The organism is Sphingosinicella sp. (genome assembly GCF_041916975.1).
In the GTDB taxonomy this organism is placed as follows: Bacteria; Pseudomonadota; Alphaproteobacteria; order Sphingomonadales; family Sphingomonadaceae; genus Sphingosinicella.
Window position 1 is genome coordinate 2927646 of the sequence record NZ_JAYRYK010000001.1, and the last position, 110015, is coordinate 3037660.

Genomic DNA, 110015 nt, shown 5'->3' on the forward strand with positions numbered 1-110015 from the left:
TTCGACATCTCGCGCTCGTAGGTGCCTTCGGGAAGATCCGCGTGCGCCTGGCGGCTCGCCTCGCCCTTCACCAGCGGAAAATTGAGGTAGCGCTTCATGGCTCAGGCCTCCGCGGTTTCGAGCACGCCGCGCTCGATCTGGTCGCGCTCGATCGATTCGAACAGGGCCTTGAAGTTGCCCTCGCCGAAACCTTCGTCCTTCTTGCGCTGGATGATTTCGAAGAACACCGGCCCCAGCATGTTGCCCGAGAAGATCTGCAGAAGCAGGCGGGGGTCGTTGTTCTCTGTGGAACCGTCCAGCAGAAGCCCGCGCGCCTTCATCGCATCGACCGGCTCGCCGTGGCCGGGTAGGCGCTCATCGAGCATTGCGTAATAGGTTTCGGGCGGCGGGGTCATGAAGGGCAGGCCGAGGGCGCGCAGGCCGTCGATGGTTCCGTAGATGTCGTTCGTGGAGAGCGCGATGTGCTGGATGCCCTCGCCATTGAAGGCCATCAGGAACTCTTCGATCTGGCCGCCGCCCTGTTTCGCTTCCTCGTTCAGGGGAATGCGGATCTTGCCATCGGGCGCGGTCATCGCCTTGCTGGTGAGGCCGGTATACTCGCCCTTGATGTCGAAATAACGGATCTCGCGGAAGTTGAAGAGCTTCTCGTAGAACTCCGCCCAGAACTTCATGCGGCCGCGATAGACGTTGTGCGTCAGGTGGTCGATGATCTCGAGGCCTGCACCCTTCGGGTGGCGGTCGACGCCTTCGAAATAGCGGAAATCGATGTCGTAGATGTCGGCATCGTCGCCGTAGCGATCGATGAGATAGATGAGGCTGCCGCCGATGCCCTTGATGGCGGGGAGCCGGAGCTCCATCCAGCCCGTGGAGGTCGGCATGGGTTCGGCGCCGTTCGCGATGGCGTGCGCATAGGCTTTCGCCGCGTCCTTCACGCGGAAGCCCATCGCGCAGGCGCCGGCTTCATGCTCTTCGGCGAAGAAGGCTGCGGGAGAACGCGGTTCGGCGTTCAGCAGGAAGTTGACGTGGCCCTGCCGGTAGAGCGTTACGTCCTTCGAGCGATGCTTCGCGATGGGGGTGAAGCCGAGCTGGCGGAACACGCGGTCGACGAGCGCGGGGTCCTGCGCGGCGAATTCCAGGAATTCGAATCCATCGAGCCCTGCCGGGTTTTCGAAAAGGTCGGCCATTGACGCTCTCTCCCTCATTTGCTTCGAGTCGTTATTCCGTGATATTAGTTTCATATGAAACTTGTTGCAAGTGGAACGATATGCCTCCGATCCGTCTCGACACGTTCCTGCCCTACCGCGTCGCGGTGCTTTCCGACCGGCTGAGCCAGCGGCTGGCGCGTGTCTATGAAGGCTGCGGGCTGTCTTCGCCGCAGTGGCGCGTGCTCGCGGCGGTCGCGGAGAAGCCGGGGCGGAGCGCGCAGGACGTGGTGCGGATGACGCCGATGGAGAAGGCGACGGTGAGCCGGGCCGTCTCCGCGCTCATCGCGCGCGGGCTGATGCGGCGCGCGGCGGACGACCGCGATGGGCGCACCTCGCGGCTGACACTGACCGCGGACGGCGAGCGCCTGTACGGCGAGATCGCGCCCGGCGTGCTCGCGATCGAGGCGGATATCGCGGCGCGCTGCGACAAGGCCGGGCTCCTTGCCGCGATCGATGCGATCGAGAACGGGCTCGGCGCGGAGGACGCGGTGGACACCGTTTCGGTGCGCGGCTAGGAGACAGTCCTGCACGGTGTGCCAAGGAATGGACTAGCATGAATACGGTCGCGGCTTTGCTCGGTATCTTCACGATGGTCATCCAGCTCGTGATCTGGATCATCATCGCGCAGGTCATCATCAGCTGGCTGGTGGCGTTCAACGTCATCAATACCAGCAATCAATTCGTGCGCAGCCTGCTGACCGGGCTCGACCGGCTGACCGAGCCGATGATGCGGCCGATCCGGCGCGTGCTGCCGGACCTCGGCGGCATCGACCTTTCGCCGATGGTGCTGATCCTCGGCCTTATCCTCATCCAGCGGCTGGTTCCGGCGCTGGTCTTCGACATCATGGCGGGCTGAAAGTTTCAAAAATGACGGCTGAGCGTATCGACGGCAAGGCGTTTGCCGAGGGCCTGCGCGGGCGTGTTTCCGCCGCGGTTGCGCCGTTTCTCGCAGCGACGGGGCGGCGGCCCGGCCTTGCGGTTGTGCTGGTCGGTGAAGACCCGGCGAGCCAGGTCTATGTCGGCTCCAAACACAAGGCGACTGTCGAGGCCGGTATGGTGAGCTTCGAGCATCGCCTGGCGGCGGACACGCCCGAGGCCGATCTGATCGCGCTCGTCGAAACGCTGAACGCCGACGAGAGCGTTGACGGCATCCTCGTGCAGATGCCGCTCCCGAAGCACATGCGCGAGAGCGCGGTGATTGAGGCGATCGACCCCGAAAAGGATGTAGACGGGTTTCACATCGTGAACGCAGGACGGCTCGCGACCGGGCTTCCCGGGCTCGTGCCGTGCACGCCGCTCGGCTGCATGATGCTGCTGGAAGATCGAGTGGGCCGCGATCTTTCGGGGAAAAGCGCAGTCGTGATCGGCCGCTCGAACATCGTGGGCAAGCCGATGGCGCAGCTCCTGCTCGCAGCGAACGCGACCGTGACCATCGCGCACAGCCGCACGGCTGACCTGCCTGCTGTGGTGCGGGGGGCGGACATCGTGGTCGCCGCCGTCGGACGCCCGGAAATGGTACGCGGCGACTGGCTGAAGCCGGGTGCGGTGGTGATCGACGTGGGCATCAACCGCATCGCGGCGCCGGAGCGCGGCGAGGGCAAGACACGGCTCGTCGGCGACGTTGCCTACAACGAGGCGCTGGAGACGGCGAGCGCGGTGACGCCGGTGCCGGGCGGCGTCGGGCCGATGACCATCGCCGTTCTTCTCCGCAACACGCTCGTCGCCGCGCATCGCCGCGCCGGGCTGCCCGCGCCCGAAGGCTTGTAATGACCGAGCTGTTCATCTCGGCGCTCGCCACGCTGTTCGTGGTGATCGATCCGCCGGGATGTGCGCCCATTTATTCCTCGCTGACGGCGGGCGCTTCCGCGCAGCAGCGGCGCTCGATGGCGATCCGCTCGGTGCTGGTGGCGGCGGCAGTGCTGCTGTTCTTCGCTTTCCTCGGCAAGGGGATGCTCGCCGCGCTCGGCATCAGCCTCGATGCGTTCCGCATTGCGGGCGGCATCCTCCTGTTCCTGATCGCCTCTGAAATGGTGTTCGAAAAGCGCACCGAGCGGCGCAATACGCGCGCACAGGAGGTGGCGTCCAAGGAGATCGAGGACGTCTCGGTGTTCCCGATGGCGATCCCGATGCTCGCCGGGCCGGGCTCGATCGCGAGCGTGATGTTGCTCACCTCGCAGGCGAACGGCTGGGCGGAACGCAGCGTCGTGCTCGCCGCACTCGCCATCGTGCTCGCGTCCACGCTCGTCGCGCTGCTCGCGGCAGGGCCGCTGATGCGCTTCCTCGGCGAGAAGCTGGAAGCGATGATCACGCGGTTGCTCGGCGTTATCCTCGCTGCGCTTGCCGCGCAGTATGTGATCGACGGAATCCGGGCGAGCTTCAGCCTTTGATGCGGTAAAGCCGCAACGGCGAGCCCTTCGGCATCGGCACGGCTTCGAGCCATGCAGGGACTTCACCGGCTTCGAGGCGTGCCCACAGGCCCTCGGGTGCTTCCTTTTTCGCTGCCGCGAGGTCGTTGGTGCCGACGCAGCCGAGCACGTAGGTCGCGCCGTAGCGGGCGGCGATCGTCTTTGCCTCTTCGTCATCCGCACGCCACAGGCGCACCGTGTCCGCGATGGAGGCCGCGTTTCGGTGGTAGGGGCCGGCGATGACGCTGTGCGGTGTGTGGACGAGGATCGCGGGGCCCATATCGAACACGTCGGCGATGATGCCCTTGGGCACGCCGTTCAGCGGCGCGAGTGTCGCGGAGGCCGTGCAGGAGGCGATGGGTTCGGCTGCGGGAGCGGCGTTCGCGCCGCCGCCGATGCGCTTCGCTGCGAGCGCGGCGAACATGGGCAGCGCACTGGTGAGGCCGACGAGCACGAGCATGGTTGCGCCGATGCGCGGCAGTGTCGACGGAATCGCGCGGGCGCGGGGCAGCAGCATCGCGGCGACGACGGCAGCGGCGATCGCGGCGAGCGCATTGGGGCCGGTCGCGGCGCGGAGTTGCAGGAACATCAGCCATGTCGTGGTGGCAAGGAGGCCGAAAACGAGGCTCCAGCCGAAGCGACAGTCCGCGTCCGCGCGGCGCAGCATCACGAAGGCGCAGGCGATGCCGATGAAGGGGTAGAGGCCGAACGCGATCGCGGTTTCGGGCTCGGTGCCGAGATAGCTGGTGATCGAGCGCGCCTCGCTGATGCGCGCGAGGACCGGCAGGAACGCGGGATCCAGCATCGCCATCGGGCCGCCCGCGCAGTGCGGGAAGGCGACGAGCACGGCGATGCCGACGCTTGCGAAGCCGAGGAGGACAGCGATGCCCCGCCTGACGGGCGTGGTCAGTACATCGATCTGCGGCAGGATCGCGGCGAGCGCGCCGCCGAACACGAGCGGTGCGGCATAGACGGGCGAGAAGGCATCGCAGGCGGCGAGCCACCAGCGTGCGGGCGGCACGAAGGCTGGAAAAGCGAGCGCTGATCCCGCGGCGAGCGCGACGCCGTAGCCCGCGAGCAACCGTCCGAGTGCCGGTTGCAGACACCAGCCGAGAACGAGGATCGCACCCGCGACGACGAGGTGCGGGAGCATTTCGAGCCCGATGACGAGCGCCGCAACGGTGGCGAGGCCGGCAAGGACGCCCGACGAGAAGCGGCGGCGCGGATCGCAGAGCGCGGCCACGGCGCAGAGCATGAACGCGATCTGCCAGTTATGGTGATCGATGCGGAGCGGCTTGAACAGCGACAGTATCTGGCCGCTCGCCGCGATGAACACCGCCGCGAGAATCGCTGCCTGCCGTCCGGCGAGGCGGAAAGCCGCGAGCGCGGCGGCGCCCATCGTGACGAGGAGCGCAAGGAGCGGTACGGCGGTTCCGGCGATGCGCTCGGCAACGGCACGGCCGAAAACGGGCTCGGTGATGACGATGATGCCCGCGATCGGCAGGTCGACCAGGCGCGACCAGTGCATGTTCGCGCCTGCGGGCGGGTTCATGCGGTGCTGATCGACATCGCCCCATGGCTGTCCATCGAGCCAATCGCGCACCTGCATCAGCCGCTGCGCATCGTCGGTATCGGGAAGGTCGAGCGCGGCGATATCCGCGCGGTTCACCACCACGAGCGCGAGCGCGGCGAGCAGCCAGATGATGATGAGCGGCACGAGAAAGCCGCGGGTCCGATCCGTATCCATACGCGCCGGTCTACGCGGCGCATGGTTAATAGTCAGCTTCGAAGCGGCGCAATATTAACCAGTTGGAAGCCATCGCCGCCCTAGAGTTCGGGCCATCGGAACTTTCCGCCCGAGGAACAGCCATGGTCTCGATTCCGTCCGCCTCGCAGTTCGACACCGCGCAGTCGCGGGTCGGCCTTGCTACCGCCGTCGTGCTGCCGTGCTACAACGAGGCGGCGACGATCGCGCATGTGGTCGCGAGCTTTGCGGACGCGCTTCCCGGTGCGGTTATCTATGTATTCGACAACAATTCCTCCGACGATACGGCGCGCGTCGCCGAACGCGCAGGGGCGATCGTCATCCGCGAGACGCGGCAGGGCAAAGGTCATGTGGTGCGCCGCATGTTCGCCGAGGTCGACGCCGACATCTACGTGATGGCGGATGGCGACGGCACCTATGCGGCCGCCGACGCGCCGATGCTCGTGAAGGCGCTTGTCGAGCGCAGGCTCGACATGGTGGTTGGAACACGGCGCGGCGTGCGACAGGACGCCGGACGCTCTGGCCACGCGATCGGCAACCGCCTGTTCAACGGCGTGTTCCAGTGGATGTTCGGTGACGATTTCAGCGACATCTTCTCGGGCTACCGCGTGTTCAGCCGCCGCTTCGCCAAGACGTTCCCGGCAGTGAGCCGCGGCTTCGAGATCGAGACCGAGATGTCGGTGCACGCGAGCCAGCTTATGCTGCCGGTTGCCGAGATCGAAACCGACTACGGCGTGCGCCCCGAGGGATCGGTGAGTAAGCTCCGGACGTTCCACGACGGCTTCCGCATCCTTTCGGTGTTCTTCCTGCTGCTGAAGGAAACACGGCCCGCGTTCTTCTTCGGCGGGATTGCCGGGCTGCTGACGCTCGCGTCGCTGGCGTTCGGCCTGCCGGTTGTCGCCGAGTATCTGGAAACCGGGCTGGTGCCGCGCTTCCCGACCGCGATCCTTGCCGCCGCACTGATGATCATCGCGTCGATGTCCGCGATTTGCGGGCTCATTCTCGATTCGGTCTCGCGCTCGCGTGTTGAGCTGAAGCGCATGTTCCTGCTGACGCAGCGCGGGCTGCCGACGCCGTGAAGGCGCGGCTTCGCGAAGGCGCCGCGTTCCTTGCCGTCGGCGGAACGGCCTTCGTCCTTGGTGCGGTAAGCCTCGAAGCGCTGGTACGCGCTGGCGTTTCGCCTTACGCGGCGCAGGTTCCGGCGCTCGGCCTTGCGATCCTGACGACGTGGATGGGCAACCGACGCTGGACCTTCCGCGTGAATGCGCCGCCGACATGGCGGGAATTCCTTCGCTATGTCGGCGCGTCGCTCGGCGGGCTTGCGGTCAACGCCGCGACCTTCTCCGCGCTGACTTACGCCGGGCTGCCGACGACGCCCGCGTTCGCTGCTGCGACGATCGCCGCGATGGGGTTCAACTTCTTGAGTTATCGATTCTTCGTTTTCGAACACTCCGAGGACAGGCTGTGAGCGGCGCTTTGTCTCCGGCCGAGGGACCGATGCCTCCATTTCTGGTGATCATCTGCATCGTCGGAGCCGTGTTGGCTGCCGTTCCGATCATGGTCGATGTGTCACACCTCAGCGGTATGATGGTGAGCGAAGCGACCGTCTATGGACGGGATTTCGCGAATCTCTGGACCGGCGCGCGCGCTGTTCTGGAAGATCACACCGGTCTCCTCTACGATCTCGGTGCCTATCAGGCCCTGCAGCGCGATATTCTGTCCCCCGAAATTGCCGGGCATAATTTCTCCTACCCGCCGCATGTGCTGCTGTTGATCTGGCCTTTCGGCTTGCTGTCTTATGGCGCCGCACTGGGGCTCTGGACCGTGATCAGCCTCGCTGCATTCTTCGCAGCGGCGCGTCCCTATCTCGCCGGGGCGGGAATGCCGGGCATACTCAGCCTCGTTGTGCCTGCGGCGCTCGTGAATGTGTGGACCGGTCACTATGGCCTGTTGATCGCAGCGGGTGCGCTCTTCGTGTGGGACAAGGCCGACCGTATGCCGATTCGGTGTGCGATCGTCCTCGCCCTGCTGACGGTCAAGCCGCACCTCGGCATCCTGATGCCGCTCGTCCTGTTGTTGCGCGGCAAATGGAAGGTCTGCCTGATTGCAGGGGCCGTCACGCTGGCACTTGCTGGCGTGAGCGCTGCAGTGTTCGGCACGCAAGCGTGGATCGAATATCTGACACGGGTTCCGGAGTATCAGGCGGCGCTTCTCGAACACGGTGCCGGGCTTTATCGGCTGATGATGCCAAGCGTTTACAACGGGTTCGTGCTGGCCGGCCTGGAGCAGGCGGCAATGCCCTTCCAGGTATGTACTGCAGCCCTGGCCGTGGCGGCGGTTTTCCTCGTGCATCGCTCAGGCGCGCCATTGACGACACTCGGGCTGGTTGCTGCGACGGCAACATTCCTCGTGCTGCCGTATGCCTTCAACTATGACATGGCCGCGGTTTGCCTTGCGGCGCTCCTGGGCATGTACCGGTCATGTGCCGACGGACGGCCGTTTGACCGGCTCGTCTATGCCTGCGCCTATCTGTCGCCGGCGCTGATCTTCAAGTTGAACGGAACGCTGCCGTTGCTGGTTCCGCTCTTCCTGCTCGCAATGCTGTTCGTCGAGGTTAGACGAGCGGGCGGCTTCAGCCTCGGCGCCCGAGCAGGCGCAGGCGCAAGGCGTTCAGCTTGATGAAGCCTTCGGCGTCGCGCTGGTCGTAGGCGCCGGCGTCGTCTTCGAAGGTGACGACCTTTTCCGAATAGAGCGAGTTCGGCGACTTGCGGCCGACGACCCATGCCGAGCCCTTGTAGAGCTTGAGGCGGACGGTGCCGGAGACCTTCTGCTGGCTGTGGTCGATGGCGGCCTGGAGCATCTCGCGCTCGGGGCTGAACCAGAAGCCGTTGTAGACGAGCTCGGCATAGCGCGGGGCGAGTTCGTCCTTGAGGTGGGCGGCGCCGCGGTCGAGGGTGAGCTGTTCGATGGCGCGATGGGCGGTGTGGAGGATGGTGCCGCCGGGGGTTTCGTACATGCCGCGCGACTTCATGCCGACGAAGCGGTTCTCGACGAGATCGAGGCGACCGATACCATGCGTGCGGCCGTAGTCGTTGAGCTTGGCGAGGAGGTTTGCCGGAGACAGCGCCTCGCCGTTGACGGCGACCGCGTCGCCTGCGTCGAACTCTACGGTGATGTATTCGGGCGTATCGGGCGCGTCTTCCGGGTTCACGGTGCGCGAGAAGACGTAGTCGGGCACTTCCTGCCACGGGTCTTCGAGCACCTTGCCTTCAGAGGAGGTGTGGAGGAGGTTCGCGTCGGTCGAGAAGGGCGCTTCGCCGCGCTTGTCCTTCGACACGGGGATCTGGTGCGCCTCGGCGAACTCGATGAGGCGGGTGCGGCTGGTGAGATCCCACTCGCGCCACGGCGCGATCACCTTGATGTCCGGGTTGAGGCCGTAATAGCCGAGCTCGAAGCGGACCTGATCGTTGCCCTTGCCGGTGGCGCCGTGGCTGACGGCATCTGCGCCAACCATTTTGGCGATCTCGATCTGGCGCTTGGCGATGAGCGGCCGGGCGATCGAGGTGCCGAGGAGGTAAAGGCCCTCGTACAGTGCGTTCGCGCGCATCATCGGGAACACATAGTCGCGGACGAACTCTTCCTTCAGGTCGTCGATGAAGATGTGCTCGGGGCGCACGCCCATCAGCTCCGCCTTGGCGCGCGCCGGCCCGAGCTCTTCGCCCTGGCCGAGATCGGCGGTGAAGGTGACCACCTCGCAGGCGTAGGTCTGCTGAAGCCATTTCAGGATCACGCTCGTGTCGAGACCGCCGGAGAAGGCCAGAACCACGCGCTTGATATCAGACATCCAACCAGACCTTTCGCGAAAAACCGAAGTACGCGCGCCCTTCGCATTGATGAACGGCTTATTCAAGGGAGAGTCAGCGCAGGGACCGTATAGGCAGGTAATCAGATGCTGAAACGGAGTACGCAAGTGACCAAATTCCTGATGATCGGCGCATCGGCAGCCGCACTGATGGCGCTCCCCGCGATCGCCCAGCCCTCGCCTCCCTCACCGCCGGAAAAGGCGGCACGCTGGAACGCACCGCAGATGCGCGCGGACGTCGAAAAGAAGATCGCCGAGCGCTTTGCCGAAGCCGATGCCAACAAGGACGGCGCGGTGACCGAGGCGGAACTGAAGGCCGGTATCGAGGCGCGCAGGGCCGAGGCCGAAAAGAAGATGGCCGAGGCGCGCACGCGCATGTTCACGTCGATGGACGCCGACAAGAACGGCCAGATCAGCCGCAGCGAGTGGGATTCGCACCACGCCGATATGAAGGTGAAGTGGGCCGAACGCCGCGAAACCGCGCAGGCCGACGGCAAGGAACGTCGCGAAATGCGGATGAAGTTCAAGGACGGCGACAAGGACGGCCGCAAGGGCCACCGCATGATGCATCGCGGCGGCCACGGCGGCGGAATGGGCTGGGGCGGCTTCGGCGAGAAGGGCTTCGAAACCGCAGACGCCAACAAGGATGGCCGCGTTACGCTCGCCGAGGCGAAGGCGAAGGCGCTTTCGCGCTTCGACGCTGCCGACGCGAACAAGGATGGTACGCTGAGCCCCGAGGAGCGCCGTGCGGCGCACGAGGCGAAGCGCGCGGAACGTCGCGCACAGCGCGGCGACAGCTGATCGGCACGTCCCAGTCCGATCTGCTGCGTTGAGAGCGCGGGGCGTAGTTTTCCGATCCCCCTGTCGGAAACAAGCCCAAAGCGCGCGATGGGCCGGCATTCACTCCTCGGGAATGCCGGCCCTCTATCTTTTCAGGGGATCCCTTCGCACAAGACGACTCGACTTCGCGCGCGAGCCCGATAGCTTTGCAACAAAAGCATAACCGGGGAGATCAGCCATGACTGGCGGAATCAGAGTCAGCCTGAAGTGCGAAAACTGCGGCGGTACGGACTTTTCAGTGTCGGACCGGCCTGCGGAGCGCGACTGGATCGTCTGCACCGAGTGCGGAAAGGGCCTGTCGACTGTGGCCGAGTTCGACGGCGAGGTCGTGCGGCTCGCGCACGACGCCGTGCGGCATCTGGATGAGGCTAGAACCGCGCTCTGAGGCGCAGGGCCGCGCCCAAGTCATCGTCGAGTGAGGCGATGTGGCCGGGGTCGCGGCGCCAGAAGAGGTTTGTGTCGAGGTGGCCAAGGCCGGCGAGGGGCAGCGACCACGCGGCTTCGACGCTGATCTCGCGGCCCGAGGGCGCGAGCGTGAAGGTGCGGCGGGTGTAGCCTGCCGTTTCCGTTTCATAGTCGTAGCTCGTCGGGATATCGGCGCGGAGCGCACCGCCTTCGACGCGGAGCGGCTGCGCGATTCGCAGCGAGACCGCGTCGCCGCGCATGGCGACTCCCGATTTCGTGACGTCGAACGCGAAGGCGAGGCTGCGCAGCGCGTCCGCGCCCGAGATGAGGCCGCCCGAGGCGACGTCGAGACGGGTGAGCCCGCCGCGCGCCTGCGCCGCGATGCGCCAGCCGTGCCCGGCATCCATTACCCAGTCGAGGCCGAGGAAATTGCTGGAGGCGCGTGTCAGCCCAAGCGCCGCCGAGCCTTCGGCGCCGAGGATGCTGCCGCTTTCGTCGAGGCGGCTCCATGTGACGCTGACGTCTGATGCACCGATGCGGCGTGAGGCGCTGGCGGCGAAAAGCTGCACGCTGTCTGCGTTCCGGCGCCGGTCCCACGCGCTGCCGGGGCGGAGCGATTCGGTTTCGCCCGTGCCTGCCGCCATGCCGAAGGTCCACGCGCCGAGGCGCTGGCTGACTGCCGCCGCACGTGTGCCCGCGATGGAAACGCCGTCGTCGCGGAGCGCGTCGCCGCTCGCGATGAAGCGCGAGCCCGGCGCGCGTGTGCCCGCCATGCTCGCTAGGAGGTCGTCCGCGCCGTATCCGGCGGCGAAGCCGACGCCCGTGCCGGGCGTGACGCTGCCGGTGACGAAGCCGCGCGTGATGCTTGCATCCGCATCGGCGCGCGCATCGATGCCGCCCGACTGCGCGAGGCCGAGCCATGGCCGCGTGCTGACCGCAGCATTCCACGACAGGCTGTAGCCGGCGACGCCGAACGCGTCGCGCGCCTCCTCCGTGTTGGTCTGGAGAGCGGCGGCAAGACGCGGCGCGGGGGCAGCGCGCGAGACGCCGGCCCCGAGATCGGCGACGTAGGCGCGGCCGTAGCTATCGAGAACCACGACATCCGAAAGCGCGCCGGTGAGGTCGCCGCCGTCGCCAAGCGCGCCGCCGAGCACGGCGAGCGAACCCGCGTCGCTGGTGACGGGCACGGCGCTGCCGGCAAGCGACGTGCCGCCGATCGGCGAAAAAGCGCGGACGAGATCGAGGATTCCTTGCCCGAAGACGGCGTCGTCACCCGCCGTGCCGGCGTCACGCGCGGTGCGGAACAGGATGTCGATGATCTCGTCCGCCGAGAGGCTGGGGAAGGCGTCGGCCAGCAGCGCGACGGCGCCGGCGATGCCGGGGGCGGCATAAGAGGTGCCGCTGAACCAGTAGTGGGTGCCAGTGTGATCGAAGCTGCGCACATCCTCGCCGAGCGTGGCGATATAGTGCGCGGCATAGCTGCCCGCGCGGTTGCTGAAGCTTGAGAGCGCGTCGCTCTGGTTCACCGAACCCGCGATGATCACGCGGCCGCGCGCGGCGGGGTCGCCGGCGATCTGGGCGAAGGGATCGGGGTTCGAGAGGCTGTCGTTGCCCGCCGAGATGACAATGATGACGCCGGCGGCCGCTGCGTTTGCGATCGCCGTGCGCAGGCGCGAATTGGGCCCTTCGCCGCCGAGCGACATGTTGATGACGCGCGCGCCCGCCGCGACGGCCGTATCGATGGCGATGGCGATGTTGTTGTCCGAATGGGAGCATTCGTCGGCGCAGGAGCCGGGCGAATCCGTGCGGAGCGCAATCAATGTCGCGTCGAAGGCAATGCCGTGAATGCCGCTGTCGTTCTTCGCCGCGAGCGCGACGGCCGAGACCGAGGTGCCGTGGCCGTCGGTATCATCGATGCCGCGCGTGCCGGCGATATCGCGGCTCGCGGAATCGATGCGGCCCGCGAATTCGGCGCTCTGGATGTCGACGCCGCTGTCGATCACGGCGATCTTCACGCCTGCGCCGGTCGCGCCCTCCTCGTAGGCCGCGATCGCGCCCGCCGAGGCGGCGGCGTTGGATCGCCCGTATTCCGGCGTATCGTAGACCGGGCTCGGCGTCGGTGTCGGGGTGGGGGTCGGCGTTGGGGGTGGCGTCACCGTGCCAGGCGCGACCGGGCGCGTGCCGCTGCCTCCGCCGCACGCTACGAGAAAGGCGGCGAGGCAGAGTGTCGAAACGGCGGTAAGCCTGCGATATCGCGTCCTGACGTGTCGGCGCATACTCGCCTGCCCCTCTGGTTCCCGTTGCACCCCTGATGGCAGAATCGTCGCGCAAAGGCATTACCAAATGCTTGCGGAATCGACCGGTCGAAGCCATGACCCCCGCATGGATGCCTTCGGCCACATCGAGACCTGGATCTTCGATCTCGACAACACGCTCTATCCGCCGCGCGCGAACCTCTTCGCGCAGATCGACGAGCGCATGGGCGCGTTCATCATGCGCCTGATCGGCTGCGATGCGGTGGAGGCGCGGCGCGTGCAGAAGCGCTTCTTCCACGACCACGGCACGACGCTGCGCGGGCTGATGGACGGGCACGGCGTCGCGCCCGCCGAGTTCCTGAGCTTCGTGCATGATATCGACATGGGCGTGCTGGAGGCGGACGGGCGCATGGCGGACGCGTTTGCGAAGCTGCCGGGGCGCAAGCTCGTGTTCACCAACGCCGATACCGCTTATGCCGAGAAGGTTCTGGACAGGCTCGGCCTCGGCAGCGTGTTCGAGGCGGTCTACGACATTCACGCCATGGATTACCGGCCGAAGCCCGACCCGAACGCCTATCGCGGTTTCTGCGCGGCGCACGGCATCCGCCCTGAACGCGCCCTGTTCGTGGAGGACATGGCGCGCAACCTCGTGCCCGCGAAGGCGATGGGCATGACCACGGTGTGGGCGGACAACGGCGCCGAAAGCGGCAGCTATCAGGCCGATCACACCAGCATCGACCACCGGATCGCCGATGTCGGCGACTGGCTTCATTCCATTACAAGAGGGGTAAACGCATGACCGATCTCGCCGCCATCATCGACCGGGCCTGGGAAGAGCGCGAGGGGCTGGGCCTTTCCACGACGGGCGCGGTGCGGGACGCCGTGGACGCCGCGATCGCGGGGCTGGACGCGGGCACGTACCGCGTTGCCGAGAAGGCGGACGGGGAATGGCGCGTCAACCAGTGGCTGAAGAAGGCGGTGCTGCTGTCGTTTCGGCTGAACGACAACGCCATTGTCGACGGCGGCGCGGGTGGGGCGCCGGCGTTCGACAAGGTGCCCTTGAAGTTCGCGGGTTGGGGCGAAGCGCAGTTTCGCGCGGCGGGCTTCCGCGTGGTGCCCGGCGCGGCCGCGCGGCGGGGCGCCTACATCGCCAAGGGTGCGGTGCTGATGCCGAGCTTCGTCAACATCGGCGCTTACGTCGGCGAGGGCACGATGGTCGATACGTGGGCGACGGTGGGAAGCTGCGCGCAGATCGGCAAGGGCGTGCACATTTCGGGCGGCGTGGGCATTGGCGGCGTGCTCGAGCCTCTGCAGGCCGGACCGGTGATCATCGAGGACAATTGCTTCATCGGCGCGCGCAGCGAAGTCGCCGAGGGCGTGGTGGTGGAAGAGGGCGCCGTACTCTCGATGGGGGTCTATCTCGGCGCCTCCACGAAGATCGTCGACCGCGCGACCGGCGAAGTGACGCGCGGGCGGGTGCCGGCATACTCCGTGGTGGTGCCGGGCTCGCTGCCGGGCGCGGACGGCGGGCCGGGGCTTTACTGCGCGGTGATCGTAAAGCGTGTCGACGCGCAGACGCGCAGCAAGACGGGCATCAACGAGCTTCTGCGAGACTAAACGCCTAAGCGGCGGCGCTCTGGATCGCCGCGGCGCGGCGGCGTTCGACCGAGGAGCCGATGCCCATCGCCTCGCGGTATTTCGCGACGGTGCGGCGGGCGATGTCGAACCCGGCGGCGTTCAGGAGCTCGACGAGCTTGTCGTCGGAGAGGATCTTGCCGCCGCGTTCGCCGTCGATGAGCTCGCGGATCTTGGTCTTCACGGCCTCGGCGGAGACCGCGTCGCCGCCGTCGGCCGCCTGAATCGCCGAGGTGAAGAAGTATTTCAGCTCGAAGAGGCCGCGCTCGCACGACAGGTACTTGTTCGAGGTGACGCGGCTGACGGTGGATTCGTGCATGCCGATCGCGTCGGCGATGGCGCGGAGATTGAGCGGCTTCAGGTGCTGGACGCCGTGGAGGAAGAACGCCTCCTGCTGGCGGACGAGCTCGGTCGCGACCTTGATGATCGTGCGCTGGCGCTGGTCGAGCGCCTTGATGAGCCAGTTGGCGGATTGCAGGCAATCCGAGAGGAACGTCTTCGCGGCCTTGCCGCCAACGCCCGAAAGCTCGGCATAATAGCTGCGGTTGACGAGGAGGCGGGGCAGCGTCGCAGCGTTGATCTCGACCGCCCAGCCGCCCGCCGCAGTGCGCGCGACGAAGATGTCGGGCATGATCGGCTGCGGCGGCTCACCGCCATAGGCGAGGCCGGGCTTCGGATTGTAGCTGCGCAGTTCGGCGATCATGTCGGCGAGGTCTTCGGCATCGACGCCGCAGATGCGGCGCAGCGTCGCCATCTCGCCGCGCGCAAGAAGATCGAGGTTCGACAGCAGCGTCGCCATCGCGGGATCGTGGCGGTCCGCCTCCATCGCCTGCAGCGCAAGGCACTCGCCGAGCGAGCGCGCGCCGACGCCGGTCGGCTCGAAGGTCTGGATGATCTTCAGGACGGCCTCGACGTGGGCGGTGGGCACCTGCAGGCGCGCGCCGATTTCATTGAGGTCGCCGGTGAAATAGCCGCTCTCGTCGATGAGATCGATGATGTGGCGGGCGATGATCTGCTGGATGTCATCCATGCCCGCGAGCTGGGCGAGGAGCGTATCGTGGAGCGAGAGCTCGGCGGCGAGCGTGGCATCGAAGCCCTCGCTGTCCTCCCCGCCGCCTGCGCCGGCGACGGTGGGGCCGGCGACGCTGAGGCTGCCGTCGAGGCCGCCGGTGCCGGGGGTGGGCATGTCGCTCGCGCAGTCGTGGTGGAAGGTCTCGGCGGAATGATCGACGTCGAGGGGGGTATCGGCCTCGCCGCCGCCCGCCGCGATGAGCTGGTCCGAACCCGCAGGATCGGGCGCCGACCAGTCGTCGGAAGCGATCTCTGGAGCATCGGAGGGCTCGGCGGGAGCCTCGCCCGCCGCTTCGAGCAGCGGGTTCCGTTCGAGCTCGCCGTTGATGTAGCTTTCGAGCTCGAGGTTCGACAGCGCCAGCAGCTTGATCGCCTGCTGCAGCTGGGGGGTCATCACCAGCTGCTGCGAGTGCCTCAGATCAAGACGCGGACCGATCGCCATACGCTAGAGGCTGAAACTCTCGCCGAGGTAGACCTTGCGCACCGTCTCGTCGGCGACGAGCGCCTCGGGCGTGCCTTCGAAGAGCACGCGGCCGTCGTAGATGATGCAGGCGCGGTCCACGATCTCCAGCGTTTCGCGGACATTGTGATCGGTGATGAGGACGCCGATGTTGCGGTCCTTCAGATGGCCGACGAGGTTGCGGATATCGGCGATCGAGATGGGATCGATGCCTGCGAACGGCTCGTCGAGCAGCATGATCGAGGGATTCGCGGCAAGCGCGCGGGCGATCTCGCAACGGCGGCGCTCGCCGCCCGACAGCGACATGGCGGGAGCCTTGCGGAGGCGCGCGATCGAGAATTCGCCGAGAAGCTGATCGAGCCGCGCCTCGCGCGCCGCCGGATCAGGCTCCGCGACTTCGAGGACGGCGCGGATATTGTCTTCGACGGTCATGCCACGGAAAATCGAGGTTTCCTGCGGCAGATAACCGACGCCGAGCGCAGCGCGGCGGTACATGGGGAGGCCGGTGATATCGATGCCATCGAGGAGGATGCGCCCCGAATCGGGCATCACGAGACCCATGATCGAATAGAAGCACGTGGTCTTGCCCGCGCCGTTCGGGCCGAGGAGCCCGACGACCTCGCCGCGGCGCACGCCGAGCGACACATCGCGCAGCACGACGCGCTTGTCGTAGCGCTTGCCGATGGACACGACGGCGAGACCGCGTTCGGTGTCGACCGCGGGAGTCTCGTCCTCCATCGTCATGACTTCGCTCATGGCGGGCTTTCTACCTCACGAATACTTAACGACAAATGCAGGAACCGGCTGCCTAGGTGCCCAGTTGGCGCAATTTGTGCATGGTCGGTTTCGGCAATGCAAGCCGAACGGGACCAAACACCATAAAAAGGGTTGTGCGGGCGGTTACTGCGAACCGCGCGGGGGCACCACGAAGCGGCCGGTGACGCGGGGTCCGCCGTCAGTCGAGCTTGCCGAGCCGTCGAGCGTCGAACGGCCGTTTTCAAGGTCGATGACCAGCCGCTCGCCGCGCAGCACGCTGTCGCCGCGATTGAGGACGACGCCGCCGACGAAGGTGATCTGGCGGGTCTGGACATCGTAGATGCCGAGGCGCGAGCTCACGCGCTCGCTGGGGCTGACGAGCTGGACGCCGCCTTCGGCATCGAGCCGGTTGATCGCGAGATTGCCGCCCGTGGCGTTTTCGTAGAACACCCGCATCGTTGCCGCGTTCAGCGTCATGTTGCCTTGCACGACGCGCACCGCGCCCGAGAAGATCGCCTGCGAATCGCGGTCGCGCACCTCGATGCGCGCGGCATCGATATCGATGGGCGAGCGCGTATCATGGCCCTTCAGCGCTGAGCTGCCGAAGCCGCTCTGCGCCGAGGCGGCAAGGGGGAGGGTAAGCGCTGCGGCAGCGGCGAGGAGAAGGGCGGAGCGGATCATCGCTGCGTAATCCGCATTTTCACGCCGCCTGACAAGGTGACAACGCGCGTTTCCATGTCGGCATCGAGACGGGACGCGGAAAACGAGCCGAGCGGCATACGCCCGCTGACGCGCCCCGCGCTCGTGACCTTGCGTGTCGGCAGGCTTACCGCGACATCGCCGGTTTGCAGCACGTATCCATCCGGGCGGTGAAAAACGACCGGGCCGAGAACGTTGAGCTTTTCCGCTTCGAGATCGTAGCGGCCGCTCGGCGCGGTGACGGTGGCAATGCCTTCCTGCATCGTGAGGCGCGCCTCGATGCGCTTCAGCTCGACGACCGGCGTGTTCGAGGTGCGCTGCACGGCTTCGTCGGCAAGGATGCTGAACGGGCGGCCCTTGCTGTCTTCGCCGCGATACATGGGCGCTTCCATGCGCAGGCGCTCGGCTGCCTTTTCGACAGCGTCGCGCGACAGGATGAAGCTGAATTCCTGCTGCGCGGTGAGCGGCCAGATCAGGCAGGCGAGCAGGATCACCGCGGCGGTCGCGGGCAGCAGGCGCTTCAGGAGGATGACCTGCCGATCCCATGCGCTGCCCGGCATCGCCCAGCGGCGGCGGTCGCTGGCGAGATCGTCGGCGGCCTGCGTCATCGCCAGCTCAGCTTTCGTGGCTGAAAATGTCCTTGTCGGCCCAGCCGGCAAGGTCGAGCGCCGCGCGCGTCGGCAGGAAATCGAAGCAGGCCTGCGCAAGCGCCGTGCGCCCTTCGCGCTCCAGCCGTTCTTCGAGGATCGCCTTGATGCGGTGCAGATAGCGCACGTCGGACGCGGCGTATTCGATCTGCGCCTCGCTGAGCGTGTCTGCGCCCCAGTCCGACGACTGCTGCTGCTTGGAGATGTCCTGCCCGATCACTTCGCGCGCGAGGTCCTTGAGGCCGTGGCGATCGGTGTAGGTGCGGATCAGCTTCGACGCGATCTTGGTGCACCACACAGGCGCCATCACGATGCCGAGATACTGCTGGATGAGCGCGACGTCGAAGCGCGCGAAGTGCAGGATCTTGAGCCGCGACGGGTCGGTGAGCACCGCCTTCAGGTTCGGCGCATCGAACTGGCCAAGCGGGAACTGCACGAGATGCTCGTCTCCGCCGCCGTCCGAAAGCTGCACGACGCAGAGCCGGTCGCGCAGCTGGTTGAGGCCCATCGCCTCGCAGTCCACGGCGATGGCGCCGGGGGCGAGAACATCTGCGGGCAGATCGCCCTTGTGAAGATATGCGGTCAATCCTGTTTCCCTTCGCGACGCCGCTTCGCACGGCGCGACAGCATGTTCAGTACCTCGACGAGAACCGAGAAGGCCATCGCCGCATAGATGTAGCCCTTGGGCACGTGCGCGCCGAAGCCCTCGGCGATGAGCGTCGTGCCGATCATCAGCAGGAAGCCGAGCGCGAGCATCACGACGGTGGGGTTCTTGTCGATGAAGTTGGCGAGCGGGTCTGCCGCGAGCAACATGCAGGCGACGGCGACGATCACGGCGACGACCATGATCGGGACGTGATCGGTCATGCCGACGGCAGTGATGATCGAATCGATCGAGAAGACGAGATCAAGGAGGATGATCTGCGTGATCGCCGATCCGAAGCTCATCACGGCCTTGCTCGTATCGAACACGTCGCCGCTCGGGTCCGGATCGACGCTGTGGTGAATTTCCTTGGTGGCTTTCCACACGAGGAAGAGGCCGCCAGCGATGAGGATGATGTCGCGCCACGAGAAGCCCTGCCCGAACAGTTCGATCACCGGCTTCACCAGCGTGACGATGAACGCCACGGTCGCGAGCAGGCCGAGGCGCATGAGGAGCGCAAGGCCGATGCCGATGCGGCGGGCCTTTTCGCGCTGGCCTTCCGGCAGCTTGTTGGTGAGGATCGAGATGAAGATCAGGTTGTCGATGCCGAGCACGACTTCCATCGCGATCAGTGTGATCAGCGCCGCCCATGTGGCCGGCTGCAGGAACAGTTCGATAAGGCCTTCCATCATCCGCCTGTCTTAATGTGGGTTGATCTGGGTAATTCGAGCACGAGAATTCGGATCGTGCGCTAGAGTGACTGCACCGGCTTCTGCTGTCCGGCTGCAGGCGCGGTGAGCGGCAGGTCGGTATCTTCGAGAAGGACGGAGGCTTCGAGCTGCTGGAGCGCGCCGTAACTGTTCGCGTAGGCCTCTGCCGAGATGCGCCACTGCCGGGCGAGCTTCTGCGTGCGGGCCGGAAGCCGCTGCATGGCGAGGAGCGCGCCAGCGACATCACCCTGCGAAAGCCGCGTCGCCATATCGGCGAGCCGCGCCTCGTTGGCGGTCTGGGCCGCGGCAGCGCCCTTTTCACGCACCTGGACCAGGCTGGCGACGCCCGCCTTGAATTGCGTCCAGAGCGTATCGGCCTGTTCGGGTTCGGCGCTTTCGGCGAGCTGCGGGCGGATCTGCGCGAACCGGCGGCGCAGCACGGCGAGCGTCGGCGCGCCGGGAGACGCGGTGAGCAGCCGTTCGACAGCATCGGCATCGGCGGCGGCGAAATGGCGACGCAGCGCTGGGGCAAGCACCGCAAGGCTCTGGCCCTGCTCTGCCGCGCGCCGTGCGGCAGTGACCAGCAGCACGCCGCGCGCCTTTTCGGCGCTGGCTGCGGCAGCCTCGATGGAGCGGGCGGCGTTGCCGCCGACCTGCTCGATCTTCACGTTGATGCCTGCGAGCTCAGCGGAAACATTGTCGAGGCGTGTCGAGGTCTGTGCCTGTCCACGATCGAGCGCTTCGATGCGCGCTTCAAGCCGGGCAAGGCGTTCGGCGCTGGGGCCTCCACCGAGCGCGAGCGGCACGGGATCGTTGAGCGCGGGGGGCGTGGTCGCGGCATCGCCGAGCGGCGCGGACGTTACCGAGTGCGTTTCCAGCGCCGCGACGCGGGCTTCAAGCGCGGTGATCGTGCCGGCTTCGCGCTCGACGCGGGCGGCGAGCGATTCGACATCGGGGCGCTGCAACGCGCCGGGCAGGCGCGTGCGCACGTTCGTTTCGAACCACGGGCTGAGCAGGAGCCCGGCCGCGAACAGCACGACCCCCGCCACCAGCACCCAAGGCACTGCGCTGCGCGGGCGCGGCGTTTCGCGGGCTTCGTCGTCGATCATCCAGTCCTCGTCAGCGGTGCCTTATCCGCCTGCTTCTCGCACAACAGCCCGGCCGCCGCAAACAGCGCATCCTCGTCTGGCGTGGCCGCAACCGCACGGGCGGCCCAGCCGTCGCCCGCGGCCGTCGCGGCGTTGCGGCTGATCGCCGAGAGACGCACACCCTTGCGATGTGCGCCGAACGCGGCGCCGAGGGCTTCTCCACCGCGCGGCGAATAAATGAGTGCGACGTCCGCTGCCTCTGCGGCTGCGCGCTCCGCTTCGGACCAGCGGTGGAAATGCGCGCCGTAAACGACGCGGCGTTCGACCTTGAGACCTGCGGGCGGTGCGTAGGTGGCGATTTCGATACCGGAGAGATGCAGGATGTCGCCGATGCCCGCCGCAGCGATGGCGGCGAGCAGCTCTCCGCCGTCGTGCACCTCCGGCGTGCGGATATCGGTGAAGCCCGCATCCTGCGCGGCTGCGGCGGTACGCGCGCCGACGCAGAAGCAGGGCAGACCCAGATACGGCGCCATCGCCGGGCCGCCTTCGCGTGCCGCGGCGGCGCTTGTCAGCATGACGGCCTCCGGCATGGCGGTGGGCGGCGACCATTCTTTCGCCCTCACCTCGAACAGTGGGGCGACCACGGGTTCGTGGCCGAGCGCGCGGAGGCGGTCAGCGGTTTCAGCAGCGCCGGGCTGCGGGCGGGTAATCAGAACACGAGTCATGCGACAAAGAGACTCCGAAGAACCGGTGATGCCCGGTTTAATATGGTTTTTGCGAGGGTTTCAGCGGCAGAGGCCGCATCGATTTCCGAAAAACGCGCTTCTCCTGCGATGCGTTCCCGGCCATCCGTGCCGAGGATCTCGGCGCGAAGACGGAAGTCTGCACCATACCGCTCGGCAAGCGCGGCGACGGGGCTGTGGCAACTGCCGCCGAGCGCCGCGGCGAAAGCGCGCTCGGCGATGAGCGCCGTCATCGCGTCGGCGTCGCTCACCGCGGCGAGGTGGCTTAGGACGGTGGCGTCGCCGGCGCGGGCCTCGATCGCGATGATCGCCTGCCCCGGCGCGGGGAGCATCGCCTCTACCGGGATGGGCGTGCCGACATCGTGCATCCCGAGCCGTCCGAGCCCGGCGCTCGCGAGCAGGGTGGCGTCGGCTTCGCCGGCTTCGATGCGTGCGAGGCGTGTTGCGACATTGCCGCGGAACGGCACGAGGCCGAGGCCGGGGACGCGCGCCAGAAGCTGCGCGGCGCGGCGGGGCGAGGTGGTGCCGACACGCATTCCCGGTTGCAGGGCATCGAGGCCGGAGACGCCGATGATTCGTTCGCGCACGTCGGCGCGGGGCAGCGCGGCGGCGAGGGCGATGGCATCCGGGCGGATACTCTCCATGTCTTTCGCGGAGTGGACGGCGAAATCGATGTCGCCGTCGAGGAGCGCGCGGTCCAGCTCCTTCGTCCACAGCGCCTTGCCGCCGATCTCGGCGAGCGGACGGTCCTGCACCTTGTCGCCGGTGGTCTTGATCGGGACGATCTCGACGCTGTCCTCGGTCCAGCCGTGCGCAGCAATGAGTGCGGCGGCGGCGGCGCGCGCCTGGACAAGCGCGAGCGGCGACCCGCGCGTTCCGAGTTTCAGAGGCTCAGCCTTGTGCATGGGGGGCGGCGTATCTAGTTACGAGCGCGGAGACAATATGATCGTTTTGGGTCTGGAATCGAGCTGCGACGAAACGGCGGCAGCGCTCGTCGACGGAAACCGCAATATTCTCGCTCAGCGCATCGCGGGGCAGGAGGAGGCGCACCGGCCCTATGGCGGCGTGGTGCCCGAGATCGCGGCGCGCGCGCATGTCGACCGGCTGGCGCCGCTTGTCGAGGCGGTGATGGCGGAGGCGGGGATCGGGTTCGGCGATCTCGATGCCGTTGCGGCGACGGCGGGGCCGGGGCTGATCGGCGGGGTGATGGTCGGGCTCGTCACCGGCAAGGCGCTGGCGCTGGCGAGCGGCAAACCGCTCGTGGCGGTCAATCACCTCGAAGGTCATGCGCTTTCGGCGCGGCTTGCCGATCCGACACTGGCGTTTCCCCATCTGCTGCTGCTCACCTCCGGCGGGCATTGCCAGCTGCTCGGCGTGGAAGGCGTCGGGCGCTACCGGCGGCTCGCGACGACGATCGACGACGCGGCGGGCGAGGCGTTCGACAAGGTGGCGAAGATTCTGGGGCTGGGCTTTCCCGGCGGCCCTGCTGTGGAGCGCGCGGCGAAGGACGGGAATCCCAAAGCGGTGCCGCTGCCGCGTCCGCTCGTCGGGAGCGGGGATTCCAATTTCTCGTTCGCGGGGCTGAAAAGCGCCGTGCTGCGCGCGGCCGGCGGATCGGTGCCCGATCTTGCGGCGAGTTTTCAGCAGGCAGTGGTCGACTGCCTTGTCGACCGGACGCGGATTGCGCTTGGGCGGATGCCGGAAGCGACGCGGCTTGTCGTGGCGGGGGGCGTCGCTGCGAACGGCGCGATCCGGGCGGCGCTGCAGCGCCTCGCTGACGAGAACGGCATCGGTTTCACAGCGCCGCCGCTCGCGCTCTGCACGGACAATGCGGCGATGATCGCGTGGGCCGGGATCGAACGGCTGCGCGCCGGGCATACCGACGCGCTCGACGTACCGGCGCGCGCGCGCTGGCCGCTCGACCCGGAAGCGGAGCCGGTGCGCGGGGCAGGAGTGAAGGCATGAAGGTTGGCGTGATCGGCGGCGGCGCGTGGGGCACGGCGCTTGCGGAGGTTGCCGCAGGAAGCGGCGACGTGGTGCTGTGGGCGCGCGAGCCGGAAGTGGTCGTGGATATCAACGGCGCGCGGGAGAACCGGCTGTTCCTGCCAGGTGTGCGACTTTCCGAAGCGATTGTCGCGACGGATGACCTTGCTGCGCTCGGTGATTGCGGCGTGCTGCTCGTTGTGGCGCCCGCGCAGCATGTGCGGAGCGTGCTTGCCGGGGTGCCGAACCGGGATACGCCGATCGTGCTCTGCGCCAAGGGCATCGAGGCGGCGACGCGCAGACTTGTAGGTGAGGTGGCTGCCGAAGTGTTGCCCGATGCGCCGCTTGCCGTGCTTTCCGGGCCGACGTTCGCGCGCGAGGTGGCGATGGGGCTGCCGACCGCGATCACTTTCGCCTGCGCCGACCGCGCGCTCGCCGAGCGACTGATCGCGCGCATCGCCGCGCCGCGCTTCCGCCCTTACTGGACGGATGACGTGATCGGCGCGGAGGTAGGCGGCGCGATCAAGAACGTGCTTGCGATCGCGTGCGGCGTCGTTGTGGGTCGGAAACTCGGTGAGAACGCGCGCGCGGCGCTGATCAGCCGGGGTTTTGCCGAAATGCTGCGCTTCGGCATCGCCAAGGGCGCGCGCTCCGAAACGATGCGCGGCCTTTCGGGGCTCGGCGACCTGGTGCTCACCTGCTCCTCGACGCAGTCGCGCAACTTCTCGCTCGGGCACGGGCTCGGCGAGGGCAAGAGTGCGGGGGAACTGCTCAGCGACCGGCTGACGGTGGCCGAAGGGGCGTTCACGGCGCCGGTGCTGCAGGCGGCGGCGGACGAGCTTGGCGTCGACATGCCGATCACGCGCGCGGTGTGCAGCCTGCTCGACGGCAGCGCATCGGTGGACACGGTGATCGCCGAACTGCTCTCCCGCCCGCTGCGCAGCGAGGACATTTGAGTCCGCTCCTGTCGGCAAATTTTACATCCGAATAACAAGATTTCCCAAACGGAACATTAACCATATGATATTGCAGGATTCCGCCAAGATGGCGCGGCTCTTGCTTGGGCTGGCCCCATCTGCGTGACCGCCGCGCGGCACGCCGTGCGTACCCCTGCTGGGAGGGGTTTGCGTCTCTGGTATCAGGGTGGGAAAATGCAAAAATCCATTCTCGTCGGAGCCTCTGCAATTGTGCTGGGGCTGGTTGCTTCGTCGTCTGCGTTCGCGGGAGGCATCACCAAGGTTTCGATGGCGGACAACAAGGCGTTGCTGCAGCCGAAGCTGGTGGTTTCAGGCGCCGGCCAGGTCAACGATCCGCAGTTCAAGGTGGGGGCAAGCGCGTACTCGGGCGTTGGCGGTCTCATCATGAACACGGACTCGCTCGATGCGGCCGGGTTCATCACCGTTTGCACCGGAACGTTTATCTCCGCGGATGTCGTCGTCACCGCGGCACACTGCGTCGATGATTCCGATCTCAACCGCATCCGTTTCCGCACCGGCGCGGGCAATGGCCTTGCCGGTACGACCTTCGATGCCGAATACGAAGCCTTCAGCTACTGGGTGCATCCGGGCTTCGATTTTCCGAGCAACGACATCGCTTTCATCAAGCTGAAAAAATCGGCGTCGAACGGCGAAGAGATCTACGGCGTCTACACCAGCAACGATGAACTCGGGCAGATCCACACCAAGGTGGGCTTCGGCACGACGGGCGAAGGCACGGCGGGCACGCGCGGCATCACGCCTGCCGCGGACGACTTCGACAAGCGCGCCGGCAACAACATCTACGAAGGTCTCGGCAGTGACATCTTCTCCGATGTCGGCGACGGCGTTCTGCTGTTCGATTTCGATAGCGGGCTCGACGAGAACGACGTGTTCGGTTCGGTGGATCGCTGGTTCTGCGGCGGCCTTGAACTCTGCTTCGCGCACGACACCGGTGTTGTGATCGACGGCGTGCGCACCGAGGTGAACAGCTCGCCGGGCGACTCGGGTGGTCCGACGTTCATTGCCGGGCTTCTCGCGGGCATCACTTCGTTCGGCATTACGGGCGGCGTGTTCGACGGCGGTTGCGGTCCGGGCTTCCTCGATCCGGATTCGAATGCGCCCGGCGTTGACGTGGGCGTCACGCCCGTATCGAACGCCTGCACCAACTCGAGCTTCGGCGAGCTTTCGGGCGACACGCGCGTGTCTTATTATCTCGACGAGATCTACGCGATGCTGCGCGGCGACCTGCGCATGATCTTCCTGCCCGAGCCGGGCATGATCGGTCTGTTCGGCCTTGGTGTCGTCGGAGCGCTCGCCGCGCGCCGCCGCCGCAAGACCGCATAACTTCCCCCGAACGCCGCAGCCCCCCGGCCCGCGGCGTTTCTAAAAAGGCATCGCCGTCAGAAATCGACGGCGATGCCTTTCCTTTCCCAGTCACCGTAGCGCACGGGGTCCGGCCCTGCGGGGCCGCCCTCTTCCTTTTCCTTCGGTGGCGCTTTCGGTTTCGCGGTTTTCGCGGGCTTCTTCTCTTCCATTGGGCTCTTCCACCATATTCATAGCTGTGCGCGCGCGGGCGGGCGCGGCACCATGCAGGCGAGATAAAGGGAGGCGGACGACATGAAAAGCCTTGAAGGCCGGGCCATTGCCGTAACCGGCGCGGGAAGCGGCATCGGACGCGCGCTTGCGATCGGCCTTGCCAAGCGCGGCGCGAAGCTGGCGCTTTCCGACAAGGACGCGGACGGGCTTGCCGAGACTGCACGGATGCTCGGCAACTATCCGCATACGCACGCGGCGTTCGATGTGACCGACGAGGCGGCGCTGAAAAGCTGGATCGACGCAGCCGCCGCCGAATTCGGCGGGCTCGACGGGATTATCAACAATGCCGGGCTTTCGGTGGTGGCGCCGTTCGCCGACACGCCGAAGGCGGATTTCGACAGGGTAATGGCGGTGAATTTCAATGCAGTCGTGAACGGCTGCCGCCACGCCATCCCGCACCTTCGCAAGTCCTCCGATGCGTGGCTGGTGAACATCTCGTCGGTGTTCGGCATGATGGGCTATCCGACGCAGTCCGCGTACAACGCCTCCAAATACGCGGTGCGCGGGCTCACCGAGGCGCTGTATCTGGAGCTTGGGCAAACCGATCCGCACATCAATGTGATCCGTGTGCATCCCGGCGGCATCAAGACCAACGTCGCGCGCAACGCCAAGTTCATCAAGGGCATGGACGGGCGGACAAACGCGCTCGATTCGGGCGACGAGTTTGAAAAGTCGGCGCGCACGACGCCTGCCGAGGCCGCAGAAACGATCATCCGCGGCATGGAACGGCGCCAGCACCGCGTGCTGATCGGCGGCGACGCGCGCTTCATCGACATCATGACGCGGCTGTTCCCGGTGAGCTATTTCAAGCGCATCGGCAGTTTCCTCGGCAGCGGAAACTCTTGAAGCGAGGCAGGCGCATCCCGATAATATGACGCGAGGACCGAAGGAGCCTCGCGCGATTATGGGTCAGATGAAGACGGTGATGCTGCTGGCGGCGCTGACGGCGCTGTTCATGGGGCTGGGCTACATGCTCGGCGGCAGCGGCGGTGCGCTGATCGCGCTTCTGATTTCCGGCGGGATGAACCTGTTCGCGATCTGGAACGCGGACAAGATGGTGCTTCGGATGCACAACGCCCGCGAAGTGGACGCGGCGAGCGCACCGGAGTTTGTCGGCCTCGTGAAAAACCTCGCGCAGCGCGCGGGGCTGCCGATGCCGAAGGTGTTCATCATCGATACCGATGCGCCCAACGCATTCGCGACCGGGCGCAATCCCGAAAACGCCGCCGTGGCGGCGACGACCGGCCTGCTGCGCATCCTCGACCGTGACGAGATCGAGGCGGTGATGGCGCACGAACTTGGCCACGTGAAGAACCGCGATACGCTGCTGATGACGGTGACGGCGACGCTGGCCGGCGCGATCTCGATGCTCGGCAATTTCGCGCTGTTTGCGGGCGGCAACAACCGCAACCCGATCGCGATCATTGCGGCGGTGATCGTGGCGCCGCTCGCGGCCATGCTGGTGCAGATGGCGATCAGCCGCACGCGCGAATATGGCGCGGACCGAGCGGGCGCCGAGATCAGCGGCAAGCCGATGAAGCTTGCGTCGGCGCTGCAGAAACTCGCGGCGGGCGCCGCGCGGATTCCGAACCCCTATGCGCAGAAGAATCCGGCGGCCGCGCAGCTCTACATCGTCGAGCCGTTGATGGGCGGCGGCATGGACAATCTTTTCTCGACGCACCCGAACCCTGAAAACCGTGTCGCGGCGCTCAGCCGCATCGCGCAGGAAATGGGGCAGGGTACGCGCCCCGCGAGCATCCAGGAGGCCGCGCAGCGCGGCCGGGTGAGCGCGCTCGATCCGCTCAAGCGTCGTCGCTGAACGTGGAGCAGATTTCGGGTGTACCGGCGCGCGCGGCGGCGCTTGCGCTTTTACAGGCGGTGTTGTGGCGGGGCGAACCGCTGGACCGTTCGATCGATCGCGCCTTTCGCAAGCTTGATGCGCCCGCCGATCGCGGCCTTGCGCGCGCGATCGTTTCGGGTGTGCTGCGGCACCTCCCAGATCTCGACGCGCTGATCGACGGCGCGACGAAGAAGCCCCTGCCGGACGATGCGCGCGCGCGCATGGTGCTGCGCATGGCGCTCGTCCAGACGATCCTCCTTGAAACGCCGCCGCACGCGGTGATCGCAACGGCGCTGCCGCTTCTCGAAGGCGGGCCGCGTAGGCTTGCGCACGGCGTGCTTTCGACGCTGCTGAAGCAGGGCGCCGCGTTGCCGTCTCCGCCGGGCCTGCCCGATCTGTGGACGGTGCGCTGGGGCGCGTCGTGGGGTGAGGATGTGGTCGCGGCCGCCGCCGTTGGCCTTGGCGCGGAACCGCCGCTCGACCTGACGCTTCGCGATGCGGGCGAGACGGCGATGTGGGCGGAGGCGCTCGGCGGCACCTCGCTGATCCCCGGGCATGTTCGGCTGGCGCGGCATGGACGCATCGAAGAGCTGCCCGGCTTCGAAGAGGGCGCGTGGTGGGTGCAGGATTTGGCGGCGTCGCTGCCGGCGCGGCTGCTGGACGCGAAGGCGGGAGAGGCAATCGCCGATCTTTGCGCCGCGCCGGGGGGCAAGACTCTGCAACTCGCCGCTGCGGGTGCGCAGGTGACGGCGCTCGACATTTCCGAGAATCGCATCGCCCGGGTGCGTGAGAATATGGAACGCACGGGGCTTGCGGCGGAGGTCGTTGCGGGTGACGCGCTCAAGTGGAAACCGGCCGCGCCGCTCGATGCGGTGCTGCTTGATGCGCCCTGTTCGGGCACCGGCATCTTCCGGCGGCACCCGGACGTTCTGCACCTGAAATCGGCGCGTCAGATCGGCGAACTCGTGCGGATGCAGGCGGCGCTGATGGATCATGCATTCGACATGCTGAAGCCCGGCGGGCGGATGCTCTACTGCGTCTGCTCGCTGGAACGCGATGAAGGCGAGTCGCAGGTTGCGGCATTCCTCTCGCGGACGCCGTGGGCGCGCTCTCTTCCGGTGGATGTGGAGAGCCTTCCGGCCGGAATTTCGCCGAATTCCGAGGGTTTCGTGCGTACGCTACCTGGTCAGCTTGCCGCGGACGGAGGCCTCGATGGGTTTTTCATGGCGCGCATCGCGAGGGTTTGAGCCGCGAATTTGACCTCCCGGCACGGGATGTTAAAGCCGGTCACATGCAGCAGCCTGTCCGTATCGCGCCCTCCATCCTTTCCGCTGATTTTGCCGATCTCGGCGCCGAGGTGCGGCGCATCGATGCGGCGGGGGCGGACTATATTCATGTTGACGTGATGGACGGGCATTTCGTGCCAAACATCACGATCGGGCCCGCTGTGGTGAAGGCGCTGCGGCCGCACACGGCGAAACCCTTCGACGTGCATCTGATGATCGCGCCGGTTGATCTGTACCTTGAAGCCTTCGCGGCGGCGGGCGCGGACATTCTTTCCGTGCACCCCGAATCGGGGCCGCATTTGCACCGTACGGTCCAGACGATCCGTACACTCGGCAAGAAGGCGGGTGTGGTGCTGAACCCCGCGACGCCGCTCAGCGTGCTCGATTATGTGATCGAGGATCTGGACCTCGTGCTGGTGATGAGCGTGAACCCCGGATTCGGCGGGCAGTCGTTCATCGACAGCCAGCTTCGCAAGATCGAGGCGATCCGGAAGCTCATTGACGCGACGGGCAAGACCATCGACCTCGAAGTCGACGGCGGCATCGACATGGCGACCGCGCCGCGCGCCATCGCGGCGGGCGCGGACGTGCTCGTTGCGGGCACGGCGACCTTCCGCGGCGGCCCGGACGCCTATGCGGCAAACATCGCACGCCTCAGGGGAGGCGGCGTGGCGTGAGCGATGCGGGCGGCAGGGATGATGACGGCCAGCGCCTGACGCGCGGGCGCGGCGCCGCGCGGACGCTCGGCGCGCGCCTGTCCGAAAAGCTCGCCCGCATCGGCTATGCGACGCCGCTCCACAACCGCAAGCTGCGCGGGCGGCCGCCGCTGAAACTGCTCGCGGTAACGGCGGACCCGATCGTGGGCGATGTCGCTGCGGGGCGCGAGATCGCGGCGGGCAAGCTCAGCTTCGGCGGGCATACGGAGGCGGTCCGCACGCTCAACTTCGCGACGGCGCGTGCGCCGCTCGCGTGGCGCGAATGGGTGCACGGCTTCGAGTGGCTGCGCGACCTTGCCGCGGCGAGCGACCGCAAGAAGGGCGCGATCGTCGCCGAACTCGTCGTCGAGGCGTGGCTTGCGAGCTACCGCGAGTACGACGAACTCGCGTGGCGCGCCGATCTCGCCGGGCGGCGGCTGATGTATTGGCCGCTCTATGCGCCCTACATCCTGTCGCGCAGCGATCCGATCTATCGCAGCCTCGTGCTCAACCACCTCGCCCGCGCCGCACGCCATGTCGATCGTGCGTGCGAGAAAATGCCGGAGGGGCTGCCGCGCGTGGAGGCGGCTGCAGGCCTGCTCGCGGCGGGGCTGATCCTGCCCGAAGGCGCGGCACGGACGGTGCGCGCCGAGAACGCGCTCAGGAAAGCGCTCGAAGACGTGCTGCTTCCGGGTGGCGGCGTCGCCAGCCGGCGGCCTTCGGATGCGCTCGCGCTCCTCGAGCGGCTGTTGACGCTCCGGGCGTTCTACGAAGCGCGCAAGACCGAGCTTTCCGAAGTGGTCGCCGAGGCGATCGAGACGGTGTCGTCGGGCGTGAAGGGGCTGCTGCTCGGCGACGGGCGGCTTGCCTCGATCCACGGCGGCAACGTCTGCGCGCCGGAACGGATCGCCAAGGCGCTCGCGCTCGTCGGCGGCAACGTGCGGCCGACGCGGAACGGTGCGGCGTCCGGCTTCCAGCGCATGGACGCGGGCAAGACGGTTATCGTCGTCGATGCGGGGCCGCCGCCCGCCAAGGACGTGGGCAGCGGCGCGCACGCGGGGACGCTCGCGTTCGAAATGTCGGACGGCGACGCGCGCATGGTCATCAACTGCGGCGGCGCGGACGGCGCGGCGGCGGCGCTGCCGGATGCCCTCGAAGGTCTGCTGCGGACGACGGCCGCGCATTCCACGCTCATCGTGAACGACACCAATTCGACACGGCTGCTCGTCGGCGGCGGGCTCGGCAAAGGTGTCGGCGAGGTCGTCGTCACGCGCCATGAAAGCGAGGAGGGCTGCTGGCTCGACGCGACACACGACGGCTATGCGAAGCGCTTCGGCGTCATCCACCGCCGCCGTATCTTCCTTGCCGCCGACGGTCGCGACATTCGCGGCGAGGACGCGCTTGAACCCGCGCGCGCGACGCGGCTGCTCGGGCGCCGCAAGGCGATCCCGTTCGACGTGCGCTTCCACCTTGCGCCCGGTGTCGAGGCGACGCCGACGGCGGACGGCAAGGGCGCGCTCGTGAAGCTGGCGGCGGGGCGCGTGTGGCAGATGAAGGTGCGCGGCGGCCGCCTGACGGTTGACGAGAGCATCTTCGTCGACGAAAGCGGCAAACATCGCAGCGTGGCGCAGATCGTCGTCAGCGGCGGAACGGAAAGTGGCGGCGCGACGGTCAACTGGTCGTTCAAGCGCGCAAGCAAGTAATAGGCAGGATAGTGACGATGAGCGAGATGCCGGTGAAGGTCACCCGGGCACTGATTTCGGTTTCGGACAAGACGGGTGTGGTCGACCTCGCGAAAGCACTCGCGGCGCGGGGTGTGGAACTGCTGTCGACCGGCGGCACGGCGAAGGCGCTGCGCGACGCGGGGCTCGCCGTGAAGGACGTGTCCGAGCACACGGGCTTCCCGGAGATGATGGACGGGCGCCTGAAGACCCTGCACCCCAAGGTGCACGGCGGGCTTCTGGCGCTGCGCGATCATCCCGAGCACGCCGCCGCGATGCGCGACCATGACATCGCGCCGATCGATGTGGTGGTGGTGAACCTCTACCCGTTTGAGGCGACTGTGGCGAAGGGCGCGGCGCGCGACGAGATCATCGAGAACATCGACATCGGCGGGCCTTCGATGGTGCGCTCGGCGGCGAAGAACCATGGGTTTGTCGCGATCCTCACAGATCCGGCCGACTATGCGGAGTTCATTGCGGCGCTGGAGGCGAATGACGGCGCGACCGATCTTGCGCTGAGGAAGCGCCTCGCGGCGAAGGCGTTCGCGGCGACGGCGGCGTATGATAGCGCAATCTCGTCCTGGTTCGCGTTCGGCGATCAGGGCAAGCTGTTCCCCGATACGCTGACGGTCGCGATGACGCGCGGCGACGAACTGCGCTACGGCGAGAACCCGCACCAGAAGGCGGCGTTCTATGCGCCGCGCGGGCCGCACACCAAGGGTATCGGACAGGCCCGGCAGGTGCAGGGCAAGGAACTCAGCTACAACAATCTGAACGATGCCGACGGTGCGCTCGAACTCATCGCCGAGTTCAAGGATGCAGGTCCGGCGGTCGCGATCATCAAGCACGCGAACCCGTGCGGCGTGTCGACGGGCGACAGCCTTGCCGAAGCCTATGGCGCGGCACTTGCCTGCGATCCCGTCTCGGCGTTCGGCGGCATCATTGCGGTGAACCGGCCGCTCGACGCGGCGGCGGCGGAGGCGATCACCGGTATCTTCACCGAGGTGGTCGTGGCGCCCGATGCCGACGAAGCGGCGCTCGCGATCTTCGCGAAGAAGAAGAACCTGCGCCTGCTGCTCACCGAATTGCCGGACCCGGCGCGCGGGGGCCTCTCGCTCAAGACCATCGCGGGGGGCTATCTGCTGCAATCGCGCGACAACGGCGCGATCGGTGTCGATGACCTGAAGGTCGTTACGGCGCGCCAGCCGAGCCCGCAGGAACTTGCCGACATGCTGTTCGCATGGCGTGTGGCGAAGCACGTAAAATCGAACGCCATCGTCTACGCGAAGGACGGCGCGACTGCCGGCATCGGCGCGGGGCAGATGAGCCGGCTCGACTCAGCGCGCATTGCCGCGTGGAAGGCGCGCGACGCTGCCGAGGCCGCAGGCTGGGCGCAGGTGAAAACTGTCGGTTCGGCAGTGGCTTCGGACGCGTTCTTCCCGTTCGCAGACGGGCTGCTCGCAGCGGCGGATGCGGGTGCGACGGCCGTGATCCAGCCCGGCGGCTCGATCCGCGACGATGAGGTGATTGCGGCCGCGAACGAGAAGGGCCTCGCGATGGCGTTCACCGGGATGCGCCACTTCCGCCACTAGGACGGCCCGATCTTCCGCCCAGGGCGGGCTGCAAACGTCGGCTTTCTGCGCTTCCGGTGCTCACGTACTGTAAGTACGTTGCGCTCCGGTTCTCGAAATCCACCATTTTCGCTCCGCCCTGGGCGGAAGCTCGAGCCGTCCTCAAGCGCTTTTGCGAATCGTTCCGCTTTCGCTTTGAAAGGCGTAGGCTTCGGGCTTCGCAATAGCGCGAGGGAGGAAGCCATGCGTGTTCTCTGTCTTGGCGTAGTGTTGGCGTTTTCGGCATCCACGGCGCTGGCGGCGGACATGAAGCTTTCGCCCGCCGATACGGCGGCGGCGTTCAAGGCGGCGGGGTTCGCGAAGAAGGGGAACCGCTGGGAAAGCTGCGGTGATCCCGGCACGGCGGCCTACACGCCGGGCACGATCGACCTGGTGCGGGATCTGAACGGAGACGGCCAGCCGGAAGCCGTCATTTCCGAAGGCAGCAGCTTTTGCTTCGGCAACACCGGGACAGGCTACGCGATCGTCAGCAAGCAGGCGGCGGGCGGCTGGAAGCTGATCACCGGCGGCCCCGGCATCCCGAACCTGCTCACCACGAAGGGCGCGGGCGGCTGGCCCGACATCGAGATAGGCGGGCCCGGTTTCTGCTTCCCGGTCGAGCGATGGAACGGCAAGGAATACCGGTTGCATCGGCATCAGTATGAAGGCAAGGCCTGCCGCCCAAGATAGGCCGCAATCCGGGTCAGGCTGGCCTGCAAAGCACGACTTTCTGTGCTTCCGGTGCTCACGGACTCTTGTCCGCTGCGCGCCGGTTCTCGAATGTCATCCTTTTCGGCTCGGCCGGACCCGGATTCCGACCTATCCTCCAATGTCGACCAGTGAGTTTTGATGTCCGATCCGACCACCATTCGCCGCCTTTACGGACGCCGCCAGGCGTTTGCGCTTCGCAATCGGGCGCAGCGGCTTGTCGAGGAATTGCTGCCCACCGTGGCGATTCCCACGGAGGGGCCGCTGGATGCCGCGCGGCTGTTCGGCGACGCGCGACTGCTGGAGCTGGAGATCGGGTTCGGCAAGGGTGAGCATCTCGTTGCCCATGCCGCCGCACGGCCGGAGACGGGGTTCATCGGCTGTGAGCCGTTTCTGAACGGTGTCACCGGCCTGCTCGGCCACATCGAGGACGAGGGGCTGACGAATGTCCGCGTTCATGACGGCGATGCGCTGAACGTGCTGGAACGTTTGCCCGATGCGGCGCTTGAGCGGGTGTATCTGCTCCACCCCGATCCGTGGCCGAAGGCGCGGCACGCCAAGCGGCGTTTCGTCAATCCGGGGCCGCTCGATCGCATCGCCGCGAAGCTGAAGCCGGGCGGCGAGTTTCGGCTCGCCACCGATCATCCCGTCTACATGCGCTGGGCGGTGATGCAGATGGCGCGGCGGACTGACTTTGAGTGGCTTGCCGAGCATCCTTCCGACTGGGAAACTCGCCCCGATGACTGGCCGCCGACGCGCTACGGCGAATGGGCGGCGGGCGAAGGACGGCCGATCTGGTATTTCCGGTATCGGCGGCGATAGGAGTGTGGACATGACTGCGAACGAAGCCCCCGTGACGACAGCTGTGACGACAGCGATGGAAGGCGGCGTTCTGCGGTTGACGCTGAATGCGCCGTCCGCGCGCAACAGCCTGTCCTTCGCGATGATCGAGGCGCTGCGCGCCGCGCTCCGCGATGCGGATGCGGACCGCGCAGTGCGTGTCATCGTGATCGCGGCAGCGGGGCATGTGTTTTCCGCCGGGCATGACCTTAAGGAGATGGATGCCGCGCGCGCCGCGGAGGACGGTGGCCGCGGCGCGTTCATTCGGCTGTTCGAGGCGTGCGGCCAGCTGATGCAGGAGGTCGTGAACCATCGCTGCCCGGTGATCGCCGAGGTGGCGGGCGTCGCGACGGCGGCCGGGTGCCAGCTCGTTGCGAGCTGCGACCTTGCCGTGGCGGGCAAGGCCGCGCGGTTCGCGACGCCGGGCGTGCGGATCGGGCTGTTCTGCTCGACGCCGATGGTGGCGCTCACGCGCAACCTTTCGGCCAAGCACGCGATGGAGATGCTGCTGACGGGTGACCTCATCGACGCGGCGCGCGCGGCCGAGATCGGTCTCGTTAACCGCGTGGTGGATGACGCCGCGCTCACAGCCGAGACGATGGCGTTTGCGGCGCAGATCGCGGGGCGCTCGCAGCTCACCGTCGGCATCGGCAAGCGCGCCTTCTATGCGCAGCGCGAAATGCCGCTCGCCGAGGCCTATGCCTATGCGTCGACGGTGATGGCGGAAAACATGATGGCGGCCGATGCCTGCGAGGGCATCGGCGCCTTCATCGCGAAACGCGATCCCGTCTGGCGGGATCAGTAAGCGGGCGTCAGCTTCAGGAGGCGACCGTTCTCGCCGTCCTCAAGTAGCCAGATCGCGCCGTCCGGGCCTTGTTCGACGGCGCGGATGCGGGCTTCCATCGGCCACTGGTCGGCCTTGGTCGCGGTCTCGCCGTTCAGGTCGACACGGATCAGCGCCTCGCCCGAAAGTGCGCCGATGAAGGCGTCGCCCTTCCAGTCGGGGAACAGGTCGCCCTTGTAGATGAGCAGGCTTGAGGGCGAGATCGAGGGGTTCCAGAACACCTTCGGCGGCTCGAAGCCGTCGCCCGGCTTGTGGTCCGGAATGTCCTTGCCGTCGTAGTGATCGCCGTTCGAGGCCTTGGGATAGCCGTAGTTGGTTCCAGCCTTGATGAGATTGAGTTCGTCGCCGCCCTTCGGTCCCATCTCCATTTCCCAGAGACGGCCGTCGCTGTCGAAATCGATGCCGAGCGGATTGCGGATGCCGTAAGCCCAGACCTGCGCCTTCACGCGGCCCTGATCGTAGAAGGGGTTGTCCGACGGGATCATGCCGGTGTCGGAAAGGCGCACGATCTTGCCGAGATTGGAATTCAAATCCTGCGCGGGATCGAACTTCTGCCGCTCGCCGCTCGACACGTACATCATGCCGTCCGGGCCGAAGGCGATTCGGTGGCCGTAGTGGCCCTGTCCGCTGACCTTGGGTTCCTGCCGCCAGATCACCTGCAGGCCCTCGATACGGGGCGCACCGCCATCCAGCACAAGCTTGCCGCGCGCCACAGCAGCGCCGCGCGTGTCGCCGTCGCCGGCTTCGGCGAAGCTCAGGTAGATATAGCCGTTGTTCGCGAAATCCGGGTGCACCGCGACGTCGCCGAGGCCACCCTGTCCGCCGTAGTCGACCTTGGGCACGCCCGCGACATCGACCGTGTCGCCGCCGAGGCGGACCAGCTTCAGCACGCCTTTCTTCTCGGTGACGAGGATGCGGCCATCGGGGAGGAAGGCGAGCGCCCACGGCTCTTCGAACGTGCCCATTTCGGCCGAGGTGAAGGGCTTGCCCGACTTTGTCGTGGCGGCGGGTGCGGTGTCGGCGCTGTCGTTGGCGGCGGAGCCGTTTGCGCCGCAGGCGGCGAGGGCGAGTGCGGAAACGAGAGCGAGCGCGGGGAAAGAGCGGATCATTGCAGCAATGTCTCCATTTTCGGGGAATGGGCGCAGGCTAGCCGGGTGTTGGGCCGCTGACAAATCTCTATACCCATGCCTGGGCGTGGTGCTCTTGCGAGGCGCAGGGTTTGCGCCTATATGGGCAGCGTTCTCCACATGGGTAGTCCAAGAGGAGGTCGGTTCCAAGGTTCGGAACCGGCGCCGAAGGGTCGTATCTGCAAGGGAGCAGGAGTTTGACGGACACGAAGGCGCTCGAGGCACTGGTGGAGCCGATCGCAACCGCGATGGGCTTCGATCTCGTGCGCGTTGCGCTGATGAACGGTGCGGGCGGGTTGACGCTGCAGGTGATGGCGGAAGACCCCGCGACGCGGCAGCTCACCATCGATCAGTGCGCGTCGCTGAGCCGCCGCGTGTCGGACATGCTCGATGAAGTCGATCCGATTCCGGGCGAGTATAATCTCGAGGTGAGTTCGCCCGGCATCGACCGGCCGCTGACCCGCCTTCAGGATTTTGCCGACTGGGCGGGATATGTCGCCAAGATCCAGCTCACCGAGCCCGCTGAAGGACGGAAGCGGTTTCAGGGGCACATTCTCGGGCTCGATGATGCTATGGTGCGCATCGCGGTTGAGGGACTCGGCGAGACCGCGGTGCCGTTTGCAAGTATCGCCAGCGCGAAGCTGGTGCTGACCGACGATCTCATCAAGGCAACGAAGCCGCTCTCCAGCGAGGGCGCCGACGCGTTAGACGAAGAAGAAGAGGAAGACGACTGATGGCCACCGCGATTTCCGCCAACAAGGCCGAGCTGCTGGCGATTGCCGACGCCGTTGCGCGCGAGAAGTCCATCGATCGCATGATCGTGATCGAGGCGATGGAAGAGGCCATCCAGCGCGCCGCTCGTGCCCGTTACGGCGCCGAGAACGACATCCGCGCGAAGATCGATCCGGTCTCGGGCGAAATGCGCCTGTGGCGTGTGCTCGAAGTGGTCGAGGCGCCTGAGGATCATTTCAAGCAGATCAGCCTCGTCGACGCGCAGAAGCGCGACAAGGGCGTCGCGATCGGCGACTTCGTCGTCGACCCGCTGCCGCCAATCGAGTTCGGCCGCATCGCCGCGCAGGCTGCAAAGCAGGTGATCGTGCAGAAGGTGCGCGATGCCGAGCGCGAGCGTCAGTACGAGGAATTCAAGGACCGCGTGAACGAGGTGACGACGGGCGTCGTGAAGCGCGTCGAGTTCGGCCACGTCGTCGTCGACCTTGGCCGCGCCGAGGGCGTCATCCGCCGCGACCAGCAGATCCCGCGCGAAATTCTGCGCGTGAACGACCGCGTGCGGTGCCTGATCAAGGACGTGCGCCGCGAGAACCGCGGCCCGCAGATTTTCCTGTCGCGCGCGGCGGGCGAGTACATGAAGAAGCTGTTCGCGCAGGAAGTGCCGGAAATCTACGACGGCATTATCGAGATCAAGGCGGTCGCCCGCGATCCGGGCAGCCGCGCCAAGATTGGCGTCATCAGCCGCGATTCGTCGATCGACCCCGTCGGCGCGTGCGTCGGCATGAAGGGCAGCCGCGTGCAGGCCGTCGTGCAGGAGCTGCAGGGCGAGAAGATCGACATCATCCCGTGGTCGCCCGACATTGCGACGTTCGTGGTGAACGCGCTGCAGCCCGCCGAAGTCGCGAAGGTCGTGATCGACGAGGAAGAGCAGCGTATCGAGGTGGTCGTTCCCGACGACCAGCTTTCGCTCGCCATCGGCCGCCGCGGTCAGAACGTGCGCCTCGCGAGCCAGCTCACGGGTCACCAGATCGACATCATGACCGAGGCCGACGAGAGCGAACGCCGCCAGAAGGAATTCGTCGAGCGCTCCGAGATGTTCATGAACGAACTCGACGTCGATGAGACGCTGGCGCAGCTGCTCGTTGCCGAGGGTTTCACGGAGCTTGAGGAAGTCGCCTACGTCGAGACGGACGAACTCGCCGCGATCGAAGGCTTCGACGAGGATCTGGCGGGCGAACTCCAGAACCGCGCCACCGAAGGGCTGGAGCGCCGCGAGGCCGCGAACCGCGAGGAGCGCCGCGCGCTCGGCGTCGAGGACGCGCTGGCGGCGATCGAGGGGCTCTCCGAGAAGATGCTCGTGACGCTCGGCAAGGCCGGTATCAAGACGCTCGACGATCTCGGCGATCTCGCGACCGACGAACTCGTCTCCAAACGTGAGGGCGTGCTCAAGGAGTATGGCCTCAGCGAAGCCGACGGTAACCGCATCATCATGGCGGCCCGCGCCCACTGGTTCGAGGGCGAAGACGCATCCGGGGAGGACGCACCCGCGGATGCCGAAGCATGAGCCCGAACGTCGCTGCATAATTAGCGGTGAGCGCGAAGGGCGGGACGCACTGGTGCGGCTCGCTCTTTCCCCCGACGGCGAGGTTCTGCCGGATGTCGGCGCGCGCGCGCCGGGCCGCGGCGCGTGGGTGAAACCCGATCGCGCTTTCGTTGCTGAAGCCGAAGCCAAAGGCAAGTTGAAGGGCGCATTGCAACGTGCCTTCAAGGGCGATGTGAAACGCGTGCCCGAAGGCATGGCGGAACGCATCGAGGCCGGGTTGAAACGCGCGGCGCTCGACCGGCTTGGGCTGGAGCTTCGCGCGGGCAATCTGCTGCTCGGCAGCGACCGCATCGCAGGGGCGGTGGACAGCGGCGAGGCGCGGCTTGTGCTGCACGCCGCCGACGCCGCGCCCGACGGCGTGCGCAAGCTGGCGCAGCGGTTGCATTCGGCGGGCGGAAAGGCCAAAGCAATCGCCTTGCCCGTGGGCCGGGATGAATTGTCCTTGGCGCTTGGGCAGGCCAATGTGGTACACGCCGCGCTTCGCGACCGGCAGGCCGCGCTTCGCGTGGAGTCTGCGGTCACTCGCTGGCGCGCGTATCTTGGTCTGCATGACGGAATCGAAATCTCGGACGGGACGCCGTCCGCTGGATCTGAGTTGTAAAGGGTACGAATGAGCGACGATAACAAACCGAAGCTGGGCGCACGTGCACCGCTTGGAATCAAGCGCACGGTCGACGTCGGCAAGGTCAAGCAGAGCTTCAGCCACGGCCGGACCAAGTCCGTCGTCGTCGAGGTGAAGCGTCGGCGCGTGCTCGGACGGCCCGATGGCGCGCCCGAGGAAACGGTGGTGGAAGCCGCCCCCGAGGCACCCGCGCCCGTCGCGGCACCGCCGAAGCCTGTTGTCGAAGCCCCGAAGCCCCGGCCGGCTGCCGCGCCGAACGACCTGATGTCGCGTCAGGAGCGGCAGGCGCAGTTGCTGCGCGAGGCCGAGGAAGCGCGTCTTCAGATGCTGGAAGACCAGCGCCGCCGCGAAGAGACCGCACGCGCCGAGGCGGCCGAGGCCGAGCGCCGCCGCGCCGAGGAAAAGCGCCGCGAGGAAGAAACCCGCGAAGCCGCACCGGCGGCGCCCGAACCCGCTGCGCCGGAACCCCAGGCCGCCGCCACCCCGGCTGCATCCGCGCCGGCGGCAAAGCGCGAGCCGGCGGCTGCCGACGACGACAATAACCGTGGTGTGCGCCGCGGCCCGCCGCTGCCCGTGCGCAAGGAAGCGCCGAAGCCCGCGCGCGGACGGGGTGAGGATCATCGCCGTTCGGGCAAGCTCACCGTTACGCGCGCGCTCGAAGGCGACGAGAACGGCCGCGCCCGCAGCCTCGCCGCGCTTCGCCGCGCGCGCGAAAAGGAGCGCCGTGCGCATATCGGCGGCGCCAACCAGGCGAAGCAGGTGCGCGACGTGGTCGTTCCCGAGGCGATCACCGTGCAGGAGCTCGCGAACCGCATGGCCGAGAAGGGCGCCGACCTCGTGAAGGCGCTGTTCAAGATGGGCTCGATGGCGACGATCAACACGACCATCGACCAGGATACGGCCGAGCTGCTCGTCACCGAGTTCGGGCACAACATCAAGCGCGTCAGCGATTCGGACGTCGAGATCGGCCTTGAAGGCGAAGCCGACAACGATACCGATCTGCTGCCGCGTCCGCCGGTCGTCACCATCATGGGCCACGTCGATCACGGCAAGACCTCGCTGCTCGACGCGCTGCGCGGCACCGATGTCGTGTCGGGCGAGGCGGGCGGTATCACGCAGCATATCGGCGCGTATCAGGTGAAGGTCGCCACCGGCGATATCGTCACCTTCCTCGATACGCCAGGCCACGAGGCGTTCACCGAGATGCGCGGTCGCGGCGCGAATGTCACCGACATCGTCGTGCTGGTGGTTGCCGGCGACGACGGCCTGAAACCGCAGTCGATCGAGGCGATCAGCCACACGAAGGCGGCGGGCGTGCCGATGATCGTTGCGATCAACAAGAGCGACAAGCCCGGTTCCAAGCCGCAGAAGGTCCGCGAGGAACTGCTCCAGCACGAAGTCGTCGTCGAAGACATGGGCGGCGACGTGCAGGATGTGGAGGTCTCGGCGCTCAAGAAGACGAATCTCGACAAGCTGCTGGATGCGATCCTGATGCAGGCCGAGCTTCTGGAGCTGAAGGCGAACCCGAATCGTCCGGGCGAAGGCACGGTGATCGAGGCGAAGCTCGACAAGGGCCGTGGCCCAGTCGCGACCGTGCTCGTCAGCCGGGGCACCGTTCGCGTCGGCGACATCTTCGTCGTCGGCGCCGAGTGGGGCAAGGTGCGCGCGCTCGTCGACGATCGCGGCGTGCAGGTGAAGGAAGCCGGTCCGTCGAAGCCTGTCGAGGTGCTTGGCCTTTCCGGCACGCCGATGGCGGGCGACGTGTTCGCGGTCGTGGAAAACGAAGCGCGTGCCCGCGAGATCGCGGCCTATCGTGCTTCCGTTCTGCAGCGCAAGCGCACGACGCAGGCGCCCGCAAACCTCGAAACGATGTTCTCGGCGCTGAAGGAAAAGCAGGCGCTCGAATACCCGCTCATCATCAAGGGTGACGTGCAGGGTTCGGTCGAAGCGATCGTGGCGGCGGTGAACAGGATTTCCACCGACGACATCAAGGCCCGCGTGCTGCATTCGGGCGTCGGCGGCATCACCGAATCCGACGTGACGCTGGCGGGCGCTTCGGGCGCGCCGATCATCGGCTTCGGCGTGCGCGCCAACGCCAAGGCGCGCGAGATCGCCGAGCAGCGCGGTGTGGCGCTGAAATACTACGACGTGATCTACGATCTCGTGGACGATGTGAAGGCGGCGATGGCCGGTCAGCTCGGCCCCGAGAAGATCGAACACGTCGTCGGCCGCGCCGAAATCCGCGAAGTGTTCCAGGCGGGCAAGCATGGCAAGGCCGCCGGTCTTCTCGTCCTCGAAGGCTTCATCCGCAAGGCGCTCAAGGCGCGTGTCATGCGCGACGATGTCATCATCTACAACGGCTCGGTCTCCTCGCTGCGCCGCTTCAAGGACGACGTTGCCGAAGTGCGCGCCGGTCTCGAATGCGGTGTCACGCTCGAAGCCACGACGGACATCAAGGCGGGCGACTACCTTGAGACGTTCGAGGTCGAGGAGCGCGAGCGGACGCTCTAGGGCGTTTCGCGCGCGGGTCTATGCGGCAGACGCAAACCCCCGAGGGCAAATCGGTCCGCCTGCTGCGGATCGGCGAGCAGGTGCGCCATGTGCTGGCGGGCGTGCTCGGCCGCGGCGAAGTGCGCGATCCGGTGCTCGAAACGCACATCGTCTCGGTGAGCGAGGTGCGGGTCTCCCCGGACCTGCGCATCGCTACGGCTTTCGTGAAGGCGCTCGGTGGTGACGACGACGAGGTGCTCGCCGCGCTGAAACGCAACGCGAAATACCTGCGCGGCGAGGTGGCCCGGTCCATGAGCACCAAATACACACCCGAACTCAAGTTCCGGCTCGACGAGAGCTACGAGGAAGCCAGCCGTATCGATGCGCTGCTGCGCGATCCGAAGGTGGCGCGCGACCTCGAGGACTGATGGCGAAGCTGTATTTCTACTTTGCGTCGATGAACGCGGGGAAATCGACGACGCTGCTGCAATCGAGCTTCAACTATGTCGAGCGCGGGATGCGGACGCTGCTGTTCACGGCGGCGGTCGATGATCGCGGCGGGCGCGGACGGATCAGTTCGCGGATCGGGCTTGAGGCCGAAGCGGTACCTTTTTCGGATGATACCGATCTCGATGTCATCATTTCCGCCGAGCACGGCGTGGCGCCGATCGGCTGCGTGCTGGTCGACGAGGCGCAGTTCCTGAGCCGGGTGCAGGTGGACCAGCTTGCGGCGGTGTGCGACCGGCTCGGCATTCCGGTGCTCGCTTATGGACTCCGCACCGATTTCCGCGGCGAGCTGTTCGAGGGGAGCGCGCGGCTGCTCGCGATCGCGGACAAGCTCGTCGAGCTCAAATCCGTGTGCGAATGCGGGCGTAAGGCGACGATGAACCTGCGCGTCGATATGGAGGGGCGCCCGGTGAGCAAAGGCGCGCAGACCGATATCGGCGGCAACGATCGTTATGTGGCGCTTTGCCGAAAGCATTTTCTGGAGCGCCTCGCGCTGAACGGGAACTGACCTTGCCGCTCAGTCGTCGTTCACCCGGCGGGGCCGATAAAGGGGGCGAAGGAGACAGAGCATGAAGACGATATTCCATGCTGCAGGAGCGGGCGTGATCGCCGCGCTCCTTTCCACCGTTCCGGCGATTGCGGCGACACCGCAGGCGAAGATCGGCGAGGAGGCGCGCATTCCCTTTGCCGATACGACGGGCATCCGGAATTTCCGCGCCGAAAACGACCATGCGCTCTATATCGAGGGGCAGACCGGCCGCTGGTATTACGCCGAGACGATGGGCCCCTGCACGGGTCTCAACTTCGCGAACAAGATCGGCTTCATCACCAAGGGCACGGGGACGCTCGACAAGTTTGGGCAGATTCTCGTCGATGGCCGCACCTGCCAGCTGAAGAGCCTCGTAACCGCGGAAGACCCCGGCAAGGCCGCGAAGGCCGAAAAAGCCGATAGCAAAGAGGACTGACAGGCGGGCCGCGCGGTGTATTTTCCTGCCGCATCGCTTGGCGCGCAAATCCGGTTCCCACTTTTGCGCGCGATGCTCTAAAGCCGCCGCGTGAACGGCTGGATCATTCTCGACAAGCCGCTGGGGCTGACCTCGGCGCAGGGCGTTGCCGCGATCAAGCGGCTGTGGCGGCAGGCGGGCTTCCCGAAGCCGAAGATCGGCCACGGCGGCACGCTCGATCCGCTGGCGACGGGCGTGCTGCCGATCGCGCTCGGCGAGGCGACCAAGCTGACGGGCCGGATGCTGAACGGCGACAAGGCCTATGCCTTCACCGTGCGTTTCGGCGCGGCGACGGAAACCGAAGATGCCGAGGGCGCCGTCGTGGCGACATCGGACGTGCGGCCCTCGCGCGCGGCGATCGAGGCGGTGCTGCCGCGCTTCACCGGACCCATCGAACAGCGCCCACCCGCCTATTCGGCGCTGAAGGTGGACGGCGAGCGGGCCTATGCGCGGGCGCGCGCCGGCGAAACCGTCGTGCTTCCGCCCCGCGCGGTGACGATCCATGCGCTCGATCTGCTGGAGGCGGACGGTGATACGGCGACGTTCTCCGTTTCGTGCTCCAAGGGCACCTATGTGCGGAGCCTCGCCCGGGATATTGCGGAGGCGCTCGGCACGGTGGGGCATGTGGTCATGCTCCGACGCACGAAGGCGGGGCCGTTCGGCCTCGAAGGCGCGATATCGCTGGACAAACTCGGCGAACTCGCTATGGAGCAGCGCCTTATAGCGGCACTGTTGCCGCTGACCGCGGGGCTGGACGACATCCCGGCTCTGGCGGTCAACCCCGGCGAAGCGGCCCGGCTCAAATCGGGCCAGACGCTCGCCGGACGTCCCGAACCGGACGGACTTGTGGTCGCGATGCTGGACGCAGTGCCCGTCGCGCTCGCCCGCGTTGAAGCGGGAACAGTCCGTGTGGAGCGGGGCTTCAACCTCTAGAACGAAGGAGTCTACGATGTCGATTGCAGCAGAGCGCAAGGAAGCGCTGATCAAGGAACATGCCCGCGCCGAAGGCGACACCGGCAGCCCCGAAGTTCAGGTCGCGATCCTTTCAGAGCGCATCGCCAACCTCACCGAGCACTTCAAGAGCCACGCCAAGGACAACCACTCGCGGCGCGGTCTTCTCATGCTGGTGAACAAGCGGCGCACGCTGCTCGATTACCTGAAGCGGAAGGACGAGGGACGGTATACCGACCTCATCGGGAAGCTCGGGCTTCGCAAGTAAAAGGTTCGTCTCGGGCGCCGCGCACGGCGCCCGTTTCGTATTGAAGGTACGGCAGGCGCGAAAATGCCTGCCACCGTGCGCAAACCGTCTGCCGCGACAAGCGCGGCGACGGATGATGGAGGCCGGGCGGGCATAGGGCCCGTTTTTGACCGGCCGCGAAGGAAACGGAAAAACAGATGTTCAATATCCACAAAGTTGAAACGCAGTGGGGCGGCAAGACGCTGACCCTGGAAACGGGCCGCATTGCCCGTCAGGCTGACGGCGCGGTGTTCGCGACGCTCGGTGAAACCGTGGTGCTTTGCGCCGTGACGGCTGCGAAGTCGGTGAAGGACGGGCAGGACTTCTTCCCGCTGACCGTACACTACCAGGAAAAATTCTCGGCCGCCGGCCGCATCCCGGGCGGGTTCTTCAAGCGCGAAGGCCGCCCGACCGAGCATGAGACGCTGACCAGCCGCCTCATCGACCGTCCGATCCGCCCGCTGTTCCCGGAAGGCTTCTACAACGAGGTCAACGTGATCTGCCAGGTGTTGAGCTACGACGGCGAGAACGAGCCGGACGTGCTCGCGCTCGTCGCCGCTTCGGCCGCGCTCACGCTTTCGGGCGTGCCGTTCATGGGCCCGATCGCGGGTGGCCGCGTCGGCTATGTCGACGGCGAGTATGTGCTGAACCCCAGCCGCAACCTCGAAGGCTCGAAGCTCGACCTCGTCGCCGCCGGTACGACGGACGCGGTGCTGATGGTGGAATCGGAAGCGCATGAGCTTTCCGAGGAAGTGATGCTCGGCGCCGTGATGTTCGTTCACGAGAACGGCAAGAAGGTCATCGACGCGATCATTCGTCTCGCCGAGAAGGCCGCCAAGGATCCGTGGGAGCTGAAGCTCGACGACGGCGCCGACGCCAAGAAGGCCTCGCTGAAGAAGCTGGTCGGCAAGGATATCGAGGCCGCCTACAAGCTGACCGTGAAGCAGGAGCGCGTTGCAGCGCTCGACGCCGCGCGCGCCAAGGCGAAGGAGTCCTTCGCGGACGCGGAGCCCGCCGAGAAGCTGAAGCTCGGCAAGCTTGTGAAGAAGCTGGAAGCCGACATCGTTCGCGGTGCGATCCTGAAGGACGGTCGCCGCATCGACGGTCGCGGCAAGGAAGACGTCCGCCCGATCCTCGCCGAAGTGCAGGTTCTGCCGCGCACGCACGGCTCCGCGCTGTTCACGCGCGGCGAGACGCAGGCGATCGTCACGACGACGCTCGGCACCGCCGACGACGAGCAGATGATCGACGCGATCTACGGCATCAGCCACGAAAACTTCCTGCTGCACTACAACTTCCCACCGTACTCGGTCGGTGAAGTCGGCCGCTTCGGTGCGCCGGGCCGCCGCGAAGTCGGTCACGGCAAGCTCGCATGGCGCGCGCTGCGCCCGGTGCTGCCGACCAAGGAAGAGTTCCCGTATACGATGCGCGTGATCGCCGACATCACCGAGTCGAACGGCTCGTCTTCGATGGCAACGGTGTGCGGCGGTTCGCTCGCCCTGATGGACGCGGGCGTGCCGCTCAAGCGTCCGGTTTCGGGCATCGCCATGGGCCTCATCCTCGAAGGCAAGGACTTCGCGGTGATTTCCGACATCCTCGGTGACGAGGATCATCTCGGCGACATGGACTTCAAGGTGGCGGGCACCGAGCTCGGCATCACCTCGCTGCAGATGGACATCAAGGTCGCCGGCATCACCGAGGAGATCATGAAGGTGGCGCTGAGCCAGGCGAAGGCCGGCCGCGCGCACATCCTCGGCGAAATGAACAAGGCGCTCGACGGCACCCGCACCGAGATGTCGGCGCACGCGCCGCGCATCGAGACGATGTCGATCCCGAAGGACAAGATCCGCGAAGTGATCGGCACCGGCGGCAAGGTCATCCGCGAGATCGTCGCGGAAACCGGCGCGAAGGTGGACATCGAGGACGACGGCACGATCAAGATCGCGTCGTCGGACCTGTCGAAGATCGAAGCCGCCAAGAACTGGATCATCGGCATCGTCGCCGAGCCGGAAGTGGGCAAGGTCTACAACGGCAAGGTCGTGTCGATGGTCGATTTCGGCGCGTTCGTGAACTTCATGGGCGCCAAGGACGGCCTCGTCCACATCTCCGAGATCAAGGAAGAGCGCGTCGGGAAGGTTTCCGAGGTGCTCACCGAAGGCCAGGAGGTGAAGGTCAAGGTGCTCGGCATCGACGACCGCGGCAAGGTTCGCCTGTCGATGCGCCTCGTCAACCAGGAGACGGGCGAGGAACTGCCCGACACGCGTCCGCCGCGTGAGGAACGCCCGCGCGGTGAGCGCAGCGACCGTGGCGATCGTGGAGATCGCGGCGGCCGTGGTGGTGACCGCGGACGCGGCGGCGGTGGCGGTCGTGACCGTGATCGTGGCCCGCGCCGTGATCGCGGCGAAGGCGGCGACCGTCCCCGTCGTGAAGAGTCGAACGAAGGTGAGGGCGGCGGTCTGCCGGATTTCATCGCCGGCGACCGCGACTGACAAATAGTATAAAGGGGGAGTCTCCTGCGAGGCTCCCCCTGCTATTTGACGGCTGGGTAATATTTCGCCCCCAATCGCGCTCCCGTTGGTCTATAGCTCGCAAGGGGAGACGCGCCGGAGGGGCGCAGCGGGCTGAGAAACGACAACAGGTACGATGAAGCTTCTGAATTCCATCCGCATGGGCGGGCGCGAGATGCTTCCGCTCGTTGAGGGCGGCAAGGGCGTTTCGGCGACCAACCATGCCTCGTCGGGTGCGTGGGCTGCCGCGGGCGGGCTTGGCACCGTCTCGGCCGTGAATGCCGACAGCACGGATGCGCTCGGCAACATCATTCCGCAGATTTATCGCGGCCGCACACGCGGGGACCGCCACGAAGAATTGGTCGCCTACGGTATCGCAGGCGGCGTCGAGCAGGTCCGCCGCGCGCACGAGATCGCAGGCGGGCAGGGCGGCATCAACATCAATGTGCTCTGGGAAATGGGCGGCGCACAGCGTATCCTCGAAGGCATATTGGAAGAGGCGAGCGATCTTGTCGACGGCATCACCTGCGGCGCGGGAATGCCCTACAAGCTGAGCGAGATCGCCGCGCGGCATCGCACCTATTATTATCCGATCATCTCATCGGCCCGCGCCTTCCGCGCGCTCTGGAAGCGCGCCTACAGCAAAGCACCCGAATGGCTCGGCGCCGTGGTCTACGAAGACCCTTGGCTCGCCGGTGGTCACAACGGCCTTTCGAACGCCGAAGACCCGCTCCACCCGCAGGACCCCTATCCGCGCGTCAAGGATCTGCGCGATACGATGCGCGAAGTCGGCATTTCCGACGACGTGCCGATCGTGATGGCGGGCGGCGTCTGGTATCTGCGCGAATGGGAAAACTGGATCGGCAATCCCGAACTCGGCACGATCGCCTTCCAGTTCGGTTCGCGGCCGCTTCTGACGCAAGAAAGCCCGATCCCGGACGTGTGGAAGCGCAAGCTGACGACGCTGAACGAAGGCGACATCCTGCTGCAGGCGTTCTCGCCGACGGGCTTCTATTCGTCGGCCGTGAAGACGCCGTTCCTTGAAGGCCTGATCCACCGCTCCGAGCGGCAGATCGGCATTTCAACGGAACCGCACGACCACCGCACCCACCTGCTCGACGTCGGCGTGCCGGGCAACAAGCACTATTACGTCACGCGCGACGACCTGCTGCACGCGCGCGGCTGGCACGCGCAGGGCTATACCGAGGCGCTGAAGACGCCCGATGACACGCTGGTGTTCGAAACGCCCGCGATGGCGAAGACGGTGCGCAAGGATCAGGCGGACTGCATGGGCTGCCTTTCGCAGTGCCGCTTCAGCGCGTGGGCCGAGCACCTCGACAAGAACAGCACCGGGCGGCTCGCCGATCCGCGCTCCTTTTGCATCCAGAAGACGCTTCAGGACATCGCGCACGGCTCACCGCCCGAGGACAATCTCATGTTCGCCGGGCACAGCGCGCACCACTTCTCAACGGACCCGTTCTATTCGAACGGCTTCGTTCCCACGGTGAAGCAACTCGTCGAGCGCATTCAGACCGGCGACTGAACCTTACCGATCGCGACGGCAGCGATCGTATTCGCGTGAATCGCGCGGATAGCGATCACGGCAGTATTTCTTGCTGCCGCGCTTGCTGTCGCCGTCCGTTACCGCGCCGTAGATTGCGCCGGCCGCACCGCCTGCAACGGCGCCTTCCGTGGTGCTGACACCCGGAACCACTGCGCCCGCCGCCGCACCGACGCCCGCGCCGACAAGACCACTGTCGATCGTTCGGCTGCCCGTACAGGCGCCGAGCGCGAGCAATGCGCCTGAGCCGAGAATAATCAGAGACTTACGCATGAAAAATCTCCCACATAACGCCCCATCAAAGGGTCAACGCGGTGTGGGGGAAGCGGTTCCGCTTGTTAGAGCCAACCTTCGAGCACCTGATCGGGTGGGCGGTGCCCGTCCGCCCAGGCGCGGATGTTGGTGACGACCTTGTCGCCCATCGCCTGCCGCCCTTCGAAGGTCGCAGAGCCCATGTGGGGGAGCAGCGTCACATTATCGAGCGGAATGAGGCGCGGGTTGATGCGCGGTTCATCCTCGAACACATCGAGGCCGGCGCCCGCGATCACGCCCTTTTCGAGCGCGTCCGCCAGCGCATCCTCGTCTATGATCTCGCCGCGCGCGGTGTTGACGAGATAGGCTTCGGGGCCGAGCAGCGCGATGCGCCGCGCGTTGAAGAGGTGGCGCGTGTCGTCGGTGAGCGGGCAGTTGATGGAGACGATGTCCACCGCCTCGATCATCGCGTCGAGATCGTCCCAGTAGGTCGCGCCGAGCATTCCCTCCACCGTGTCCGCCAGAGGCCGGCGGTTGTGGTAGTGGATGCGCAGGCCAAAGGCGCGTGCCCGCGTCGCGATCGCCTGGCCGATGCGGCCCATGCCGATGATGCCGAGCTTCTTGCCGGTGATGCGGTGGCCATGCACGTCGCACGGCTTCCAGCCGTCCCACTTGCCCGAATAGAGCTGGCGGCTGCCTTCGGTGAGGCGACGCGGCACCGAGAGGATCAGCGACATGGCAAGGTCGGCGGTATCGTCGGTGAGGACGCCGGGCGTGTTCGTCACCATGATGCCCTTGGCGCGCGCGGCGACGAGATCGATGTGATTGACGCCGGTGCCGTAGTTCGCGATCAGCTTCAGCCGCGGCGGCGCTGCGGCGATAAGCGCGGCGTCGATCGTGTCGGTAACGGTGGGCAGAAACACGTCGCAGTCCGCCATCGCGGCGGCGAGGTCGGCCTGTGACATCGCTCTGTCTTCAACGTTGAAAACGACATCGAACAGTTCGCTCATGCGCGCTTCAACCGGTTGCGGCAGGCGGCGCGTGACGACGACGCGCGGGCGGCGGGGGCGTTCTTCCATGTGTCGTGGCTAGGATCGCCTCGCACCCGCGTCAAGGCCGAGAGAGCAAGCGAGGCGCTTGCATGGCGGGGCGGATTCGATTCAATAGCGGCATGAAACGCATCATCGCCCTGCTGCTCGCCGCCGCTTTTGCGGGAACGCCCGCCGCGGCGCAGGATTCGGACGCCACCAAGGGACTTTCCGGCCTGCCGACGCCGCGCTGGGTTTCGATCGCCTCGGGCGAGGCAAACATGCGCGCCGGGCCGGGCGAGGCCTATCCGGTGACGTGGACCTACAAGCGCAAGGGGCTTCCCGTGGAGGTGATCCGCGAATGGGGCATCTGGCGGCAAATCCGCGATCCGGACGGCGAAACCGGCTGGATGAACAAGAACCTGCTTTCGGGCAAGCGCACCGCGATGGTGCGCGGCAAGATTGCGAACCTCTATGCGCGCGCCGAGTTTTCAAGCCCCGCGGTGTGGCGCGCGGAGCCCGGCGTGGTTGCAGACATCCAGGTCTGTGACGAAGGCTGGTGCCGCCTCTCGCTTGGCGGGCGCAACGGCTATGTGCTCGCGGTCGACCTGTGGGGTGTCTACAAGGGCGAAACGATCGACTAGCGCCGGTTCTACACGAACAGCAGTTCGTCGTTCCGCGCATCGGCGAGGAAGGCGACGAGGCCGCCCGTCTCGACACCTGCGATCAGGCCCGGCGCGCTGAGCCCGCAGAGGTGGATGCCCGACTCGCAGGCCATGATCGGCAGGCCGAGGCCGATGGCCTGATCGAGAAGCTCCGAAAGCTGCGGCAGCCCACCCGCCTTGTAGGCCTTGTCGCCCGCCCAGTGCCGCTCCACCTGTAGCGCGCAGACGGCTTCACCCTGAAAGAACAGCCGCACCGGGCGGCCGAGTGCGGCGGCGGCGAGCGCGAGGCTGAGGCCGCCGTGCAGGCGCGCGTGGTTCGCTTCCGCGAAGACGAGCGCAAGACCTTGCTGTTTCACGCTTTTCCGCATGACGGGCATCGGGGGTCCTTCGGCAGCCGCACGGTGCGAACCCGGGCGCCGAGTGCATCATACAGCAAAACCCGCCCCGCAAGCGAATCCCCGAAGGGCGCGATCTCGCGGATCACCTCCAGCGCCTGCATCGCGCCCATCACACCGGTGAGCGCGCCGAGCACGCCCGCCTCGGCGCAGGTTGCGCCCTCGCGGTCGGCAGCCTCGCCCACGAAGCAGCGCCAGCAGGGCTTGTCCGCCTCCCAGCCGCGATAGGTCGCGATCTGCCCCTCGAACGGGCCGACGGCCGCGGCGACGAGCGGAATGCGCAGCGCAAGCGCGGCATCGGCGACGGCGCGGCGGGTTTCGAAGCTGTCGGAGCCGTCCGCGATCACGTCGTGGCCTGCCAGAAGCGAAGCAGCATTCGCGGCATCCAGCCGGACACGGTGCTGCGCCACGGCGACGTCCGGGTTCAGCCGCGATACGGCATTCGCTGCACTTTCGGTCTTGGCGCGGCCCACGTCATCCGTGCCGTGCAGCACCTGTCGCTGGAGGTTGGAGATGTCGACGGCATCGTCGTCGATGACCGTGAGGTGTCCGACGCCCGCCGCCGCGAGATACTGGATGCAGGGGCTGCCAAGCCCGCCAGCGCCGACCACGGCCACGCGCGCGGCGAGCAGCTTCGCCTGTCCGGCGCCGCCGATCTCTTTCAGGATGATGTGGCGGGCGTAGCGTTCGAGTTGCGGGTCGGTAAGGCTCAACGGCGTCGTTATCGGCCTGTGGAGCCGAAGCCCCCGGCGCCACGCGCGGTCTCGTCGAGGTCATCGACTTCGGCGAAGTGCGCCTGCTGCACGGGCGCGGCGACGAGCTGCGCGATGCGCTCGCCGCGTTTCACGGCGAAGGGCTCGGCGCCGAGGTTGGCGAGGATCACCTTCACCTCGCCGCGATAGTCCGCGTCGATCGTGCCGGGCGTGTTGAGGCAGGTGATGCCGTTCTTGAGCGCGAGGCCGGAGCGCGGACGCACCTGCACCTCATAGCCCTCGGGAATCGCGAAGGCGAAGCCGGTGGCGACGGCATGGCGCCCGCCCGGCGGGATGATCACGTCCTCGGCGGCGACGACATCCATGCCTGCCGCGCCGCTGGTGGCGAGCGCGGGGATGGGGAGGCCCTCGCCGTGGGGAAGGCGCTTCAGGCGGATTTCAATCGGTGAGCTCATTGGCGATCCTTTGTGCGAGCCGCCGGGCGACGGCGTCCTTTTCCATGTCCGGCCAATCCTCGACACCGGCGGCGCTGACGATGTGGATGCGGTTGCGCGCACCGCCCATCACGTCGCCGGAGACGTCGTTGGCGACGATCCAGTCGCAGCCCTTGCGCGCGAGCTTGGCCTTGGCGTGCTCGACGACGGTCTCGGTCTCGGCGGCGAAGCCGATGACGAGGCCGGGGCGCTTCGGCGATTTCGAGAGGCCCGCAAGAATGTCCGGGTTCTCGACGAGGGGCAGGGCGTCGAGGCCGCCCTTGTCCTTCTTGATCTTCTGGCCGGTGGCCTCCGCGCGCCAGTCGGCGACGGCGGCGACCATCACGGCGGCGTCGACGGGAAGCGCGGTTTCGACCGCTTCGGCCATTTCGCGCGCGGTTTCGACATTCACGCGGCGCACGCCGGGGGGCGTCGCAAGCGTCACGGGACCGGCGACGAGCGTCACGTCCGCGCCGAGCGCTGCGAGCGCGCCGGCGATCGCGAAGCCCTGTTTGCCCGACGAGCGATTGGCAATGTAGCGCACGGGGTCGATCGGCTCGTGCGTCGGCCCGGCGGTGACGAGCACGTGCTTCCCGCGAAGTGGTGGCGGGTTCTGGCCGAAGCGCGCGGTGGCGGTCTGTGCCTCGCCGAGCGGCGCGGCGAGCATGGCGCGGATCGACGCGAGGATGGCTTCGGGTTCGGGCAGGCGGCCGGGGCCGTATTCGCCGCAGGCCATGTCGCCGTCGTCCGGCTCCATGATGGTGATGCCGTCGACGCGGAGCTGCGCGACGTTGCGCTGCGTCGCCGGGTGCAGCCACATGCGCACGTTCATTGCGGGCGCGGCGAGCACCGGCTTGTCTGTGGCGAGCAGCAGCGTCGTCGCAAGGTCGTCGGCAATGCCGCCCGCCATCTTCGCGAGAATGTTGGCGGTCGCGGGCGCGACGACGACGAGGTCGGCCTGCCGCGAAAGCTGGATGTGGCCGATCTCGCGCTCCTCCTTCAGGTCGAAGAGATCGGTGTAAACATGGTCCTCGGTGAGTGTGCCGAGGCTGAGCGGCGTCACGAACTGCTGCGCGGCCTGCGTCAGCACCGCGCGCACGGCGATGCCGTCTTTCCGGAGCAGTCGGACGAGCGCCAGCGCCTTGTACGCGGCGATGCCGCCCGAAATGATGAGGAGGATGCGTTTGCCCACTGCCGGACTCTAAAGCGTCATCGCCAGCCAGCCAAGGCCCGCGCCGATGCCGGCACCGAGCAGCAGCCATGCCGTGCGCGAAATGCCGCGCGGGGCGGGCAGGGGGGCGAGCGGCGGCAAGGGCGGCGCGGCGCCGGGGTTCGGGACCATCGCTTCAAGGCGTTTCAGGACATCGGGCAGGCGGGCGAGCGCGCGCGAGGCTTCCACGATCCGGTCGGCGATCACGGCTTCGGGGCCGAGTTCGTCGCGCATCCAGTCGCCGACGAACGGCCCGGAGATTTCCCACATGTTGACGTCGGGATCGAGCGCGAGCGCGACGCCTTCCACCATCACCATCGTTTTCTGGAGGAGCAGCAGGTGCGGCTGTGTCACCATGTCGAACTGGCGCGTGACCGCGAACAGCCCGTCGAGCATGTTGCCGATCGAGATGTCCTTTACCGGAAGGCCGCGGATCGGCTCGCCGATCGAACGCAACGCGGTTTCGAACTCGGCCATGTCGTGATGCGGCGGCACGTACTGTGCCTCGAAATGAATCTCGGCGACACGTGCGTAATTGCCGGTGAGAAGCCCGTGCAGGATCTCCGCGAGCCACAGCCGTGCCTGTCGGTTGATGCGGCCCATGATACCGAAATCGACGACCGCGAGCCGCCCGTCCGGCAGCGCGAACAGGTTGCCCTGGTGGAGATCGGCGTGGAAGAAACCGTGGCCGATCGCCTGCCGCAGGAAGCTGCGGACGAGCGTTTGCGAAAGCACCTTGCGGTCGATGCCGGCCGCATCGACGGCTGCGAGGTCAGTGAGCTTCACGCCGTCGATCCACGCGATGGTCAGCACGCGGCGGCTGGTGCGCGCCCAGTCCACGTCGGGCACGACGAAGCCGGTCTCGGGCGTCAGAGCCGCTGCAAGCTCGGATGCCGACGCGGCTTCCATGCGGAGATTGAGCTCGCGCTCCACCCAGCGGCGAAAGTAAGCGATGGTTGCGCGCGGGCGCAGGCGGGCGAGCTCTCCGCCGATCGTCTCAGCGCGCACGGCCGCCCATTCGTAGGTCTCTATCGCGCGCGCGAAATCCGCCTCGATGCCGGGCTTCAGCACCTTCACCGCGACAGCGCGGCCATCGGTGGTTACGGCGCGGTGCACCTGCGCGACCGATGCGGAGCCGACGGGCACTTCGTCGAAGCGCGAATAGAGCGACTCGAGCGGGACGCCGAAGGCTTCCTCTATCGAGGCTTTCACGGCGGCGAACGGTGCGGGGGGGAGGTTGTCCTGCAGCCGGGTCAGGTCTAGCGCGGCCTCGGGGCCGACGAGATCGGGGCGCGTGGCGAGGGCCTGGCCGAGCTTGATCGCGGCGGGGCCGAGCGCCTGGAAGGCGTCGGCATAGTGCGGTGTTTTCGGCGCGCCGGTGCCGAACCGGGCGAGCTTGGCGATGCGGCGCAGCAGCGGCGGCGTTTGCGGTGCGGCCTCGATCTCGCGCAGCGCACCGTGCCGCGCAAGCGTCCGGCCCCAGCGCAGCATCCGAAAGGCATGGACGATCGAGGTGGTCAAATCTTCCAGCCGCTGTGCATGGCGACGACGCCGCCGAGAATGGGCCGCGCCGTGGTGCGGGCGAAGCCCGCGTCCGCGATCATGCTCTTGAAGGTCGGCATGTCGGGGAAGCGACGGATCGATTCGACGAGATACTGATAGGCTTCTTCGTCACGCGCGACGGCCTTGCCGATCTTCGGCACCACGTTCATCGAATAGCTGTCGTAAACTTGAGCGAACACGGGCCACTCGCAGCGCGAGAATTCGAGGCAGAAGAAACGCCCGCCGAACTTCAGCACGCGGTACGCCTCGCGGAGCGCGGCCGGGATGTTGGTGACGTTCCGGATGCCGAAGGCGATGGTGTAGGCGTCGAAGCCGGCACTTTCGAAGCTCAGAACCTCGGCGTTCTGCTCGGACCATTCGAGGCCTTCGAGACCACGCTTCTTCGCGCGCTCCTTGCCCACGTCCAGCATCGCGGGGTTGATGTCCGCAACGGTCACATGGGCGCCGCGTTTCGCCATGCGGAAGGCGATGTCGCCGGTGCCGCCCGCCATGTCGAGGATGCGCTCGCCGGGGCGCGGGTTCACGGCGCGGACGAAATCATCCTTCCAGAGCCGGTGCAGTCCGCCCGACATCAGGTCGTTCATCAGGTCGTAGCGCGCCGCGACGCGTGCGAAGACCGAACCGACGCGCCGCGTCTTTTCCTCGGGGTCGACCTCCTGGAAGCCGTATGAGACTGTTTCCGACATGGGACGTTGCCTTAGCCCACGCTTGCCCCCTTCGTAAACGCGGCATAGACGCCATACGCAATGCCTGAGCTTCCCGAAGTCGAAACCGTGATGCGCGGCCTGAGGCCGGTCCTCGACGGCCGCCGCCTCGCGCGCGTCGAGGCGCGGCGACCGGACCTGCGCTGGCCGATCCCGGCGGACCTGCGCCAGCGGCTGACGGGCGCGCTCGTTACCGGCATCCGCAGGCGTGCTAAATACGGCCTTATCGACACCGATCGCGGGGACACGATGATCCTGCATCTCGGCATGTCGGGCCGGATGCGTGTCGATCCCGAAACCGAAGAGAAGCACGACCATATCGTTATAGAGACCGACGAGGGCCGCCGCGCCGTGCTGAATGACGCGCGCCGCTTCGGATCGGTGCATCTGGTGGCGACGGACGACCTCGACAGTCATTTCCTGATGAAAGGGCTCGGGCCGGAGCCGCTGGGTGCACCGGTCGACCTTTCGGGCTTCAAGGGGCGCTTCGCACCTGTGAAGGCGCTGCTGCTCGATCAGCGGCTGATCGCAGGGCTTGGCAACATCTACGTGTGCGAGGCGCTGTTCGACGCGGGCATCGCGCCCACGCGCGAGGGCGGCAAGGTGAAGCGTGCCGAGCTTGCGAAACTTGCGGCTGCGATCCCCGAAGTACTCGAACGCGCCATTGCGGCGGGAGGCTCGACCTTGCGTGATTATCGCCAGGTGGCCGGCGAACTCGGTTATTTCCAGCACGAATTCCGCGTCTACGGGCGCGAGGGCGAGGCCTGTGTGCGCTGCGCTGCGCCTGTCGCGCGCATCGTCCAGTCGGGACGCTCCAGCTTTTATTGCCCATCCTGTCAGAAATAGGGGAGACCAGCCCATGTCCGAATATCAGTGCCTGAAGGTGGAAACGCGCGGCCGCGTCGGCATCATCACCATGTACCGGCCCGAAGCGCTTAATGCGCTCAACCACCAGCTGACGAGCGAGATCACCGCTGCACTCCGCGCGTTCGAAGCCGATGCGAATGTGGGCGCGATGATCCTCACCGGCGACGGCAAGGCGTTCGCGGCGGGCGCGGACATCAAGGAGATGCAGCCCAAGACCTTCTCCGTCGTCTATTCTGAAGAGTTCATCACCGCGACGTGGGAGGAGCTGACGCGGACGCGCAAGCCCGTGATCGCGGCGGTGAACGGCTTCGCGCTCGGCGGCGGCTGCGAGTTCGCGATGATGTGCGACACGATCTTCGCGAGCGAGAAGGCGAAGTTCGGGCAGCCCGAGATCAAGCTCGGCGTCATTCCGGGGTCGGGCGGCACGCAGCGGTTGACGCGCTTCGTCGGCAAGGCGGTCGCGATGGACATGATCCTCACCGGCCGCATGATCGATGCCGAAGAGGCGCTGCGTATCGGCCTCGTCGCGCGCGTCTATCCGCCCGAGCAGCTGATGGAAGAAACGATCAAGGCGGCCGAGCAGATCGCGAACTACGGCGCGCTCGCGGTGATGGCCGCGAAGGAAACCGTGAACCGCGCCTACGAGACGACGATGTCCGAAGGCGTCCGCTTCGAACGCCGCCTGTTCCACGGCCTGTTCGGCACCGCCGACCAGCAGGAAGGCATGGCCGCGTTCCTGGAGAAGCGCGAAGCGAAGTTCACAGGAAAATAGGCGTCTTCAGCCGAACAGCGCCACCATCTGACGCCCCGCGAGCACGGGGTGGCCGCTTTCGTCCCACATGCCCATCGTCTGGGAGGTGTAGCCGTTCGCGCCCGTCTCGGCGGTTGAGCGGATGAGGTGCCAGCCTTCGCCGCTCGCCTCCGTATCCAGCACCTCGATCTGCCAGGTCGCGGTGCTGATGGGGGCGAAGGCAGTGAACATCGGCATCACGGCGGGCGGCGGCGTGTCGGCGAGCGCGAGCAGGCGCACGGCGGGCGGGATGCCGGACGGATCGCGCAGGCGAAACCAGTATGCGATGTCGCCATTACCGGTGCCGTCGGCGGAGCGGCCGCCGAAGGCCATGCGCGCATCGAACTGCTGCAGGAAGTTGAGCGGCGTGCGCTTGCGCCATAGCGGCTCACACGCCTCTGGGGCGGATACGGCGGGCATCGGGAAGTGGTTGAGGTTGATGACCGATTCGCGGTTGCTGCCGAATGCGAAGATACATCGCGTCGCCAGCGCCTCGCCCTGGCGAAGGTCGGCTTCCATATAGGTCATCGACTTGCCCTGGCGGAGCACGCGGCAGCGTGCCGTCACATCCGCCCCGGCGGGGCCGATGAACGCGATCTGCGCCGAGCGAAGCGGTGGCAGGTCCATGTGCGCGGAGAGCGTTCCGGCAAGGCACAGCGCGGCCGAGAGCCCGCCGTAGGTGGTGCGGCCCTGCATCCATTCCTCGGTGATTGTGTAGATCGCTCCATCGCCTCCGGTGCGCGCGGCGGCGAGCATGGCGCCCAGGCTTGTTCCCACGGTTTCGTCCTTGCTGGTCATAGCGCGCGGAGCCTATCGGCAGGTCTGCCGCTGTATATCCCGAAACTTGTGAGGAAGGCGGCGGCAAAGCGTGCTTGACGAGGGCGGCGGCGCCTAGTAGGAGGCCCGCTTTCCCGGGCGCGGGTCTCCCTCGCGTCCAGCCGGCCCGTGCGCCGGTCCGGATCAGGATCATTCTGAGGACTCGATGGCGAATACACCGCAAGCGCGCAAGCGCATCCGTCGCAACACCCGCCGTCAGGCGATCAACAAGTCGCGCGTCAGCCGCATCCGCACCTTCGTGAAGGGTGTCGAGGCCGCGCTCGCGAGCGGCAAGAAGGACGAGGCCGCCGCCGCGCTGCAGGCAGCCCAGCCGGAAATGATGCGGGGCGTCACCAAGGGCGTTCTTCACAAGAACACGGTTGCGCGGACCATCTCGCGACTCAGCAAGCGCGTGAAGGCGCTCGCCTGAAAATCCTTTGATTTCAAGGTTCAAACGCCGCCGGATTCCGGCGGCGTTTTAGTTTGGGACACATTCCCGATTCGTTCTGCAAGCGTTACGGACCATGCCTTTCCAAGGGTCTGAAGCGGCGAATCGGCGGTCGTCCTTGTCAAACCTTTTATTTCATTTTCGTTGCACGCGGAGACCCTTGAAAGCCTGTCCGCGGCCTGCCTAATGTGCCCCCGGCCTCGCGCCAAAGGGGAGTTCGCTCCTTCCCCAAAGTGACGCAAGAGTAAGCCGCGTTCCCACCAGCTTCCCGGTGGGGCGATGCTGTTTTCGTACGTTTTGCGTTCGGCGAGTCGCCGCGCGTGCCTTTGTCTGAGGATGCTGGGTTTTGGGGGATATGACGGGCAAGCAGGCGGGTGAACGAGCCGTGTCGGCGATGGCCGGTCGCGGTTCGGCGCAGGGCGTCTCCATGTTCCTGTCCGGCACCGATTCGGCCGAATCGATCTGGCAGACGATTCGCGCGCACCTGCGCGCCGAGTACGGCACCCGCACCTACGATAGCTGGCTGAAGCCGCTCGCACTCGTCAGCGTCGATGCCGACACGGTGACGCTGGGCTCGCCGACGCACTTCACGGCGGACTGGATTCGCAATCACTTCGCCGAGCGGCTGCGGCTGCTCTGGGCGGCGCAGTCGGCGGCCATCCAGCACGTCCGCATCGTCGTCGAGAACGGTCTGAGAACCGCTGCCGTCCCCGAGCCGGAGCAGCCCGTGGCCGTCCCTGCGGCGGTGCGCGAGGCGCCGGCGTTCGGTGTCGCGCTCGAGCCGCGCTACACGTTCGACAGCTTCGTCGTCGGCAAGGCCAATGAGCTCGCCTACAACGCCGCGCGCACGGTCGCCGAGGGCGGCCCCATCGATTTCAACCCGCTGTTCCTCCACGGCACCACGGGTCTCGGCAAGACGCACCTGATGCACGCCATCGGCTGGCAGATCCGCAGTGCGATGCCCGGTGCGAAGGTCGTCTATATGTCGGCCGAGAAGTTCATGGTCGAGTTCGTCTCGGCGATGCGCGACAAGGACACGCTGTCGTTCAAGCAGAAGCTGCGCACTGCCGACCTGCTCATGATCGACGACGTGCAGTTCATCGCCGGCAAGGATTCGACGCAGGAAGAATTCTTCCACACGATGAACGAGATCATCTCGGCGGGGAAACGGCTGGTCATTACCGCCGACCGCTCGCCGCAGAACCTCGAAGGCATCGAGAACCGCATCCTATCGCGCCTCGCGTGGGGCCTCGTCGCCGACATCAATCCGGCCGACTACGAGCTTCGTCTCAGCATTCTTCTCGAAAAGATGAAGCGGATGCCGGGTGCGACCGTGGGCGAGGACGTGATCGACTTCCTCGCGCGCAAGATCACCTCGAACGTGCGCGAACTCGAAGGTGCCCTGAACCGCATCGTCGCCTACTCGACGCTGGTCGGCAAGCCGATCGACCTCGATTTCGCGCGGCAGGTTCTGGCGGACGTGCTGAAGGCGCACGACCGCAAGGTCACGATCGACGAGATCCAGCGCAAGGTCGCCGATTACTACGCGATCAAGCTCAGCGATCTCCTGTCGGCGCGCCGCGCGCGCGAGGTCGCGCGCCCGCGTCAGGTGGCGATGTTCCTCGCCAAGCGCCTGACGCCGCGCTCGCTGCCCGACATCGGCCGTCGCTTCGGTGGGCGCGATCACACGACGGTGATGCACGCCGTGAAACGCATCGAGGAACTCCGCGCCGACGACAGCGAACTCGACGCCGACATCACGCGGCTGACGCGCATCATCGACGCCTGAGGCGTCGGCCTCAATCCTTCAGGTAGAACTCCACCGTCGTCACCACGCGCACCTTCTGTTCGGGTGAAGCGTCTGCCGGGCCGCCCGAATCGCCGTCGCGCGACTGGATCGAGAAATAGCCCTGGCTCGCCGAGCGGATGCCGCCGACGCTCGCGCCCGAATCCTTGGCGAATTGCTCGGCGCCCTTACGTGCGTCCTTGGTGGCTTCCGCGATCATCGCGGGTTTCACGTCGTTGAGCTTCGTGAAGCTGTAGGCGATCGAAGGCCCGCCATCTTCGAGCGCAACACCGCGCGCGAGAAGCGCGGCCTGGCCTGCGTGTGCGGCTTTGGCTTCGGCGATCTTCGTGGTGCGCAGGCGGAACTGCTGGCGCACCTGTATCTGATCGATACCGTTGTTGTTCCACTGGTTGACGCTGATGCCCGCCGGCTGGATGTCCGCGCCGCTGAAGCCGTGCTCGCCGAGGTAGGCGCGGATCACGTCCGCGTCGCGTGCGGCGTCGGCCTGCACTGCCTCGAAATTGCTGCCGGTGGACAGCGTGCGGATCGTCCACGTGGCAAGGTCGGCGGTCACGTCGCGCTCGGCGAGCCCGCGCATCATCACGGCGCGGTCGGCGAGCTTCGCGCGCTTCAGCCCGTCGCCCAGCAGATAGCCGCCGAGGATGACGCCGATCGCCAGAACGACGGCGGCTATGATGAGTGATGAGTTGCGGTTGGTCGTGTCAGCGGCCATTGTGTGCCCCATAAAGCGGTTTCGGCGCATCCTATCGCGCCTTGCCGCTGCACAACAGCTGAACGAAGAAAGGGCTCCATGCCGCGCGCCGATTTCCGGTTCTCGTTCCCCAAGCGCGTCCGCTACGCGGAATGCGATCCGCAGGGTATCGTCTTCAACTCCCGCTATCTCGAATATCTCGATATCGGCATCACCGAATACTGGCGTGCCGCTGGCATCTACGCGCTCTCGCCGACGGCGATGGGGCCGGATTTCCACGTCGCGCGCAATGTCGTGGAATACAAGAAACCGGTGCTGCTCGACGAGATGATCGACATCTGCCTGCGCTGCCGCCGCATCGGCAGCAGCTCTATCATCGTGGATTACGAGATTCACGGCGGAGGCGCAGACGATCTTCGGGCGATCGGGGAGCAGGTGGCCGTGAACGTCGAGGAAGCGCGCGGTGCGCCGGCGCCGGTGCCGGACTGGGTGGTCCGCTGTTTCGAAGAGTATGAAGGGCGCCCGCTCCGGGCGGAAAAGGCTGCGGCATGAAATATCTCCACACCATGGTGCGTGTCAGCGATCTCGAAGCGAGCCTCGCGTTCTACAGGCTTCTCGGGCTGCACGAGATTCGCCGCATGGATCACGAAGCGGGCCGGTTCACGCTGATCTTCCTCGCCGCGCCGGGCGACGAGGAGGCGCAGGTGGAGCTGACCTTCAACTGGGACCCGGAGGTCTACACCGGCGGCCGCAACTTCGGGCACCTCGCCTACGAGGTCGATGATATCTACGCGGACTGCCAGCGCATGATGGACGGCGGCATCACCATCAACCGCCCGCCGCGCGACGGCCGCATGGCGTTCGTGCGCTCGCCGGACGGCATCTCGGTCGAGCTTCTGCAGAAGGGCGAGGCGAAGGCGCCCGCCGAGCCGTGGGCTTCGATGCCGAACACGGGCGTCTGGTAGGCCGCCATGCTTGAAATCGTCCGCATCCCGGTGCTCTCCGACAACTACGTCTGGCTCGCGCACGATGCGGCGAGCGGCGAGACTGCCGTGGTCGATCCCGCGGTTGCGGAACCGGTGCTCGCCGAAGCCGCTGCGCGCGGCTGGCGGATCACGCAGATTCTGAACACGCACTGGCACCCGGATCACGTCGGCGGCAACGCGGAGATCAAGGCTGCGACGGGCTGCACCGTCACCGGACCGGCGGGTGAGGCGGCGAAGATCACCGGTATCGACCGCGCCGTGGGTGAGGGTGATATGGTGCGGATCGGCAAGGCAGAGGGTCGTGTCATCGATGTCCCCGGCCACACGGCGGGGCATATCGCCTACAGCTTCGACGGCGTGCTGTTCTGTGGCGATACACTGTTCGCGATGGGCTGCGGGCGGCTGTTCGAAGGTACGGCGGCGCAGATGTTCGACAGCCTCGGCAAGCTGATGGCGCTGCCCGATGCGACGCGCGTCTACTGCGCGCACGAATACACCGAATCGAACGGCCGTTTCGCGCTCACCGCCGAGCCGGAGAACACCGCGCTTGCCGCGCGTCAGGCGGAGGTCGTCGCGATGCGCGGGCGCGGCGAGGCGACGGTGCCGTCCACGATCGGCCTCGAACGCGCGACGAACCCGTTCACGCGCGCCGGCGATGTCGCCGAGCTCGCGGCGCGGCGCACCGCGAAGGACAATTTCCGCTAAAGAGGGGAGACAAGGCCGTGAAGCGACTTGCCGGGCTTGCGATGGGGGCTCTTATGCTATCGACGGCCAGCCTCGCTGCCGAACCCCTGAAGGATCAGGGCGACCGCGCTTCGGGCGCACCGCACGCCACGCGCTCCGCCGTGCTCGGGCTGAACGGCATGGCCGCGACGAGCCAGCCGCTGGCGACGCAAATCGCGCTCGATGTGCTGAAGCAGGGCGGTAGCGCCGTCGATGCGGCGATCGCGGCGAATGCTGCGCTCGGCCTGATGGAGCCGACCGGAAACGGCATCGGCGGCGATCTGTTCGCGATCATCTGGGATCCGAAAACGAAGAAGCTCCACGGCCTCAACGCTTCGGGCCGCGCGCCTTCGGGGCAGAGCCTTGCGCAATTGAAAGCGCGCGCCGCGAAGGTGCCGCGCGAAAGGGATGACAGGGACGGCACGGTGCCGGATTGGGGCGCACTTTCGGTGACCGTTCCCGGCGCGGTCGACGGCTGGTTCGAAATGCACGGCAAGTTCGGCAAGCTGCCGATGCAGCGCGTCCTTGCGCCCGCGATCCGCTATGCGCAGCAGGGCTTCCCGGTCAGCGAACTCATCGCGGATGGCTGGAAATCCGGCACGGCGAACTTCGAAAGACTCGCGAAGGCGGGCGTGATCGAGGAGATCGAGAACATGCGCCGGGTCTACATGCCCGGCGGCGCAGCACCCAAGGAAGGGGATGTGTTCAAAAACCCCGACCTCGCGCTGACGCTGATCGAGATCGCCGAAGGCGGCCGCGACGCCTTCTACAAGGGCAGCCTTGCGCAGGCGATGGACCAGTATTTCCGCCGCATCGGCGCCCCGCATCGGCTCAGCGATTTCGCCGCGCATAAATCCGAATGGGTCGATCCCGTCTCGGTCAACTATCGCGGCTACGACGTGTGGGAGCTCCCGCCGAACGGGCAGGGGGTCGCTGCGCTCCAGATGCTCAACATCCTCGAAGGCTATGATCTGAAAGCCATGGGCCGCGCTTCGCCGGATTTCTGGCACGTGTTCGTGGAGGCAAAGAAGCGGGCCTTCGCAGACCGCGCGCGCGTCTATGCGGACCCGGCATTCGCGAAGATTCCCCTCGCGCAGCTCCTTTCGAAGGACCGCGCCGCGAAACAGCGCGAGACGATCGACATGGGCCACGCCGCGAAGACGGACATGCCCGGCCTCGCCATCGAAGGCGCGGGTAAGGACACGATCTACATGACCGTGGCGGACAAGGATGGGATGATGGTGAGCCTCATCCAGTCCAACTATCGCGGCATGGGCTCGGGGCTGGTGCCGGACGACGGGAACGGCCGCACGCTCGGCTTCATGTTCCAGGATCGCGGCGCGCAGTTCAATCTCGATGCGAAACACGCCAACGCCTACGCCCCCGGCAAGCGGCCGTTCCACACGATCATCCCGGCGTTCCTCACGAAAGACGGCAAGCCCCTGATGAGCTTCGGCCTGATGGGCGGCGCCATGCAGCCGCAGGGCCACGCGCAGATCGTCGTCAACATGGTCGACTTCGGCATGGGCGTGCAGGCGGCGGGGGACGCGGCGCGCTTCCACCACGACGGCTCCACCGATCCCGAAGGTGGTGCGCCGATGACGGACGGCGGCGTTCTTGAAATCGAATCGGGCGTGCCGCAGTCGGTCGCGGAGGCGCTGCGCACGCGTGGCCACACCGTGCGCTACACCACCGGGCCTTTTGGCGGCTATCAGGCGATCTGGCGCGACCCCGATACGGGCGTCTACTGGGGCGCCTCCGAAATGCGCAAGGACGGGCAGGCCTCGGGCTACTAAACCCCTTTGCACTCTGCTAAATTCGCAAACAGCGGGGATCAGTGGAGATTGAACACATGCGTAGTCTGTTTCTGCTCACTGCGGTCGCCCTCGCGGGCTGCGCCGCGAACGATGGCCCCGCGCGTCAGGAGGCGCTTGCCGCCGTGCCGGGCAAGGCCGTCGGCGAGCCCGTGACCTGCATCCAGTTGCGCGATGTCGACCGTGTGGAAGCCGTGAACGACTATGTCGCCTTCTTCCACATGCGCGGCAGCCGTGTGTACCGGATGGACTTCCCGCAAAGCTGCCGGGGCCTGAAGAACGATGCGTTCCGGCACAGCTCGTCGATGGCGCAATATTGTCGGGGCGACATCATCACGACGTTCGACACGACGAACCGGATGACCACGGGAAGCTGCGGCCTGTCCTCGTTCACGCCGTGGGAAGTGCCGCCCAAGGGCGAGTAAAACTATTCGGGGTTCCTGAGCAGCGCGGTATCGGCCGACTTGCCGGCGGGCGTGTCGCGTCCGGCCCTGACAGCGGCGTTCCAGAGCGTGCGGGCTTTCGCATAGTCGCCGTCCATCGCCGCCATGTTGCCGGCTTCGAGCTGCACGTCCGGGTCATCGGGCGCGAGGCGCAGTGCATTGGCGAGCGCTGGGCGGGCGGCGTCCAGTCGTTCTTCGCGGCGGGCGAGCGTACCGAGCAGCAGCCAGCCCAGGGCATCATCCGGCGCAAGCTCAACCGCCTGTTCGAGGTCGGAGCGTGCGCCAAGCGCATTGCCCTGCGCCTCGCGGGCGCGGGCGCGGTCGATCAGCATTTCGCCTTTCAGCGCCGGGCGCCGCGCGGCAAGCACCATCGCATTGCTGAGAACCACTTCGGCGCGCGCATATTGCTCCGCGATCAGCAGCGCGTTGCCTGCCTGCCCATAGAGCTCGGCGGCGGCGGGGTTGCCTTGGGCTTCCGCCACGCGCGCGGCGTCCTCGAAGGCACGCGCGGCGTCCGCCGGGCGGTTCGCGCCCATGTAGGCAAGGCCGAGGCAATGCCGCGCCGGAACCCCGCCGGTGCCGTTCTTCCACTGCGTCGCCGCATCGATCGCGCCGGGCACGCCTTCGTTCGCGGCGCGCACACAGTCCGCATACAGCGCCTGTTCGTTCGGCGTCGTGGCGGCGCCGGGCGTGGCGGGCAGCGGCGCGACCACCTGCATCAGCATCAGGGCGGCAAGCAGCGGCATTTACAGATCCTCGATCACGCGCAGCAGCAGGGCAATGTCCTGCGGCCGCGACAGGCGGTGGTCGCCGTCCTTCACCAGCAGCGTCTGTACGTCCGCTGAACCGAGCGCTTCGGCAAGCCGGAGCGAGACGGACCACGGCACGTCCGGGTCGGCCTGCCCGTGCAGCAGCCGGGCGGGACAGGTGAGCGGGACCGGCGCATCCAGCAACCGGCTTGCTTCGCCCGAGCGCCACAAGGCAGCGGTTGTCACGTAGGGTTCGTCCGAATAGGCGGAAGGCTCCACGAGGTCTTCGCCGCGCGCGAAGGCGGCCTTCTGGGCATCGGTGAAGCCCCAGTCGGTGAAATCCGGCGCGGCAGCGATGCCGACGAGACCGGAAACGCGCGCGGGGATCGCAAGCGCGACGAGCAGCATCAGCCAACCGCCCATCGACGAGCCGATCAGCACCAGCGGGCCCTCTGGCGCAACCGCCGCGATTACATCGAGCACGTCATCCCGCCAGCGCGTGAGCGTGCCGTCCTTGAACGCGCCGCCGCTCGCGCCGCAGCCCGAATAGTCGAGGCGCAGGCAGGCACGGCCGTTTTCGGCGCACCATGCATCCACCGCAAGCGCCTTGCCGCCCTCCATGTCCGACATGTAGCCGGGCAGGAACACGAGCGTTGGGCCGGTTCCCGTGCGGTGCGCATAGGCAAGCGGAATGCCGCCGCGCGACGTGATCGTGGGCATGGAACTCCTGTCGTCAGTCTTGCCGGTCGGGGTCGTTATGGCAGATATCGACGAGCGCGTCCCATTCGTCGCGGGAAAGCGCGGGGGTGTAGGCCGTGCCTTTCGCTGCGCCCTTGCGGAAGGCAGCGGCGCGACCCTTCGAGACCGGGTGTGAGGAGAGGTAGACGAGCATGTCGGCGCCGCCGATCATGTCCTCGCTCTTCGCGAGCCGTTCGAAAAAGCCCGCCGTCGGTGCGGGGGAAATGTGCGCGCGATTCATCATCGCGATGGATTCGGCATCGGCGGCACCTTCCGCGCCGCGGCTGTAGCTGAGCGAGAGTAGGCCGTGGACATTGCCTGCGACGTCGCCGCCAAGTGTCGTCAGCACGAGCCCGAGCCCAAGCTCGCGCACCATCGCCTCGGCGACGTCGCGGTGCTCGATGTGCGCGATCTCGTGCGCGAGCACGCCGGAGAACTCCTCGGGGCTTTTCGCCTCTTTCAGCAGCTCGTTGAAGATCACGATGTTTCCGCCGGGAAGCGCGGCGGCGTTGACGACGGGCAGGTCGACGACGCGGACGTTGAGGCCCTTCACATCGGGCGCGAGCCGCCGGGTGAGCGCGTCGAGCGCGGCCTGTCCGCCCGGTCCGGCGCAGAACTTGCCGCCGAAATCGCCGACCATCGCGTCGCCGTAGCTCTTCATCACGCGGTCGGGCACCAGCGGCGCCAGCCAGTGCGGCAGCTGGTAGACCGCGAACAGCACCGCTGCCGATACCGCAAGGCCGATGGCGCTCGCCCGCCACAGGCCGATGCGGTCGATCCAGCCGCCGTAGTGCGCCGCGTTCGGAAGCAGCGCGGCAATCTCGTCGGCAACGGGTTCGGGAACGCCGAGCCGCCAGCCGAGCACGTCCTTCCGTCCGTACACCCGCTCTTCGGTGCGGCTTTCGATGAAAACGAGATCGGCGGGGGCGACGCGCGTCTCGCCGTCCTCCCCCGCGATCTCCAGCGTTCCGTCGCGGGCGCCTAGCCTCACGCTCCGGCGCAGCGCGGATTCGCCATCATACAACCAAGCGTTAGTCATCCGGCGTCAGATTGCCCCGATGTCGAACGCGTCGGCAAGGCCTTCCGCATCGCTTCTGATACGCGTGGTGGACTGCGTCAGCGCCGCCAGATCGACCTCGCCCTGCACTTCGAGATGCCGCACGTAGAACGACCAGTGCCGGTAGCCGAGGTACATGATGCCGAAGCCGAGCGTGAAGACCACGAGCGCGATGTTGCCGAGGATCAGCTTCACCCAGTCCATCGTGCGCGCATTGAACGCGAAGTTGAGGTTCCCGAGCGTCATCTCGCCCACCACCTTGCGCATGAACACGGCGTAGTAGGCGAGGCTGACGAGCGAGAAGAGGGCATAAAAGCCGATCACCGCAAGGAAGAATGTCCCCATCATGCCCGCCATGACCCGCGGATCGGGGTTGGAGCCCGCCGTGAAGATGGTGCCCATTCCGAGCGCGAAGACCAGGATCGCCCACAGCACGGGCGTGGCATAGATGAGCAGATAACGCCCCATCAGGCCTTGCACGGCCGGTCCGTCACCGGCTTCGAACGCGTAGGGGCCAAAGCTCATCTTGCCCCAGCGCTCCCGCCACAGCTTCACCATCGCCCACGGGACGAGGAAACCGAGTGTGACGAACCCGATGATGTATTTCAGCATGGCCGAACCGGCATAGCTCCAGCCGCCGTCATCGCTGCCGCCGCGGATGCCGTGCCAGTAGGTGCGGCTCAGCCGGTAGCGGAGCGCCCGGAACAGGGCGAGGCCCGCGAGATAGAAGAGCGCCAGATAGAGGCCGATGGCGAGGACGGACGCAAGCACGCCCTGACCGCGCAGGATAAGGGCCTGCAGGCCGAACTGGAAGAACAGCAGGATCGGCACGAAGATCGCCATCACGATCAGGAAGCCGATGAACATCTCCTTGCCCGTGCCTGCCCATTCGAGCCGTTCGTCGATGAACTGCGTGCGGCTCCACAGATATTTGCGCTCGCGCGTCTTTGCCCAGAACCGGTAGATTCCGAGCGTCACGATGGTGAGCAGCAGGTTGGTGAGCGCGATCGGCAGGAATTCCTGCCAGCGGCCGTGGAAAGTAATGCCGTCGGCAAATTCACCGGTTTTCATATCAACCGGAGTGGTCTCGTCCATGAATACAATCCCCCGTATTCGGAAATACTTGATATGCTGCGCTTATTATCGACGTGTGACAAGGGACTGCTGGCCTGCCCCTATCGCAAAGCGCCTGTTGCCAGCCTTGGCATGGAAAAGGCATAAGCCCCGCGTCATTCAACCGAGAAAAGCCTGAAAACGACCATGTCCGAGATGATCCGCCTCACCCTGCCCGATGGTTCCGTGCGCGAGCTGCCGCGCGGCACGACAGGCGGCGACGTGGCGCGTTCGATCGGCCCGGGGCTGGCGAAGGCTGCGCTCGCGGCGAAAGTGGACGGCGAGGTGATCGACCTCGAACGCCCGATCGAGCGCGATGCCGCGCTGGCGCTGGTGACGGCGAAGGATGAGACGGACGCGCTCGAACTCGTGCGCCACGATTTCGCGCACATTCTCGCCGAGGCGGTGCAGAACCTCTTTCCCGGCACGCAGATCACCTTCGGCCCGGCGACGGACGACGGTTTCTACTACGATCTCGCACCCGTGCGCCCGTTCACCGAGGAAGACCTCCCGGCGATCGAGGAGGAGATGCGCCGCATCATCCGCGCCGACCAGCCGCTGCGCCGCGAGGTGTGGGCGCGCGACGCGCTGATCGCGCGCTGGCGGGAAATGGGCGAGACGTTCAAGGCCGAGTGGGCGGCGGAACTGCCCGAAGGCGACGAAATCAGTGTCTACTGGTCCGGCGACAAGTGGTTCGACATGTGCCGCGGGCCGCACCTCGCCTCCACCGGCAAGCTCGATCCGCAGGCGTTCAAGCTCACCCGCGTGTCGGGCGCCTACTGGCGCGGCGACCAGAAGAACGCGATGCTCTCACGCATCTACGGCACCGCGTGGCTGAGCAAGAAGCAGCTCGACGCGCACCTCCACATGCTGGAGGAAGCGGGCAAGCGCGACCATCGCAAGCTGGGGCAGGAGATGGACCTGTTTCATCTTCAGCAGGAAGCGCACGGCAGCGTCTTCTGGCACCCGAAGGGCTACATGGTCTGGCGCCAGCTCGAAGCCTACATGCGCCGCCGCCTCGATGCGGGCGGCTATGAGGAGGTGAAAACCCCGCAGATCATGGACGCGCGCCAGTGGGAGCAGTCCGGCCACTGGGGCAAGTACCGCGAAAACATGTTCGTGATCCCCGACGAGGTGCCTAACACCGAGGATGAAGGCCCGGTGATCTCGCAGGACGCCGACTGGATGGCGCTGAAGCCGATGAACTGCCCGGCGCACGTGCTGATCTTCCGGCAGGGCATCAAGAGCTACCGCGACCTTCCTATCCGCATGGCGGAATTCGGCTGCTGCCACCGGAACGAGCCGCACGGCGCGCTGCACGGCATCATGCGCGTGCGCCAGTTCACGCAGGACGACGCCCACATCTTCGTGCGTGCGGACCAGCTTGTCAGCGAGGTCGCGAAGTTCGTCGACCTGCTCGATACCGTTTACAAGGATCTGGGCTTCGACAAGTACGCGATCAAGCTCGCGCTCCGTCCCGAAAAGCGTTTCGGCAGCGAGGAGATGTGGGACTGGTCCGAGCAGTCCATGCGCGACGCCGTCGCCGCCACCGGGCGCAACACGCCCGAATTCGGATGGGAAGAGCTTCCCGGCGAAGGCGCCTTCTATGCGCCCAAGCTGGAGTTCCACCTGACCGACGCGATCGGCCGCACCTGGCAGGTCGGCACGATCCAGACCGATACGGTGCTCCCCGAACGCCTCGATGCGAGCTACGTGGGCGAGGACGGCGAACGGCACCGCCCGATCATGCTGCACCGCGCGATCCTCGGCTCGTTCGAGCGCTTCATCGGCATCCTCATCGAGCACTACGCGGGCAAGTTCCCGCTCTGGCTCGCGCCGGTGCAGGCGGTGGTCGCGACGATCGTGTCCGATGCGGACGGCTACGCTGCCGACGTGGTCGAAAAGCTCCGCGCGGCCGGCCTGCGCGCAGAGGCGGACGCGCGCAACGAGAAGATCAACTACAAGGTCCGCGAACACAGCCTCGCGAAAGTCCCGCATCTCCTCGTCGTCGGCAAGCGCGAGGCGGAGGAGGGCACCGTCGCCATCCGCACGCTCGGCGAGGAACGCCAGAAGGTGATGCCGCTCGAAGAGGCGATCGCGTGGTTGCAGGCCGAGGCAACGCCTCCCGATCTGCGCTAGCGGCCAGGCCGGGGCGCGATGTTCGATGCGATCGGCCTGTCGCCGGAAAGCTTTGTCGTTGCCGTGCTGATGACCTTTGGTGCCGCGTTCGTGCGCGGCGTTACGGGGTTCGGCATGGCGATCATTCTGGTGCCGCTGCTCGGCCTTGTGATCGCACCGGAAAGCGCGGTCGTCGCCGCGATCCTGCTGCAATTGCTGATCGGCCCCGTCGGCCTGCGCCGCGTGATCGCGGACAGCGAGAAGGAGAGCGTTCTGCCGATCGCGCTTGCCGCGATGGTGACGACCCCGCTGGGTCTGCTCGCGCTCACGGCGATCCCGGCCGATCAGGCGCGGCTGCTTATCGCGGCGATCGCCATCGGCGCCTTCGCGCTCGTTTCGCTGCCGGTGTCGGCGACGGTTCGTCCGCCGGGCCGGACGGCAAGCCTGCTCACGGGCGGCGCGGCGGGACTTCTCGCGGGGTTTGCAGGGATGCCCGGTCCACCGGTGGTGCCCTATTATATGCGTCGCAATCTGCCGCCCCGGTCTGCGCGCGCTTCAATGATCCTCGTGTTTTTCGCTACCGCGATCACAGGCAGCATCGTGGCGGCATTACGGGGCCTTGCAACGCCGCCGCTGCTGGCGCTTTCAGCGGCATTGTTTCTGCCGATGCTGGCGGGCAACTGGTTCGGTGGGCAGCTGTTCGGCCGCGTTCCGGCGCGGCTGTGGCGCGCGGGTGTCGGGCTGGTTCTTGGGATCGCAGCCGCATCGGCGCTTTTCCGCCTGCTTGCCTGATGGGCTTTCTCGCATAAATTTGTGTGGCACTGTTGCCGCGCTACCCCTTTCGCTAACGCGCGCAACACACTAAATAGCCACGCTTGAACCACGATTCATGGAGAAACTGCTATTCGACCGCCTCTGACCCGGCGCCCACCGGTGCCGCAAAACTTTTCGGGCCCTCGCTACAACGAGTTCATCCAGTCCCCGAAAGTCCGTGTCATCGACCACGAAGGTGAAAACCTCGGGGTGATGCTCACAGCAGAAGCGATTGAATCGGCAGCGGAAGTCGGTCTCGACCTCGTCGAGGTCTCGCCGAACGCCGATCCGCCCGTCGCCAAGTTCCTCGACGTCGGCAAGTACAAGTACGAAGCGCAGAAAAAGGCGAACGCCGCCCGCAAGAACCAGAAGACGCAGGAGATCAAGGAGATCAAGATGCGTCCGAACATCGACGACCACGACTACGACACCAAGATGAAGGCGGTTCAGCGCTTCATCGAGGAAGGCGACAAGGTCAAGATGACGCTGCGTTTCCGCGGCCGCGAAATGTCGCACCTCCAGCTCGGCATGAAGCTGCTGGAGCGCATTCAGCTCGATACTGTCGAGTACGCCAAGGTCGAGCAGCATCCCAAGCTCGAAGGCCGCCAGATGCTGATGGTGATCGCACCCAAGCTGTAAGGGGAACGCCCCTCCCGTGCAGGAGGGGCGCCCGGTTCAGTGTATCAGGCTGCGGCCTGCGCCTGTTCCCACGTCGGATAGTCGGTGTAGCCTTCGGTGCCGTTCGTGTACCAAAGCTTGTAATCTTCGGTCGCGAGCGGGTGCCCATCCTTGATGCGCAGCGGCAGGTCCGGGTTCGCGATGAACGGCCGGCCGAAGGCGATGGCGTCGGCCTTGCCGCTCTCCACGAACGCCGCGCCCATTTCCGGCGTGATGTCGTTGTTCAGCACCAGCGGGCCGTCATAGAGGCGGCGGAACGACGGCGACACCTGCGGCACGTCCGAATTGCCGAACGTACCGCCCGGCCGCTGCTCGCGCAGCTCGACGAAGGCGAGGCCGCGCCCGGCGAGCTGCCGCGCGACGATGTCGAACAGCGTGGCCGGGTCGCTGTCTTCGGTGCCCTGCGTGTCGCCGTTCGGCGAGAAGCGGATCGCTGTGCGGTCGGCGCCGATCTCCGCGATCACCGCGTCCAGCACTTCGTTCAGGAACCGCGTGCGGTTCTCCGGGCTGCCGCCGTATTCGTCGTCGCGCGTGTTGGAGTTGTCGCGCAGGAACTGGTCGATCAGGTAGCCGTTCGCCGCGTGGAGCTGGATGCCGTCGAACCCGGCGCGGATCGCGTTGCGCGCGGCGGCGGCATAGTCGGAAACGATCCCGGCGATCTCGTCCTTCGTCAGAACGTGCGGGACGACATAATCCTTCTTGCCCTCATAGGTGTGCGCGTAGTGCGGCGCCTGGATCGCGCTCGATGATACCGACTCCATGCCGCTGACCGACGGATGCACGAGGCGGCCCATGTGCCAGAGCTGGCTCACGATCTTGCTGCCGGCCGCGTGTACGGCCGCCGTCACCGGCTTCCACGCTTCGACCTGCGCCTCCGACCAGATGCCCGGCGCGTTCGGCCAGCCGAGGCCCTGCCGCGAAATGCCGGTCGCTTCCGAGATGATGAGGCCCGCGCCGGAGCGCTGCGCGTAATAATCCTTCACGAATGCCTGCGGAACGCCGTCGCGGTCGGCGCGTGCGCGGGTCAGCGGGGCCATCAGGATACGATTGTCGGCGCTGATGGCGCCGAACTGAACGGGGTCGAAGAGTGTCGGCATCACGAACCTTCCTGCTAGTGTCCCTCCGCCCGTCAACTTGGGAACGCGGGATGGCGGCGACAAACAAGATTAGGTATTGCCGCGTCAATGAAAACTCCCCGCTTCGCCTTCCCGCTGTTTCTGACAGGCAGTGCCATGCTCTCGGCGGGGCCGATCTTCGTCCGCGTCGCGGACGTCGGCGTGCTGCAATCGGCATTCTGGCGCCTCGCGCTCGCCGTGCCGCTGCTCTACGTGCTGGCGCGCGCGATGGAGCGCGAGGCGCCGCTGCTGCCGCCGCGCGGGAGCGTGCTGTGGCTGTTCCTCGCGGGCTTTTTCTTCGCGGCAGACCTTGCGGCCTGGCATCTCGGCATCGTGCGGACCGAGCTTGCGAACGCGGCGCTGCTCGGCAATGCGGCCGCCTTCCTGTTCCCGATCTGGGGCTATCTGGTGGCGCGCCGCTGGCCGACGCCGGTGGCGGCGCTGGCGCTGGCGCTCGCTGCGGTCGGCATTGGTATGTTGATGGGCGATTCCGCGAGCGTGTCGGGCGGGCACTTGTTCGGCGATCTGCTCTGCTTCATCGCGGCGGTGTTCTACACGGGCTATCTCGTCGTCATGGGCAGGGCGCGGGGCGGCCTTTCCGCGATGGCGACGCTTGCGCCCGTCACGCTCGCGGGGGCCATTTGCCTGTTACCGGTGGCGCTGATCGCGCCGGGGAATGTGTGGCCGCAGGACTGGACGCCGGTCATCCTGCTCGCGCTCGGCAGCCAGGTGGTGGGGCAGGGGCTCATCATCTATGCGCTGCCGCACCTCACGCCGCTGGCAAGCGGCGTCGGCCTCCTCATCCAGCCGGTGTTCGCGGCGCTGCTAGGCTATCTGTGGTTCGAGGAGATCCTGTCGGTCACGGACCTCGCGGGCATCGCGATCCTGTTCGTCGCGATCCTTCTCGTTCGGCGGCCGAGCGCAGCGCAGCCGCCGGTGGAGAAGCGCGTGCCGCCCGGAGGCGGCGCGGTCACGCCGCCCGGGGAAGCGCCGTCCGCCTGATCGCGATGATCTGAAGCTCGGCGAATACCAGCACGGCCGCCGCCTGCACGATCACGAAGACCGTGCCGAGCGGTGTCGGATCGACAAGCCCGGAAACCAGCAGCGCCGCACTTGCCGCGACCCACGCAACGTTGATGGCGATGATGGCGCGCACGCCGATCGCTGAAGGGCTGCCCGCGCGCATCAGCCAGACGAGCATCCCGACGAAGGGCACGAGGACGAGGCCGGAGATGAACAGCAGGTCTTCGGGAAGGCCGAGCAGACCGGCAAGCGTGCCGGCGCCCGCAATCAGAAGCACGGCGCAAGCGCCGGACATCGCGGCATCGAGCAGCAGCGTGCGCCGGATGAAGCTGTCGGGACTGAGGGACATGAGATTTCTCCTTGATCGCGTTTCGATGCGACAAGGCTGCCTTCGGGGCGGGGGCGTGTCGATTACCCGGCAGGTAATTGGAAACGACTCCGGCCGCGCTATGCTCGGGCCATGGCGACACAGGTTTCGATCGGCGATCACTTGCGCGACTGGCGCCGCCGCAGGCGCATGAGCCAGCTCGATCTCGCGCTCGATGCGGAGATTTCTACGCGGCATCTGAGTTTCGTGGAAACCGGACGCGCGCGCCCCAGCCGCGAAATGGTGCTGACGCTCGCAGGACGGCTCGACGTGCCGCTGCGCGAGCAGAACGCGATGCTGCTTGCCGCCGGCTATGCCCCCGCGTTCAGTGCACACGGCTTCGCCTCAGATGCGCTCGCCGGGGCGCGGCAGGCGGTGGAGCATATTCTGAAGGCGCACGAGCCGTTTCCGGCGATCGCCGTCGATCGGCACTGGACACTCGTGGCTGCGAACGGCGCGATCGGGCCGTTGGTGGCGGGCGCCGCCCCATATCTCCTCGAGCCGCCGGTGAACGTGCTCCGCCTTGCGATGCATCCGGAAGGTCTGGCACCCCGTATCGTGAACCGGGCCGCATGGAGCGGCCATCTGCTCACGCGCCTTCAGCGCGATGCCTTCGCCACCGGCGATCCCGTGCTTGCCGAACTCTGGCGCGAGCTTGCGGACTATGCACCGGATGCCGAAGGTCACGATATGGCGGGCATTTTCCTGCCGTTGATGCTTCGCGGCGAGAATGGCGGCACGCTCAGTTTCATCAGCACGATCACGAACTTCGGCACGCCCGCAGACGTGACGCTCGCGGAACTCTCGCTGGAGACGTTCTTTCCCGCGGATGCGGAGACGCGTACCGCGTTAGTCGGCCATCGCTGAAGCGGCCGCGCGGATTTCGTCCTCGCTCATTGCCTTGATGTTCGACATGAACATCCATGTGTAGCCGGATGGGTCGGTGAAGACGACGCGGCGCTCGCCATAGAACTGGTCGGCGGGCTCTTCGGTCATGATGCCGCCCGCTTCCAGCGCATGATTGGTGAAAGCATCGACGTCGTCCACGTAGACGCAGAAGCTGACCGGGGAATGATCGAGCGCTTCGGAGCGTGGGCTGCGGACCGGACTGCCGCCGGTGCCTTCGGGCGCGCACATGAAGAGAAGCTGCCCCTTGTAGCGGAACTCGGCGTGGATCGGCGTGTGGCCGGGGCCGTCAAGCGCCAGCCCCAGTTCGAAGCCGAACACCTTCTCGTAATAGCGGCGATTGTCCGCCCAGTCGGTCAGTACGAGATAGGGGGTCAGCCACGGTGCATCCTGCGGCTTCGGGTTGAAACGGGTCATCGCTGGCTCCGGCGGTTGGTCTAGGGCGTTTGATCTGACCCGCATCCTTGCACCGCGTTTGTGACGGATACGCGACATGGAGCATCGTGCGGAAACGTGGGTACCGGCTTTCCGCGCAAAACGATGCGCCCACAAAGAGAGAGGGCAAGCTGCGTGATTCCGGAATCGCGCAGCTTGCCTCAAAAAAAGAAGCGCCCGCCGGTTGTCCCGACGGGCGCCTCGTCACCCTCCCCGGTGATCAGGTGTGATCAGGTGCGGCTTATGCCGCGTCCTTCTTGAACTGATCGGCTTCGGTCGATTCGGCGAGCGCGGTCGTCGAGCTTTCGCCGCCCGCGAGCGTCGTCGCGACCATGTCGAAATAGCCTGTGCCGACCTCGCGCTGGTGGCGCGTTGCGGTGTAGCCGTTGGCTTCCGCTGCGAACTCGGCCTGCTGCAGCTCGGAATACGCCGCCATGCCGCGATCCTTGTAGCCGCGCGCCAGCTCGTACATGCCGAAGTTCAGCTGGTGGAAGCCGGCCAGCGTCACGAACTGATACTTGTAGCCCATGGCGCCCAGCTCGCGCTGGTACTTGGCGATGGTGTCCTTATCGAGGTTCTTTTCCCAGTTGAAGCTGGGCGAGCAGTTGTACGCCAGCATCTTGTTCGGGAACGCCTTCTTGATCGCTTCGGCGAAGCGGCGCGCGTCGTCGAGGTTCGGAACCGAGGTTTCCCACCACAGCAGGTCGGCGTGCTCGGCGAAGGCGAGGCCGCGCTTGATGCAGTGGTCGACGCCGGTGCCGTCCTTCAGGCGGAAGAAGCCTTCGGGCGTGCGCTCTCCGGTCAGGAACTCGCGGTCACGCTCGTCGATGTCGCTGGTGATGAGCTTGGCGCTCTCGGCGTCCGTGCGGGCGCAGATCACGGTCGGCACGCCGCAGACGTCGGCGGCGAGGCGCGCGGCGTCGAGGTTGCGGATGTGCGCCTGCGTCGGGATCAGCACCTTGCCGCCGAGGTGGCCGCACTTCTTTTCAGACGCGAGCTGGTCTTCGTAGTGAACGCCCGAAGCGCCCGCCGCGATGTACGCCTTCATGATTTCGAAGCAGTTGAGCGGCCCGCCGAAGCCGGCTTCGGCGTCGGCCACGATCGGCGCGAACCAGTCGCGCTTGGCGCCGCCTTCGGAATGCTCGATCTGGTCGGCGCGCATCAGCGCGTTGTTGATCTTGCGAGCAAGCTCGGGGCCGGCGTTCGCGGGGTACAGCGACTGGTCGGGGTACATTGCGCCCGCGGTGTTGGCGTCGGCGGCGACCTGCCAGCCGGAAAGGTAGATGGCTTTGAGGCCCGCGCGCACCATCTGCATCGCCTGGTTGCCCGAAAGCGCGCCCAGCGAATTGATGTAGGGCTCGGTCTTCAGAAGCTCCCACAGCTTGTTCGCACCGCGTTCGGCGAGCGTGTAAGCGATCGGGAACGAGCCGCGCAGACGCTCCACATCGGCGGGCGTGTACGGGCGCTTGATGCCGTCGAAGCGGCCGGCGGGGGCTGAGGGGATCAGCGATTCGAAGGTCGGCTGGGCGCTCATCGTGTATGACTCCGTGTTAACCATTCACAGTCTTTTTACATTGCAGTGCGGAAACGGGGCTTCCAATCGAACCCAACCGAATCGCAGTGCCTTGCAAATCTGCTATTGATGCCTTGTCGTCTTTCCCCTACTCGCAGCAAGGCAAACGTGTAAAAAACGTGTGTAAGTGTCTGTAAATTTCGTGTCTTTATTGTTAAAAAGTAAAAGAGACATACAAATGGCCAGCATCGCGATCGACACTGCCGAACCGCGCGGAAAGCTCTTTGCGGGCCCCCGCGTGCGCCGCCTGCGCAGCCAGCTCGGTCTCACGCAGACGCGCATGGCCGAGGAACTCGGTGTCTCGATTTCCTACCTGAACCTCATCGAACGCAACCAGCGCCCCCTGACCGCGCCGTTTCTGCTCAAGCTGTCGCACCAGTATAATCTCGACCTCCGCCAGCTCACCGGCGCCGACGACGACCGCCTCGCGCTCGACGTCGCCGAAGCCCTCGCCGACCCGCTGCTGAAAGGGCTCGATGTCGGTCGCGCCGAAGTGCAGGAATTCGTCGCAGCCTCGCCCGGCATCGCACAGGCGATCGTGCGGCTGCGCAGCGCACTCCGCGACGCCCGCAGCAGCGGCGCTGGCGCCGAAGCGCCGCAAGGGGAGGGACCGCTCGAACTCGTCCGAGCGTTCATTCAGGACCGTCGCAACCATTTCCCCGAACTCGAAACACGCGCCGAATCTCTGGCCGACGAGTTGCGCCTCGCTGCCCCGGATTTCTTCGCGGCGGTCAGCGACCGGTTGCGCGCGCGTCACGGCCTCACCGTACGCATCCTGCCCGCCGAGGTGATGCCCGAACTGCTCCGCCGCCTCGACCTGCACGGCCGCCAGCTTCAGCTTTCCGAACTGCTCGATCCCGCCTCGCGAAGCTTCCAGGCGGCCTACCAGCTCGCGCTCTCCGAAGGCCGCGGCGAGATCGATGCGATCGTCGCGCGCGCCGGAATGCCCGATGCGGCATCCGAGCGGCTGCTCGTCCAGAACCTCGCCAATTATTTCGCCGCCGCACTGATGATGCCCTACGGCCGTTTCCACACGGCCTGCGAGGCGACGGGCTACGATCTCGATCTGCTGCAGGCGCGGTTCAGCGCGGGGCTGGAACAGGTTGCGCACCGTCTCACCACGCTGCAACGCCCCGGCGCACGCGGCATCCCGTTCTTCCTCGTCCGTGTCGACCGCGCCGGCAACATCTCGAAGCGGTTCTCTGCGGGGGGCTTTCCGTTCTCGCGCCACGGCGGCAACTGCCCGCTGTGGACGCTGCACAAGGCGTTCGAGCGGCCGGGGCAGATCCTGCGGCAGCTCGTCGAGATGGAGGACGGCACGAAATACGTGTCGATCGCCCGCACCGTGCGTGCCTACGCGCAGCCCTACGGCGGCGTCCGCCCCGAATATGCGATTGCGCTCGGCTGCGAGGCGCGACACGCGCACGGTCTCGTCTACGCGCGCGGCCTTGATCTCGGCAGCGGCGACGCGACGCCGATCGGCCTCGGCTGCGAACTCTGCGAGCGTCCTCACTGCCGTCAGCGCGCTCGCCCGCCCGCGAACAGCAGCCTCATCATCGATGAAAAGCAGCGCGGCCCGAACCCCGTGCAGTTCGGCCATACGGTCTGAACCTGGGCCAAGCCGTGATGGCGGCTTTGCATTTCGCGGCGGCAGACGCTAACCCGCTGAAGCGTCTGCTGCTCAGGGGCCATTGAATGCGTATTGCGATGATCGGGACGGGCTATGTGGGCCTCGTTTCCGGTGCCTGTTTTTCCGAGTTCGGCCACAGTGTCACGTGCGTCGATCTCAACGCCGCGGTCATCGAGCGGCTGAAAGCGGGCGAAATCCCGATTTTCGAGCCCGGTCTCGAAGACCTCGTTGCGCGTAACGCCAAGGCGGGGCGCCTGACCTTCACGACCGATCTTGCCGCCGGCGTGAAGGATGCCGACGCGGTGTTCATCGCGGTCGGCACACCCAGCCGCCGCGGCGACGGTCACGCCGACCTCTCCTATGTCTATGCAGCAGCGCGCCAGATCGCCGAAGCTGCCCCGGATACCTGTGTCATCGTCAACAAGTCGACCGTGCCAGTGGGAACCGCTACCGAAGTGGAGCGCATCGCGCGCGAAGTGGCGCCCGGAAAGGCGATCAGCGTCGCTTCGAACCCCGAATTCCTGCGCGAAGGCTCGGCGATAGAGGACTTCATGCGGCCAGACCGCGTCGTCTGCGGCGTTGCCGACGATCAGGCGCGCGACGTGCTCAAGGCCATTTACCGTCCGCTTTCACTGCGCGAAGTGCCGATCCTGTTCGCCGACCGACCGACCGCAGAGGTCATCAAATACGCCGCGAACGCGTTCCTCGCTGTAAAGATCAGCTTCATCAACGAGATCGCCGATCTCTGCGAAAAGGTTGGCGCCGACGTTCAGGATGTCGCGAAGGGCATCGGCCTCGACAAGCGCATCGGTTCGAAGTTCCTGCACCCGGGTCCGGGCTACGGCGGCTCCTGCTTCCCGAAGGATACGCTCGCGCTCCTCAAGACCGCCGAGGATAATGCCGTGCAGCTGCAGATCGTGGCGGCAACCGTAAAGGTGAACGACGAACGCAAACGCGCCATGGCCGACCGCATCATCGCCGCCTGCGGCGGATCGGTGGACGGCAAAACCATCGGCATCCTCGGCCTCACGTTCAAACCCAACACTGATGACATGCGCGACGCGCCCAGCCTCGTCATCATCCCAGTGCTGCAGGCGGGTGGTGCGAAGGTGAAAGCGTTCGATCCGGAGGGGATGAAGGCCGCGGCGGCGCTGTTGCCTGGCGTGGAGATGTGCAGCGATGCCTATGCGGCGCTGCACGGAGCGGATGTAGTGGTGCTGCTGACGGAATGGAATGAGTTCCGAGCGCTGGACTGGCAGCGCATACGGAAGGGATTGAAAAGTCCCTTATTCGTGGATTTGCGGAATGTTTATCCCGTTGAAGAGATGTCTTTGCATGAGATAGATTATATTTCGGTTGGACGCTGCAATCTGACGCATAGCTATGAATTTCCATCTCCGCGACTGCACTGACCTGAGTTCAGTCGCTCGAACGATCGCGGGGACTATGCCCATATATTAGCGCCCTGCTGGGAATGCTGGCCGGTTTATACTATGCCCATGGAAATGTTTGGGGTAGCTCTTTGGCAAGAGGCGTTGCTGGCAAGCCTCAAAAATTTGCTGAGCAGGATGGTCTGAAGCCTAAATGAATGACTCGAATGCTGTGATCGCGCGCGAGCCGAACGATGTTGACACTCTCGACCTGAAGGAGCTGTTCGATAGTCTCTGGGCAGGGCGCTGGGTGCTTCTCGCCTGTGTGGTTGCAGCTTTTGTCGTAGCCCTCATCTATTTGAATGCCACGACCTACAAATATACGGCGCGGATGAAGGTTACGCCGGTCAGCTCAACCAGTTCAGTCGGGTCTTCTCTTGGCGGATTATCGGGCTTGGCATCGATCGCCGGTGTCAACCTTTCGCAGGGACAAGGGGCCTCCCCTTTCCAGCTTTACACAGAGGGTTTGGACTCGCAGGTCGTCGCAGAAGCACTGGCGCAGCGGCGGGATCTAATGCAGGTCATTTTCAAATCGGAATGGGACGATAGAACGCAGCGTTTCGTGGAACCAGGTCGTGGGCCTGTTGGCGAAACCGTCCGGGGGGTCAGGGCTGTTCTCGGCTTGCCAGTCTATACTTGGCGGCCACCCGGTTCAGCGCACCTTCAACTGTACCTGTCGGAACGGGTCAAGCTTACCCAGAACGCCAAGACATCCATTGCTACGATCACCTATGAGCATGAGGATCCGCGCTTCGCCGTCAAGTTTCTGAGCGCTATTCATGAGGAGCTTGACGAAAGCCTGCGTCAAAAGGCTCTCGCTCGTGCGAATCTTTACATCGATTATCTGTCACGTCAGTTGCAGCATGTAACGCTGATCGAACATCGCGAGGCCCTTGCTCAGGCGCTGGCCGAACAAGAAAAAATGAGAATGATGGCTAGCTCTCGGCTTGCCTTTGCGGCCGAACCGTTTGGTCCAGCCACCCCTTCATTGTACCCGACAAGTCCCAAGCCGATACCCGTTCTTGTGTTCGCCGTGATGTTCGGTGCGGCCATAGGTGTGGGGGTCGTAATAGTCCTGCGTCAGTTTCGCGGCCGCCGCATCATGTCGGAATGATTCTTCACGCCGCGTTCGACTGAACGCGAAGCAGGTTCGCGGTGTCGACATGGACGCGCGTCTGACGCCCAAGGATGTCGAGTAGGATCCACGCGCGCTCCTGTGGCCCTAGGCACTCGACCGTCCCGATCAGGCTGGCAAATGGCCCCTTCACCACATGCACGGCGTCTCCTGTGCCGATTGCATCGCGCTCAATGAACAGGTTGTTGCTGTCGCAGCGTGCTCTGACGGCGGCCACAAGCGCATCCGGCACGCGCACTGGAGCGTATTCGTGGAAGCTTACAAGCCGTGCCACACCGTAGGTGGCATTGATTGCACGGCAGCCCGCTGACTCCGGGTCGAAGCTTATGAATACATAGCCTGGAAACAATGGTTCGAGGACTTGCTGAAACCCGGACGCTCTTCGTCGCGGAACCTTCCGCCTCGGCGAAAAAATCGTAAACTGTTGTTGCCTTAAATTACGTTCCGCGACTTTGAGGCAGTGCGGCTTGATCTGGACAACGAACCACGGCATTTGCTTGGAATTGGCGTGCATGATGTCCCCCTTTTGCCGGAACGTTCACGATTGAACAATATAACGAGCGTGTAGGCTGAGTGCAATTCTCAGATCGGGTTAGGGCTAACATCTCAGATTATGGGAGGTGGTGCGCGGCAGCCAGGGTTGTCTTTTGTGCTGCATCTCTATAATGCATGGCGTTCATGTGTGAACGCGCGCGGTTAGCTGCATATCACGCACCTGTCTGCCGGGAAGAGTTTTGGCTCCTCTCGTGCGGTAGCTATGCTTCACAATTCCAGAGGTAGTCCGAGTCCATGTCGCGCAATGTGGAATCCGGACGCGAGGATGCGCATTTTCGGGTGATGCGTCTACTTGATGCACACCCCGAATACAGCCAGCGCGAGATTGCAGCTGAGGTTGGCATAAGCCTCGGAGCGGTGAATTATTGTCTGAACGCTTTGATTCAGAAGGGTTTCATAAAGGTCGGCAATTTTCGCGCCTCTCACAATAAGCTCCGCTATGCTTATTTCCTAACACCCCGCGGCTTGACCGAAAAGACGGCGCTGACCACACGTTTTCTGGCCCGAAAACTGGCTGAATTCGAAGCCCTCAAGTCCGAGATTGAAGCGCTGCAGGAAGAATGCGGTACCGGTGGGGAAGGGAAGTCTGGCCCGAAGTGTCAGCGGTCAGAGCGCATCGCTTAAATTTGCTGAATCTCTCGTGTCTTTGGCGATCGTACCAAAATGGATGAAAGAATGGAATGAAGAAGGCTCTTATCACAGGAATTACCGGGCAGGACGGCGCCTATCTCGCCGAATTCCTTATAAACAAGGGTTATGAAGTGCACGGCGTCCGGCGCCGGGCATCGCTATTCAATACCGGTCGGATCGACCACCTTTACAGAGATATCCATGATGGTCCCGTCAATATGTACCTCCATTTTGGAGACATGACGGATAGCTCAAGTCTTCTGGGCATTATCCAGAAGGTCCAACCGGATGAGATCTATAATCTCGCCGCCCAGTCCCATGTCGCCGTGAGCTTTGAAGAGCCTGAATATACAGCCAATTCCGACGCACTCGGAGCCCTGCGCATTCTGGAGGCCATTCGTTTGCTCGGTTTGACGCAGAAAGTGCGCTTCTACCAGGCATCAACCAGCGAGCTCTACGGCTTGGTGCAGGAAGTGCCGCAGCGCGAAACGACACCGTTCTATCCGCGCAGCCCCTATGCGGTCGCCAAGCTCTACGCGTACTGGATCACCGTGAATTATCGGGAAGCTTATGGCATCTACGCCTGCAATGGCATCCTTTTCAATCACGAGAGTCCCATTCGCGGTGAGACCTTCGTCACGCGCAAGATTACACGAGCGCTGGCGCGCATAAAGCTAGGGCTGCAAGACTGCCTCTATCTCGGGAACCTCAATGCGCGGCGGGATTGGGGCCATGCGCGCGACTATGTCGAGGCGCAGTGGCTGATGCTGCAACAGAATGAGCCGCGTGACTTCGTGATCGCCAGCGGCGTACAGCACAGCGTGCGCGATTTCGTCAATGCGGCTGCGGCCGAGCTTGAAATGGGAATTGTTTGGCAGGGTGAAGGGGTGACTGAGACCGGCACGATGGCGGGCACCGATCAAGTGGTTGTCCGCGTCGATCCGCGCTATTTTCGGCCTACCGAGGTCGAGACACTTCTGGGTGATGCTGATCGAGCACGCCGTCTCCTTGGGTGGCAACCCCGAACAAGCTTCGCCGAGCTGGTGCAGGAAATGGTGCGTGAGGATCTTCAGGCGTCGAAACGTGACGAGCTGATCAAGCGGCACGGCTACAAGTCTCTGGATTATTTCGAATAGCTCTTATCGTGCTGTGAGGTCAAAAATGTATACGACGATTACGCAGTGCCGCATTTGTCGAAGCAAGACACTGACGTCTGTGCTTTCGCTGGGCGAACAGGCTCTAACCGGTGTGTTTCCGGCCTCTCCGGAGGAGAGGGTTTCCAGCGGTCCGGTCGATCTCGTGATGTGTACCGCGCCAGACGGATGCGGGTTGGTGCAGTTGTTGCAGAGCTACGACCTGCGCGAGATGTACGGCCATAACTATGGCTATCGCTCTGGCTTGAACCGAAGCATGGTCGAACACTTGCAGCGCAAGGTTCGCAACATCCTTGAACGGGGAGTGCTGCAGCCCGGCGATCTAGTGATCGATGTCGGTAGTAACGACGCGACCACGCTCAGATCCTATCCAGCCGGCGCCTATGATCTTGTCGGCATCGATCCGACCGGCGTCAAATTCGCCAGCTACTACCCGCCTGAAATCCGCTTGATTCCAGACTTCTTCTCGGCCGAAACTGTCACCCAGGCGCTCGGTGGGCGTAAGGCGAAGGTCATAACCTCCTTCTCGATGTTTTACGATCTGGAAGATCCGGTGGCATTCGCACGCGAGATCGCCGCCGCGCTCGATCCGGAAGGTATCTGGGTTCTGGAACAGAGCTATCTACCTACAATGTTGCGCACAAACTCGTTCGACACCATCTGTCACGAGCATCTCGAATTCTATGGCCTCCGGCAGATCGAGTGGATTGCGTCAGCGGCCGGTCTGAAGATTCTCGACGTCGAGTTCAACGACATTAACGGTGGCAGCTTTTCGATCGTGGCCGCAAAGGCCGGATCGAGCCATGCCGTTAACTTGGAGCAGATCACACAGATCCTTGCCGAGGAACAGGCGTTAGGTCTACAAAGCCCGCGGGCCTTTGGCGACTTCAAGGTACGGGTTGAGGAGGCTGGACGGGCCCTGCGCGCTTTTCTGGAAGGCGCGCGTGCGGACGGCAAGCAGGTGTACGGCCTGGGCGCGTCGACCAAGGGCAACGTGTTGCTGCAATACTTTGGAATCGGTCCTTCACTGTTGTCAGCCATAGGCGAGGTCAACGAAGACAAGTTCGGGAAATATACACCCGGCACCGCGATCCCTCTGCGATCGGAAGATGAGGTTCTTGCGCTGGACCCTGACTATCTGCTTGTTCTGCCTTGGCACTTCCGACCGTTTTTCGAGCAACTGGGCAAGCTCAAGGGGCGGCGGCTGGTGTTTCCGCTGCCACAGCTCGAAATCGTCGAACTCTGACTCAGGTTCAAGCGCACGTGACGGTTGGGGCTGAGACCACCGGGCAATACGGGCCGTCCAGCGTACACGTCGGGCGGCGGTCAACAGCGACAGTACGGCAGCCGATTCTGGCCATTCTGCTGCTTCTGTGCGGTTTCACAGCAGTGCAGCGTTTCACGCTCGATCCGGCGAACAGCCTGATATGCGTGCTGCCCTATAGCCTATTTCTCTTTTACCTCGTGCAGCAGAATTTTCGGACAGCGCTTTCCTGCCTGATTTTGTCGCTTGTCTTCTCGGTGGATAATGGCGGCGGCGCTTATACCGAGACGCCCGCACCGCTGCGTTACGTTATTTATCTGTCGGGCATCGGGATGATGATTTGCCTCAGCCGGCGGCAGATACACGAGAAGGCACTGTTACTTGCGGCGTTTTTGGTCTCGGGCCTTATCATAGGTACGCTGCTCAGTATTTCAGACGCCGCCGCAGTCTTCGACAGCGCGACGCTGAGGCGTGATGTGCAAGCGCTCTTTATCTTGTCCATCTTCCTGTTTGTTCGCGGGGATGTCCGCCTAGACCCTTTCGTGCTCTTTGCCGGCGGTGTGGGCTATGTCGCCGGCGAGGCAGTTAATGCTGTTCTTTTTTACGATTTTGGTTCGTTCGACTATCTGAGCTACGATAGCCTAAAGGCGTTCGCAGTGTTCCCCGCACTCTACGCCATCACGTACCGCCACTCTCACATGGCGCAGTTGGCGCTGATGGTCATCACGTTTCTCCTAATCTCCCTGTATGGCAGCCGTATGATCACCTTGTCCGCGATTGGGCTTGTGTCGGTAGCGCTGGTCATCAGTTCGATCCGGGCGGGGAAGTGGAAGATTTATCTTGCCGCAGCAACGATATTTATCATGCTCGCCAATGTCGACGTTGTTGCGCTGCTCAAGAGCGAACCCCTGGTGCGGGTGAAGGCGTTGTCGTTCATCGCAGTCATCTTCGAGAGTTTTGACTCGTCCGAAATCATGCAGATGTTCATGACGCTGGATCGCGTGCGCTTCGCTGAGCACCAGCTTTTCTTCTCGCGTCACCCTTTGGAATTGATCTTCGGGAGTGGGCTCGGCTCCGGTGTAGTCGATACGCAGGGGTTGCTGGGTTTCTTGGCCTATGAACAGACGGCGTTCAGCACCGAGGAGATTCGAACCTCAATCTATTTCAACCTTCATGATTTCTGGATCGATTATGGGCTTCGCTTCGGCCTGCTGCCCGTTGTCTATCTAATCTATATCCTGTCCATAAGGGAGATGTGGCGAGGGCGCCCCTGGATTGGCGTGCTGTTCGGCATCCTGTTGCTCAATACGACCTTCGCCACATCGGGATTGGTTCTGACATCGATGATCGTGCGCTTCTTTCCGCGTGAGCGGGTAGGCTGATCACGGCATGTCGCTCGTCAAAAGTCTTAGCGGGTCCACAGCGATCAGCGCTCTGGGTACGATCAGCAGCTACGCCCTGACCATTCTGTTGGCGCGTGACGGAGGCAGCATCAACTTTGGCACCTATGCGCTCTGCCTCGCCTGGGCGGCGATCATGACGACTCTTATCGACTGTGCCTCCGATGCCGCCTTCACGCATTTGACGATAAGGAAAGGGGACCCACAGGCTGCCTTCGACACCATCTTCACCGCTCGGCTGTCGGTATTCCTGATCCTTGGCTGTGTGCTGAGCGTTGCAAGGCTTGCCGACCTGATCGACATGCCATGGCAAACGTTCCTGCTCTTGCTGCCTGCCTTTAATTTTGGCGTTCTTTTCGAATACCATCGGTCGAATCTCAGCTTCGCGGCAATCACCTGTGCGGAGAAGTTCTTGTTGCTGCTTTGCAATGCGATGCTGCTATCCTTCTTCGCATTCGGTGAGGTGGTGTATGCGAGCTACGCAGTCGTGTCACTCGCATCGCTTCTGGCACAGGCCACGGTCTATCGCCGTTTCCTCTTGCGGCTGAAACCTGCGCCAGTGCGTGAAACTCTGTCTTATGTTGTCAGCTACTGGCCCTTGCTGACCATTGCCCTGGCGCAGCTGGGCTATGGCCACCTCAGCCGCATCATCATTCAGGGCAAGCAGGGGCTCGAGGTTTTCGCGGCCGTGTCGCTGGCATTTCAATTCATCACGCTGGCATCGATCTTTCAGAGCCAGGTTGATCGCGCATTCCGCCCGCCCCTCATCGAAGCGATGCGCCAAAGCAATAAGGAGAGCTGCCACGATCTTGTCGGCCGCTATCTGATCTTCGCCACGCTGCCTATGGCAATGGGAGCTGCGTTGATTTTTGTGCTTGCGCCACAGTTGATCCATCTGATCTACGGGCCGGAATATCAGCTCGCCGGGCAGATTTTGCGTGAGATCAGCCCGCTGTTCGTGTCCATCAGCCTTGTCCGCCTGACTGATTTAGTGCTTCTTTCGCTTGATCTCATAAGACAAAATTTGTTCGTCAACGTCTCCGTTTCCTTCATGATGCTGCTGATCATGTTCAGCCTGTCGGCCTCCAGCCCGCTTTCGCTGTTCATCGGAGTCATCGTCGTCGCACAATTTGTTCAGGCGGCTGCAGGTGGCATGTTGGCCTACGGCGCGCTACGATGGAGAGTTTCATGATCAACTGGTCCGGGTTCAAGGTGGTCGGTCGCGAGCTGGATTACCTGATCGATGCCTTTCAGTCAGGCTGGGTGTCAGGTGGCGCTTATGTCGAGAAGCTGGAAAAGGAACTCGAAGGCCTTTTCCCGGGCTCAACGGCGCTTGCCGTGAGCAATGGCACGTCAGCTCTGCAGCTCGCTTTTCAGACGCTTGATGTGCGGCCCGGTGACCATGTTATCGTGCCTGCGTTCTGCTTTCAGGCTGCCGGAAACGTGCTGCGTCAGCTCGGCGCCGTGCCTGTCTTCTGCGATGTTGACCCGCTGCATTGGAACCAGACAGTCCAGACGCTGCAAACAGCGCAGACTTTCCGCACGGTGGGCGTTGTTGTCGTCCACAACTATGGTGCCGCAGCGCCGATCCGCGAGATTTGTGCCTGGGCGCGGGAGCAGGGGATCTGGGTCATCGAGGATTGCGCCGAGGCCTGGTTCACGCAGCATGACAGCCGCTACGTTGGCCAGTATGGCGACGTCGCAACATTCAGCATGCACGCGACCAAAACGATTTCCTGCGGTGAAGGCGGCGCGGTTCTCGTCAACGACCCTGCAAGGGTTGCGATGGCAAGGCTGATGCGCAGTCATGGTCTCGACAGGCAGAAGGTGCAATATTTGCACGAGATTGCTGGCAACAACTACCGACTATCCAACCTGCTCGCGGCGATTGCATGCGCCCAGCTGGAGGAACGCGACGGGATACTGCGCAAGCAGCGGGAGAATTCCGAGGCCTATCGTCGTCTGTTGGCGGGGCATTGGGCGATAGAACTTCAGGCCTCGCATCCGGAAAGCGAGGACTATCTGTGGGCGGTGGCTGTCAGTATCTGGTTGGATGGGCTCACTGTCGATCGTGATGATCTGCTGCGTCTACTCAAGAAGGCCGGGATCGAAGCACGTCCCGGATTTTATCCAGCTTCATCATTGCCCTATAACGACGATTTGGACTTTATCCACAGCGATGTCGCGGACCGCCTGCACAAGACTATCATAGTGCTGCCCTGTGCGTTGACGCTCGGGATGGAAGAAATCGGGCAGGTCTGCACCACGCTGTGTGCTCTGATCGAACAGCACCGCAAACCGTCGACAGCCTACTGCCTGCAGGATGCGCGGCATCTGGCAGAGGGCGGAGCCTTGATCCAAGCATTTTACAACAGGCTGGCCGAGGGTCGGAAGAGTTTCCGCTATTTTGACAAGCGTAGTGTAGCCGTCATCCAGTCCCATCTGGCGACCTTGTTGCTGGAGGTCGAGGGCCGTGTCGTCGGTTACGGGCACCTCGACCCGGACGGAAGCAATGTCTGGCTCGGTATCGCGCTGGCGGATGGCGAGACTGGTAAGGGCTGGGGCAGGATCATGATGCTCGCACTGCTGAAAGCGGCTGCGGCACTCCGCATCCCAGTTATTACGCTGCGCGTCGACAACGACAATGCAGCGGCTATCCGGCTTTATCGGAGCTTCGGCTTCGAGACTGTTGCCGGGAGCGAGACGGAGTCGTCTTTGACCATGATACTGCACCAGTAGACGCTGCATTCGGCACATGTCCAAGCTTGTCCTGATCTCACGGTTTGCAGTCAATGCACTGAGTGGGCATTTCTTGCTCGATGATGAGTATTATTTCCATTTCCTCAATCGGAAGGGCGTCGACTTTCGATTGTACACATCGCGCTATTCAGCCGAGCGCATCCTGAACAGCTTCCCGGCTGACTGTGATAGAATTCATGCGCTCGAAGATGGCCAACCGCGCCTAGATCGCGGTGACCGGGTCATCTTTCTGGGCTTTTCAGAGGTCGATGTCATCGTCTTCCTTCTGAAGAACCTGCTGCGCCTTCCACGATTGGTCCTCATCGCCACCAACAATTTCTCAAGTGGCCGGATCGCACGGTATCGAACGTTCCTGAAAATTTTTTTGCTCCTGATCAACGGCAGCCTCGAGCGGCTGGTTCTTCACACTGCTCATGAACGTCGGCTTGTTACCGATCTCGATAAGCGGGCCGGAGCAAAGGCGGTGATCAAGAAGCATCACATGATGATGCCACAGTATACGCCGTCTATGGATTTCGGCACGGACCAGCCTATTATCGCCTATTTCGGACCAGAGAAGCGCGAGAAGCCGATCGATCCATTGCTCTGCCTTATCAGGGCGGACCGTGGAAGGCGGTTTCTATACCGGCTCTACAATGTCGATCGTGCTTTGCTGAGAGCACAGCTGCCCGATATCGCGGAGCGCTCCAATGTCCAGGTCGTCGACGGCTGGCAAAGTCACGAAAGCTACCTTCGGGCGGCTCGTAGCAGCACATTGTTGTTTCTCAGCCATACCAGGGATTTCGAGGGCAAACTGTCGGGTAATTTATGCGACAGCTTTGCGCTCGGCATCCCTTATATTGCGCGGGCGATGGAGCCGATGACATCCTATCATGTCCATTATGGCCCGCTGGGTTACCTGGTCGATTTCGACGATCCAGACTGGCCAGAATATTTCCGGCGTGCATATAGCCCCGCTAACATAGCACGGATGCGGGGCAATCTTCACCGGCTGGGCATTGATCATTCGGCTGACGCGATCGACACTAACTTGGCCGCCTGTCTGCTCGACTGACGGACAGCCACCTCGAGACATAGCAGGGTAACATGTGCGGGATTTTCATCGCCTTCAATCACGCGGGTCTGGCGCATGCGCGGGACAAGGCGTTCGTGCGGGCGATTGCAACGGCAAGCCATCGCGGTCCAGACAATATCGATCATATCCGGGACGGTTTCTGTTTCTTAGGTCACAGCCGGCTATCGATAATTGATCTCGATGTCGCCTCGAACCAACCGTTCCGGTTTGAGCAACTTTTGATGACCTACAACGGCGAGATCTTTAACTATGAAGAGTTGCGCGCTGAGTTGCAACAACTCGGGCGCAGCTTCCGTACCGAATCCGACACCGAAGTGGTGATCCAAGCCTACGCACAATGGGGCGCCGAATGTTTCGCTCGACTGAACGGCATGTGGTCGCTCGCAATATACGATACGGCTAAACGCGAGTTGACCGTTTCGCGGGACCGCTTCGGGCAGAAACCCTTGTTTCTGAGCCGTAATGGTTCGGATGTTCTGTTCGCTAGCGAGTTTCAGCAACTGGCCGAGCTTGTCGACAGGCGCATCGACTATGGCCTCATACAGATGTTCCTCAAAGAAGGAACCTATGAAGGCGGCGGACGTACCTTCCTGGAAACGATCCAAGAGTTCCCAAAGGCTCATTATCTGAAGATATCGGCGTCAGGAACATGGGAAAGCAAGGCCTACTGGCACTATCCAGACGGGGAGATTGCACTGACCGATAGTGACACTGTCGAGGCATTTTCCGAGTTGCTGAGCGATGCCGTGCGATTGCGGCTGCGCTCGGACGTTCCGTTCGGCTTGCTCCTGTCGGGCGGCGTCGACAGCACGCTTGTCGCACATTATGCACGGGAACATAGCGGCGAGACTAAGGGAGTTCCTGCCTTCACCTTTTCCTCTGGAGACTGCCATGACGAGAGAGGCTTCGCAGAAACGGTTGCCGACCGGTTGGATCTCGACCTGCATGTCAGGGTCCAGGAGCAGGAACCATCCGACTACAAGAGGCGCCTCAAGGCGCTGGTGCGCCACCTCGGGCGTGGCCATTCCTCGCCGGCGATCGTCTCTGTCGACTATCTCTACGAGTCGGTCGCGCGGAACGGCGTGCGTGTGGCGCTCGACGGCCAAGGCGCAGACGAATTGCTTGCTGGCTACAAAAGCTATTTCATGCTCGTCATTCCCTGGTATCTCGCGCGGGGCAAGTTCCGGCAGGCCTATCTTTGCTTCCGCGATCAGTTGCGTTTCGGTTTCGTCTCCGCGATCATCCTGTTCCTGCGAAACATACTGCCGTCGTCGCTCAAGAGGTTGATGCGCTGGGCTTATGGCTACGAACGGCTGTTCCGGGCCTATCGCGGGCCGAACCTTCCGCGCTGGCTCGATGTCGAGGATCATGTGGGGCGTAATCCCAACCTCCTCAACCGTTACTTGATATCGCAACACGATCTCGGGCTGGAGAATCTGCTCTATTATGGCGACATTGTCGCCATGCGGAGCAGCGTCGAAAACCGCTCACCGTTCATGGATCATCGCTTGGTCACGTTCGCTTTTCAGCACGACGACGGGCTCAAGCTTCAAGATGCCATTGACAAGTATGCGCTCCGCAAGTCACCGGCCTATAACTCCTATCGGGACGTGTTGGAGCGGGATAAGCTCGGCTTCTCGTCCGGTATCCTGCCGTCCACCAAAGCCTCGATGATCACGGACCTGAGAGACTCGTCGATCCTTGATTGGCCGATCTTCAGCCACCGGATTCGCGACTTCGCAAGGTCGGATCAGTTGCTGCGCAGCAAATATGAACGGCTTCTGTTCCGCCTTTATCAGGTTCACATCTGGAACGAACTCTTTATCGAGGAAGCTGGCGGGAATTCGCCTGCTCTGGCATGCTCGTGAACTGGCGCCAGCTTCGAAAGTTGGGAAGCTTATGATGAAAAACATGCTTTCGCTCGCACGATCGGCTCGCGTGCTCGCCCGGATCATGACGGGCCGCGACGTGTGGGTGTCGGCCAAACCGCAAGGCAAGCTGGCCTGGTGCGGCAATCCTTCCTACGGCGGATGGAAGTTGCCAGTGGATGGGATCGGCGGCCGGGTCGGCGTGATCGATGCCGGTGTCGGCGAGGACCTGTCGTTTTCAGAGGATTTGATTAGCCGCTACGGTGCGAGTGTCGTGGCGCTCGATCCGACGCCGAAGGCTGCACACTACGTGCATTCTCGGGGCAATCCCGCGATCGACTTTGTCAATCATGGTCTCGCGCCAGAGGATGGGAAGGCGATCTTCTATCTTCCGTCGAACCGGAATCATGTTAGCGGGTCGCTCAATGCCGAAAATCATCTCAAGGGCGGCGAACTCGAGGTTGAACTGAGCAGTCTAAGTACGGCCATCAGCCGGCTTCCTGAGTGCGATACACTGATCGTCAAGATGGATATCGAAGGCGCCGAGTTCGACCTGCTCGGGTCGGCGGACTTCCAGAGTTGCGCCATGGAGATCGACATCCTGTGCATTGAGTTTCATCACCGTTGGCCGAATTTCGGTGCGGCGCGCCTACGACAGGCTGTCGAGGCGCTGGAGGCGCTCGGCTTCTCTTGTGTCTGGCGCAATACCGGAACCAACGAGGAGTTCACGTTTGCTCGGGCCGCAATGGTCTGACCCAGATATCCCTCTAATTGCTGGTGCATTTATGATTCTGGTGGTCCAGAACCAACTCCCCCACTATCGCCGGGCTTTCTTCAATGCGCTCTGCGATGTCGATGAGGTCATCGTTCTTCATTCCGGCAAGCCAGTCGGGACCGACGGCGAGCGCTTCAAGGAACTGATCGTGCCGCAGCGGCAGTTCGGGCCGTTCAATCTTCAGATCGGCCTGAACGACGCCATCATGCGCCTCACGCCAACCACCGTCATCGCTTCGGCGGACCTGCGCAACCTGTTGTCCTTCGTCGCGATGTTCCGATTCGAGCGACGGCTAAAGTGGGTTTGGTGGGGGCTCGACAAGGGGGCAAGCGCTCTGGCGCTGGCGGTGAAGACATGGCTCGTGCGCCGCGACAACCCGGTCGTCTTCTACAATCATGTTATCCGCGATGAGTTCCAGGCCCGCGGCCTTGCGCCTAACAGGCTCTTCGTCGCGAACAATACTTTCCACGTCGACAATCATCAGTCCTTTGCCGACACGGCTCCGAAGGATTGCTTCATTAATGTCGGAACACTCGATCCGCGAAAGCGGAACGATGTGACGGTGCGCGCCTTTCGAACGGTGCTCGATAAGAGCGGCCGCGATCTCAAGCTGTATCTGATCGGCGAAGGCCGGGACCGGGAGGTGCTTGAGGCGCTGATCGCCGAACTTGATCTCGCCGGCAGCGTCATCCTGACCGGCAAGATTGAGGATCCAAAACGACTGGAGGGCTATTATGCCCGCACCATCGCGTCGGTTTCGTTCGGACAGGCCGGGCTGGCAGTGCTTCAGAGCATGGCGTTCGGTGTACCCTTTGTCACCAAGGCTGACGCCATCTCCGGGGGAGAGAAGCATAACATCATCAGCGGCCATAACGGCATCTTCTGCGACGGCGACCAAGGCGCGCTCGAAACCGCGATGCTCCGTTTGGTTGAAGATTCGGACTATGCGCGCAAACTGGGTCGAAACGCCTATGCTCACTATATCGAGAAGGCTTCGATTCAGGGTATGGTTGGCGGTTTCCGCGCTGCGCTCTCCTGTATGGAAGTCTGACCGTGGCGCATGTGCTTATCAACGGCATTAGTGCCAAGTCGGGCGGCGGCAGGAGCATCCTGACCAACTTCCTATCGGTTCTGAATGCCAGGGGATCAAAGCATCGTTTCAGCGTCACAGTGCCCGATGCGGAGAGCTATGCGACTTTCGCCTCGGCGAATGTTCGGCTGCTTCCGATGCCGGTGTTGAGCAAGACCATGCTGCTTCCGCTAGCGGCGAGCACGGCGTTGCCGCGCATGATCCGCCGGCACTGCTGTGATCTGGTCTTCAATCTCGCTGACATACCCATCAGAACGCGGACGACGCAGATTTTTCTGTTCGACTGGCCACATGCCGCTTACCCGCAGTCGCCGGCCTGGAAGCGCGGGGATTTCGCGGACACCGTCAAGCGGCGAATGAAGCTCCATTTCTTTCGTTCTTATCTTCGGTACATCGACGTGATGATCGCGCAGGGGCCGGCTATTCGCGACCGACTGATGTCGCTGTACGGCATCGACCGGATGCCGGTCGTCCCCAATGCCGTGTCGCTCGATAATCTCTCGGCCGTAGGGTCCTACGACTTCGCTCTCGGCGGCGGTTTCAAGCTGCTGTGCCTCAGTCACTATTACTCACACAAGAATTTGGAAATCTTCGTCCCCCTCGCCGAACTGATTCGAGAGCGGCAGCTCGACCTGAAGATCGTCATCACCATTGATGCCGGCCAGGGGCAGGGTGCGCACGAACTGCTCACCACGATTGCGGAACGCAAGCTCGGCGATATCATCATCAACGTCGGTCCGGTACCGATGGCAAGAGTGCCAGGCCTCTACCGCCAGACCGACGCGCTACTGCTGCCGACGCTGCTCGAATCCTTCTCGGGCACCTATGTCGAGGCAATGTTTCACGGCAAGCCGATCTTCACCAGCCACTACGAGTTCGCGCTGGATGTGTGCAAGGATGCAGCCTTCTATTTCGATCCGCTGGACGCTGGCGATATACTAGACAAGGTCGGCTTCGCCTTCGTCCATCCAGAGGAGCGCGCGAAAAGAGTTGCGGAGGGTCGGCGCTTGCTCGAAGGAATGATGAACTGGAACCAAGCCTTTGACGCCTACCTTGCCCTCATCGACGAGACACTTGCAGAGCAGCCATGACAAGAGCCTATCGGATCTGCACTTCCTGCGTGATGGACACCAGCGACCGGATGATCCGGTTCGACGACAAGGGTGTCTGCGACCATTGCAACAATTATTATTGCCATACTCTGTCCAACTGGCACACCGATGCGCGCGGCCGGCAGGAACTCGACCGGATGGTGAGCGCCGTCCGCGCGGCGGGCAAAGGCGAGGATTTCGATTGCATCATCGGCATGAGTGGTGGGATCGATAGCTCCTACCTCACCTATATCGCAAAGGCGGAACTTGGGTTGCGGCCACTGGTGTTCCATGTTGATGCGGGATGGAACTCCCAGGTTGCGGTCAACAATATCGAACGTCTTGTCGATGGGCTCGGACTGGACCTGTTCACAGAGGTCATCAACTGGGAGGAGATGAAGGATCTCCAGCTTGCGTTCCTCCGTTCCGGCGTGTCGCATATCGACGCACCGCAGGATCATGCCTTCTTCGCGACCATGTACAAGTTCGCGACGCAGCATAAGGTCAAATATATCCTGACCGGCGCGAATCTTTCGACCGAATGCGTTCGTAACCCGGTCGAGTGGATGTACTACCAGTCCGATTCGCGCCAGCTGCGCGACATCCATGCCAAATTCGGATCGCGCCCGCTCAAGACCTATCCGACGACCTCGATCCTCTGGCACAAGTTGTGGCTGCCCTATGTCAAGGGCATCAAGGTGCTGAAACCGCTCAACTACGTGCCCTACATCAAGGAGGAGGCGAAGGCGCTGCTTATCGAGCGGTTCGCCTGGCAGCCCTACCCGCAGAAGCATTTCGAATCCCGCTTCACAAAATTCTACGAAAGCTACTGGTTGCCCAAGCGCTTCGGTTATGACGTTCGCCGCGTGCAGTTCTCCAGCCTGATCCTGACCGGGCAAATGACGCGCGAGGAGGCGGTCGCAGAGCTGGAGAAGCCGCCCTACGACCAGCAGGCCATCGGGCAAGAAGTCGAATTTGTAGCGAACAAGCTCGGCATCAGCATCGGCGAACTGGAAAGTTATATGGCGCTGCCGCTCAAGAGTTATCGTGACTACAAGAACCAGCGTCAGATTTACGATCTGGGCGCGCGCGTGATGCGGGTGCTGGGGCTGGAAATTGGCGGTAAGCGATGATCGCGCTCGTTGACTATGGACTGGGGAATATTCGCGCCTTTGCGAATATCTACCGTCAGCTCAACATCCCGGTCGCGATCGTCGACAGGCCCGGCGATCTGCTGAAAGCGCGCAAAATCATCCTGCCCGGCGTCGGCGCGTTCGACTGGGCGATGGAACAACTCAACCGCTCGGGCCTGCGCGACGCGCTCGACCTTCAGGTGCGCGACCGCAAGGTGGACGTGCTCGGCGTTTGCGTCGGGATGCAGATGATGGCCTTGCGCAGCGAGGAAGGCGAACTGGCCGGGCTCGGCTGGATCGATGCCGAAGTGCTGCGGTTCGACATCGCCACGCTCCGGCAGCAGACGCAATTGCCGCACATGGGCTGGAACCATGTGCGTCTGATTGGCGAAAATCCGCTGTTCCAGCAACTCGACGATTCGCAATTCTACTTCCTGCACAGCTACTTCATGCAGCCGACCGATCCCGCTGACACGCTCGCAGTCGCCGACTATGGCGTCGAGTTTACGGCGGCTGTCGGCTCCGGCAATGTCTACGGCACGCAATTCCATCCCGAGAAGAGCCACGCTTGGGGTATTCGCCTGCTGCAGAATTTTGCCGAGCTCTGATCATGCTGCGTGCCCGCATCATTCCCTGCCTGCTCATTCATGAGGGCGGACTGGTGAAAACCACCCGTTTCGGTGACCCGAAATATGTCGGCGACCCGATCAACGCGGTCCGCATTCTGAACGAGAAGGAAGTCGACGAACTGATGGTGGTCGATATCGACGCCAGCCCCCACGACCGTGAGCCAAACTATCAGCTTATTGCCAATCTTGCCAATGAGTGCCGGATGCCGCTCTGCTACGGCGGTGGCGTCAAGACCACTGGGCAGATCGAGCGCATCATCGCGCTCGGTGTCGAGAAGGTCGCGCTCAGCGCGGCCGCCGTCGAAAATCCCCAGATCGTTCGAGAGGCAGCCCGGCGTGTCGGGAGCCAGAGCGTGGTGGTGGTGCTAGACGTCAAGAGATTCGGCCTGCTGCGGCGGCCGGAGATTGTCACCTACAATGCCACCAAACGAAGCGGTCTCGATCCGGTCGAGTTTGCTCGCCGTGTCGAGCAACTCGGGGCCGGCGAGATCGTGCTCAATAATGTTGATCGCGACGGCGAGATGAAGGGTTATGACAAGGACTTGGTCCGCCAGATCCGGAACGCGACAAGCCTGCCGCTCACAGCACTCGGTGGCGCGGGCTCTCTCGACGATATTCGCGATCTGATCGCGCAGCATCATATTATCGGAGCAGCCGCCGGCAGCCTGTTCGTTTTCAAGGGTAAATACCGGGCGGTCCTCATCAACTATCCGAACCGCGAGGAAAAGCGCGCGCTCTTCGGCAACGCGAGGGCCATGCCATGAAGCAGGTATTGCAGAGTCTGAACGATGGGACGACCGAGATCGCTGAGGTGCCGGTGCCACGCATCAAATCGGGCCAGCTGCTGATCGAGACCAGCAAGACTCTAGTGTCGGCTGGCACCGAGCGGATGCTGGTCGAGTTCGGCAAGGGCAATTGGCTCCAGAAGGCCCGCCAGCAGCCGGATAAGGTTCGGATGGTGCTCGATAAGCTCCGTACCGACGGCGTGCTGCCCACGATTGATGCCGTGCTCAATAAGCTCGATCAGCCGCTGCCGCTCGGCTACTGCAATGTCGGCCGTGTCGTCGAAGTTGGAGCGGCCCTAGCCGGCTTCGAACCCGGCGACCGGGTCATCAGCAACGGCAAGCATGCCGAGGTTGTGGGCGTACCCATCAACTTGTGTGCCCGTGTGCCGGAAAGCGTCAGCGATGATGAGGCGGCATTCACCGTGCTCGGTGCGATCGCGCTCCAGGGTGTCCGGCTGGCGCAGCCGACGCTCGGCGAGACGGTCGTTGTCACCGGCCTTGGACTGGTCGGGTTGATTACCGTGCAACTGCTGCGTGCCAATGGCTGCCGTGTGTTAGGCCTCGATTTCGATGAACGCAAACTGGCGCTCGCGCGAGAATTCGGTGCAGAGGTAGTGAACCTCGCCGCCGGTCAAGATCCGGTGACGACCGCTTGGCAATATTCGCGGCAGCGCGGTGTTGATGCCGTTATCGTCACTGCCGCGACGTCGAGTAGCGAACCGATACACCAAGCGGCAACCATGTGCCGCAAGCGCGGCCGTATCGTTCTGGTCGGTGTCACCGGACTGGAGCTGTCGCGCGACGACTTCTTCAAGAAGGAACTGACCTTCCAGGTGTCGGCCTCCTACGGGCCGGGTCGTTACGATCCCAATTATGAGGAGAAGGGGCAGGACTATCCGGTCGGCTTCGTGCGCTGGACCGAACAGCGCAACTTCGAGGCAGTGCTCGACATGATGGCGGACAAGCGGATCGACGTGCGGCCGCTGATCTCTCACCGCTTCGGCATCGCCGAGGCGGACAAGGCCTATGACCTCATCAGCGGTTCCGAACCGTCGCTCGGTATCGTGCTCGACTATCCAGGTATCAGGATCGATACTACGGCGCGGACAGTGCCGCTGGTCCAGACCATGCCGACCGGCGCCGCGCCGTCGATCAGCGTCATCGGGGCGGGCAACTATGCCTCCGCCATCCTGCTGCCAGCATTCAGAAAGACCGGCGCGCACCTACGCTCCATCGCCTCGAGCGGCGGCGTCACCGGGCTGCACGCTGGCCGGAAGTTCGGTTTCGCCGAAACGACCACCGACAGCGATCACATCTTCGCCGACCCCGGCACCGATGCTGTCGTCATCACGACGCAGCACGATAGCCACGCTCATTTCGTGCGCAAGGCTCTGGCTGCGGGCAAGCATGTCTTCGTCGAGAAGCCGCTGTGCCTGACCCTCGCCGAGCTGGCCGCAATCGAGGCCGATTATGGTGCTGCGGCCGATGCCGGGCGGGCGCCCTGTCTGATGGTTGGCTTCAACCGGCGTTTCGCACCGCATGTCCAGCGGATGAAGTCGATGCTCGCCGTGATCAACGAGCCGCGCGCCTTCGTGATGACAGTGAATGCCGGGGCCATTCCGGCGGACCACTGGACGCAGGATCAGGCGGCGGGCGGTGGCCGCCTTGTCGGAGAGGCATGCCACTTCATCGATCTGCTCCGCTACTTGGCGGGTGCGCCGGTCACCGGTTGGAGCCGATCGGCGATGCAGTCGCCGCTCGCAGACACCGTCAGCATCCAATTGGAGTTCGCTGATGGATCGATCGGCACGGTCCACTATCTCGCTAATGGCAACAAGGCGGTTTCGAAAGAGCGCCTTGAGGTCTTCACCAGTGGCCGCATCCTGCAACTCGACAACTTCCGCACGTTGACGGCGCATGGCTGGTCGCGCGCCAAAACGATGCGCCTGTGGCGGCAGGACAAGGGTCAGTCGGCCTGTACGCAGGCCTTCGTCGATGCGGTTGCCAAAGGCGGGCCCCCGCCGATCGCCATCGACGAAATCTTCGAGGTCAGCCGCCTTTCCATCGAGATCGCCGGGGGCGGCCGTTGAGCATTGTTGCGCGTGTCGGTCTCTATTGGCACACCCTGCGGTATCTGCGCCCCATCCAGTTCTACGGTCGCCTGAAACGCCTGCTGCCGGTCCCGGCCAGCGGTCTCGCGCGGTCCGCACCTCCGCCGGAAGCCGCGTCTGGTCCTTGGGTCGCGCCCGCACGCCGCCATCCGAGCCTTCTGGATTCCGACCTGTTCTGCTTCCTCGGCCGACATGGTACGTTGCGGGAGATCGGCTGGGACGCACCGGATCGGGATGCACTCTGGCGCTACAACCTGCATTATTTCGATGACCTCAACGCCGAAGGCGCCGAGGCGCGCACGGACTGGCATCGGGTACTGCTCGCTGACTGGGTCCACGCGAATCCCCCTGCGCGGGGCATTGGCTGGTCACCGTATCCGACTTCGCTGCGCATCGTGAACTGGTTGAAATGGCATTGGTCCGGCCATGCTTTGCCGCAACCATGCTGGAACAGCCTCGCGGTCCAGGCGCGCTGGCTGTCGAGGCGGCTCGAATGGCATCTTCTCGGCAACCACTTGTTCGCCAACGCCAAGGCACTGGTCTTCGCGGGTCTCGGCTTTCGCGGTACGGAGGCTGAGGCGTGGCTGCATACCGGGCTTCACATCATCGACCGGCAGCTCTCCGGGCAACTGCTGGCCGACGGTGGAAATTTCGAACTCAGCCCCATGTATCACGCCATTTTTCTCGAAGACCTTCTGGATCTTCTCAACGCGGCGCGGCGGACGGACGGGCGGATTCCTGCCCGACCGGTCGAGCGCTGGCGCGAGGCGTCCGGCCGTATGCTCGGCTGGCTGGATGCCATGTCGCACCCCGATGGTGAAATCGGCCATTTCAACGATGCCGCGCCCGCGATCGCGCCGTGCCTCGCCGTGCTTCAGGCTTATGCAGCGCGGCTCGGCATCGCCTCCTGCGCGCCTGCGCCGATGGTGACGGCCGCGCGGCCTGCCGTTCGTCACTATGAGCAAAGCGGCTATATCCGCGTGGACGGCGCCGATGCCGCGCTGCTGCTCGACGTCGCGCCGATCGGACCCGACTATTTGCCGGGCCACGGCCACGCGGACTGCCTGTCCTTCGAATTGTCCCTCTTCGGCCGGCGTGTAATCGTGAATAGCGGGACCTCCTGCTATGGTAATGACCCGCGCCGTAAATACGAACGCGGCACGAGCGCGCATAGCACCGTAGAGGTGGCGGAGCAGAACTCCTCCGAAGTCTGGGGTGATTTTCGGGTCGCGCGCCGAGCTTATCCCTTTGATCTCGAAATTGATGCAGAGGCCGAAGCGATCGAGGTCGCCTGCAGCCACGATGGCTATCGACGTCTGGCCGGCAAGCCAGTGCATCGCAGGCGCTGGCGCCTGAACGGATCAGAACTTACGGTTAGGGACCGGGTGGACGGAGGCGTCCCGGCCGTTGCGCGCTACATTCTCCATCCAGACGTCATGGTGGCTCCAGGGGAGCTAGACGGTTTCAAGCTCTCCATCGGTGACGGCCAGCAGCTGCATTTCACCATAGCGAAGGGCACGGCCCGACTGGAGCAGGTGCAATATGCGCGGGGTTTCGGCGATCTCGCGCCGACCCATTGCATCGCCATCGCCCTGGTCGATGGCCGGTCGGCCGCCAGCCTCCGTTGGCGTTTCCCGGATGTTTCCTGATGATCGCGTCATGTTGACCCGCAGCCTCACTATCGTCACCAGCTACCCAATGGATGAGCCGGTCGTGCGTAACCGGTTGACGCCGCTCATCGATCGGGCAGTGGCGCGCGGTTTTCGCGTGCGCCTTGTCAGTAGCGGAACGACAACTCTCGACGACGATCGGCCGGGCTTTCGGCACGACCGCCTTGGTGCGGTTGCAACGCCGCAGCGCAACTTCGTCCGCCGCGCAATCGATGAATGGCGCGCTGCGAAAGCCATCCTGCAGTCGGTCCGTACCACGCCGGAAGACATTGTGCTTGTCACCATCCCTTCGATGTTTCTGCTATTTCGCGTCGGGCTACTCTCAGGCGGACGCAAACTGCTCGACGTGCGCGATCTGACCTGGGAATATCTTCCGGACTCCCAACCCTTGCAGCGTGCCGCCAAGCTGTTGTTTCGGCATCTGGCTCACGGACGCTTCGGCAGCTTCGACCTCATCAGCTGCACCAACGAACGCGAGCGTGCCTATCTTGCGAACAAACTGCGGATCGCGCCTTCGGAGATTGTTCTGGTGCCCAACGGTATCGCACAGTCACAATTTGATCTGCTTGCCCCGAACGGCATCCGGCGCGCGGACGCGCTTGAGGTCAGTTACATCGGCAATGTCGGCGTGGCGCAGAATCTGTCGATTCTGCTCCGGGCCGCACAGATGCTGCCCAAGGTCCGCTTCAACATTGTCGGCGGTGGCACTGCTCTGACTGAAATCTCGATGCTACGGAAGAGCATGGCACTCGACAACGTCCATATGACAGGCCGCATCGCTTGGGATGAGGTACGGTCAATCTACAATCGGACCCATATCCTGTATGCACAGTTGTCGGCGAATTTCGAAGGTGCAATGCCCTCCAAGCTTTATGAATATTTGTCGACGGGCAAATATGTGGTCTATGGCGGCGGCGGCGAGGCCCGAAAGATGCTCGCGCGCTTTGACAATAATGTCGTCATCGATCCGGACGATCCTGATGCGCTCGTGCAGGCAATCCGCGACGCCGCGCGCGATGGCGCCGACCGGCGCCTGTCGCTTCGTAACCGCGAGGCGATTGAGGCCAGCTTTATCCGCGAACATGCCAGCGACCGGCTGCTTGACCGGATGATAGAACAGTTCAATCTCATCGCATGAGCAGGGTTCTAGTCACCGGGGCGGCCGGCTTCGTCGGCCGGGCACTTACGCGGCATCTTCTGGGCCTTGGCTTCGACGTGTGTGCGGTCGGCCGCCGCGCTGGTACGATCGAAGAGATGGTTCCCCTTCATGGCATCGGCACGATCAATGGTGCGACCGACTGGCACGGTCTGCTGAGCGGAGTCAGTTATGTGGTGCACTGTGCGGCGCGGGCGCACAAGCTCAACGATCGAAATCCGGACCGGATGGCGGCCTTTCGCGAGACGAACGTCGCGGCGTCGCTCGCGCTCGCTCGCCAAGCCGCCGCCGCCGGTGTCCGACGCTTCATCTTCCTGAGTTCAATCGGTGTCAACGGTAACTGGACTATCAGGCCATTTACAGAGGAAGATGTGCCACAGCCGGTCGAGGATTATGCCCGCAGCAAGCTGGAGGCCGAGACCGGGCTGAGGCAACTGGCGACCAACACCGGCATGGAACTGGTGATCATCCGTCCGCCTCTGGTCTACGGCCCTGATGCGCCTGGCAATTTCGGCCGGCTGCTGGCGTTGGCGGCGAGCGGTCTGCCGCTGCCGCTCGGGGCGGCCGACGCGCCGCGAAGCTTCGTTGCGCGCGACAATCTCGTCGACTTCATCTCAACGACGATCATGCATCCTCGGGCGGCCGACCAGATCTTCTTGGTCGCCGATGGGCAAGACCTGTCGACTGCGAAAATGCTGCGACTGATCGCTGGCGGCTTGGGGCGCTCCCCCCATCTTGTTACTGTCCCACCGACTTTCTTGTTTTGGATGTCCGGGCTTCTGGGAAAACGTGCCTTGCTCGACCGGTTACTATCACCACTCCAGGTCGACACTGCCAAGGCGCGCAATATGCTAGATTGGCGGCCGCTGGTGGCGGCAGAGATAGCGGTGCAGGATGCGGCACGGCAGTGGCATACAAGAAAGTCGGTGCAATCGGAGTTGAGACGAGGTCGGGCGTGAATATTCTTTCTCTGGTCGGCCGTGATCGGGCGCTATTCGAAGCCGATCTGGCCACATATGGCGATGTGATGGCGGAAACTGTCCGCAACGCGCGTTTCCTGGTGATCGGCGGTGCGGGTTCGATTGGGCAGGCCGTGGCGCGCGAGGTCTTCAAGCGCAACCCGAAAGCGCTGCATATTGTTGACATCAGCGAGAACAATATGGTCGAGTTGGTGCGCGATCTGCGCAGTACGCTGGGCTACATAGACGGAGACTTTCGAACTTTCGCCATTGACTGTGGCGGGCGCGAGTTCGAGGCGCTTATGGTGGCAGAGGGGGGCTATGACTATGTGTTGAACCTCTCGGCGCTCAAGCATGTGCGCAGCGAGAAGGATCCTTTCACGTTGATGCGCATGGTCCAGGTCAATATTTTCAACACTCTCAAGACCCTGCAGCTGGCCCATGAAGGCTGTACGCAGAAATATTTCTGCGTATCGACGGACAAGGCTGCGAATCCCGTCAATATGATGGGTGCGAGCAAACGCATCATGGAGATGTTCCTGATGCGGGAGAGTCTCGTGCAGCCGATTTCGATGGCGCGTTTCGCCAATGTCGCTTTCTCGGATGGCTCGCTGCTGCAGGGGTTCAACCACCGCTTTGCTAAGCGCCAGCCGATCTCGGCTCCGAACGACGTACGTCGCTATTTCGTCACGCCGCAGGAAGCGGGTGAGTTGTGCCTGATGTCCTGCATCATGGGCGAGAATCGCGATATTTTCTTTCCGAAGCTCAGCGAGAAACTCCACCTCATCACTTTCTCGGAGATTGCCGTCCGTTACCTGCGCGCGCTTGGCTATGAGCCATTCGAATGTGCCAGCGAGGACGAGGCGCGCAGTCGGGCAGCAGAGCTGATCGAACGAAGATACTGGCCCTGCTATTTCTTCTCCAGCGATACGACGGGTGAGAAGGATTTCGAGGAATTCTTCACCGATAAGGAAGACCTTGACATGGTGCGCTTCAGTTCGGTCGGTGTGATTCGCAACCCGGCATCCTTCGATCGGAAAATCCTTGATCATTTCCAAGAACAGATCAGCCAGCTCCTCGCGCAGACATCCTGGAACAAGGGTGATCTGGTCGATCTATTCTTCACGTTGCTCCCGGATTTTGCCCACAAGGAAACCGGGAAGTATCTCGACCAGAGAATGTGACCATGCAACGCTGCTTCGACATCCTGTTTGCAGGACTTGCGGTGATCGTCCTGTCCCCGCTGCTCATTCCGATTGCCCTGCTGCTACGGTTTACAGGCGAGGGTGAGATTTTCTTCCTTCAGGAGCGCATCGGCAAGGGGGGACGGCCGTTCAATCTTTTCAAGTTTGCAACGATGCTGAAAAATAGCCCCAGTATCGGTACCGGCACTGTAACGGTGAAAGGTGATGCGCGCATCCTCCCCGTCGGGAAATTCCTGCGCAAGACTAAGATTAACGAACTGCCGCAGTTGTTCAATATCCTGCTCGGCGACATGAGCATCGTCGGTCCGCGTCCGTTGACGAAGCAGACCTTTGGTGCCTATGCGCCTGAAACGCAGGCCATAGTTCTGCGCGTTCGTCCGGGTCTGTCGGGCATTGGTTCCGTCATCTTCCGGGACGAAGAAAGCATGCTTCATGGCCAGCATGATGCCCTTGAATATTATCATCGTGTGGTCGCGCCATATAAAGGAACGGTTGAGCGCTGGTATGTCGAAAACAATCGTCTTTTCAATTATTTCGCGATAGTTTTGGCGACCATCTGGGTTGTGGTCCTTCCCCGATCTCCACTCGTTTGGCGACTGTTCCCTACTCTGCCGTCACCGCCACGTGAACTGCAGGCAACCCTGAACCATCCAGGCTGACTTGTCGAAGTGGCAGCCACAAATACGTGGAAAACTGTGGATATGAGAGTTGTTGTCATCGGGCTCGGCTATGTCGGTTTGCCGTTCGCGATCGCTCTGGCGCGCTCGTGCGATACGATGGGGTTGGATATCTCTGCCGGGCGGGTCGCGGAACTTCAGCGCGGGCATGACCGCACACGCGAGGTTGAACCTGAAGTGCTGCGCGCCACCAGCCTGCGTTGCACTACTCCTATTGATGACTGCCGCGGCGCCGATATCTATATCGTTACCGTACCGACGCCGGTCGATGTTGCGAAAGAGTCGGATCTGGCACCAGTGCTGGCTGCAACCCGCGCAAACGCATCGATCCTTGCCCAGGGCTAACGAGCGATCATCGTCTATGAATCGACTGTCTATCCGGGTGTTACCGAAGATATCCGCGGACCCGACATCGAACGTGTCTGGGGGATATTCGGCAAGCTAGGCCTCTCAGTCTACGACGCGTTGGAGCCGGCCGCAACAAAATGGAATTTTCTCAAGTTTCAGCCAAGCCTTGCCGGCGGCCACTGCATCGGCGTCGACGCCTATTGCTAAATGGCGCAGAAGCTTGGGCACGATCCGCAGGTGGTTCTGGCGGGACGCGCCGTGAACGACACCATGGGCCTTTACATTGCCGGCCAGGTACATGCGTGGCTGGGTCGGGTAGGTAAGATTCTCGTGCTGGGTGTTACTTTTAAGGAAGACGTGCCCGATCTTGGGAATTCGAAGGTCGTCGATATCATCGGTCGTCTCCAGTGGATCGGACATGATGTGACGGTGCACGATCCTCTCGCAGATGCAGCTGAAGCAGATCATGAATACGGGTTTCTGCTTGATGATAACGCATTTTCGTACCGTTACGACGCGGTCATCGCTGCTGTAGCGCATGCCTTCTATAAGGCGGTCGAGCCATATGTCGTCGTCGAGCTGTTGAACGAAAACGGTCTGGTTGTAGACATTAAGGGCGTCTGCCGCGAGCAGCACTTTCCCGCGTACGTTTGCCGCTTGCAGATTTAGGACGACATCAAACACTCTTGTGGCAACATCTGGGCCGAGAAGAGTGCCTATCCTAACGCGCATAGGTGCAGTGGCTGCAACCCGTTCGTTGTCGGGCGAATACGATAGTGCAATCATGGGGCTTCAATAATAACAGGACAAACTTTACGATGCACAAACTCACGGATGGGGAGGGGCCGGTGGGGAATGCTGATGACTGGCTGAATGGAGAGGCTTTACCGGCCGATCTTTCCCTAATTCCAGACGATGTGTTCACCAAGCTCATGTCGGGCGAGCACATCTTTGGCGATGACTTCGTGCCTGCCTCCATCGACCGCTGGTTTGAGGACGAGAAGAGTGCCTCCTATGCGTGCTATGAGGGTGTGGATACAACCCAGTACGATATCCTCAATTGGATACATGCCTTTCGCCGCGTGAAACACCGGACATTTGAGAACTGTCTCGCGATCGGTGTCGCTGATGGAAAGGACGTGGAACCCTTGGCGCATCAGGTCGGGAGCTTCTTCTGCGTCGAACCCGAAGAAAAATGGTGGCGTCCGCTCATCGGGGGGAAGCCAGCCCACTACCGCACTCCGAACGCCGATGGGAGTTTGACCGCATTTCAGGACGAGTCCTTTGATCTCTCCATCGCGATCGGATGCCTTCATCATATTCCGAATGTCTCCCATATCATCAGCGAGATGGGGCGAACGACGGCAAGTGGGGGCTATCTGATTATTCGCGAGCCGATCACGATGATGGGCGATTGGCGTTTCCCCCGCCCGAACATGACGAGACGGGAGAGAGGTCTCCCACCGCAGCCACTGCTTCAAGCGGTCGAGCGTGCCGGGTTCACGTCCGAGTCCGTTGTCTACTTCGATTGCCCCCTAGTAGCCCGTGGCGGCGCGAAGCTCGGGATCAAGCCTTATAACAACACGGTGTTTGTCGTTCTGGACTGGCTGCTGTGTCGTGCACTGCGCTGGAACATGCACTACCGTCCGCGCAGTATCCTTCAGAAGATCGCGCCAAGCTCCGTGTTCATCGTAGCTCGAAAGATTTAGCCTCGATGAAGAAAAAGGGAGAAGCTACCTCGCTTGGGATGCCACTTCAAGAGCGTCAGCTGGTAGTTTGGTGGAGCCGAGGGGGATCGAACCCCTGACCTCTACAATGCCATTGTAGCGCTCTCCCAGCTGAGCTACGGCCCCACACGTCTTGCTTGCGGCCCGGTCTGGTCCCGGGCGGCGGGCATTTAGGTCAGAAGCCGCGCGGTGCGCAAGCACCTTGTGCGGCTCCCATTCAAAAAATCAGACGTCTTCGCCCGATTCCTTGGTCATCGCGACTTCGCCGAGGTCGTCGTCGCCACCGAGGTCGTTCTCGTCGTCCGGGTTCACGTCGTCGTCGTCGACATCCACGTCGAGATCGTCTTCGTCGAGGGCGCCGTCATCGCTTTCGGTGGCGGCTTCCTTTTTCACCACCTCGAAGGGCAGCGGCTGCTTGGACTTCAGGATCGGCTCGGGCGCCCAGGCCGTTCCGCATTCGATGCAGGTGACGGGGTCATCGGCGCCAAGATCGTAAAAGCGGGTGCTGCATTTCGGGCAGGTGCGCTTCGTTCCCCATTCGGGCTTCACCAAGATATGTCTCCGGACGTTCGTATTTCGTACAGCTGTCTGTCGTGTAGCCGCTACCCAAGCGCACAAAAGGGCGCCGCCGGGGCGGATTCGCGGGCGGTGCCTTGCCATGCGCGTGCGGCGCTGTCAAAACCTAATCGCGCCGGGAGCCCCCGCGCGCGGCCGTCGGCGTTGCGTCGGCAGCTTCCCATAGCTGTTTCCTCCAGGATGAAGGGGCCGACCGTTGTCCGCCGCCACACCCATGCCGCTTTCGCTTGTCGCCGAGGGGCCGCTTTCCGGCCGTGTGCGTGTGCCGGGGGATAAGTCGATCTCTCACCGGGCGCTGATGCTTGGCGCACTCGCGGTCGGTGAAACCGTTATCGATGGTCTCCTCGAAGGCGAGGATGTCCACGCCACGGCCGCCGCGATGCGGGCGATGGGCGCGCATGCGGAGCGGGATGCCGGAGGGCGCTGGCGCGTGCACGGCGTTGGTGTGGGCGGGCTGTTGCAGCCTGCGGGCGTGCTTGAGATGGGCAACAGCGGCACCTCGACTCGGCTTCTTGCCGGGCTTGTGGCCAGCCATGCGATTCGCGCGACCTTCGTGGGTGATGCGTCGCTTTCGAAGCGCCCGATGCAGCGGATCATCACGCCGCTGTCGCAGATGGGTGCGCGCTTTTCCGGGAACGGTGACCGCCTGCCGATGACGGTGGAGGGCGCCTCTCCGGCGCTGCCGATCGAATATCGCCTGCCGGTGGCGTCGGCGCAGGTGAAGTCCGCGGTGCTGCTCGCCGGGCTCAATGCGCCGGGCATCACGCGGGTTATCGAAAGCGTGCCGACGCGCGACCATTCGGAGCGGATGCTGCGCGGTTTCGGCGCGGATTTGACCGTGGAAAGTCTGCCAGACGGCGCGCGCCTTATCTCCGTGCATGGCGAGGCGGAGTTGAAGCCGCAGCGAATCACGGTGCCGGGGGATATTTCATCCGCGGCGTTCCCGCTCGTGGCGGCGCTTGTGGTGCCGGGCAGCGAGGTCGTGATCGAGAATGTCGGCCTCAATCCCACGCGCACGGGCATTATCGATGCCCTCGCCATGCTGGGACTCGAGGTGGCGGTGGAGGGCAAAGGCGAGGCGGGGGGAGAACCGGTCGGCGCACTTCGCGTTCGCCATGCGATGCTCAAAGGCGGCGAGGTCGATCCGGCGATTGCGCCGCTGATGATCGACGAGTATCCAATCCTGATGGTCGCGGCGGCCTTTGCGGACGGCGCGACCGTGATGCGTGGGCTGGAGGAGCTGCGCGTCAAGGAATCGGACCGCCTTGCCGTGATGGCGGTGGGCCTCGCCGCCTGCGGCGTGCCGGTCGAGGAGCTGGAAGACGGCATTGTCATCCATGGCAGCGGCGGCGCGCCGGTGCCCGGCGGCGCGACCGTGGCAAGCCACCTCGATCATCGTATCGCGATGAGCTTCGCAGTGCTCGGCCTTAACG

At 64.4% G+C, this 110015-nt stretch carries 112 protein-coding genes and 1 tRNA gene (2 of these 113 cut by a window edge); 76 read left to right on the top strand and 37 right to left on the bottom strand.

What is annotated here, in order from left to right:
- On the bottom strand, nucleotides 1-98 hold the 5' portion of the coding sequence (locus ACE3TJ_RS13855; protein WP_374597105.1) for a homogentisate 1,2-dioxygenase. It extends 1030 nt beyond the left edge of the window; the window shows 98 of its 1128 coding nt (coding positions 1-98); the start codon lies at nucleotides 96-98; the stop codon falls past the left edge of the window.
- Between the two features lie 3 nt (nucleotides 99-101).
- Nucleotides 102-1184: a 4-hydroxyphenylpyruvate dioxygenase gene (gene hppD, locus ACE3TJ_RS13860; protein WP_374597107.1), complete on the bottom strand. Its 1083-nt coding sequence runs from the start codon at nucleotides 1182-1184 to the stop codon at nucleotides 102-104.
- An 80-nt stretch (nucleotides 1185-1264) separates the two neighbouring features.
- Here hppD and ACE3TJ_RS13865 point away from each other — a divergent pair, with 80 nt between their 5' ends.
- The 4 genes from ACE3TJ_RS13865 to ACE3TJ_RS13880 are packed head-to-tail and all read left to right on the top strand — an operon-like array spanning nucleotide 1265 to nucleotide 3592.
- Nucleotides 1265-1720 (top strand): MarR family winged helix-turn-helix transcriptional regulator, encoded by a 456-nt coding sequence (locus ACE3TJ_RS13865; protein ID WP_374597109.1) that lies wholly within the window; start codon nucleotides 1265-1267, stop codon nucleotides 1718-1720.
- Nucleotides 1721-1758: 38 nt separating this feature from the next.
- On the top strand, nucleotides 1759-2061 hold the full coding sequence (locus tag ACE3TJ_RS13870; RefSeq protein WP_293780701.1) for a YggT family protein: 303 nt from the start codon (nucleotides 1759-1761) through the stop codon (nucleotides 2059-2061).
- Between the two features lie 11 nt (nucleotides 2062-2072).
- Entirely contained in the window at nucleotides 2073-2972 is a 900-nt protein-coding gene (gene folD, locus ACE3TJ_RS13875) for a bifunctional methylenetetrahydrofolate dehydrogenase/methenyltetrahydrofolate cyclohydrolase FolD (RefSeq protein WP_374597112.1), read from the top strand.
- Nucleotides 2972-3592, top strand: coding sequence for a MarC family protein (locus ACE3TJ_RS13880; protein ID WP_374597114.1), 621 nt, complete (start codon nucleotides 2972-2974; stop codon nucleotides 3590-3592). Before folD ends, ACE3TJ_RS13880 begins: the two co-directional genes overlap by 1 nt.
- On the opposite strand, the gene ACE3TJ_RS13885 is transcribed toward ACE3TJ_RS13880, so the two are convergent.
- Nucleotides 3582-5357 (bottom strand): hypothetical protein, encoded by a 1776-nt coding sequence (locus tag ACE3TJ_RS13885; protein ID WP_374597115.1) that lies wholly within the window; start codon nucleotides 5355-5357, stop codon nucleotides 3582-3584. The two genes, ACE3TJ_RS13880 and ACE3TJ_RS13885, sit on opposite strands and share 11 nt — an antisense overlap.
- Before the next feature lie 122 nt (nucleotides 5358-5479).
- Between ACE3TJ_RS13885 and ACE3TJ_RS13890 the strand changes: the two genes are divergently transcribed.
- From ACE3TJ_RS13890 to ACE3TJ_RS13900, 3 genes are read left to right on the top strand one after another with little or no spacing between them, the layout of a single operon-like run.
- Nucleotides 5480-6454: a glycosyltransferase gene (locus ACE3TJ_RS13890; RefSeq protein ID WP_374597116.1), complete on the top strand. Its 975-nt coding sequence runs from the start codon at nucleotides 5480-5482 to the stop codon at nucleotides 6452-6454.
- Nucleotides 6451-6843: a GtrA family protein gene (locus ACE3TJ_RS13895; RefSeq protein ID WP_374597118.1), complete on the top strand. Its 393-nt coding sequence runs from the start codon at nucleotides 6451-6453 to the stop codon at nucleotides 6841-6843. Before ACE3TJ_RS13890 ends, ACE3TJ_RS13895 begins: the two co-directional genes overlap by 4 nt.
- A gap of 29 nt (nucleotides 6844-6872) precedes the next feature.
- Complete coding sequence (locus tag ACE3TJ_RS13900) at nucleotides 6873-8054, top strand: glycosyltransferase family 87 protein (RefSeq protein ID WP_374597120.1); 1182 nt, start codon at nucleotides 6873-6875, stop codon at nucleotides 8052-8054.
- Here the strand turns inward: ACE3TJ_RS13900 and ACE3TJ_RS13905 are convergent.
- Nucleotides 8008-9219, bottom strand: coding sequence for an argininosuccinate synthase (locus tag ACE3TJ_RS13905; protein ID WP_374597122.1), 1212 nt, complete (start codon nucleotides 9217-9219; stop codon nucleotides 8008-8010). The genes ACE3TJ_RS13900 and ACE3TJ_RS13905 overlap by 47 nt on opposite strands.
- A 126-nt stretch (nucleotides 9220-9345) precedes the next feature.
- Here ACE3TJ_RS13905 and ACE3TJ_RS13910 point away from each other — a divergent pair, with 126 nt between their 5' ends.
- Entirely contained in the window at nucleotides 9346-10038 is a 693-nt protein-coding gene (locus tag ACE3TJ_RS13910; protein ID WP_374597124.1) for an EF-hand domain-containing protein, read from the top strand.
- 217 nt (nucleotides 10039-10255) lie between these two features.
- A complete protein-coding gene (locus ACE3TJ_RS13915; RefSeq protein WP_374597126.1) occupies nucleotides 10256-10462 on the top strand; it encodes a hypothetical protein in 207 nt (68 codons plus the stop codon).
- On the opposite strand, the gene ACE3TJ_RS13920 is transcribed toward ACE3TJ_RS13915, so the two are convergent.
- On the bottom strand, nucleotides 10446-12758 hold the full coding sequence (locus tag ACE3TJ_RS13920; RefSeq protein ID WP_374597128.1) for a S8 family peptidase: 2313 nt from the start codon (nucleotides 12756-12758) through the stop codon (nucleotides 10446-10448). The genes ACE3TJ_RS13915 and ACE3TJ_RS13920 overlap by 17 nt on opposite strands.
- Nucleotides 12759-12825: 67 nt before the next feature.
- Here ACE3TJ_RS13920 and ACE3TJ_RS13925 point away from each other — a divergent pair, with 67 nt between their 5' ends.
- Together ACE3TJ_RS13925 and dapD are read left to right on the top strand one after the other, a co-directional pair.
- On the top strand, nucleotides 12826-13536 hold the full coding sequence (locus tag ACE3TJ_RS13925) for a pyrimidine 5'-nucleotidase (protein ID WP_374597130.1): 711 nt from the start codon (nucleotides 12826-12828) through the stop codon (nucleotides 13534-13536).
- On the top strand, nucleotides 13533-14354 hold the full coding sequence (gene dapD / locus ACE3TJ_RS13930) for a 2,3,4,5-tetrahydropyridine-2,6-dicarboxylate N-succinyltransferase (RefSeq protein WP_374597132.1): 822 nt from the start codon (nucleotides 13533-13535) through the stop codon (nucleotides 14352-14354). The genes ACE3TJ_RS13925 and dapD overlap by 4 nt, the downstream gene beginning before the upstream one ends.
- A gap of 4 nt (nucleotides 14355-14358) precedes the next feature.
- Here dapD and rpoN read toward each other — a convergent pair whose 3' ends face one another.
- From rpoN to hemC, 9 genes are all read right to left on the bottom strand, one after another.
- Complete coding sequence (rpoN, locus tag ACE3TJ_RS13935; RefSeq protein ID WP_374597134.1) at nucleotides 14359-15885, bottom strand: RNA polymerase factor sigma-54; 1527 nt, start codon at nucleotides 15883-15885, stop codon at nucleotides 14359-14361.
- 3 nt (nucleotides 15886-15888) lie between these two features.
- Nucleotides 15889-16659 (bottom strand): LPS export ABC transporter ATP-binding protein, encoded by a 771-nt coding sequence (gene lptB, locus ACE3TJ_RS13940; protein WP_293780668.1) that lies wholly within the window; start codon nucleotides 16657-16659, stop codon nucleotides 15889-15891.
- 144 nt (nucleotides 16660-16803) lie between these two features.
- Nucleotides 16804-17340 carry an LptA/OstA family protein gene (locus ACE3TJ_RS13945; RefSeq protein ID WP_374597136.1) on the bottom strand — a complete coding sequence of 179 codons (537 nt, stop codon included), beginning with the start codon at nucleotides 17338-17340 and terminating at the stop codon, nucleotides 16804-16806.
- Nucleotides 17337-17966, bottom strand: a complete 630-nt coding sequence (gene lptC, locus ACE3TJ_RS13950) for an LPS export ABC transporter periplasmic protein LptC (protein WP_374597138.1) — start codon at nucleotides 17964-17966, stop codon at nucleotides 17337-17339. Before lptC ends, ACE3TJ_RS13945 begins: the two co-directional genes overlap by 4 nt.
- Before the next feature lie 7 nt (nucleotides 17967-17973).
- On the bottom strand, nucleotides 17974-18591 hold the full coding sequence (locus ACE3TJ_RS13955; protein ID WP_374597140.1) for a ribonuclease D: 618 nt from the start codon (nucleotides 18589-18591) through the stop codon (nucleotides 17974-17976).
- Entirely contained in the window at nucleotides 18588-19337 is a 750-nt protein-coding gene (locus ACE3TJ_RS13960; protein ID WP_374599409.1) for a TerC family protein, read from the bottom strand. Before ACE3TJ_RS13960 ends, ACE3TJ_RS13955 begins: the two co-directional genes overlap by 4 nt.
- A gap of 62 nt (nucleotides 19338-19399) precedes the next feature.
- Entirely contained in the window at nucleotides 19400-20467 is a 1068-nt protein-coding gene (locus ACE3TJ_RS13965) for a COG4223 family protein (protein WP_374597142.1), read from the bottom strand.
- Nucleotides 20464-21171, bottom strand: coding sequence for a uroporphyrinogen-III synthase (locus ACE3TJ_RS13970; protein WP_374597144.1), 708 nt, complete (start codon nucleotides 21169-21171; stop codon nucleotides 20464-20466). The genes ACE3TJ_RS13965 and ACE3TJ_RS13970 overlap by 4 nt, the downstream gene beginning before the upstream one ends.
- Nucleotides 21168-22094: a hydroxymethylbilane synthase gene (gene hemC, locus ACE3TJ_RS13975; protein ID WP_374597146.1), complete on the bottom strand. Its 927-nt coding sequence runs from the start codon at nucleotides 22092-22094 to the stop codon at nucleotides 21168-21170. Before hemC ends, ACE3TJ_RS13970 begins: the two co-directional genes overlap by 4 nt.
- A 37-nt stretch (nucleotides 22095-22131) precedes the next feature.
- Here hemC and tsaD point away from each other — a divergent pair, with 37 nt between their 5' ends.
- The 3 genes from tsaD (at nucleotide 22132) to ACE3TJ_RS13990 (ending at nucleotide 25493) form a co-directional block, all read left to right on the top strand.
- The gene (tsaD, locus tag ACE3TJ_RS13980) at nucleotides 22132-23154 is read left to right on the top strand and encodes a tRNA (adenosine(37)-N6)-threonylcarbamoyltransferase complex transferase subunit TsaD (RefSeq protein WP_374597148.1); all 1023 of its coding nucleotides are present in this window, start codon (nucleotides 22132-22134) and stop codon (nucleotides 23152-23154) included.
- Nucleotides 23151-24128, top strand: coding sequence for an NAD(P)H-dependent glycerol-3-phosphate dehydrogenase (locus tag ACE3TJ_RS13985; protein ID WP_374597150.1), 978 nt, complete (start codon nucleotides 23151-23153; stop codon nucleotides 24126-24128). Before tsaD ends, ACE3TJ_RS13985 begins: the two co-directional genes overlap by 4 nt.
- A 195-nt stretch (nucleotides 24129-24323) precedes the next feature.
- Nucleotides 24324-25493 (top strand): trypsin-like serine protease, encoded by a 1170-nt coding sequence (locus tag ACE3TJ_RS13990; RefSeq protein ID WP_374597152.1) that lies wholly within the window; start codon nucleotides 24324-24326, stop codon nucleotides 25491-25493.
- 56 nt (nucleotides 25494-25549) lie between these two features.
- Here the strand turns inward: ACE3TJ_RS13990 and ACE3TJ_RS13995 are convergent, their stop codons facing one another.
- On the bottom strand, nucleotides 25550-25684 hold the full coding sequence (locus ACE3TJ_RS13995; protein ID WP_374597154.1) for a DUF1674 domain-containing protein: 135 nt from the start codon (nucleotides 25682-25684) through the stop codon (nucleotides 25550-25552).
- Between the two features lie 82 nt (nucleotides 25685-25766).
- Here ACE3TJ_RS13995 and ACE3TJ_RS14000 point away from each other — a divergent pair, with 82 nt between their 5' ends.
- The 9 genes from ACE3TJ_RS14000 to ACE3TJ_RS14040 all read left to right on the top strand — a co-directional run bounded on the left by ACE3TJ_RS14000 (nucleotide 25767) and on the right by ACE3TJ_RS14040 (nucleotide 35250).
- Nucleotides 25767-26591 (top strand): SDR family NAD(P)-dependent oxidoreductase, encoded by an 825-nt coding sequence (locus tag ACE3TJ_RS14000; RefSeq protein ID WP_374597156.1) that lies wholly within the window; start codon nucleotides 25767-25769, stop codon nucleotides 26589-26591.
- 58 nt (nucleotides 26592-26649) lie between these two features.
- Nucleotides 26650-27564, top strand: coding sequence for a zinc metalloprotease HtpX (htpX, locus tag ACE3TJ_RS14005; RefSeq protein WP_374597158.1), 915 nt, complete (start codon nucleotides 26650-26652; stop codon nucleotides 27562-27564).
- A complete protein-coding gene (locus tag ACE3TJ_RS14010; RefSeq protein WP_374599411.1) occupies nucleotides 27561-28832 on the top strand; it encodes an RsmB/NOP family class I SAM-dependent RNA methyltransferase in 1272 nt (423 codons plus the stop codon). Before htpX ends, ACE3TJ_RS14010 begins: the two co-directional genes overlap by 4 nt.
- Before the next feature lie 44 nt (nucleotides 28833-28876).
- On the top strand, nucleotides 28877-29548 hold the full coding sequence (gene rpe, locus ACE3TJ_RS14015) for a ribulose-phosphate 3-epimerase (RefSeq protein ID WP_374597160.1): 672 nt from the start codon (nucleotides 28877-28879) through the stop codon (nucleotides 29546-29548).
- Entirely contained in the window at nucleotides 29545-31269 is a 1725-nt protein-coding gene (locus ACE3TJ_RS14020; RefSeq protein WP_374597162.1) for a heparinase II/III family protein, read from the top strand. Before rpe ends, ACE3TJ_RS14020 begins: the two co-directional genes overlap by 4 nt.
- 17 nt (nucleotides 31270-31286) lie before the next feature.
- The gene (gene purH / locus ACE3TJ_RS14025) at nucleotides 31287-32879 is read left to right on the top strand and encodes a bifunctional phosphoribosylaminoimidazolecarboxamide formyltransferase/IMP cyclohydrolase (RefSeq protein WP_374597165.1); all 1593 of its coding nucleotides are present in this window, start codon (nucleotides 31287-31289) and stop codon (nucleotides 32877-32879) included.
- A gap of 222 nt (nucleotides 32880-33101) precedes the next feature.
- Nucleotides 33102-33587: a hypothetical protein gene (locus ACE3TJ_RS14030; protein ID WP_374597167.1), complete on the top strand. Its 486-nt coding sequence runs from the start codon at nucleotides 33102-33104 to the stop codon at nucleotides 33585-33587.
- Nucleotides 33588-33746: 159 nt separating this feature from the next.
- Nucleotides 33747-34427: a tRNA (guanosine(46)-N7)-methyltransferase TrmB gene (gene trmB / locus ACE3TJ_RS14035; RefSeq protein ID WP_374597169.1), complete on the top strand. Its 681-nt coding sequence runs from the start codon at nucleotides 33747-33749 to the stop codon at nucleotides 34425-34427.
- Nucleotides 34428-34437: 10 nt separating this feature from the next.
- Entirely contained in the window at nucleotides 34438-35250 is an 813-nt protein-coding gene (locus ACE3TJ_RS14040) for an enoyl-CoA hydratase (protein ID WP_374597171.1), read from the top strand.
- Here the strand turns inward: ACE3TJ_RS14040 and ACE3TJ_RS14045 are convergent.
- Nucleotides 35244-36398 carry a PQQ-dependent sugar dehydrogenase gene (locus tag ACE3TJ_RS14045; RefSeq protein ID WP_374597173.1) on the bottom strand — a complete coding sequence of 385 codons (1155 nt, stop codon included), beginning with the start codon at nucleotides 36396-36398 and terminating at the stop codon, nucleotides 35244-35246. The genes ACE3TJ_RS14040 and ACE3TJ_RS14045 overlap by 7 nt on opposite strands.
- Before the next feature lie 215 nt (nucleotides 36399-36613).
- Here ACE3TJ_RS14045 and rimP point away from each other — a divergent pair, with 215 nt between their 5' ends.
- From rimP to ACE3TJ_RS14100, 11 genes are all read left to right on the top strand, one after another.
- Complete coding sequence (gene rimP / locus ACE3TJ_RS14050) at nucleotides 36614-37150, top strand: ribosome maturation protein RimP (RefSeq protein ID WP_374597174.1); 537 nt, start codon at nucleotides 36614-36616, stop codon at nucleotides 37148-37150.
- Complete coding sequence (gene nusA, locus ACE3TJ_RS14055; RefSeq protein WP_374597176.1) at nucleotides 37150-38709, top strand: transcription termination factor NusA; 1560 nt, start codon at nucleotides 37150-37152, stop codon at nucleotides 38707-38709. The genes rimP and nusA overlap by 1 nt, the downstream gene beginning before the upstream one ends.
- Nucleotides 38696-39349: a DUF448 domain-containing protein gene (locus tag ACE3TJ_RS14060; RefSeq protein ID WP_374597178.1), complete on the top strand. Its 654-nt coding sequence runs from the start codon at nucleotides 38696-38698 to the stop codon at nucleotides 39347-39349. The genes nusA and ACE3TJ_RS14060 overlap by 14 nt, the downstream gene beginning before the upstream one ends.
- 9 nt (nucleotides 39350-39358) lie before the next feature.
- The gene (infB, locus tag ACE3TJ_RS14065) at nucleotides 39359-41881 is read left to right on the top strand and encodes a translation initiation factor IF-2 (RefSeq protein ID WP_374597180.1); all 2523 of its coding nucleotides are present in this window, start codon (nucleotides 39359-39361) and stop codon (nucleotides 41879-41881) included.
- Between the two features lie 20 nt (nucleotides 41882-41901).
- Complete coding sequence (gene rbfA / locus ACE3TJ_RS14070; protein ID WP_374597182.1) at nucleotides 41902-42288, top strand: 30S ribosome-binding factor RbfA; 387 nt, start codon at nucleotides 41902-41904, stop codon at nucleotides 42286-42288.
- On the top strand, nucleotides 42288-42875 hold the full coding sequence (locus ACE3TJ_RS14075; RefSeq protein ID WP_374597184.1) for a thymidine kinase: 588 nt from the start codon (nucleotides 42288-42290) through the stop codon (nucleotides 42873-42875). The genes rbfA and ACE3TJ_RS14075 overlap by 1 nt, the downstream gene beginning before the upstream one ends.
- A gap of 61 nt (nucleotides 42876-42936) precedes the next feature.
- Nucleotides 42937-43332 (top strand): DUF6491 family protein, encoded by a 396-nt coding sequence (locus ACE3TJ_RS14080; protein WP_374597186.1) that lies wholly within the window; start codon nucleotides 42937-42939, stop codon nucleotides 43330-43332.
- 90 nt (nucleotides 43333-43422) lie between these two features.
- Nucleotides 43423-44304, top strand: coding sequence for a tRNA pseudouridine(55) synthase TruB (gene truB, locus ACE3TJ_RS14085; RefSeq protein ID WP_374597188.1), 882 nt, complete (start codon nucleotides 43423-43425; stop codon nucleotides 44302-44304).
- A 16-nt stretch (nucleotides 44305-44320) separates the two neighbouring features.
- Entirely contained in the window at nucleotides 44321-44590 is a 270-nt protein-coding gene (gene rpsO / locus ACE3TJ_RS14090) for a 30S ribosomal protein S15 (protein ID WP_121047353.1), read from the top strand.
- Nucleotides 44591-44766: 176 nt separating this feature from the next.
- On the top strand, nucleotides 44767-47097 hold the full coding sequence (pnp, locus tag ACE3TJ_RS14095) for a polyribonucleotide nucleotidyltransferase (RefSeq protein ID WP_374597191.1): 2331 nt from the start codon (nucleotides 44767-44769) through the stop codon (nucleotides 47095-47097).
- Between the two features lie 154 nt (nucleotides 47098-47251).
- Nucleotides 47252-48658 carry an NAD(P)H-dependent flavin oxidoreductase gene (locus tag ACE3TJ_RS14100; RefSeq protein WP_374597193.1) on the top strand — a complete coding sequence of 469 codons (1407 nt, stop codon included), beginning with the start codon at nucleotides 47252-47254 and terminating at the stop codon, nucleotides 48656-48658.
- A 3-nt stretch (nucleotides 48659-48661) separates the two neighbouring features.
- Here the strand turns inward: ACE3TJ_RS14100 and ACE3TJ_RS14105 are convergent, their stop codons facing one another.
- Both ACE3TJ_RS14105 and ACE3TJ_RS14110 read right to left on the bottom strand, forming a co-directional pair.
- Entirely contained in the window at nucleotides 48662-48949 is a 288-nt protein-coding gene (locus tag ACE3TJ_RS14105; RefSeq protein WP_374597195.1) for a hypothetical protein, read from the bottom strand.
- A 65-nt stretch (nucleotides 48950-49014) separates the two neighbouring features.
- Nucleotides 49015-50007, bottom strand: a complete 993-nt coding sequence (locus ACE3TJ_RS14110) for a 2-hydroxyacid dehydrogenase (protein ID WP_374597197.1) — start codon at nucleotides 50005-50007, stop codon at nucleotides 49015-49017.
- A 92-nt stretch (nucleotides 50008-50099) separates the two neighbouring features.
- Between ACE3TJ_RS14110 and ACE3TJ_RS14115 the strand changes: the two genes are divergently transcribed.
- The gene (locus ACE3TJ_RS14115; protein WP_374597199.1) at nucleotides 50100-50600 is read left to right on the top strand and encodes an SH3 domain-containing protein; all 501 of its coding nucleotides are present in this window, start codon (nucleotides 50100-50102) and stop codon (nucleotides 50598-50600) included.
- An 8-nt stretch (nucleotides 50601-50608) separates the two neighbouring features.
- On the opposite strand, the gene ACE3TJ_RS14120 is transcribed toward ACE3TJ_RS14115, so the two are convergent.
- The 6 genes from ACE3TJ_RS14120 to ACE3TJ_RS14145 are packed head-to-tail and all read right to left on the bottom strand — an operon-like array spanning nucleotide 50609 to nucleotide 55661.
- Complete coding sequence (locus tag ACE3TJ_RS14120; protein WP_374597201.1) at nucleotides 50609-50977, bottom strand: DsrE family protein; 369 nt, start codon at nucleotides 50975-50977, stop codon at nucleotides 50609-50611.
- Nucleotides 50974-51729, bottom strand: coding sequence for a ThiF family adenylyltransferase (locus ACE3TJ_RS14125; protein WP_374597203.1), 756 nt, complete (start codon nucleotides 51727-51729; stop codon nucleotides 50974-50976). The genes ACE3TJ_RS14120 and ACE3TJ_RS14125 overlap by 4 nt, the downstream gene beginning before the upstream one ends.
- An 8-nt stretch (nucleotides 51730-51737) precedes the next feature.
- Nucleotides 51738-52184, bottom strand: coding sequence for a dUTP diphosphatase (gene dut, locus ACE3TJ_RS14130; RefSeq protein WP_374597205.1), 447 nt, complete (start codon nucleotides 52182-52184; stop codon nucleotides 51738-51740).
- Entirely contained in the window at nucleotides 52168-53394 is a 1227-nt protein-coding gene (gene coaBC / locus ACE3TJ_RS14135; protein ID WP_374597207.1) for a bifunctional phosphopantothenoylcysteine decarboxylase/phosphopantothenate--cysteine ligase CoaBC, read from the bottom strand. Before coaBC ends, dut begins: the two co-directional genes overlap by 17 nt.
- Nucleotides 53395-53403: 9 nt before the next feature.
- The gene (gene ubiB / locus ACE3TJ_RS14140) at nucleotides 53404-54933 is read right to left on the bottom strand and encodes a 2-polyprenylphenol 6-hydroxylase (RefSeq protein WP_374597209.1); all 1530 of its coding nucleotides are present in this window, start codon (nucleotides 54931-54933) and stop codon (nucleotides 53404-53406) included.
- Nucleotides 54930-55661 carry a class I SAM-dependent methyltransferase gene (locus ACE3TJ_RS14145; RefSeq protein ID WP_374597211.1) on the bottom strand — a complete coding sequence of 244 codons (732 nt, stop codon included), beginning with the start codon at nucleotides 55659-55661 and terminating at the stop codon, nucleotides 54930-54932. Before ACE3TJ_RS14145 ends, ubiB begins: the two co-directional genes overlap by 4 nt.
- Nucleotides 55662-55721: 60 nt before the next feature.
- On the opposite strand from ACE3TJ_RS14145, the gene mutM reads away from it, so the two are divergent.
- Nucleotides 55722-56525, top strand: coding sequence for a bifunctional DNA-formamidopyrimidine glycosylase/DNA-(apurinic or apyrimidinic site) lyase (gene mutM, locus ACE3TJ_RS14150; protein WP_374597213.1), 804 nt, complete (start codon nucleotides 55722-55724; stop codon nucleotides 56523-56525).
- Between the two features lie 13 nt (nucleotides 56526-56538).
- On the top strand, nucleotides 56539-57318 hold the full coding sequence (locus ACE3TJ_RS14155; RefSeq protein WP_374597215.1) for an enoyl-CoA hydratase: 780 nt from the start codon (nucleotides 56539-56541) through the stop codon (nucleotides 57316-57318).
- A 6-nt stretch (nucleotides 57319-57324) separates the two neighbouring features.
- Here the strand turns inward: ACE3TJ_RS14155 and ACE3TJ_RS14160 are convergent, their stop codons facing one another.
- Entirely contained in the window at nucleotides 57325-58134 is an 810-nt protein-coding gene (locus ACE3TJ_RS14160; protein WP_374597217.1) for a thioesterase family protein, read from the bottom strand.
- Between the two features lie 184 nt (nucleotides 58135-58318).
- On the opposite strand from ACE3TJ_RS14160, the gene rpsT reads away from it, so the two are divergent.
- Both rpsT and dnaA read left to right on the top strand, forming a co-directional pair.
- Nucleotides 58319-58582 carry a 30S ribosomal protein S20 gene (gene rpsT, locus ACE3TJ_RS14165; protein ID WP_374597219.1) on the top strand — a complete coding sequence of 88 codons (264 nt, stop codon included), beginning with the start codon at nucleotides 58319-58321 and terminating at the stop codon, nucleotides 58580-58582.
- A gap of 445 nt (nucleotides 58583-59027) precedes the next feature.
- Nucleotides 59028-60389 carry a chromosomal replication initiator protein DnaA gene (gene dnaA / locus ACE3TJ_RS14170; protein ID WP_374599413.1) on the top strand — a complete coding sequence of 454 codons (1362 nt, stop codon included), beginning with the start codon at nucleotides 59028-59030 and terminating at the stop codon, nucleotides 60387-60389.
- A gap of 10 nt (nucleotides 60390-60399) precedes the next feature.
- On the opposite strand, the gene ACE3TJ_RS14175 is transcribed toward dnaA, so the two are convergent.
- Entirely contained in the window at nucleotides 60400-61119 is a 720-nt protein-coding gene (locus ACE3TJ_RS14175; RefSeq protein ID WP_374597221.1) for an SIMPL domain-containing protein, read from the bottom strand.
- Between the two features lie 78 nt (nucleotides 61120-61197).
- On the opposite strand from ACE3TJ_RS14175, the gene ACE3TJ_RS14180 reads away from it, so the two are divergent.
- From ACE3TJ_RS14180 to ACE3TJ_RS14200, 5 genes are read left to right on the top strand one after another with little or no spacing between them, the layout of a single operon-like run.
- Nucleotides 61198-61650 (top strand): acyl-CoA thioesterase, encoded by a 453-nt coding sequence (locus ACE3TJ_RS14180; RefSeq protein WP_374597223.1) that lies wholly within the window; start codon nucleotides 61198-61200, stop codon nucleotides 61648-61650.
- Complete coding sequence (locus ACE3TJ_RS14185) at nucleotides 61647-62063, top strand: VOC family protein (RefSeq protein WP_374597225.1); 417 nt, start codon at nucleotides 61647-61649, stop codon at nucleotides 62061-62063. The genes ACE3TJ_RS14180 and ACE3TJ_RS14185 overlap by 4 nt, the downstream gene beginning before the upstream one ends.
- A gap of 6 nt (nucleotides 62064-62069) precedes the next feature.
- On the top strand, nucleotides 62070-62789 hold the full coding sequence (gene gloB / locus ACE3TJ_RS14190; protein WP_374597227.1) for a hydroxyacylglutathione hydrolase: 720 nt from the start codon (nucleotides 62070-62072) through the stop codon (nucleotides 62787-62789).
- A gap of 17 nt (nucleotides 62790-62806) precedes the next feature.
- Nucleotides 62807-64603, top strand: coding sequence for a gamma-glutamyltransferase (gene ggt, locus ACE3TJ_RS14195; RefSeq protein ID WP_374597229.1), 1797 nt, complete (start codon nucleotides 62807-62809; stop codon nucleotides 64601-64603).
- A 56-nt stretch (nucleotides 64604-64659) separates the two neighbouring features.
- A complete protein-coding gene (locus tag ACE3TJ_RS14200; RefSeq protein WP_374597231.1) occupies nucleotides 64660-65046 on the top strand; it encodes a DUF6491 family protein in 387 nt (128 codons plus the stop codon).
- 2 nt (nucleotides 65047-65048) lie between these two features.
- Here ACE3TJ_RS14200 and ACE3TJ_RS14205 read toward each other — a convergent pair whose 3' ends face one another.
- The 4 genes from ACE3TJ_RS14205 to ACE3TJ_RS14220 are packed head-to-tail and all read right to left on the bottom strand — an operon-like array spanning nucleotide 65049 to nucleotide 68703.
- Nucleotides 65049-65810: a tetratricopeptide repeat protein gene (locus tag ACE3TJ_RS14205; protein ID WP_374597233.1), complete on the bottom strand. Its 762-nt coding sequence runs from the start codon at nucleotides 65808-65810 to the stop codon at nucleotides 65049-65051.
- Nucleotides 65811-66533, bottom strand: coding sequence for an alpha/beta hydrolase (locus ACE3TJ_RS14210; protein WP_374597235.1), 723 nt, complete (start codon nucleotides 66531-66533; stop codon nucleotides 65811-65813).
- A gap of 13 nt (nucleotides 66534-66546) precedes the next feature.
- A complete protein-coding gene (locus ACE3TJ_RS14215; protein ID WP_374597237.1) occupies nucleotides 66547-67590 on the bottom strand; it encodes a M48 family metallopeptidase in 1044 nt (347 codons plus the stop codon).
- A gap of 6 nt (nucleotides 67591-67596) precedes the next feature.
- Nucleotides 67597-68703, bottom strand: a complete 1107-nt coding sequence (locus ACE3TJ_RS14220) for a YjgN family protein (RefSeq protein WP_374597238.1) — start codon at nucleotides 68701-68703, stop codon at nucleotides 67597-67599.
- 165 nt (nucleotides 68704-68868) lie between these two features.
- Here ACE3TJ_RS14220 and thrS point away from each other — a divergent pair, with 165 nt between their 5' ends.
- From thrS to infC, 3 genes are all read left to right on the top strand, one after another.
- The gene (gene thrS, locus ACE3TJ_RS14225; RefSeq protein ID WP_374597240.1) at nucleotides 68869-70860 is read left to right on the top strand and encodes a threonine--tRNA ligase; all 1992 of its coding nucleotides are present in this window, start codon (nucleotides 68869-68871) and stop codon (nucleotides 70858-70860) included.
- A gap of 18 nt (nucleotides 70861-70878) precedes the next feature.
- Nucleotides 70879-71631: a sulfite exporter TauE/SafE family protein gene (locus ACE3TJ_RS14230; protein WP_374597242.1), complete on the top strand. Its 753-nt coding sequence runs from the start codon at nucleotides 70879-70881 to the stop codon at nucleotides 71629-71631.
- 123 nt (nucleotides 71632-71754) lie between these two features.
- The gene (gene infC / locus ACE3TJ_RS14235) at nucleotides 71755-72291 is read left to right on the top strand and encodes a translation initiation factor IF-3 (protein WP_374599415.1); all 537 of its coding nucleotides are present in this window, start codon (nucleotides 71755-71757) and stop codon (nucleotides 72289-72291) included.
- A 44-nt stretch (nucleotides 72292-72335) separates the two neighbouring features.
- Here infC and ACE3TJ_RS14240 read toward each other — a convergent pair whose 3' ends face one another.
- Complete coding sequence (locus ACE3TJ_RS14240; protein WP_374597243.1) at nucleotides 72336-73427, bottom strand: alkene reductase; 1092 nt, start codon at nucleotides 73425-73427, stop codon at nucleotides 72336-72338.
- A gap of 87 nt (nucleotides 73428-73514) precedes the next feature.
- Here ACE3TJ_RS14240 and ACE3TJ_RS14245 point away from each other — a divergent pair, with 87 nt between their 5' ends.
- Nucleotides 73515-74447, top strand: coding sequence for a DMT family transporter (locus ACE3TJ_RS14245; protein ID WP_374597246.1), 933 nt, complete (start codon nucleotides 73515-73517; stop codon nucleotides 74445-74447).
- Here the strand turns inward: ACE3TJ_RS14245 and ACE3TJ_RS14250 are convergent.
- Nucleotides 74416-74817 (bottom strand): hypothetical protein, encoded by a 402-nt coding sequence (locus ACE3TJ_RS14250; protein WP_374597248.1) that lies wholly within the window; start codon nucleotides 74815-74817, stop codon nucleotides 74416-74418. The genes ACE3TJ_RS14245 and ACE3TJ_RS14250 overlap by 32 nt on opposite strands.
- A gap of 111 nt (nucleotides 74818-74928) precedes the next feature.
- Between ACE3TJ_RS14250 and ACE3TJ_RS14255 the strand changes: the two genes are divergently transcribed.
- Complete coding sequence (locus tag ACE3TJ_RS14255; RefSeq protein WP_374597249.1) at nucleotides 74929-75702, top strand: helix-turn-helix domain-containing protein; 774 nt, start codon at nucleotides 74929-74931, stop codon at nucleotides 75700-75702.
- Here ACE3TJ_RS14255 and ACE3TJ_RS14260 read toward each other — a convergent pair.
- Nucleotides 75685-76158: a VOC family protein gene (locus tag ACE3TJ_RS14260; RefSeq protein ID WP_374597251.1), complete on the bottom strand. Its 474-nt coding sequence runs from the start codon at nucleotides 76156-76158 to the stop codon at nucleotides 75685-75687. The genes ACE3TJ_RS14255 and ACE3TJ_RS14260 overlap by 18 nt on opposite strands.
- 259 nt (nucleotides 76159-76417) lie before the next feature.
- Nucleotides 76418-77710, bottom strand: coding sequence for an isocitrate lyase (gene aceA / locus ACE3TJ_RS14265; protein WP_374597253.1), 1293 nt, complete (start codon nucleotides 77708-77710; stop codon nucleotides 76418-76420).
- Nucleotides 77711-77927: 217 nt separating this feature from the next.
- On the opposite strand from aceA, the gene ACE3TJ_RS14270 reads away from it, so the two are divergent.
- The 3 genes from ACE3TJ_RS14270 (at nucleotide 77928) to ACE3TJ_RS14280 (ending at nucleotide 81923) form a co-directional block, all read left to right on the top strand.
- Nucleotides 77928-79358, top strand: a complete 1431-nt coding sequence (locus ACE3TJ_RS14270) for a short-chain fatty acyl-CoA regulator family protein (protein WP_374597255.1) — start codon at nucleotides 77928-77930, stop codon at nucleotides 79356-79358.
- 86 nt (nucleotides 79359-79444) lie between these two features.
- Complete coding sequence (locus tag ACE3TJ_RS14275; RefSeq protein ID WP_374597257.1) at nucleotides 79445-80791, top strand: UDP-glucose/GDP-mannose dehydrogenase family protein; 1347 nt, start codon at nucleotides 79445-79447, stop codon at nucleotides 80789-80791.
- A 172-nt stretch (nucleotides 80792-80963) separates the two neighbouring features.
- Nucleotides 80964-81923, top strand: coding sequence for a Wzz/FepE/Etk N-terminal domain-containing protein (locus ACE3TJ_RS14280; RefSeq protein ID WP_374597260.1), 960 nt, complete (start codon nucleotides 80964-80966; stop codon nucleotides 81921-81923).
- 4 nt (nucleotides 81924-81927) lie between these two features.
- Here the strand turns inward: ACE3TJ_RS14280 and ACE3TJ_RS14285 are convergent, their stop codons facing one another.
- Nucleotides 81928-82458: a transcription termination/antitermination protein NusG gene (locus tag ACE3TJ_RS14285; RefSeq protein WP_374597262.1), complete on the bottom strand. Its 531-nt coding sequence runs from the start codon at nucleotides 82456-82458 to the stop codon at nucleotides 81928-81930.
- Nucleotides 82459-82733: 275 nt separating this feature from the next.
- Between ACE3TJ_RS14285 and ACE3TJ_RS14290 the strand changes: the two genes are divergently transcribed.
- The 23 genes from ACE3TJ_RS14290 to ACE3TJ_RS14400 all read left to right on the top strand — a co-directional run bounded on the left by ACE3TJ_RS14290 (nucleotide 82734) and on the right by ACE3TJ_RS14400 (nucleotide 107988).
- Nucleotides 82734-83123 carry a MarR family EPS-associated transcriptional regulator gene (locus ACE3TJ_RS14290; protein WP_374597264.1) on the top strand — a complete coding sequence of 130 codons (390 nt, stop codon included), beginning with the start codon at nucleotides 82734-82736 and terminating at the stop codon, nucleotides 83121-83123.
- A gap of 56 nt (nucleotides 83124-83179) precedes the next feature.
- Nucleotides 83180-84265 (top strand): GDP-mannose 4,6-dehydratase, encoded by a 1086-nt coding sequence (gmd, locus tag ACE3TJ_RS14295; RefSeq protein ID WP_374597266.1) that lies wholly within the window; start codon nucleotides 83180-83182, stop codon nucleotides 84263-84265.
- Between the two features lie 25 nt (nucleotides 84266-84290).
- Nucleotides 84291-85529 (top strand): class I SAM-dependent methyltransferase, encoded by a 1239-nt coding sequence (locus ACE3TJ_RS14300; RefSeq protein WP_374597268.1) that lies wholly within the window; start codon nucleotides 84291-84293, stop codon nucleotides 85527-85529.
- Between the two features lie 17 nt (nucleotides 85530-85546).
- Complete coding sequence (locus ACE3TJ_RS14305; protein WP_374597270.1) at nucleotides 85547-86929, top strand: hypothetical protein; 1383 nt, start codon at nucleotides 85547-85549, stop codon at nucleotides 86927-86929.
- Nucleotides 86930-86936: 7 nt separating this feature from the next.
- Nucleotides 86937-88139 carry a lipopolysaccharide biosynthesis protein gene (locus tag ACE3TJ_RS14310; protein ID WP_374597272.1) on the top strand — a complete coding sequence of 401 codons (1203 nt, stop codon included), beginning with the start codon at nucleotides 86937-86939 and terminating at the stop codon, nucleotides 88137-88139.
- On the top strand, nucleotides 88136-89686 hold the full coding sequence (locus ACE3TJ_RS14315; RefSeq protein WP_374597274.1) for a GNAT family N-acetyltransferase: 1551 nt from the start codon (nucleotides 88136-88138) through the stop codon (nucleotides 89684-89686). The genes ACE3TJ_RS14310 and ACE3TJ_RS14315 overlap by 4 nt, the downstream gene beginning before the upstream one ends.
- A gap of 16 nt (nucleotides 89687-89702) precedes the next feature.
- Nucleotides 89703-90761 carry a hypothetical protein gene (locus tag ACE3TJ_RS14320; RefSeq protein WP_374597276.1) on the top strand — a complete coding sequence of 353 codons (1059 nt, stop codon included), beginning with the start codon at nucleotides 89703-89705 and terminating at the stop codon, nucleotides 90759-90761.
- A gap of 32 nt (nucleotides 90762-90793) precedes the next feature.
- Complete coding sequence (gene asnB / locus ACE3TJ_RS14325; protein ID WP_374597278.1) at nucleotides 90794-92650, top strand: asparagine synthase (glutamine-hydrolyzing); 1857 nt, start codon at nucleotides 90794-90796, stop codon at nucleotides 92648-92650.
- 34 nt (nucleotides 92651-92684) lie between these two features.
- A complete protein-coding gene (locus ACE3TJ_RS14330; protein ID WP_374597280.1) occupies nucleotides 92685-93404 on the top strand; it encodes an FkbM family methyltransferase in 720 nt (239 codons plus the stop codon).
- Between the two features lie 31 nt (nucleotides 93405-93435).
- Nucleotides 93436-94476 carry a glycosyltransferase gene (locus ACE3TJ_RS14335; protein ID WP_374597282.1) on the top strand — a complete coding sequence of 347 codons (1041 nt, stop codon included), beginning with the start codon at nucleotides 93436-93438 and terminating at the stop codon, nucleotides 94474-94476.
- A gap of 2 nt (nucleotides 94477-94478) precedes the next feature.
- Nucleotides 94479-95606 (top strand): glycosyltransferase family 4 protein, encoded by a 1128-nt coding sequence (locus tag ACE3TJ_RS14340; RefSeq protein WP_374597284.1) that lies wholly within the window; start codon nucleotides 94479-94481, stop codon nucleotides 95604-95606.
- A complete protein-coding gene (locus ACE3TJ_RS14345) occupies nucleotides 95603-96739 on the top strand; it encodes an N-acetyl sugar amidotransferase (protein ID WP_374597286.1) in 1137 nt (378 codons plus the stop codon). Before ACE3TJ_RS14340 ends, ACE3TJ_RS14345 begins: the two co-directional genes overlap by 4 nt.
- Nucleotides 96736-97347, top strand: coding sequence for an imidazole glycerol phosphate synthase subunit HisH (hisH, locus tag ACE3TJ_RS14350; protein ID WP_374597288.1), 612 nt, complete (start codon nucleotides 96736-96738; stop codon nucleotides 97345-97347). Before ACE3TJ_RS14345 ends, hisH begins: the two co-directional genes overlap by 4 nt.
- 2 nt (nucleotides 97348-97349) lie before the next feature.
- Complete coding sequence (locus ACE3TJ_RS14355) at nucleotides 97350-98132, top strand: AglZ/HisF2 family acetamidino modification protein (RefSeq protein ID WP_374597290.1); 783 nt, start codon at nucleotides 97350-97352, stop codon at nucleotides 98130-98132.
- On the top strand, nucleotides 98129-100243 hold the full coding sequence (locus ACE3TJ_RS14360; RefSeq protein ID WP_374597292.1) for a bi-domain-containing oxidoreductase: 2115 nt from the start codon (nucleotides 98129-98131) through the stop codon (nucleotides 100241-100243). The genes ACE3TJ_RS14355 and ACE3TJ_RS14360 overlap by 4 nt, the downstream gene beginning before the upstream one ends.
- The gene (locus ACE3TJ_RS14365) at nucleotides 100240-101913 is read left to right on the top strand and encodes a heparinase II/III family protein (protein WP_374597294.1); all 1674 of its coding nucleotides are present in this window, start codon (nucleotides 100240-100242) and stop codon (nucleotides 101911-101913) included. The genes ACE3TJ_RS14360 and ACE3TJ_RS14365 overlap by 4 nt, the downstream gene beginning before the upstream one ends.
- A 10-nt stretch (nucleotides 101914-101923) precedes the next feature.
- On the top strand, nucleotides 101924-103072 hold the full coding sequence (locus ACE3TJ_RS14370) for a glycosyltransferase (protein ID WP_374597296.1): 1149 nt from the start codon (nucleotides 101924-101926) through the stop codon (nucleotides 103070-103072).
- A complete protein-coding gene (locus tag ACE3TJ_RS14375) occupies nucleotides 103069-104049 on the top strand; it encodes an NAD-dependent epimerase/dehydratase family protein (RefSeq protein ID WP_374597298.1) in 981 nt (326 codons plus the stop codon). The genes ACE3TJ_RS14370 and ACE3TJ_RS14375 overlap by 4 nt, the downstream gene beginning before the upstream one ends.
- Nucleotides 104046-105233, top strand: a complete 1188-nt coding sequence (locus tag ACE3TJ_RS14380; RefSeq protein ID WP_374597300.1) for a UDP-N-acetylglucosamine 4,6-dehydratase — start codon at nucleotides 104046-104048, stop codon at nucleotides 105231-105233. Before ACE3TJ_RS14375 ends, ACE3TJ_RS14380 begins: the two co-directional genes overlap by 4 nt.
- A 2-nt stretch (nucleotides 105234-105235) precedes the next feature.
- Nucleotides 105236-105913, top strand: a complete 678-nt coding sequence (locus tag ACE3TJ_RS14385; protein ID WP_374597302.1) for a sugar transferase — start codon at nucleotides 105236-105238, stop codon at nucleotides 105911-105913.
- 42 nt (nucleotides 105914-105955) lie between these two features.
- Nucleotides 105956-106276, top strand: a complete 321-nt coding sequence (locus ACE3TJ_RS14390; protein ID WP_374597304.1) for a hypothetical protein — start codon at nucleotides 105956-105958, stop codon at nucleotides 106274-106276.
- A 210-nt stretch (nucleotides 106277-106486) separates the two neighbouring features.
- Complete coding sequence (locus ACE3TJ_RS14395; protein ID WP_374597306.1) at nucleotides 106487-106948, top strand: UDP binding domain-containing protein; 462 nt, start codon at nucleotides 106487-106489, stop codon at nucleotides 106946-106948.
- Between the two features lie 149 nt (nucleotides 106949-107097).
- Nucleotides 107098-107988, top strand: coding sequence for a class I SAM-dependent methyltransferase (locus ACE3TJ_RS14400; protein ID WP_374597308.1), 891 nt, complete (start codon nucleotides 107098-107100; stop codon nucleotides 107986-107988).
- A 68-nt stretch (nucleotides 107989-108056) separates the two neighbouring features.
- On the opposite strand, the gene ACE3TJ_RS14405 is transcribed toward ACE3TJ_RS14400, so the two are convergent.
- Nucleotides 108057-108132 (bottom strand) — tRNA-Ala (locus ACE3TJ_RS14405).
- 99 nt (nucleotides 108133-108231) lie between these two features.
- The gene (locus ACE3TJ_RS14410; protein WP_374597310.1) at nucleotides 108232-108558 is read right to left on the bottom strand and encodes a TIGR02300 family protein; all 327 of its coding nucleotides are present in this window, start codon (nucleotides 108556-108558) and stop codon (nucleotides 108232-108234) included.
- Between the two features lie 238 nt (nucleotides 108559-108796).
- Between ACE3TJ_RS14410 and aroA the strand changes: the two genes are divergently transcribed.
- Nucleotides 108797-110015, top strand: the 5' portion of a protein-coding gene (gene aroA / locus ACE3TJ_RS14415; protein ID WP_374599417.1) for a 3-phosphoshikimate 1-carboxyvinyltransferase. Its footprint extends 98 nt past the window's final position; 1219 of the gene's 1317 nt are visible here — the first part of the coding sequence; the start codon lies at nucleotides 108797-108799; its stop codon lies beyond the right edge, outside the window.

Bases quoted from the DNA above. Each gene is read 5' to 3' on its own strand.
- hppD (WP_374597107.1), bottom strand. From the start codon at position 1,184: ATGGCCGACCTTTTCGAAAACCCGGCAGGGCTCGATGGATTCGAATTC.
- ACE3TJ_RS13865 (WP_374597109.1), top strand. From the start codon at position 1,265: ATGCCTCCGATCCGTCTCGACACGTTCCTGCCCTACCGCGTCGCGGTG.
- ACE3TJ_RS13870 (WP_293780701.1), top strand. From the start codon at position 1,759: ATGAATACGGTCGCGGCTTTGCTCGGTATCTTCACGATGGTCATCCAG.
- folD (WP_374597112.1), top strand. From the start codon at position 2,073: ATGACGGCTGAGCGTATCGACGGCAAGGCGTTTGCCGAGGGCCTGCGC.
- ACE3TJ_RS13880 (WP_374597114.1), top strand. From the start codon at position 2,972: ATGACCGAGCTGTTCATCTCGGCGCTCGCCACGCTGTTCGTGGTGATC.
- ACE3TJ_RS13885 (WP_374597115.1), bottom strand. From the start codon at position 5,357: ATGGATACGGATCGGACCCGCGGCTTTCTCGTGCCGCTCATCATCATC.
- ACE3TJ_RS13890 (WP_374597116.1), top strand. From the start codon at position 5,480: ATGGTCTCGATTCCGTCCGCCTCGCAGTTCGACACCGCGCAGTCGCGG.
- ACE3TJ_RS13900 (WP_374597120.1), top strand. From the start codon at position 6,873: ATGCCTCCATTTCTGGTGATCATCTGCATCGTCGGAGCCGTGTTGGCT.
- ACE3TJ_RS13905 (WP_374597122.1), bottom strand. From the start codon at position 9,219: ATGTCTGATATCAAGCGCGTGGTTCTGGCCTTCTCCGGCGGTCTCGAC.
- ACE3TJ_RS13915 (WP_374597126.1), top strand. From the start codon at position 10,256: ATGACTGGCGGAATCAGAGTCAGCCTGAAGTGCGAAAACTGCGGCGGT.
- ACE3TJ_RS13920 (WP_374597128.1), bottom strand. From the start codon at position 12,758: ATGCGCCGACACGTCAGGACGCGATATCGCAGGCTTACCGCCGTTTCG.
- ACE3TJ_RS13925 (WP_374597130.1), top strand. From the start codon at position 12,826: ATGCTTGCGGAATCGACCGGTCGAAGCCATGACCCCCGCATGGATGCC.
- dapD (WP_374597132.1), top strand. From the start codon at position 13,533: ATGACCGATCTCGCCGCCATCATCGACCGGGCCTGGGAAGAGCGCGAG.
- rpoN (WP_374597134.1), bottom strand. From the start codon at position 15,885: ATGGCGATCGGTCCGCGTCTTGATCTGAGGCACTCGCAGCAGCTGGTG.
- lptB (WP_293780668.1), bottom strand. From the start codon at position 16,659: ATGAGCGAAGTCATGACGATGGAGGACGAGACTCCCGCGGTCGACACC.
- ACE3TJ_RS13945 (WP_374597136.1), bottom strand. From the start codon at position 17,340: ATGATCCGCTCCGCCCTTCTCCTCGCCGCTGCCGCAGCGCTTACCCTC.
- lptC (WP_374597138.1), bottom strand. From the start codon at position 17,966: ATGACGCAGGCCGCCGACGATCTCGCCAGCGACCGCCGCCGCTGGGCG.
- ACE3TJ_RS13960 (WP_374599409.1), bottom strand. From the start codon at position 19,337: ATGGAAGGCCTTATCGAACTGTTCCTGCAGCCGGCCACATGGGCGGCG.
- ACE3TJ_RS13965 (WP_374597142.1), bottom strand. From the start codon at position 20,467: ATGATCGACGACGAAGCCCGCGAAACGCCGCGCCCGCGCAGCGCAGTG.
- ACE3TJ_RS13970 (WP_374597144.1), bottom strand. From the start codon at position 21,171: ATGACTCGTGTTCTGATTACCCGCCCGCAGCCCGGCGCTGCTGAAACC.
- hemC (WP_374597146.1), bottom strand. From the start codon at position 22,094: ATGCACAAGGCTGAGCCTCTGAAACTCGGAACGCGCGGGTCGCCGCTC.
- tsaD (WP_374597148.1), top strand. From the start codon at position 22,132: ATGATCGTTTTGGGTCTGGAATCGAGCTGCGACGAAACGGCGGCAGCG.
- ACE3TJ_RS13985 (WP_374597150.1), top strand. From the start codon at position 23,151: ATGAAGGTTGGCGTGATCGGCGGCGGCGCGTGGGGCACGGCGCTTGCG.
- ACE3TJ_RS13990 (WP_374597152.1), top strand. From the start codon at position 24,324: ATGCAAAAATCCATTCTCGTCGGAGCCTCTGCAATTGTGCTGGGGCTG.
- ACE3TJ_RS13995 (WP_374597154.1), bottom strand. From the start codon at position 25,684: ATGGAAGAGAAGAAGCCCGCGAAAACCGCGAAACCGAAAGCGCCACCG.
- ACE3TJ_RS14000 (WP_374597156.1), top strand. From the start codon at position 25,767: ATGAAAAGCCTTGAAGGCCGGGCCATTGCCGTAACCGGCGCGGGAAGC.
- htpX (WP_374597158.1), top strand. From the start codon at position 26,650: ATGGGTCAGATGAAGACGGTGATGCTGCTGGCGGCGCTGACGGCGCTG.
- rpe (WP_374597160.1), top strand. From the start codon at position 28,877: ATGCAGCAGCCTGTCCGTATCGCGCCCTCCATCCTTTCCGCTGATTTT.
- purH (WP_374597165.1), top strand. From the start codon at position 31,287: ATGAGCGAGATGCCGGTGAAGGTCACCCGGGCACTGATTTCGGTTTCG.
- ACE3TJ_RS14030 (WP_374597167.1), top strand. From the start codon at position 33,102: ATGCGTGTTCTCTGTCTTGGCGTAGTGTTGGCGTTTTCGGCATCCACG.
- trmB (WP_374597169.1), top strand. From the start codon at position 33,747: ATGTCCGATCCGACCACCATTCGCCGCCTTTACGGACGCCGCCAGGCG.
- ACE3TJ_RS14040 (WP_374597171.1), top strand. From the start codon at position 34,438: ATGACTGCGAACGAAGCCCCCGTGACGACAGCTGTGACGACAGCGATG.
- ACE3TJ_RS14045 (WP_374597173.1), bottom strand. From the start codon at position 36,398: ATGATCCGCTCTTTCCCCGCGCTCGCTCTCGTTTCCGCACTCGCCCTC.
- nusA (WP_374597176.1), top strand. From the start codon at position 37,150: ATGGCCACCGCGATTTCCGCCAACAAGGCCGAGCTGCTGGCGATTGCC.
- ACE3TJ_RS14060 (WP_374597178.1), top strand. From the start codon at position 38,696: ATGCCGAAGCATGAGCCCGAACGTCGCTGCATAATTAGCGGTGAGCGC.
- infB (WP_374597180.1), top strand. From the start codon at position 39,359: ATGAGCGACGATAACAAACCGAAGCTGGGCGCACGTGCACCGCTTGGA.
- rbfA (WP_374597182.1), top strand. From the start codon at position 41,902: ATGCGGCAGACGCAAACCCCCGAGGGCAAATCGGTCCGCCTGCTGCGG.
- ACE3TJ_RS14075 (WP_374597184.1), top strand. From the start codon at position 42,288: ATGGCGAAGCTGTATTTCTACTTTGCGTCGATGAACGCGGGGAAATCG.
- ACE3TJ_RS14080 (WP_374597186.1), top strand. From the start codon at position 42,937: ATGAAGACGATATTCCATGCTGCAGGAGCGGGCGTGATCGCCGCGCTC.
- rpsO (WP_121047353.1), top strand. From the start codon at position 44,321: ATGTCGATTGCAGCAGAGCGCAAGGAAGCGCTGATCAAGGAACATGCC.
- pnp (WP_374597191.1), top strand. From the start codon at position 44,767: ATGTTCAATATCCACAAAGTTGAAACGCAGTGGGGCGGCAAGACGCTG.
- ACE3TJ_RS14100 (WP_374597193.1), top strand. From the start codon at position 47,252: ATGAAGCTTCTGAATTCCATCCGCATGGGCGGGCGCGAGATGCTTCCG.
- ACE3TJ_RS14105 (WP_374597195.1), bottom strand. From the start codon at position 48,949: ATGCGTAAGTCTCTGATTATTCTCGGCTCAGGCGCATTGCTCGCGCTC.
- ACE3TJ_RS14110 (WP_374597197.1), bottom strand. From the start codon at position 50,007: ATGGAAGAACGCCCCCGCCGCCCGCGCGTCGTCGTCACGCGCCGCCTG.
- ACE3TJ_RS14115 (WP_374597199.1), top strand. From the start codon at position 50,100: ATGAAACGCATCATCGCCCTGCTGCTCGCCGCCGCTTTTGCGGGAACG.
- dut (WP_374597205.1), bottom strand. From the start codon at position 52,184: ATGAGCTCACCGATTGAAATCCGCCTGAAGCGCCTTCCCCACGGCGAG.
- ACE3TJ_RS14145 (WP_374597211.1), bottom strand. From the start codon at position 55,661: ATGTCGGAAACAGTCTCATACGGCTTCCAGGAGGTCGACCCCGAGGAA.
- mutM (WP_374597213.1), top strand. From the start codon at position 55,722: ATGCCTGAGCTTCCCGAAGTCGAAACCGTGATGCGCGGCCTGAGGCCG.
- ACE3TJ_RS14155 (WP_374597215.1), top strand. From the start codon at position 56,539: ATGTCCGAATATCAGTGCCTGAAGGTGGAAACGCGCGGCCGCGTCGGC.
- ACE3TJ_RS14160 (WP_374597217.1), bottom strand. From the start codon at position 58,134: ATGACCAGCAAGGACGAAACCGTGGGAACAAGCCTGGGCGCCATGCTC.
- rpsT (WP_374597219.1), top strand. From the start codon at position 58,319: ATGGCGAATACACCGCAAGCGCGCAAGCGCATCCGTCGCAACACCCGC.
- dnaA (WP_374599413.1), top strand. From the start codon at position 59,028: ATGTTCCTGTCCGGCACCGATTCGGCCGAATCGATCTGGCAGACGATT.
- ACE3TJ_RS14175 (WP_374597221.1), bottom strand. From the start codon at position 61,119: ATGGCCGCTGACACGACCAACCGCAACTCATCACTCATCATAGCCGCC.
- ACE3TJ_RS14180 (WP_374597223.1), top strand. From the start codon at position 61,198: ATGCCGCGCGCCGATTTCCGGTTCTCGTTCCCCAAGCGCGTCCGCTAC.
- ACE3TJ_RS14185 (WP_374597225.1), top strand. From the start codon at position 61,647: ATGAAATATCTCCACACCATGGTGCGTGTCAGCGATCTCGAAGCGAGC.
- gloB (WP_374597227.1), top strand. From the start codon at position 62,070: ATGCTTGAAATCGTCCGCATCCCGGTGCTCTCCGACAACTACGTCTGG.
- ACE3TJ_RS14200 (WP_374597231.1), top strand. From the start codon at position 64,660: ATGCGTAGTCTGTTTCTGCTCACTGCGGTCGCCCTCGCGGGCTGCGCC.
- ACE3TJ_RS14205 (WP_374597233.1), bottom strand. From the start codon at position 65,810: ATGCCGCTGCTTGCCGCCCTGATGCTGATGCAGGTGGTCGCGCCGCTG.
- ACE3TJ_RS14210 (WP_374597235.1), bottom strand. From the start codon at position 66,533: ATGCCCACGATCACGTCGCGCGGCGGCATTCCGCTTGCCTATGCGCAC.
- ACE3TJ_RS14215 (WP_374597237.1), bottom strand. From the start codon at position 67,590: ATGACTAACGCTTGGTTGTATGATGGCGAATCCGCGCTGCGCCGGAGC.
- ACE3TJ_RS14220 (WP_374597238.1), bottom strand. From the start codon at position 68,703: ATGGACGAGACCACTCCGGTTGATATGAAAACCGGTGAATTTGCCGAC.
- thrS (WP_374597240.1), top strand. From the start codon at position 68,869: ATGTCCGAGATGATCCGCCTCACCCTGCCCGATGGTTCCGTGCGCGAG.
- ACE3TJ_RS14230 (WP_374597242.1), top strand. From the start codon at position 70,879: ATGTTCGATGCGATCGGCCTGTCGCCGGAAAGCTTTGTCGTTGCCGTG.
- ACE3TJ_RS14240 (WP_374597243.1), bottom strand. From the start codon at position 73,427: ATGCCGACACTCTTCGACCCCGTTCAGTTCGGCGCCATCAGCGCCGAC.
- ACE3TJ_RS14245 (WP_374597246.1), top strand. From the start codon at position 73,515: ATGAAAACTCCCCGCTTCGCCTTCCCGCTGTTTCTGACAGGCAGTGCC.
- ACE3TJ_RS14250 (WP_374597248.1), bottom strand. From the start codon at position 74,817: ATGTCCCTCAGTCCCGACAGCTTCATCCGGCGCACGCTGCTGCTCGAT.
- ACE3TJ_RS14255 (WP_374597249.1), top strand. From the start codon at position 74,929: ATGGCGACACAGGTTTCGATCGGCGATCACTTGCGCGACTGGCGCCGC.
- ACE3TJ_RS14260 (WP_374597251.1), bottom strand. From the start codon at position 76,158: ATGACCCGTTTCAACCCGAAGCCGCAGGATGCACCGTGGCTGACCCCC.
- aceA (WP_374597253.1), bottom strand. From the start codon at position 77,710: ATGAGCGCCCAGCCGACCTTCGAATCGCTGATCCCCTCAGCCCCCGCC.
- ACE3TJ_RS14270 (WP_374597255.1), top strand. From the start codon at position 77,928: ATGGCCAGCATCGCGATCGACACTGCCGAACCGCGCGGAAAGCTCTTT.
- ACE3TJ_RS14275 (WP_374597257.1), top strand. From the start codon at position 79,445: ATGCGTATTGCGATGATCGGGACGGGCTATGTGGGCCTCGTTTCCGGT.
- ACE3TJ_RS14280 (WP_374597260.1), top strand. From the start codon at position 80,964: ATGAATGACTCGAATGCTGTGATCGCGCGCGAGCCGAACGATGTTGAC.
- ACE3TJ_RS14285 (WP_374597262.1), bottom strand. From the start codon at position 82,458: ATGCACGCCAATTCCAAGCAAATGCCGTGGTTCGTTGTCCAGATCAAG.
- ACE3TJ_RS14290 (WP_374597264.1), top strand. From the start codon at position 82,734: ATGTCGCGCAATGTGGAATCCGGACGCGAGGATGCGCATTTTCGGGTG.
- gmd (WP_374597266.1), top strand. From the start codon at position 83,180: ATGAAGAAGGCTCTTATCACAGGAATTACCGGGCAGGACGGCGCCTAT.
- ACE3TJ_RS14300 (WP_374597268.1), top strand. From the start codon at position 84,291: ATGTATACGACGATTACGCAGTGCCGCATTTGTCGAAGCAAGACACTG.
- ACE3TJ_RS14310 (WP_374597272.1), top strand. From the start codon at position 86,937: ATGTCGCTCGTCAAAAGTCTTAGCGGGTCCACAGCGATCAGCGCTCTG.
- ACE3TJ_RS14315 (WP_374597274.1), top strand. From the start codon at position 88,136: ATGATCAACTGGTCCGGGTTCAAGGTGGTCGGTCGCGAGCTGGATTAC.
- ACE3TJ_RS14320 (WP_374597276.1), top strand. From the start codon at position 89,703: ATGTCCAAGCTTGTCCTGATCTCACGGTTTGCAGTCAATGCACTGAGT.
- asnB (WP_374597278.1), top strand. From the start codon at position 90,794: ATGTGCGGGATTTTCATCGCCTTCAATCACGCGGGTCTGGCGCATGCG.
- ACE3TJ_RS14330 (WP_374597280.1), top strand. From the start codon at position 92,685: ATGAAAAACATGCTTTCGCTCGCACGATCGGCTCGCGTGCTCGCCCGG.
- ACE3TJ_RS14335 (WP_374597282.1), top strand. From the start codon at position 93,436: ATGATTCTGGTGGTCCAGAACCAACTCCCCCACTATCGCCGGGCTTTC.
- ACE3TJ_RS14345 (WP_374597286.1), top strand. From the start codon at position 95,603: ATGACAAGAGCCTATCGGATCTGCACTTCCTGCGTGATGGACACCAGC.
- hisH (WP_374597288.1), top strand. From the start codon at position 96,736: ATGATCGCGCTCGTTGACTATGGACTGGGGAATATTCGCGCCTTTGCG.
- ACE3TJ_RS14355 (WP_374597290.1), top strand. From the start codon at position 97,350: ATGCTGCGTGCCCGCATCATTCCCTGCCTGCTCATTCATGAGGGCGGA.
- ACE3TJ_RS14360 (WP_374597292.1), top strand. From the start codon at position 98,129: ATGAAGCAGGTATTGCAGAGTCTGAACGATGGGACGACCGAGATCGCT.
- ACE3TJ_RS14370 (WP_374597296.1), top strand. From the start codon at position 101,924: ATGTTGACCCGCAGCCTCACTATCGTCACCAGCTACCCAATGGATGAG.
- ACE3TJ_RS14375 (WP_374597298.1), top strand. From the start codon at position 103,069: ATGAGCAGGGTTCTAGTCACCGGGGCGGCCGGCTTCGTCGGCCGGGCA.
- ACE3TJ_RS14385 (WP_374597302.1), top strand. From the start codon at position 105,236: ATGCAACGCTGCTTCGACATCCTGTTTGCAGGACTTGCGGTGATCGTC.
- ACE3TJ_RS14390 (WP_374597304.1), top strand. From the start codon at position 105,956: ATGAGAGTTGTTGTCATCGGGCTCGGCTATGTCGGTTTGCCGTTCGCG.
- ACE3TJ_RS14395 (WP_374597306.1), top strand. From the start codon at position 106,487: ATGGCGCAGAAGCTTGGGCACGATCCGCAGGTGGTTCTGGCGGGACGC.
- ACE3TJ_RS14400 (WP_374597308.1), top strand. From the start codon at position 107,098: ATGCACAAACTCACGGATGGGGAGGGGCCGGTGGGGAATGCTGATGAC.